Origin of the sequence: Martelella mediterranea DSM 17316 (genome assembly GCF_002043005.1) — a bacterium.
GTDB lineage: Bacteria > Pseudomonadota > Alphaproteobacteria > Rhizobiales > Rhizobiaceae > Martelella > Martelella mediterranea.
Genome location: NZ_CP020330.1, coordinates 3,801,007 through 3,915,290 on the forward strand (window position 1 = coordinate 3,801,007; position 114,284 = coordinate 3,915,290).

Here is a 114,284-nt window from a genome sequence, read left to right on the forward strand (position 1 = left end):
GGGCTTGAGGGTTATGAGCTGAAGCGGGTGATGCGCACCGGCACCGTGGCGACCATCGACAACCGCAACTGGGAACTTTCCCATCAGAGCGGGCCGGTCAAGCGGCTGTCGCAGTCGCGCGCGATCGCGCTCGACATGGAATCGGCGACGATCGCCGCCAACGGCTTCCGCTTCCGGGTGCCCTACGGAACGCTGCTCTGCGTCTCCGACCGGCCGCTGCACGGCGAACTGAAGCTTCCCGGCATGGCGACGGCGTTTTACACGACGCAGGTCCGCCAGCACCTCCATATCGGTATCAAGGCGGTGCAGAAGCTCGCGGCGATGCCGCCGGAAAGACTGCATTCGCGCAAGCTCAGAAGCTTCTACGAGACGGCTTTCCAGTGATCAGACGAGGTTGCTGCCGTCCGGCACGATGACATGCAGGGCGCGGGGATGCTGCTCGATCACGGCGTGAATGATCGGCTCGATCAGGTCGCCATCCAGCGATTGATCCATGTCCGTGGCGCTGAAATCCAGGGTGATCCGGTCAACCTCGAACAGCGTGACGTTCTCGCTGTCCTCGAGATGCCCGGTCAGATAATCCATCGCGAAGCCCACCACATTGTCGAAATCGCTCGCCTTGACCAGATAGACGCCAAGCTTGCCGCCCTGCGGACGATCGGAGAACGGAACGGCGTTGTGGTGAATACGGTTGTTGGAAATGCCGAGCAGCGCAAAACTGCCCTCGCCATCGCCGCGGTCGGTTTGATACTTCACGCGGATGTCGGGCACCTGTCTCAGCGTATCGAACCAGGCGCGCGTGCTGGCTGAAATCTTGCCGAGACGCGAATCATAGTCGAGTTTTTCCCGGTTCTTGATCATGGTGGCATGCATGCCGACCGAAAATTGGTGGATGAACGGGCGGTCGTTGATCGTCGGCATGTCAACGCGGGCGGGCTTGCCATTGGCAAGCTCCTGAAGCGCCTCCTCGATATCGAGCGAGATGCCGAGGCTGCGGGCAAACAGGTTCATGGTGCCGGCCGGCACCACGCCCAGCAGCTTGTCCTTGCCGTGCAGGAAACCTGCCGCGAGCGAGACCGTGCCATCGCCGCCGCCGACGATCATGCCATCGAAGCCGGAACCGTCAGCGGTCTTCTCGATCGCCGCCTTCACCTCCTTGCCCGCGACGATATCGCAGTGGAACTCATGACCGGCATCGGTGAAGATATCGGTCGCCAGCCTGTGGAACGCGTCCATGTCGGTGGTTTTGAAGGTGCCGCCATCGCGGTTGAAAATGCCCTTGAGACGCATTCGGGTTCCCTGGAAAGGTTGATGCACAATAACGCCGGGCACGTCGCGATGGTTCCGGTCCGGCGCCTTATGGCGCCGGACGCCGCTATTTACATGTTCGGATAGACCGGCCCCTCCCCGCCCTGCGGCGGCGTCCAGACGATGTTCTGGTTGGGATCCTTGATATCACAGGTCTTGCAGTGCACGCAGTTCTGGGCGTTGATAACGAAGGTTTCCTCGCCATCCTTCTCCACCCATTCATAGACGCCTGCCGGACAGTAGCGGCTCGACGGGCCGGCATAGACCTCCAGTTCGGACCGCTTCTGGAGATCCATGTCCTTGACCTTGAGATGGACCGGCTGATCCTCCTCGTGATTGGTGTTGGACAGGAAAACCGATGACAGCCGGTCGAAAGTCAAAACGCCGTCGGGCTTGGGATAATCGATCGGCTTGTGTTTGGCCGCCGGCTCCAGCGCCTCGGCGTCGGTCTTGCCGTGCTTGATCGTGCCGAACAGCGAGACGCCGAAAATCGTGTTCATCCACATGTCAAAGCCGCCGAGCGCGATGCCGGCATAGGTGCCGAATTTCGACCAGAGCGGTTTGACGTTGCGGACCCGCTTCAAATCCTTGCCGATGGCGCTCGCGCGCCAGTCCGCCTCGATCTCGGCGATCTCATCATTGCTGCGGCCGGCCGAAAGCGCCTCGGCAACGCGATCGGCCGCCAGGATGCCGGAGAGCACGGCATTGTGCGAGCCCTTGATGCGCGGCACGTTGACGAGGCCGGCCGAACAGCCGATCAGCGCGCCACCGGGGAAGGACAGCTTCGGCACCGACTGGTAACCGCCCTCGGTAATCGCCCGCGCGCCGTAAGAGAGTCGCTTGGCGCCATCGAAGGTCGGCGCGATCGCGGCATGGGTCTTGAACCGCTGGAACTCCTCGAAGGGATAGAGATAGGGGTTCTTGTAGTTGAGATGGACGACGAAGCCGACAGCGACCTGGTTATCCTCGAGGTGATAGAGGAAGGAGCCGCCCCCGGTCCTGCCATCGAGCGGCCAGCCGAAGGAGTGCTGCACAAGGCCCGGCTTGTGGTTTTCCGGCTTGACCTGCCAGAGTTCCTTGAGGCCGATGCCGAATTTCTGCGGCTCGCGATCGGCATCGAGCTTGAACTTCGCGATCAGCTCCTTGGCGAGCGAGCCGCGCACGCCCTCCCCGATCAGCACATATTTGCCGTGCAGCTCCATGCCGCGGGTATAATTCGGGCCGGGCGTGCCGTCGCGCTCCACGCCCATGTCGCCGGTCGCGACGCCCTTGACCGCGCCGTTTTCATCGTAAAGCACTTCGGCGGCAGCGAAGCCGGGATAGATCTCGACGCCGAGCGCCTCGGCCTTTTCGCCGAGCCAGCGACAGACATTGCCGAGCGATACGACATAATTGCCATGATTGTTCATCAGCGGCGGCATCAGAAAGTTGGGCAGCGTGAGCGAACCGGCGGGACCGAGCAGCAGGAACTGGTCCTTGGTCACCGGCGTCTTGAACGGGTGGTCTTCCTCCTCCCGCCAGCCGGGCAGAAGCCGGTCGATGCCCGAGGGATCGACCACCGCTCCGGACAGGATGTGCGCGCCGACTTCCGCGCCCTTTTCCAGCACGACGACGCTGAGGTCCTCGTTGATCTGCTTCAGGCGGATCGCGGCGGCAAGACCGGCGGGGCCCGCTCCCACGATCACCACGTCGAATTCCATGCTTTCGCGTTCCGGTAGGTCTTCGTTCATGCGTATCCTCTTTCCCGGCCGGCCTCGTCCGGCGCGCCGACAAGGTATCGTAATGATTGCAGCATTTTCCAGCGGCAAATGCGGCAAATCTCAATAAAACCGATTTGATAGGCGCGTGTGATAACGTCCGATAGTGATTGAAACACGACGGCGCGAAAGGCTATGGTGCGTTCACCCCGCCGGCCTGATTGGCCGTTCGATCCCATTATGCTGTTCACAAGGAGTTCGCCATGGATCTCGGTATTGCCGACAAGAAGGCCGTTGTACTCGCCTCCTCGCGGGGCCTTGGCGCCGGCATCGCGGAGGCGCTGGCCAAGGAGGGCGCCCATGTGCTGCTTTGCGGCCGGACGGAAGACCGCCTTGCGCAGAACTGCAAGGTGATCAACGACACCACGCCGGGCAAGGCCGATTATGTGATCGCCGATCTCGCCGCCGAAAACGTGGTGGACACGCTTATGGAAGCGATTGCGGAAAAACTCGGCGGGGCGGACATCCTCGTCAACAATTCCGGCGGGCCGACGCCGGGAACCGTGGCCGACATGACGCCGGAAAAACTCGACCGGTTCTTCAATTCCATGGTCGCGCCGATCATCGCGCTGACCAACCGGCTCATTCCGCAGATGAAGGAAAAGGGCTGGGGCAGGATCGTGACCGTGGCGTCCGGCGGCGTGCAGGAGCCGATCCCCAATCTCGCGCTTTCCAATACGCTGCGCTCCGCCCTTGTCGGCTGGAACAAGACGCTGGCAAGCGAAGTCGCCGCCTCGGGAATCACCGCCAATCTTCTGCTGCCGGGTCGGATCCACACCGACCGCATCGACGAACTGGACCATGCGAACGCAGAGCGCAGCGGCAAGAGCCTTGCCGAGGTGCGCGCGGGAACGCTCAAGGCGATACCGGCGGGCCGGCTGGGACGGGTGGAGGAGTTCGCGGCGGTCGCGGCCTTCCTGTGCTCGCAGCAGGCCAGCTACCTGACCGGCAGCCTCGTGCGCTGCGACGGCGGCGCGACGCGCGGCATCTGACGGAAGCAATCATGACCACCGCCAGCGCGCTCACAGCCCGGGAAGCCGCAGCCCTCCTCAGCTTCTACGCCGATGCCGGCGTCGATGCGATGCTGGAGGATGAGGCGACGGACCTGACCCGGCTCGCGGCAGAGAAGGCCGAGGCTGCGCGCGCCGAGCCCGAACAACGGGCCGCGGCGGCGAAGACGAAGGCGCGCGCACCGGATCCGCCGCGGAGTACGCCCGCTGTCCCAACCACGATCCCCGATGACAAGGCGGTTTCCGATGCGGCTTTTGCCGCCGAAAGCGCCCGGTCGCTTGCGGAGCTTGCCGAAATCGTCCAGGGGTTCACGGGCTGCAATCTGAAGCAGAATGCCCGATCGACCATCCTTCTCGAAGAGATGCCGGAAAGCGGGATCCTGATGGTTTGCGGTTTCCCGACAGGCGAAGACGACAAAGCGGGCGCCGCGCTTTCCGGTCCGGCCGGCGGGTTGTTCGAGCGGATGCTGGCCGCGATCGGCCTGTCACGCGCCGATGTCGGCGTCACCACCGCGCTGCCGTGGCGCACGCCCGGCGACCGCGCGCCGACCGCCTCCGAGGCGCAGATCTGCCAGCCTTTCCTCGAACGCCAGATCGCGCTCGCGGAACCGAAACTGCTGGTAACGCTCGGCAATTTCGCCTGCCGCATGACGATCGACCCGAACAAGACCGTGTTCGATCTTCGCGGTAGCTGGCACAAAAAGGAGATCGGCGGCCAGAGCTTCGAGACGCTTGTGACGTTCTCGCCCTCCGAATTGCTGGCCGCGCCGAAGAACAAGAAAGAGGCGTGGCTGGACCTTCAGGCGCTAAGAGCCCGTCTCGGCTGACCGCCTTTTTCTTCATCAGTTTATTTTCTGTTAATGCCGGCATGCGCCCACCGCATAGCAGCCCTCCGGCAGGTCCCATTGCTGCGATTGCGCGAAACTGAGATAACACATCATGTCTTGGGAGGATCCACAGGAACCAAGGCAGATGAAACCTTCTGACGATATGGACGCCACTTTGATGCAGAACACACGCCTTTCGCTCGAGCTCGGACGTTCGACCAATGGTTACCATGGCCAGCGCGGCATCGACCGGGCGATTGCCAAGGGTTTTTCCAAGCTCGTCGGTCACCATGATGCCCGCGCCCTGCGGCCCGCGCCGCGCGCGCTCGGGGCCTGAGAAGCGCCCTTCTCCACGGAGAAGCAAGATTTTCCAGAAATATTGCAGTTAAGATATTTCATGACGTAAGAGCCGGCCGCAGCGCCGGCTCTTTTTTATGCGAGCCCAGAGCGTTTCACGCGTCGCAGGTGACTTCCACGGTGGTGCCGCTGGATATGGCGGAGCTGATGGAAAAGCCGAGACCGAGTGCGGCGGCCCTCTTCTGGGCCTCAACCAGACCGGTATGCGAGATGCCGAGCGCGAGTTCCGGCTGCCTGAAGACGGCATCCAGTTCCTGCTCGCTGAGCCCGCGTCCGATATCGACGAACCTGGCAATGAATCCCTCATGGCCCTGCGGCGACAGGGTGATTCTGGCCTCGCAATAGGGCGGCGACACGGCAATGGCGCGCTCAACCAGATACGCGAACATAGCGGTGAGCGTATCCTCGTCGATACGGACATGTCTTTCGCCATCGCCGATCTCCGTAACCAGCAGCAGGCTTTCCGAAATCGCTTCGCCGCGATGGCGGTCAACAGCCGCCGAAAGACATTTGGCGGGAGAGATCAGCGGCAGCTCATGGCTGCGCTCCCTCTCGTCTTTGACCGATTCGAATTCCGCGTAGATGTCCCGCCGACCGGGAGCCCAGCTTACCCGATTCGCCACATCGCCCGGACCATCACTATGATTTTTCCTGACAGCGCTATCAGCGTTATCTGCCACGCGATCGTCGGTGCCTTCAGCTTCACCATTGCGAACCGGCTTTGCCGGCTCGCCTGCAGGTAGGATTTGCCCAGACACGGATCGGCCGTCTTCCGCCCACCCCTGCTGCAGGCTTTGGGTTCCCTGCGCCGCCGCGACGCGTCGGGCGTGGTTGTTCCATGGCATATGGTTGGCAAGCGGCGCGGCCTTTTGCGATTGCGGAGACGGCTCGGGACGAGCGCTCTCGCGCGCGGTCTGTTCCCGTCCAAAGTCCGGATCATCCGCCCTCGGCATCGAGGGCTGGCGCGCGGGGGCGGTCGCGGCAATGGGCGTTGCGACCACGCAAACGCCGTCACGATGGCGCATCCGGGCAAGAGAAAGATTGACGACGCGCGCCGGCGCGGCGGCCAGATCGGCGCGCACCTCTTCCAGACGGTTGCCAGGTTCGTCGCCCAGGACGCGCGCAAGCGCAAGATCGATCCGCGCGGCTCCATGAATATCGAACAGAGAGGCAAGCCGCGTCCCGCTCAGGTCGCGCGCCTTGTCGTCCGGTTGGAAAAACGTGATGGCGGCTTCATTCGCAAGTTCGATCACGCCGGCGGCATTCACCAGCAGCACGCTTTCAGGCGCCTGGTTGAGCGTCTGCACCACTTGTGCGTTGTCCGCTTTGCGCGGGACCTCGGAATTCATTAAGCGCACCCGATTATCTTCCCAATGCCGGTTCATATTGGCCAGCCTCCAGGGGTTTTCAACCTCGCAGCGGCTTGCCGCAGACAAAAGCCGAGGATTCAGGCTATTATATTACGGTCGCTCGGTAAATTGTGTCTTAAACAACGATTTTCGAAAAAGCGCGGTTTTCCGGGCCATGCCCCTCTCAGGCAAAATGCGCGAAGGCTTCGTCGATGTGATGGGATTTCACGGCCTGCCAGCGGCAATATTCTTCGATGAACAGCCTGTCGATCCACATCTCGCTCTCGAACGGCCGGCGGCTCCAGCCGAGAACACCGATCTCGATGGCCTTGTTCAATATGCGCTGCAGATGGGTGCGGGATATGAAAATCCGCTCGGAAAGACGCCGTGCATTGATCGGCGGTATCAGGTAGCGCTCGCCCTGCGGCGTGCCCGCCCCGATCTGCGAAACAATGTGATCCATCACCATCCCGCCCGATATCGTGTTCTGCAGGAGTGCGACGCGCGGCGGTGGTTCGCGCCAGGCGGGGTCGTTCAGACAGTTCCAGGCAAGTCGCGGCTGGAGTGAGAAGACAATATCCGGTCTTTGCATCAACACCGACGCGCGGTTGCGGCCATCGATGCCATCGAGCATTGCCAGATTGAGCCCTACCCATTCCATCAGCGCCGATTTCACGACCTCGGTGGGCTTCCAGTACCGCGGCCGGATGCGACGGCTGTCGGGATCGACTTCAATGAAGCCGTATTGGACGGATTCATTGATGAAGGCGCGGATCGTATTCGGGCTGGCAACCTTGTACGGCGTCAGCACCTCGATCAGACGGTTGACCGTGAGGCCGCCTTCATCGCCCCAGTAGAGCGCCAGCGCCGTCTGGGAAATCAACCACCGACGCTGGGAGGCGAGATTGGCGCCGAGACGCTGGTTGGTGTGATAAACTTCCGCCAGGGCTTCGCCATAATATGCAAGTGACGGCAGGAAACTTGGATGCGAACAAATCACGTCAACGGAAAGTGGCATGTCGTAGCTGAACCCGGGCGCATTATCTCGACCGGAGAATATGTTCCGATCGATTCCTTTTTTTAAAACTTAAGGACATTGCAGCCAAAAAGACAGTCACCTTTTCCGGCATGGCGGTTGCGGCATGGCCGGGAAAATCCTATAGGCCGGGCGTTGTCACGGGCCAGTCTCCAAGGGAGAGCCATCGAAACCCGCAACGGTCGGAGCTGATCGATCATGTTTGCCAGCCTGTTCTCCATCGCCAGCCTGATGCTGTCCACCTTTCTGATGATGGTGGGCTACGGTTTGATGAACTATCTGGTGCCGGTGCGCGCCGTTGCCGAAGGCTGGTCGCCGCTGCTGATTTCGCTGATCGCGACCGGCTACACGGTGGGCTTCACGCTTTCATGCATCGTCACGCCGACGCTTGTGCTGCGGGTCGGTCATGTGCGCGTGTTCGGCGCGCTGATCACGCTTCTGACAGCGGCAATTCTCGCAAGCTCGCTGATGGTGGAATGGCAGGTGTGGGTGGCGTTGCGCGCCGTCGCCGGCTTTGCGGTTGCCGGCTGCTATCTGGTGATCGAGAGCTGGCTCAACGAGCGGGTGACCAACGAGACCCGCGGATCGATGTTCTCGGTCTACATGATCGTGACGCTCGGCGGAGCGATTGCCGGACAATATCTGGTGCCGCTCGGCGATCCCCGGACGACGACGCTGTTCATCGTCTGCGGGATATTGTTCGCGATATCGATCCTGCCGACCGCGCTGTCGACGGCGCAATCCCCGGCCCCGATCGCCAAGGTCCAGCTCGGGCTCGGCAAGCTCTACAGACGCTCGCCCGTCGCCTTCGTCGGCGCGATCCTGGCCGGCATCCTGTCCGGCACCTGGAGCAGTCTCGGCGGCGTCTATACCACCGGCAGCGGGCTTTCGACCGGACAGGGAGCAACGCTGCTCGCCTGCGTTCTGGCGGGCGGCGCGCTGGGCCAGATACCGATCGGCAGGATCTCGGACCTGACCGACCGGCGCTACGTCATGGTCGCCTGCGGAGCGGCGGGCGTGTTTTCCGCCTTCGCGATGTTCTTCATGACGCCACTGACGCCCAATCTGCTCTACATCACCGCCTTCATCGTCGGCTCGATGCTTTATCCGATCTATGCGCTGAACGTGGCCCATGCCAATGACCGCGCCGATCCCAGCGAATATGTCACGATCTCCAGCTCGCTGATGGTGCTTTACGGCCTTGGCACGGTCGCCGGGCCGCTGATCGGCGGTGGCGCGATGGAGCTTGCCGGTCCGCGCGGGCTGATGCTCTATCTGGCCGTCGGCTTTGCGATTTACGGCGCCTATGCCGGCTGGCGCGTATGGCGCGGCAACCCGACCGTGCACCCCGATGACCGCGCGGACTTCCACGCGATCGCCGTCCCGATGCGCGGCACCGACCCCGCCGGCAGCATCGCCGTGGATTACGAGGAGGAATACGACCCCTCGACCTTCGACGAAAACGCCCGCACCGGATAGAGGCTGCCGATCAGTTCGGGTTCTGCGAGGATGAGACGCGGCGCAGGTTCCGGCGCTCGAGTCCCAGCTTGTGCTCGCGGTAGATGATGAATATGCCAGCGCCGACGACGATAACCGAGCCCGCCATGGTGTTCATGGTCGGTATCTCCCCGAAAACGAAGAGCGAGATGAATATCCCAAAGATGATCGAGCTGTAATCGAAGGGCGCGATGGTGGAGGCGTCGGCGAAGCGGTAGGATTCGGTCATCATGATCTGCCCGGCGCCGCCGAACAGACCGGAGGCGATCAGCAGCGCCAGCGGCAGCGCGGCAAGATCGCCCCAGCCGAACGGCAGGGTCGCAAGCGAGATCAGGGCGGCGAAGGTGGAGAAATAGAGCGCGATGGTCGGTCCGGTCTCGGTCACCAGCAGCCTGCGCACCTGCACCATGGCCAGCGCGCCGAGGCAAGCGCCGGCAAGCACCATCACCACCGCCAGCGCCTCCGTCTCGCCGATCCCGCCCTGGCGGAACAGCGTCAGCTTGGGCCAGGAGATGATCAGCACGCCGAAAAGTCCAACCACGACCGCCGACCAGCGATAGATCCGCACGACCTCGCCGAGCAGCAGCGCAGCAAACACGACCGAGAGCAGCGGCAGGGCATAGCCGAGCGCGATCACCTCCGGCAGCGGCAGGTGCATGAGGCCATAAAATCCCATGCCCATGGAGGTGATTCCGATAAGACTGCGGACGAAATGTCCGAAGGGGCGAGAGGTCCTGTAGGCGCCCTTCAGTTCCCGACGCCAGGCGAGGTAGACAAGGATCGGCACGATGCCGAACAGCGAGCGATAGAAGGTCACCTGCCCCGGCGCGATGCCGCTGCCAGCAAGCTTGATGCAGGTCTGCATGCACAGGAAGGCGATGATCGAGGACAGTTTCAGGATGATCCCGCGCAGGGGATCGTCAGGCGCTTGCGGCATTCTGGGGCATTCTTCCCGTTCAGTAGGTTTAGGCCATCCATAGGCCAGATAGGGCGAGAATGCACAGATTTCCCGCCGCGAAGTCAAAGATTTGCTTTTTTGAACATTCGGCGCTTTCTTAGCGCACAAATCGCTCAGGCGCTGTGAAAGAGAATGAGGCTACAATGCGTAACGACCGGATCGTCTATCTGAAAGACTATCGCCAGACGGACTTCATCATCGAAAGCGTGGATCTGGTTTTCGAGCTTGGAGAGGAACTGACGACGGTCGGGTCGCAGATAAGGATGAAGCGCCGCCCGGGCGCCTCGCCCGATGCCCCGCTCGAATTTGTCGGAGACGGACTTCAGCTTGCGGGCCTCGCGCTTGACGGCAAGCCGCTGCTGCCCGAGCGCTACGAGTGCACCTCCGACCATCTGACGATCAACGATCTGCCGGCCGACGACGCCTTCACGCTGACGATCAAGACCAATATCAATCCGACCGCCAACACCCAGCTTCTGGGGCTTTACCGCACCAATGGCGTCTATTCGACGCAATGCGAGGCGGAGGGCTTTCGCCGGATCACCTATTTCTACGACCGGCCGGATGTGCTGACCGTTTACACGGTGACCATCATTGCGGACAAGGCGAAGAACCCGCTGCTCCTGTCCAACGGCAACCTTGTCGAGGAACGCGACCTTGGCGACGGCCGGCATCTGGCGAAGTGGCACGACCCTTTCAGGAAACCGTCCTATCTGTTTGCGCTGGTGGCCGGCGATCTGGCGATGATCGAGGACCGTTTCACCACCATGTCGGGGCGCGCGGTGACGCTGCGCATCTATGTCGAGCACGGCAAGGCGGAGCGCGCCGGCTATGCGATGGACGCGTTGAAGCGCTCGATGAAATGGGATGAGGAACGGTTCGGGCGCGAATATGATCTCGACATCTTCATGATCGTCGCGGTCTCCGACTTCAACATGGGCGCGATGGAGAACAAGGGTCTCAACATCTTCAACGACCGGCTGATCCTGGCCGATCCGGAAACCGCCACCGACGATGATTATGCCCGTATCGAGGCGGTGGTGGCCCACGAATATTTCCACAACTGGACCGGCAACCGGATCACCTGCCGCGACTGGTTCCAGCTCAGCCTCAAGGAGGGGCTCACCGTCTTCCGCGAGCACGAGTTTTCGGCCGACCAGCGGTCGCGGCCGGTGGTAAGGGTGGATGAGGTCAAGTTCCTGAGGGCGCACCAGTTCCCCGAGGATGGCGGCCCCCTCGCCCACCCGGTGCGGCCGACGCAGTACATGGAGATCGACAATTTCTACACGACCACCGTCTACGAAAAGGGATCGGAAGTCAGCCGCATGATCGCGACGCTGCTCGGAGAAGACGGGTTCCGCAAGGGCCTCGACCTGTTTTTCGACCGCCATGACGGCGGTGCGGTGACCATCGAGGACTATCTGAAATGCTTCGAGGATGCGACCGGCCGGGACCTCTCCCATTTCGCCCTCTGGTATCATCAGGCGGGAACGCCGGTGATCGCGGCACGCAGTTCCTATGACGCGGCCGAGGGGCGGCTGGAACTCACCTTGTCGCAGCACACGCCGCCAACGCCCGGCGAAAACGACAAGAAGCCGCTTTACATTCCCCTGCGCGTCGGGCTGATCAGCCCAAATGGCGACGACATGGAACCCTCCGCGGTGAGCGGCGGCGAGCGCACCGGCGATGTGCTGCATCTGACGGAAAGCGAGCAGACCTTCGTGTTCGAGGGCCTCGGGGCGAAGCCGACGATCTCGCTCAACCGCGATTTTTCCGCGCCCGTGCGGGTGCGCTTCGATCAGCCGCGTGAGGATCGACTGAAAATCGCGGGCGCGGAAAGCGACCTTGTGGAGCGCTGGGATGCGATCAACGGGCTGGCGCTGGAGGTGCTTACCCACGCCACGGCGGCAGTGAGGGCCGGACGCAGCGTGGATACCGACAGCGCCCTCGCCTCGATCCTGATCGAGACGGCGGAAGACGGCGAGCTCGAACCGGCTTTCCGCGCGCTGGCGCTGACGCTGCCGAGTGAACTCGACATCGGTCGCGAGATCGGTGAAGACGTGGACCCGGACGCAATTCATCTCGCGCGGAAGGCGGTATTTTCGGCGATCGCCAATTCCGGACGCGCATCATTCGCCAGGCTCGTGGAGGAATTGCGGGAGGACAACGGTTTCAGCCCGGAGGCGGGAAGCGCCGGACGTCGGGCGCTGCGCAATGCGGCACTTGCCTATCTCGCCGAGGCCGAAAAATCGCCGCTGCCGGCCCGACAGGCCTATGACGCGGCGACCAACATGACGGATATGATTGCAGCGCTTCGGATACTGGCGCACCAGTTTCCGGGTAGCGCAGAAACCAGCGCCGTGCTCGCCGATTTCCGGCAGCGTTTCGACGGCGAGCCGCTGGTGCTCGACAAATGGTTTACCGCCCAGGCAACCGTGCCCGGCGAAGCCACGCTGGACCGTGTGGCCGAACTGATGGGCGATGCGGCATTCGACGAGGGCAATCCCAACCGCGTTCGCGCGCTGATCGGCGCTTTCGCCTCCTCCAATCCCACAGGTTTCAACCGTCCGGATGGCGCCGGCTACCGGTTCTTCGCGAACTTCATCCTCGCCACGGACCCGCGCAATGCCACGCTCACGGCGCGGATGATGACGGCCATGCGGTCGTTCCAGTCGCTTGAAGCCGGCCGGCGCGAGAAGGCGCGGGCGGAGATTGAACGCATTGCTGGCCAGGAAGACCTTTCCCGCAACCTGCGCGATATCGTCAACCGCATGTTGAAAAGCTGACGAAGGGCTTGCAAAAAAGTGCGTTCGGAGTCCTTGCCTTCGTAACCCATAACGCTAGCACGCCGCCAATAGCGGGATGCCGGAAGGACCGCGAACACAAAAAAGCCTTTTTATGCTTATGGTTAACAAAAGGTTCCCGCCAAGCGCTGGACAAGGCGAATCACGTTTGATTCACTAGGGCAGATTCGCAAAGGCGGTTTGCCGAATCACACGAGGGAACCAGACCAATGAAGAGATCGGACATGTGGGAACGCCCCACAGTCAACGGCAAGTTGCGCGCTCATGCGGGAACACAGCGGGCTTTCACCGCGGCGCAGCAGACGGGATTTGTCGGCATCGGCGGCTTCAGTCTGATTGAACGGCCGGCCATCGAACGGCTCCTCAAAAAGTCCATCCCCCTTCTTATCATTGCCTTTCTCATCAGCGTGGCGGCGGCGCGCGGTCTGTCGCTGATGTCGAGCCATGAACGGATGGAAGAGGCCGTCCGCCAGGCGACCGAGTTGACCTCGGCCATGGCGCTCGCCTCGCTTGAGGACGAGCCTCGGCTTTTCGATCCGGCCAGTGCAACCGAAACCGCTCAGGAACTGAACGCGCTTGTCTCAGCCGGTTCCGATACCGATCTGGTGGTGATCGACACGACGGGCGTGGTGCTTGCCGCGACCGGCGCCAGCGCGAGCCTGACCGGGCGTCCACTTGCCGCCGTCTTTCCGGAACTGACCTCCGCGCGTCCCAGCCGTTCGTCAGGCGGCGTCGTGGAAACGCATATCAATGGCGTGCCGTATCAGGTTTCCATGCATCTGGCGGGCAGTGATGGCGGCATGGTGATCGCGCTGCATTCGATGCAGGCGATGAACGCCCTGTGGCGGGCGGAAATCAACCTCAACGTCACGCTGTTTGCGGCGATGGCGCTGCTGCTGCTGGTGGTGGTCTACGCCTATTACGCCCAGCTCAACCGCGCCGATCACACCGCCGAACTGATGCTGGAAAACGAGGCGCGACGCGACGGGATGCTGGCCAATGGCGAAACGGGCCTCTGGTCATTCGATCCGCAGACCGGCCTTACCTTTCTGGATGGCTCGGCCGCAATGGCGCTGGGCCTCGGCACCGCGCCGCGGCAGCTTGCCCACAGGCAAATGCTTGCGCTGATCCATCCCGACGATCGCGCCGGCTTCTTCCGCAGGTTTGCACCGGCGGACACCGGGTTGGTTGAGGCGAGTTTCCGAATCCGCCAGCATGACGGTCGCTACACCCGCATCGATATCCGCGCCCATGCCGGCCAGACCGACGGCAGGATCGCGGTCAGCGGCACGGCAATCCGCACGGCCAGCGCAAGCCGGCGGGAAGTCGAGACGGCCACGAAGCGCGCCAGCCTGTATCAGGCCGCCTTCGACGCCATGCCGCAGGCGCTGGCGCTCTGGGGCAAGGACGGCCGCCTCGAGCTTGCGAATGCCAGCTTCGCCGCAGCCTATGGCGTGGACGGCAGCGCCCGTCGCGACAGCCTTGTCGCCGACGATGCCGTGGTGGTGCGCCGGATTTGCGGCGAAGACGCCGTGTCGAGCGAGATCAGGACGCCGGCCGGACACTGGCAGGCGTTAAGCGAAAGCCGGCTGCCGGATGGCGCACTGCTGACCGTCGGCTCCGACATAACCGCTTTCAAGAGCGATGAATGCCGCCTTCAGGGCGAACAGGCACGGCTGCGCGAAAAGGTCGCCGCCCTTGCCGCCGCGCGCCGCAGGCTGGAGCTGAAATGCGCCGCGCTCAACCGGGCGCTCGGCCGCGACATCCCGGTTCGCTACGATCCAGAAGTCGAGCTTTCGTCCGAAAGGACCACCCGCACAGCGGGGACGATCATCCGCAGGACCGTGGCGTAACGCCGGTTACGCCAGCGGCAAAAGCTTTTTGAAGATCGCGCGCACCTCATCAGCCGTATCGGTGATCAGCGCCTCCATGGCGTCGATATCAGGGCAATCCGAAAGTTTGCAAAGCCGGTCCAGAAGACCCGCAGGCGCGGTATCGGGCTTGAAGCCAGTGTTCAGGCAGGCGCGCGTGAGCTGGGCGATATCGGTGTAAAGCGCGAGCGCCTTTCGGCAGGCTTCGAGATCACCCGCATTCATGAACTCCGGCCCGAACCGCACCAGCACGTCATCCGTGCTCATCGCCTCGCCGCCGCCGGCCTTTTCCCGCGGTTGTTCGGAGCCGAGGTGGCAGAACTGGGCGATGAATTCGATATCGACCAGGCCGCCCGCAATCAGCTTCAGGTCCCAGATGCTCTTGGCCGGTTTGTCGCGCTCGATCCTGGCCCGCATTTCCGCTATATCGCGCGCCAGCGTTCCGCGATCGCGCGGCTTCACCAGAACCGCATCAATGACGGCGGCCGCGTCCTTCATCAGCGATGCATCACCGCACAGCGGATGGGCGCGCGACAGCGCCATATGCTCCCAGGTCCAGGCGTCGTTGAGCTGATACTTCTCGAAAGCCGCAAGACGGGTGGCGAGAGGCCCGGCATTGCCGGAGGGCCTCAGCCGCATGTCGACCTCGTAGAGCACGCCTTCGGCGGTGGGCGCGCTGAGCGCGGCCACCAGCCGCTGGGTCACGCGACCGAAGTAACGCGGCGCGTCGAGCGATTTCGGACCATCGGAGGAGCCGAGCGGGTCGTCACAATCGTAGAGCACGATCACATCGACATCCGAGCCGGCGGTCAGTTCGGCGCTGCCGAGCTTGCCCATGGCAAGCACCGCAACCCGCTGCCCCTCAAGCTTGCCGTGGGACTGTTCGATTTCCGACAGCACGCCGGCCAGCGCCTCTTCGATCGCGAGCGTGGCAAGCACCGTCAACGCCCGGCCGGCGGCGAAACCACCGGTCGCGCCGGTCAAAAGACGGATGCCGATGAGGAAACGCTGTTCGGCGGTGAAAATCCTGAGGCGATCGAGCCGCTCCTCATAGATTTCAGCGCCGGCCATGAAGGCTTCGAGGCGGCCTGCGAGATAATCGCGCGTGGGAATTTCGGTCAGCAGCGCCGGATCGAGCATGCCGTCGACGATATGGGCGCGCGCCGCGATGATCTCGGCAAGGCGCGGGGCGGCGGACATGATCTCGACGAACAGAAGAAGCAGGTTGGGATTGCTCTTGAGCAGCGAGAAAAGCTGGATTCCCGCCGGAAGGCCGGAAAGAAAACGGTCAAACCGCAGCAGCGCCTCATCCGCGCGGCGGCTGGCGCCGAATGCTGCCAGCAGATCGGGCATGATCTCGGTCAGCCGCTGGCGGGCCTTGGTGCTCTGGGTGGCGCGGTAGCGGCCGTAATGCCAGGTGCGGATGATGCGGGCGATATCGGCCGGCCGCTCGAAGCCAAGCTTCGAAAGCGTCTCGAGCGTGCCGGGGTCGTCGTCCTCGCCGGTGAAGACGAGATTGCCGGTCTCGCCCGACAATGTCAGTTCCCGCTCGAACAGGCGGGCATAGCGCTTTTCGACGGTCTTCAGGTTCGCCACCAGCGCCTTTGCGAAGTCATCAGTCGTCTGGAACCCGCTCATGCGCGCGATCCGCAGCAGTTCTGCGTCATCTTCCGGGAGAATATGGCTCTGTTCGTCGCGCACCATCTGGATGCGATGCTCGACATTACGCAGGAACCAGTAGGCAGCCTTCAGCTCATCGGCGGTCTGCCTGTCGACCCATCGGGCCTCGCACAAGGCGTCAAGGGCATCGACTGTGCGACGGCAGCGCAGTTGCGGCATCCGCCCGCCGGCAATCAATTGCTGGGTCTGGGCGAAGAACTCGATCTCCCGAATGCCGCCGCGCCCGAGCTTGACGTTGTGGCCATGCACGGCGACGAGGCCGAAACCCTTGTGCGCGTGGATCTGCCGCTTGATCGAATGGATATCTGCAATCGCCGCATAATCGAGATATTTGCGGAAAATGAAGGGCGCCAATTCGGAGAGGAACGCCTCGCCCGCGGCAATGTCGCCGGCGATGGGCCGCGCCTTGATAAAGGCGGCGCGCTCCCAGTTCTGGCCGCGGCTTTCATAATAGATCAGAGCCGCCTCGACAGGGATCGCGAGCGGCGTGGAGCCGGGGTCGGGCCGCAGGCGCAGATCCGTGCGGAACACATAGCCATCGCCGGTGCGCTCCTGCAGGATACGCACAAGCCGGCGCATCAGCCGCGGAAACAGCTCCCGCGCATCGTCGGGATCGATGATGATCCCGGCTTCAGGCTCGAAGAAGACGACGATATCGATGTCGGAGGAGTAGTTGAGCTCGTTCGCGCCGAGCTTGCCCATGCCGAGCACGACGACCCCGGAGTTTTCCGAAGGATCCTCTGAGGAAAGCAGCCTGATCTTGCCCTCGCCGGCGGCGGAGACGAGCAGATGGTCCAGCGTTGCGGCCACGGCGGCAGCGGCGAAACGGCTCAGGAGATCGGTCGTGACTTCGGCTTTGAAAATGCCGCCGAGATCGGCGAGCGCGGTGAGGAAGGCAACGCGCTGCTTGGACTGGCGAAGCCGCGTCATGATCTCGCCATCGCCCTGCGAACCGCCTTCGGCGATCCAGGCAGTGCGCGCCTTTTCGATTTCGGCCTCGATTTGCGGGCCGATCGGCTGATCGATCCCGCAAAGGAGGTCCGGCCGTGAACGGAAGGTGTCGTGGAGAAAGGGTGAGAGCGCGAAAGCGGCCGCGAGAAAGGCGGTCAAAGAGGCCTCGGCGTCGGCGAGGACGGCCGGAAGACCATGGCTTTCGACCGCTTCGGCGAGTTCGCCCGCCGCTTCCCTGGCTGCCGCCTCGTCCAGTGCAAATATGCGTCCTGCCGCACTGTCGGCCAAGCGACCGTCGATCTCCTGCATAGCTTCCTCCGCAACGTCGTTCCTCCGCCTTAGCATTGACGGAGGAGAAGCAAAAGCCGCTCAGCGCGAACGATTGGGGGTGAGCGGGAAGCGAAGGAGCGCGGCAAGACCGCCATAGCCCGGAACATACTGGCCGGCTTCGGCGAGGACGAATTTGCCGCCATGCATATCCGTCACAGCATCAACCATGGAGAGGCCAAGGCCGGTACCCGGCTTGGTGCGACTTTCATCCAGACGGAAGAACCGCCTTTTGACGTCCTCGATGCGATTGGCGGGGATGCCCGGACCGTTATCGGCGACCATGAACACGGCATCCGCGCCCTCGCGTTTGAGCGACAGGTAGATGCGCGGCTCGCTTTCCGAGGCCGAGGCGTATTTTATGGCATTGTCGAGAAGGTTGAAGATCGCCTGCCCGATGAGTTCTCGGTTGCCGTTCACCGAAAGATCCTGCTCGATCGCGATCTCCAGCGTCATGCCCGCTTCCTCGGCCACCGGGCCGTAAAGCTCGGCGCTGTCCTCGACGATCGCGGAAAGGTTGACGGGCGACATCTCCGCCGCAACCGCGCCCGCTTCAACGCGGGAGATCATCAACAACGCATTGAAGGTTCGGATGAGTTGGTCGGATTCGGCGATAATGCCTTCGAGCGAGGTGCGCCGCTCCTCCGGGTCCTCGGCGGCGGCAGCATCGGCTGCCTTGTTGCGAAGACGCGTCAGCGGGGTCTTGAGATCGTGGGCGATGTTGTCGGAAACCTGCCTCAGCCCTTCGTTGAGACGGACGATACGGTCCAGCATCAGGTTCAGCGAATTGGAGAGACGGTCGAATTCATCACCGGAACCGGTTACGGGAAGCCGCTGGGAGAGATCGCCAGCCATGATCTTGCCGCTCGCCGACGACATCCTGTCCATGCGCTTCAACGCGTTGCGACCGATGGCGAACCAGATCACCAGCGCCCCGACGCCCATGATGATGAGGGCAAGAAGCAGCGCCTGCCTGACGATGATGTGCAAACGTTCGGGGTCGCCCAGATCGCGGCCGATCATCAGCTTCATGCCGTTGTCAAGCACGATCACATAGCCGATCGCAAGGCTGTAGCGGTCGCCCTTGTTGTTTTCGGCAAAGCCTTCATAGCGAAAAGGCGTATCGAGCCACCCTGAATGCGCGAGTACCCCTGGTTCCAGCGAGGCCACGTTGCTCGCCAGGATTTCGCCCTGCGGACTGGCGATGACATAGAGATTGGCACCGGGCTGGCGGGCGCGCCGTTCGATGGTATTGAACAGGCGACGAATGCCGCCATTTTCGAACGCGGCGTCAAGCTGGGCAATCTCGCGATGGAGCGAATCCCGCATCTGCCGCTCAACCAGACTTTCGGAGACGGCGGTGACATAAAACACCATTACCGCCGCGCAAAGCCCGAACAGCAGAATGTATACGGCGGAAAGTCGCACCGCCGTCGACTTGAACAGAAGCTTCAGACGCCCCTTCATGCGCTAAGCGTCATGCTTGATCATGTAGCCGGAGCCGCGAATGGTCTTCAGCAGGGGCTTGTCGAAATCCTTCTCGATCTTCGAGCGCAGACGCGAAACATGGACATCGATCACATTGGTCTGCGGATCGAAATGATAATCCCAGACATTTTCCAGAAGCATGGTGCGGGTGACAACCTGGCCGGCATTCTTCATCAGATATTCGAGCAGGCGATATTCGCGCGGCTGGAGCGTGATCTCGCGGCCCGCGCGGCGCACCTCGTGCGAAAGACGGTCGAGTTCCAGATCGCCCACCTTGTAGAGCACATCCTGATCGGGCGCGCCCTTGCGCCGGCCCAGCACTTCGACGCGGGCGAGAAGCTCGCTGAAGGCATAGGGCTTGGGAAGGTAGTCGTCGCCCCCTGCCCTGAGGCCGGTCACCCGGTCATCGACCTGACCGAGCGCGGACAGAATCAGCACCGGTGTGTTGATGCTGCGCGCCCTCAGCGCCGATATCACCGACAGCCCGTCGCGACGCGGCAACATGCGATCGACGACAAGGACGTCGTACTCATTCTCGCTCGCCATGAACAGGCCGCTTTCGCCATCGCCGGCATGCTCACAGGCAATGCCGGCCTCGCGAAAGGCCTTGGTCAGATAGGCGGCTGCCTCCAGATCGTCTTCGATGACAAGAACACGCATGCCGGGGACCATATCGCCATCCGCCTCGGTGTGACAAGCAGGCTCAACCGGCTCTTTGGAAAACATGTTACGTCTCCTGAAACGGAAAAGGCGCATGCTTCCGCAATGCGCCTTTTCCTATGCTTAAGGGGATCAGCCGGCGTCTTCGGCGTCGGTTTCCGTGGGCAGGGCGGTGAACATGCTGCCGTTTTCGGTTTCGACCTGGAACAGCGCCTGCTTGCGGCCCTGATCGGCGGCATCCTTGACCTGCTTGATGATGTCCTCAGCCGAGCTGACTTCCTTGTTGTTGACGCTCAGGATCTTCTGTCCCGTCGCCAGACCCTTGGTCGCGGCGTCGGAGTTCGGGTCCACAGCCGTAACCGTTACGCCCTTGCCGTCATCGGCGGGGCGAACCTCGATGCCGAGTTGCGTCATCAGCGAGCTTTCCGTCGGCCCGCTAAGGCCATCGGCAGCAGCGAGCTCGTCTTCAGTCGGGAATTCGCCGAGCTTGACATCGATCGTCTGGGACTTTCCATCACGCCAGACCGACAGTTCCACCTCGTCGCCCGGTTCCATCATGCCGATCATACGGGAAAGCGAACGGGCATCCTCGATGACATCGCCATTCACGGCGGTGATGACGTCGCCCTGTTTAAGCCCCGCCTTGGCGCCGGGGCTGTCGCTCGTCGGCTCGGAGACGAGCGCGCCTTCCGGCTTGGCAAGCCCGATCGACTCGGCGATGTCCTCGGTGACGGGCTGAATACGTACACCGAGCCAGCCACGTTCAACCACGCCATCCTGAATGAGGTCCGCAACGACGTCCTGGGCCAGATGCGCCGGGATTGCGAATGCGATGCCGACATTACCGCCGGAGGGCGAGAAGATTGCTGTGTTGACGCCAACGACTTCACCGCTGAGGTCAAACGTCGGACCGCCGGAGTTGCCGTGGTTCACCGCGGCATCGACCTGAATGTAGTCGTCGTAGGGACCGGAGGCGATATCGCGACCAAGGGCGGAAACGATGCCCGACGTGACCGTGCCGCCGAGGCCAAATGGATTGCCGACCGCGACAACCCAGTCGCCAACGCGCAGGTTCTGATCGTCCGCGAACTTCACGTAAGTGAACTCGCGGTCGGCATCCACCTTAAGCACGGCCAGATCGGTACGGGGATCGGTGCCAATCAGCTTTGCATCATACTCAGTGCCGTCATCCATCCGCACGGAGAATGCGTCACCTTCGCGCACGACGTGGTTATTGGTGACAAGGTAACCGTCCTCGGAGACAAAGAAGCCCGAGCCTTGCGCAACCGGACGTGGGCCGCCCTTGCGCGGCTGCGGTGGCGGAGCGGGCTCGTTCGGCGCGCCGAAATCATGGAAGAAACGCTTGAGAGGGTGGTCATCGGGGAGATTGTCGAAACCGCGGCCGCCGAAACCGAAGCCGAAACTGCCATCCTGCTGGGCAACCGGCTGGACGTTGCTCTCAACGACCACGGAGACAACTGCGGGAGAGACCGCTTCGACGACATCGGCAAATCCGGGGACTTCCGGCGCCTGAACATGGACGGGATCCGCAAGCGCTTCCGTCACCGTCAGGGGAGCGCCGGCCGAAAACAGCACGGCTGCGACGCCTGCAGCTGCCGAGGCTTTCAAGAGTGACCTGAACTTGTTTGGTCCGGTGGGCTGCTGGAACATAGGTCTGCTTTTCCTCTGGTGTCGATGGTTGAATGATTTCATATCGAATAGAGGGGACTATAAAAGCTGGGACCTTACAAAACACTGTCCGCCAGATGACGGTTTGTTAATGGTCGTCCGTCTCGGACAAAATCTTCTCCAGTCGCAACTCCTCATCGCGGGAGAGCGGCCTGTCAGCGCCGTGGCGAGCGGCGGCAAGACGCCACAAACCGATGGCGCCCAAAAGGATAAGCAGTGCCGGCGCGCCCCACAGAAGCCAGGTATGTGGCGAAAAACGAGGCTTCAGCAGAACAAACTCGCCATAGCGCGAAACGACATAGTCGATGACCTCGTCATCGCTGTCGCCTTCTGCCAGCCGGTCGCGCACCAACAGACGAAGATCGCGCGCGAGGTCGGCATTGGAATCGTCGATCGATTGGTTTTGGCAGACCATGCAGCGAAGCTCCGCGGAAATCTCCCGCGCCCGCGCCTCGAGAGCGGGATCGCTCAGCATCTCGTCCGGCTCGACAGCGGCGGCACCGATTGGGAGCAGCACGGCAAAAAACAAGACAACAAGCCGAATCATTCAGCGGCTCCCAGGGCTTGCGCTGGCTGCGTTCTTTTCTTGCTCAGCGCCGGCGCGCCAATCCGCAAGCGTCGATCGGAAAGCGAGACGACCCCGCCGGTGGCCATCAGCACGAATCCAAGCCAGATGCACAGAATGAAAGGCTTCCACCACACCCGCACGACCCAGGCTCCATCCTGACGCGGGTCGCCAAGGGAAATATAAAGCTGACTGAGACCGAAGGTCCTGATGCCCGCCTCTGTCGTCGGCATATTGCTCGAAGGGTAGAGCCGTTTCGCCGAATGCACCACGCCGGACGCCGCCCCGTTCGCGCTGATCGCAAATGTCCCGCGTTCATCGGTGTAGTTGGGCCCGCGCACGGTTTCGACACCCTCGAAGGCGACCGTATAGCCGCTCAGGACCACCTCGGAACCTGGCGTCATCTCCAGCACGGCCTCCGTTTCGTAAAGCGAAACCGCCAGTATGCCCAACACGCTCACGCCGAGACCGAAATGCGCAAGCGCCGCGCCGAAGGCCGAGCGCGGCAGGCCCTTGAAACGCGGCCATGCCTTCGAAAACGGCAGGCGGACAAACCCCGAGCGGGTCCAGAGGTCCGAGAGCGCTCCGAAGATAAGCCAGAACGCGATGGCAATCCCGGGTACGGCCAGAACCGGTCCGCCTTCATGGAAGTAAACGAAGACCGCGGCGAAGATCAGCGCCAGGATCGCCGCGACCATGAGACGCTCCGACGCAGCCTTCAGGTCTCCTCTTTTCCACGAAAGCATCGGGCCGAAGGGTACGGCAAGCAGCAACGGAATCATCAACAGCCCGAAGGTCAGGTTGAAGAATGGCGGGCCTACCGAGATTTTCTCACCGGTCAGTGTTTCCAGAAACAGCGGATAAAGCGTTCCGATCAGCACCGTGCCGGCAGCGACCGTCAGAATCAGATTATTGAAGACCAAAGCGCCTTCCCGCGAGATCGGCGAGAACAGGCCTCCGGCGCGCAAGAGCGGCACCCTCAAGGCAAAGAGCGTAAGTGCGCCGCCGATGAAGAAAGCCAATATGGCCAGAATGAAAACGCCACGGGTCGGGTCCGTCGCAAACGCATGAACCGAGGTGAGAACGCCGGAGCGAACGAGAAACGTTCCGAGAAGCGAAAGCGAGAATGTCAGGATCGACAGGAGCACGGTCCAGATTTTCAGGGCCTCGCGCTTCTCCATGACCAGAGCCGAGTGCAGCAGCGCCGTGCCCGCCAGCCACGGCATGAAGGAAGCATTTTCCACCGGATCCCAGAACCACCATCCGCCCCAGCCAAGCTCATAATAGGCCCAGTAGGAGCCCATTGCGATGCCGGCGGTCAGGAACAGCCAGGCAAGCAGCGCCCATGGCCGCACCCAAAGCGCCCAGGCCGAATCGATCCGACCGCTGACAAGCGCTGCGACCGCGAACGAAAAACAGACCGAAAAGCCGACATAGCCCAGATAAAGAAGCGGCGGATGAATGGCGAGGCCGATATCCTGCAGGATCGGATTGAGTTCCCGACCCTCTGCGGGGACGGGGAAAACGCGGCTGAACGGATTGGAGGTAAGGAGAATGAAAAGGATGAAAGCCGTAGCAATCAGGGCCTGGATGGCAAGTACATTGGCTCGCAGATCGGCCGGCAGATTGCGCCCGAAGGCCGCCACCAGCGCGCTGAAAAACGTCAGAATCAGCAGCCACAGTAGCATTGAGCCTTCATGATTGCCCCAAACGCCCGAGAACTTGTAGATCAGCGGCATCAGCGAATGCGAGTTTTCCCATACATTGCGCACGGAAAAATCCGAAAGGAGATAGCTTCTGATCAGAATGATGAAAGCCAACGCCACCAGCGCGAACAGGGTCAGGGAGCCGCTGCGCGCAATGCCGATCAAGGCCATATTCTGCATCCGAGCGCCCACAAGCGGCAGCGTCGCCGTCAGAGCGGAAACCGCCAGAGCGAGGATCAGCGCATAGAGTCCGAGTTCAACGGTCAAGGTGTGGCGTCCTCCTCGCCTTCCCACACGCCTTCGGCTTTCAGACGGTCGGCGACTTCCTTGGGCATGTAGTTCTCGTCATGTTTGGCAAGCACGGTGTCGGCGCGGAAAATCCCGTCCGGCCCCATCCGTCCTTCGGTCACAACCCCCTGCCCTTCCCGGAAAAGATCAGGCAGAATGCCCGCGTAGCGCACTTCCACGGAAGAGTTCCCGTCGGTAACGGCAAAGGCAACACCCGCCCCTTCCGCACCCCGGACCGAACCGTCCTCAACGAGACCGCCAAGCCTTATCCGCGTATCGGAGCTGACCGGGTTTTCGGCAAAATCAGATGGCATGAAGAAATAGGAGACGCTGCGGCTCAGCGCAAAAAGCACCAAGAGAACCGCGATCGCGATGAAACCCACCCCGCCGCCGATGACAGCGAGCCTTTTTTGCTTGCGCGTCATGATCTTCCCCCCGAAAGCGCAAGTTCTGCGGCAAGTTGCTCAAGCTGCTGGCCGGCCGCGCTCTCCGCCCCGAAATAGGCCAGCGCGGCATCGTACGCCGTATTTGCATCATCCTCCCGACCCAGCACCGCGTAGGAGCGGATCAACCGCATCCAGCCTTCAATATCGTTAGGCTCCTGTTCAAGGCGTTGCGCCAGCCCCGAGACCATGCCCTCCACCATTTCGGCACGCTGCTCCGGCGACAGCGAGGCCGCCGCCTCGATGTCCTGCTGATCGGGTCCGAACGCCGGCGCGCCCGTCTGCGCCAACCGGCCTCGATTAAAGACAATGTGCCGCTCGATCACATCGCGTCCGGTGGCGTTCTCCGGCATTCTTTCAAGCAAGGCGTCGAATTGATCGAGCGCGGCCTGATGGTTCCCGGCCTGCTCGTCCGCCAGTGCAATATAATATCCGGCCCTGACATTATCCGGCGACAATGCCTCGACCTTTCGAAACGCCTCAAGCGCCTCGTGATTGACGAAACCCGACTCCATCGCCACAAGCGTCTCGCCAAGCCCCATAAGTCGCTCCGAGCTCGGGCCGGAAATCCGGATGGCATTGGCATAGGCTTCATAAGCGCGCTCAAGCCTGTTCTCGCGCAGATAGACCGGCGCGATCACGTCCCAGCCCCGGCCATCATCGGGATTTTGCGCGAGATGCCTCTCGACTTGCGCGACAAGAACCGCAAGCTCCGGATTCTCCGAATTGAGGCGGGCCGACAACGGATAATCCTTCGCGCCGGGCGCGCCCAGGAGGGGATAGGCAACACCCGCCAAAATCAGCGCAGCAAATACGTATGCCGCCGTCGCGATACGATAGCGCGAGGCAACGCCCCGCAGCGCGGTGGCTCTGTCCGCCGCCTTCGCTTCCGAGGCCATCAGCCTTCGCCCGATTTCCGCACGGGACGAAAGATAGGCGTTCTCGTCGATAAGACCGTCTCGCCGTTCCCGATCTAGTTCTTTCAGTTGGGCACGATAAATCGGATCCGGCCCGGCGGCGACAGTATCTGTCCTCGCATCCCGCCGGAACAACGGTACAGCAACCGCAAAAGCCGCGGCAAGCGTCAGGACAATGGCGGCAAGCGCGAATATCATGTCGTCTTCGTACGCCACCACCGCGAAAATTCCAACAGTTCAAAACACCAGGCGGCAAACCTGCCTCAAAACGTCGCACTTCGGCTGGTCATGTCGCACGGAACCGCTGCGTTAATCGAGCAGGCTCCACGAACCGGCAACTTCGCGGCAGGCGGCCCCTCGACCGACAAATTCACGGCCATCGGCCACAACACGCTGCGTATATTGCCGGCAATTCTGGTCGCCGACCTGATAAGGGCTTGCCGCCGTCACAGAGCCGCGCGCGCCCTCTCCCTGCCAGTTGACGGCTTCGCCCGCCGGCGCCGCCGCCAGGGCGTATTGCTCGGCCTGAAGCGCTTTGGCTTGATCGAAAGAAGACAGCGTAATTCCAGCCCTCTGCACCAAACCACCATTCAGCGCCGCCGACTGTGCGCCTGCCGGCGCCGCCACAGGCTGAGGAGCGACTGACGCTCCCCCGCCGCCGGTCGCCGAACAACCTGAGACCATGAGGACGACAGCAATCAATTGCCAATTTCGTATCACGAGTTTTCCCGTCATATTGTTTTGCGTCATCAAAGAAAGCCTTGGGCAGGAAGAATGGTTCCCCGATCCAAAGCGCTCCCGCAATATCGTCGCTAAGCACAGAATGTGGCCATAATTCGCATGCGGGGTCGCGATCAACTATTTCCTGCTTTTGGCCGGAAGAACAACGCGCGCGTGCAATCCTGAATCCTCAAGGCCGGTCAGTTCGAAACGACCGCCATAGGCCTGCACGATGTCATCGACGATCGACAGACCAAGGCCGGAACCCGCCCCGCTCTCATCCAGCCTGTTGCCGCGCTTCATTGCCCTTCGGATTTCATCGGGCGTCAGGCCCGGCCCGTCATCCTTCACGATGATCTCGGCCCACTCTCCAGCCACGCCGGCATCCGCCCGCCGTTGCGCGCTTACATGAACTTCGCTCTCGGCGAATCGAGCGGCATTTTCCAGCAGGTTGCCGACAACCTCCTCAAGGTCGTGCTGCTCGGTTGCCAGAAGAAGACCTGGCTCGCATGTCAGCACGAAGGATTTCTCCGGGTTCAGCCGCCGCATCACCCGCACGAGCCGTTCAAGCACCGGCTCCGCCTCACACCGCGTCAGGACCGATTCGGTCTGGGCAGCGATGCGCGCCCGGTTCAGATAGGCCTGAACCTGGGCCTGCATCATCACCACTTGCGAAGCGATGAGCTTTCCTTCCTTCTCGGCCATACCCTGGGCCTCGTTCAAAAGCACTGCAATCGGCGTCTTAAGCGAGTGCGCGAGATTGCCGACCTGCATCCGCGCCCGCTCGACGATTGCCCTGTTGTTTGCCAACAAGGCATTGATTTCATCGGCAAGCGGTTGAATTTCCACCGGAAACTGCCCGCGCATTTCCCCCTCGCCCTCCTCGGAAATATGGCGCAAGGCCACACGCGCACGGTCGAGCGGGCGCAGCGCCCACAAGATGATGAGGCCATTGAGGAGAATGCTCGCAATGCCAAAAAGGGCGAGCGCTATGTAGAGCCGCTGCGAAAACCACCGCACGTCATTGTCCACCGCATCGCGATTGCCCGACACCCGGATCCGGGTTGCCCGGTCCTTCTCGTCCATCACAACAACGGTTTCAATAACCGCCAGATCATTGTTGTTATCGTCGCGCACGATATAGGTGCGGCGATAATTGCCATCATAGGGAACTTCGCTCTCCGGGGTCACCGGCAGGTCTTGCGCGCCGAGAGAGGGCGATTGCAGCGACTGCTTCGACTTGTCGTAGAGGGGATCGACAACCCAGTACCAGCCGGTCTGGGGTTGCTGATAGTTCAGATTGCCAAGCTGCGGAGAACCCTTCAGTTCGCCCTGATCGTCAATCGATACCGAGTTGATGACATTGAACATTTCGGCTTGCAGAAGCTGCCGGAAGCCGCGCTCCGCAGCATTGCGATAGAGCGCTGAAATCACGACCGCGATCACAAGAAGCGCGATCGCAAACCATGCGGTCGTCAGCGCCAGCGAACGCAGCGTGAGGGAATTCGCAAACCTCATCCCGGCGCCTGCATGCGATAGCCGAGGCCGCGCACCGTCTCGATCCAGTCAGCCCCGATTTTCTTCCGAAGTCTGCCAACAAAAACCTCGATCGTGTTGGAATCCCGATCGAAATCCTGATCGTAAAGATGTTCGGTCAGCTCCGTCCGCGAGACCACCTCCCCCTGGTGATGCATCAGATACGACAGCAACCGGTATTCGTGCGAGGTCAGCCTCAGTATCTCGCCGTCGAGCGTGGCCTTGGAGGCCTTGACGTCAAGTTCGATCGGGCCGCAGGTGATCGTCGCTGCTGCATGCCCGGCGGCGCGACGGATCAGCGCCCTGATGCGGGCCATCACCTCTTCGATGTGAAACGGCTTGGTGACGTAATCATCGGCGCCGGCATCGATCCCGGCCACCTTGTCGCTCCAGCGGTCGCGCGCCGTCAGGATCAGAACCGGCATGTTGCGCCCGGCCTGCCGCCATTTGTCGAGCACGGTCACGCCATCCATCTGGGGCAGACCGATATCGAGTATGACCGCGTCATAAGGTTCGGTCTCGCCCAAAAAATGGCCTTCCTCACCGTCATAGGCGCAGTCGACTACATAGTCTGAGTCCCGCAACATCTGGGCGAGTTGGCGGTTCAAGTTCTCGTCATCTTCGATCAGCAGAATTCGCATTTCAGTTGTCCGCTCTTGCAGGCGCCGGCCCGAGAAAAATCAGCTAGCCGGAACGCGGCGGGTGATCTTGCGCGGCGGGGTGCCGTCGCTTGCCGGAACGATCACCGTTACCAGACACATATTCGGATCGTCCGGCGCAGGCAGAGCGGAAAGCAGATCGCCACCCGTGCTGGCCGCGACCTGGCGTGCCGCGTTGGCACAACTGGCTGCACCGGCCGTTCCACTGTTTCCGCCCAGCAACATGCCGGTCAGCACCAGAATATATATAGGTTTCAACGACATCAAATCTTCTTCTTCGCCATCCTGCGCACCATTCGCAAGTTCTTATAAAGATACGTGGCTGAACTCCAAATGAATAGCCCCGTCGAAACGCTTGCAATCTTAATTTCAGTAAAATCGAAAATGGTGTCCTGGCCGGAGCCCGAGGCTCCGACCAGTTCTTCATGATGGCGACGATTTCGGCCTAGCGGCTCAGGGACGACTTCGCCGAAATCCGTCCGAACAACGCGAGCAGCCCGCCTGCCGCCCCGGCGATCGTAGTGATCGAAGCCGCCAGTTCGTTCTGCGTACCGTCATCGATGTAGATTCCGCCCAATTGCAGCAACGGCGCGGCGACCGCCAGCAGAGCGCCCCAAACGGTCTTGGAGAGATACCATTTCTTCACGTCCATAGCATTTTCCTTTCTGTCAGTAGGGAAGGTTTATTTCTTCCGTCAGCGGGACGCCGAGCGGGACCTTGCGGCCGAGCTGGCAAAGCCTGACCGTCATCGCGCCGGCCAGCGTCCCGAAGTCGTCCGCCTGGTCGCTCGCCGCGTACAGAAATTCCGGAACGCCCATCTCGATACGCCGCACCATTGTCGCGCCGTCGAACAGCTCGAGCCGGTAGCGTTCGACATCCTCGTCGAGCGGTATCTCCGCTGCCGCCCAGTCATCCGCGTCGAGCCGCGACCGTCTGATCCAACTGAAATGAATGTCCCCGGACGTCAGCCGGCGCGCGCGCAGATGAACCGGCGCAAGCGGCGTCTCCGCCCGCAATCCGCCGGCGAAGAGGTAGGGTCCCTTAGGATCCTGCTGCCCATAGGCCGCCTCGATCACATAATTGCGCGCAAGTCCGATGTGCCGTGCGCTCAGGCCGACAGGGATCACCGCATCGCCCAGAACAACCGCGTCATTGCCGGCCAAGGCCCCGACCATCATGGCATCCTCGGTCCCGTGAAGCCCCCGCAGCAGGCCGGCGAGCCGCCAGCGCCCCGCTGCTATCTCGACAGCGTTGAGAAAACCGATAATCTCGAAAACGCCGTTACCGGCGCGAACCGCGATCCGGTTGGCGCCGCTCAACACAGCGTCTTTCGAAGTCGAGGAAAGGCCGCCGAAATCGAGGTCGACGACCAGATCCTCGGAGAAGTCAAACCGGCCGCTCACGCCAGGCGACAGATCCTCGGCCAGACGCGCGGTCCCTGCCGGCCGCTCGATCACCACATTGGCTCCATAACCTTCCGTGGTGGCGGACGAGGAAACGAAGATGCGGCGCCATGGCCTCGCATACGCCGCGATACGAGCAAAGCTCTCCGCCGCGCCGCCGCCGTCCCGGGCGAGATCCAGAAAGACCACCCGCGGCGCAAATCCGTCTGACGCATCCTCGTGAACCCGCCCCCGGTCCACCGGCAAAAACCGCGCGCCCGCCAGCGGCGCAAAGGAGCGCGCCTCGATCTTCAGGGTCTCGCCAAGCTCGGCGCGCGTGACCATGAACCGACCGGCCGGCCCGTCACTGACACGCACGACATCGCCCACTTCCAGACCGCGCGCCTGCGGAGACAGATCGATCGAGAGCGTGCGCACCGCAATCCGGTTCTCCCGCAGCATATCGCCCGCCAGCGCCAGCGCCGTGGTTTCCGGCAGAACCGTGGGCAGCGCATAGCGCAACACCCGATCATTGACCGCGACAACGCGGCTGGAACGCACATTCGCCTGCTCGTAATCGGTGAAAGGGTCGAAATAGGAAACCACCGCCTCGCCGGCGAGATCGCTCTCGTGGCTGCGCGTTTCCCTGAAGCGACCGGCCTCCTCGCGCTCCGCCGTCACGTCGATCGTCGCAGGCGACAGGCTCGCCTTGAGCCGGGAGCGGAACTGCAACACGCCGCCACGTTCGATCGTATCGGCGGAATACAGCGAAAGCAGCGGCTCGAGCAGATTGCGGGCGCTGTCGATATCGGCCTGCTGATAGCCCGTCAGATCGCCGTTCAAAAGCCGCACGTCACAATCGTGGAAACCGTGGTCGGCCAAAAGCGCGCGCACCGTATCGGCAAGCGTCGTCGCACCCAGCCGGCCGTTCAGCCAGTGGCCGGTCGTCCAGTTGGCGCCGTCCGTCCACAGATCGGAATTTTGCGGGAAGGCGGGATATGGCCTGATATCCCAGCACCAGAGGAAAATATGCCCGTAATCAACGGGCGTCTCCACGGTTTCGAACCGGGAAAGCTGCGTCTCCAGAAACCTGCGCTGCTCGGCATCCGAGCGCTGACCGCTCGAAAAATACGGAAACGCCGATTCCGCCGATTTCGGATCGGCAAACACATTCGGCTGGCCGGCACCCTTGTCGACAGCTGCACACCCAAGTTCGGAAAACCATACCGGCTTGGACATCGGCATCCAGGCCGTCGGAGTCGGCGATTCCGCCCCGCCGACGCGGTTATAGTGCGGGTTCGCCCACCAGTTCTGGATATCCTTGTACCGATAGACCCAGGGCTTGCCCGCCAAACCATCGGTGATCGGCGTACGAATACGCGCCGCCCGATCCGCGTCGCTCGCATAATACCAGTCATATCCCTCGCCGCCGGCAACCTGCCTCCGGAAGCCCTCCGGATCGTTCGCGACCTTGAAGCCATCCGGGTTTTCAGCGCCCAGATCGCTGTCGCGCCAGTCCGAAATCGGCATATAATTGTCGATGCTGACCGCCGCGATATTGTGGTTCGCCCACAGGGGATCGAGATTGAAATAGACATCGCCGCTGCCATCGGCGGGATGGTAGCCGAAATATTCGCTCCAGTCGGCGGCATAAGTCACCCGCGCCCCCAGGCCCAGGACAGCGCGCACTTCGGCCGCAAGTGCGATCAGCCCTTCCACGAATGGAAAGGCATCGCTCCCGTCACGCACGGAGGTCAGTCCCCTCATCTCAGAGCCGATAATGAACCCATCCACGCCCCCCGCGGCCCGTGCCAGATGCGCGTAATGCAGAATGAACCGGCGATAGCCCTTGTCATCGCCGGTAAAATTCACCCCGCCGCCGAAGGTGTTGAACTGATGGTTTTCCGCCGTGCCCAGAAACGCCTCCACCTGGGCGCGGGCCGCGGCGCTGCGGTCGGTGGTGCCGGGCCGGCCCGGCGCCGGATGGCAGCTTATGCGCCCGCGCCAGGGGTAGCGCGGCTGCTCGGAGCCGCCATGCGGGTCCGGCAGACCGTTGCCCGCCGGCACGTCCATCATCAAAAACGGATAGAGATAGACCTCGATACCGCGCGCCTTCAGATCGGCGATCGCCGCGATCAGCCCTTCATCATTGGGCGTGCCGCCATAGGCCGGACCGCCATCATGCGTGGAGACGATATGAGCCTGGCTGCGCCCAATGCCCGACACCCGCCACGGCGTGCTCTCTTCCTTGCGGAACGGCGTTTCCACGCCCGGCTCGATCCGGCATTCCCCTGCCCTCAGGTCAGAGCCGAACCACGCCACCACCAGCGCCACCCGCTCCAGATTGGGGCACAACGCCATCAACTCGTCGATCGAGGCTTCCCAGTCGGTCGCCCGCGTCAACGTGTTTCGGTTCATGATCCGCTGCTGGCCGCTACCCAGCGCCTCGGTCACGGGAAACGGGCAAAGCCCATGCTCCGTCGCCCCCGGAATGATCGCGAGCGCCCGGATCTGGCTTTCCAGCGACCCCGTCGGTTTCAGCACCTCGAACTGGATCACCGGTATCCGGTTGCCGAACGTGTCCAGCGGCAGGCGCTCGAACACGACATAACAAAGGCCCCGATAGGCCGGGGCATTGCCGGCCCCCTGCTTGGCCTCGATCAGCGGATCGGGCAACTGGCTATCCGAGCCGGGGTAAAACCGCATTTCGATATTGGCGAGATCGAGTTCACGACCGTCCACCCACACGCGCCGGATCGCCGCCACCGGCCCCTCGCAGAGGCCATAGGCAAAGTTCCCGAAATAGGCGAAGCTCTCGACCGTCGATCCTGCGGCCTTGCCGCCGGTGCGCTCCTCGGTGACTTCCTCTTCGAACCGCGTTGCCCAGATCAGCGTTCCGCCGATGCGCGAGGTGCCGTAAACCCTGGGTATCGCAGCACCTTCCTCCGCGCCGCCAATACGCGCGCTTGAAAGATGGCTACCCTTTACCTTTTGCCCGCCGGAAAAGATAAGGCCGTCCAGCGCGTTGCCGGCGAGCGCGCCGAGCGCCCGGCCGGCAACCGCACCAAACGGGCCGAGCAGCCCGCCGAATACGGCGCCGGCCGCCTGAAACACGAGTGTTGCCATGCTGAAACCTCAATCTCGATCGGGAAAGCGGAAAACGCCCGCAACCTTGCGCCGCCACGCGGGAACAAGGGCGGAGCGGATCACGCCCGCCTGTTCATAGGCATGAATGAAATGATCGGGACCGCACAAAATGCCGGCATGCTTGGCCGAAAACTGCGCCCGCCAGCGAAACAGAAGAATATCGCCCGGCTGCATCGCGCCCATCGCGACCGCCGGTCCGCAATAGCGAAGCGCCGCGTCAAGCAGCCGCTCCTCGCTGCCACGCTCTGCCCAATCAGCGGCATAGGGCGTTGCCGGCTCGGGCGCGGAACCGTAGAGCTCCCGCCAGACGCCGCGTATCAGCCCGAGGCAATCGCATCCTAGCCCGCACTCGCTCGCCTGGTGGCGATAGGGCGTCCCGAGCCATTTTTCGGCCATTGCCACGGCCGCGTCGCCAAGCGCCGTCATTTGTAGAGCGCCCGGCCGTCATGCTCGCTCTCGCCATTCACATAGGAATAGGCAAAATCCGGGCCCGGAACATGCGGAAAGCCGCGAAAATTGAGATGATTGCCAAACTTCGCCTTGCAGGTGGAAAACGCCTTGTCGCAGCCCGCCGTCAGCCGCACCGTATCGCCGATCGCCGGCGTCGCCTCCAGCGGAAGCCAGAGCTCCAGCCGCATCGACCCGCCCGCACCATGATTGGTCTCGATATCCGCTTTCGTGCCGGAAAGCGCACCGCTCTCGAACGAAAGAACGCCAAACGAAAAGAAACCCGCGGCGAATTCTCCGCCGACCGATACCGTCAGTTGCGCATCGCTATCGACCGCGACGACGGTCCCGGTCGCCGTGAACCCCGGCGTGGCGAGGTTAAATCCACATTTTCCGTCCCCGAGCGCGGCATCGCAACGGCGCGAGAAACTGCGCCCCTGCGGCTGGGACAAGCGGTGCGTCACAGACCGCAACTCCGCCGTAAATCCGCCGCCCTCACGAGTCACTTCGCCGATTTCGTGCACATACATCCGCTGGTGTTGCGACGGGTTGCGCCAGTTAACCAGATAGGCCTCCACCCGCGCCCCGTCATACTGCCCGGCAGCAAGCGCTTCCTCGGTGATCGCCTTACTGGAAAATCCGCCTGCGACCTCGCTGGTACTGGCCGCAAGCCCTTCCTCCGTCTCGAGGTTCGTCGCCGCAAACCCGCTCGCCGCCAGAAAGGTTGTGGATGCGAAGTGAAGGTCATGGTCATGTTCGGTAAAGCCCATGACCGCGCCGTCCTTCAGCACCACCCGCCAGCAGGAACACACCGTGGTCGCATCTTCGGAAAGGTGGGCCAGAAGGCCCGCTTCGATCTCCCTCATGGCTTGACCTCCACCAGCGGCACCGATGGCACGCTGCCCGCATTGAATGCCTTCATATTGATGTCGATGCGGTCGATATCGAAGCGCACCGGCACATCGAATTCGTATCCGGCGAAAATCGCGGCACCGTTAGCCGGTGGGCTCGCAAACGTCACAACCCCGCTCGCCGCATCGACGGAAAATCCGGATGCGGCAACGCCATCGACAGCGACCTTCACGCTGTCGACCACCGGCTTCCGGATCGTCCTGGTCCAGGACGCCGCGCCATCGCCATAGGTCTTGATCAGTTGAAAGCCCGTCGTCGCGCCGTCCCCGGTCGCAATCCACTGATCGCCGGCTGCCGGCTCGGCAAGCGGACCGCAGGATTTGAAATCGACCGGATCGCGAAACCGGAACCCGTAAAGCTGGCCGCCGCGCGCCTCGAAAAACGCCATCAACTCATAAAGATCGGCCACCGAACGTACTGCCGAGCCCGCGTCGTACGACCGACGCGAATCCCGCCATCGCTGATTGCGCGATTCGTGGCCGTTGGAGAGGTTGACAATATCGGTGCGCCGCGCCGGCCCACCGCTTACCGAGAGTGACAGGCGCAGCGGAAACCGCACCTCATGAAAACTCGCGCTCATGACCGCTCCTCAGATATTGCGCTGGCCGGAGCGCACCGCCCGCGCCAGCATCGCCGAGACCTGCCCCTCGCTCTTGCGGAAGCTCTCCGCATCGGGCGTCGAGACGTTGAAAACAATCCGCGCGCCACCGCCGCCGCCCGCGGCTACCCCGAGCGAGCCATCGGCCCCGCGCTTCAGCGGCAGGATCGCCTCGCTGCCGGCCTCGCCCATCAGCCCCAGGCCGCCATTCATTCCGAAATAGGTCGGCGTCGAAACGATGCCGCCGGCGGCAAAGGGCGTAATCCTGCCCGGCACCCCGCCCTTGGCGTGAGCCACGGCCTCCACCAGCCCGCCTGTCAGTGAGCCGATCTGGCTTGCGATCACGCCTTCCAACGGCTTCAGCGCCGCGTTGAGCGCCAGATCGTTCAGCCGACGCCCGAGGTCCCCCAGCACAGTCTGCAGCCCCTTGCCGCCAAGCGTTGCGTCCTTCAGCGCCGTGGTAAGCGCGCCCGCAAACCGGTCGGATTGCGTTTCCAGATCGAGCAGCACGTCGTAGAGCGCGCTGGCGCTCTCGCGCGCGCCATCGATACTCGTCTCTTCAATGTCCATGAAACGTCCTCATCTGTCGGGAAAGCGGGTCATCAGATCGTCGAGGGCCGCCCGCGTCGGAAAGCCCTCGGCCGGCGCGAACGCGCCCGCCATCGCCGCGAACTCCATCGGCGACAGCGCCCAGAACGTCGCCGGAGGAAGCCGCAGCGTGCAGAGCCCGGTATGGATCGCCGCCCGCCAGGGGAACGGTTCGGCGATGGGAGGTTGGGGCTCTGCCGCTGCGGCTAGGAAGGGTCCGTCTCTTTCGAGGCCTCCCCTCCCGTAAACGTCACCGTCAGCAGTTCGCCGACAAGGCTTGCATAGGCCGCGACGCCGCCTTCCATACTCATGGCGGCCACCTCTTCGTCATCGATCGCATTGCCACCGCCGCGCAGTCCGGCGCCGATGATCGCGATCAGATCGCGCGCCTTCAGCCCGCCCGACGAAAGCCGGCTGCCGAGGTCGGCCAGACCGGCGGCAGCAAACGCGGTTTCCAGCTCCGCGAGCGCCCCGAGCGTCAGGCAGAGAATCCGCCGCTCACCATCGAACACCGCCTCCACCTCGCCGCGATGGCGGTTCGCCCTTCCGCCGCCGCGGCTCATACCGCCGCTCCGAAGCTCACGGCGCCGCCCGATTCCAGCGCAATCTCGAACTGGACCTCGCCATTGTGCTGGCCGTTATATTCGAGCGCGGAGATCTGGAACGGCCCGGCAACGATACCGAACCCCGGGATCACGATCTGCGCCTCCACCAGCGCGGCGGAGAAAAACGCGGCACGCAGCGTCTCATCGGATGCCTGGTCCTTGAAGATTCCCGAAGCCGTCATCGACGCCCGCTGAACGCCGGCGCCGGCCAGCAGCTCGCGCCACCGCCCGGCGCTTTCGGAATCGGTGATGTCCACCGTCTCGGCGTTGAACGCCAGCCGCCGCGACCTCAGGCCGGCGACGGTTTCATAGGTGCTGCCATTATGCAGCTTCAAAAGCAGGTCCTTGCCTTTCTGGGCAGTCATGGAACTCTCCGTTGTGTGTCTGGAAATCAGCGGCTCACGCCGGTTCGGTCACCGCGCGAAAGCGCATTTCGGCGAGGAAATAGCCGGTCCGCGTCACCCGCTTCACCCTGGTCGAACGATGCGCAAGATTGACGAGCGTCGCACCGGAGAGCGACAGCGCCTGATCATCGAGCGACGCCCTCACCCGCGCCTCGATCTGCTGCAATGCCTTGCGCCCATGCGCCTCTGACCAGATCTCGATCGTCAGCGCATGCTCGAAAAGTTTGCCGTCCACCGTTGAAACATCGGTGGTGACGCATTCTCCGAAGACGATGGCGGGCAGTCGCGGCCTGCTCAGCAACCGGTCGAAGATCGCATCCGCGCCGATCAGTCCCGTCAACTCGCCATCGCCAGAAAGCGCCGCATGGATTGCCGCTAGAAGCGCGTTTTCCGGCGAACTCATGGCTCGATCTCCTCGCATCGGCAGACAAGGTATCGTCCGGTCTCATCGGGATCGCGCCAGCCATTGATCCTGAACACCCGACCGCCGCGCGTGAGCCGCATCCCCGGCGCCAGATCCGACCGCATCCGCATCCAGACCTCATGGGTCAGGCGAACGACCTCGCCATTGGCTTCCTCATCGAAGGCAATCGAGACCGGCTCGACCCGCGCCCAGAGCTTTGCGACCTCCGACCAGTTCTCCGCCGCACCGCCCTGCCCATCCGAGGTGAACGTGGGGGCCATCAGATCGAGACGGGCCGAAAACGCCCCCGGATCAAACGTACGCATCAAAGCCTCCATGCCTTGAGCGGCGCAATCAGCCGGTCATAGCCGTCCGGCGTTCCGGCCGGCTGCTGATCGGGCCCGATCGCGCCCCGGAACACGAACATGTGCGCCACATGGCGCAGCATCGCTTGCCTCGCGACCTCCGGCACGTCCGCCGCTGCGCCAAAACCCGATGTAAATTCCACCTCGATGCCGTTGACGCCGGCCCGCCATCCGCCCATGCCGGGCAGGTAGAACCGCGCCGGCCGCGCCCGGCCATCAAGCCGTCCGCCGTCGAGTGCAACAACCGTCGCCTCACCATCGCCTTCATAGGCGGTCACCGCATCGACGCTCTGCACCGGCCCATGCGCCAGTGAAATCATGCCGCTGGCCGGCCAGGCGTCGCGGTAGAGCCGCCAGGTCTGCGTTACCAGCGCCAGACCGCTCACGCTTTCCAGATATTCCCGTGCGGCCACGATCAGCGCCGCTACAAAATCATCTTCCTCGCTGCCATCGAGGCGCATGAACGCCTTGGCCTCGCTGAGGCTCACCGGCTCTTCCGCCGGCGGCGTTATCAGGGCATAGCTCATCGTCAAATTTCCTCCGGCAACGAAAAAGCCCCGACGCAAGCGCCGGGGCTGTCCTGTCTCAACTCTCCGTCTTCCTCCGGGTCATCCTCGGGCTTGACCCGAGGATCCAGGCCAGACGACAGACCCGTCAGAAGCTACCAGCCTCACGCCTCGCCGAACTTGATCAGCTTGATCGCCTCGAAATTCTGCACCCCGCCGCCAACGCGCTTGGTGGTGTAGAACAGCACATAGGGCTTGGCTGAATAGGGGTCGCGCAACACCCGAACCCCGGTGCGATCGACCACCAGATAGCCGGCGGCGAAATCGCCAAAGGCAATCGCCGTCTCGTCGGTCGCGATATCCGGCATGTCCTCGGCCTCGGTCACCGGGAAGCCCATGAGCGAGGCCGACTGGCCGAGGCCGGCCGGCGGCTGCCACAGATAATTGCCGTCATCATCCTTGAACTTGCGGATCATGCCCTGCGTCTTACGGTTCATCACGAAATGGGCATTCTGACGGTGCGCCGCCTTCAGCGAATAGATCGTCTCGATCAGCGTGTCGGAAGGATCGGCCGCCTTGAACGCACCATCCGCGCCGGTGGCGACATAGCCAATCTTGCCCCATTCCCAGGCGCTGTCAGCCACATTGGTGTAGCTCAGAAAACCCTTCGGCATGGTCGCCGTATTGCCGTTGATGAAGGCCGCACTCTCCTGTTCGGCAAAGGCGATGTCGATCTCGCTGGCGATCCAGCTCTCGACGTCCACTGCCGCATCATCCAGCAGCGAGGCACTCGCCGCCGGCATCGCGTATAGCTCCATCGTAGGGAAGGACAGCTCGGAAATATCCGGCGTCGCCGTCTGGTCGCGGTCGGCGATCTCACCCACCCAGCCGGCGGTAAAGCCCGAGGCGATGAACGGCTTCTTCAGCACCGCACCCGAAACCTGGCGAACCGTCGCCAGTTGACGGATCGGCGAAACCGCCGTCAGCCGGCGGCCGATTTCGGTATCGGTTTCATCCGGCACCAGATAGCCGCCATCGCTTTCGGTCGTCGAAATCGCCTTGGCCTCAAGGGCGCGCAGCCCCTGCTCGTCGCCACGACGGATATAGTTCTCGAATGCCGCCTTGTGTTCGCTCGCCGCAAGAGCGTTCGAACGGCCTAGCGAAGGGCGCGCCTTCTTCAGCTGCATCTCGTCGATCAGCCGCGACTGGGCGTCCATGGCGCGGTTGATGCGGTCGACCTTCTCGCGTGTCACCGCATCCTCGCCCATCTTGCTCTCGATTTCGCCGAGCCGGCGGTCATTGGCTTCCTTGAAGGCCTCGAAGCTCGACATGAAGTCTTCGAACGCCTGGTTGATCGGCGCGCTCTTGATCTCCGGCGCAACCTTCATCTGAGACATGGTCACAATCCTGTCCTCTCGCAATTGTCATTGGAATGCGGACGTCGCATGTGGCAACCGACCGCAAGTGATGTCAGGGCGTCATCATCCGGCTCGCCCGCCGCAGCAGGCCGAGAAGCCGGTCGTCATCCGCCCCGTCTGCGCCATTGGCCGCATCCTGCCTGCCAACAAGCGCGTCATAGCCGCCGGCCAGAAACCGGCGCGCCGCCTTTCGGGAGAGGCCGGCATCCCGCGTCAGCCATCGCTCGAATTCTCTGATTGTCGGAAAGATATCGCCCGCCTGCTTCACATTCGCGATCCGCGCGGAAGGCAGCATCGGAAAGGTGACGATCGATATCTCCCACAGATCAGCCTCCAGCACCCGGCGGACACCGGATTTCGCATCCGTCCGCGCCCTTACCGTCTGGAAGCCGATCGAAAGTCCGTCGAGCCCGCCCGCCTTCATCAGCGCGTGCACCTCGCGGGCGCGCGCCACATCGGCCGAAAGCACGCCCTCGACATAAAGCCCGCGCCCGTCCTCGCGGATCTTCGTCCACGTCCCGATGGGCTCGCAGGGATCGTGCTGGAACAGCATCCGCACGCCGCCCGCGCCGCGCTTTTGCAGCGAGCGGGAAAACGCGCCGCGCTCGATCATGTCCTTGCCGAGGTCGATCTCGCCGAACAGGCTCGCATAGCCAGAAAACGAACCGTCGCCCGCAAGGTCGGTCAGCGACAGGTCGGCATATTTCAGTTCATCGGCCAGCATGGTGTTCTCGCCCATATCCACTCCTTGAAATTCGCCGGTCTTTTCAGTAGCCGACAGCCTCGCGCTTCTCCTCGTCAGAGAGAAAATCGGCGCCGGACACCCGGGTCCACAGCGCATCGCGCTCCGCCGAAAGGGCGGAGACCTGGTCGAGATCGACCTCCAACTTCAGCCCCGCGCCATAGATCGGCGCAAGCCAGCTCGTCAGCGCCGCGGCGGTGCGCGCAATCAGCGGCAGAACCGTCAGCCGGTAGAAGGCGCGGTTCGCTTCCTGGTAGTTGGAATAGGTGTTGTCGCCGGGAATGCCGAGCATCATCGGCGGCACGCCAATGGCCAGCGCGATGTCCCGCGCCGCGCCGTTGCGGGCCTCGGTGAAGTCCATGTCGCGCGGCGTCAGCCCCATCGCCTTCCAGTCAAGCCCGCCTTCGAGCAGCAGCGGCCGGCCGGCGCGCATCGGCCCGGCATAGCCTTCCTCCAGCTCCTGCTTCAGCCGGTCATACTGCTCCTCGGTCAAGTTCCCGCCATCCTTCGGCTGATAGACCAGCGCGCCGGAAGGCCGCGCGGAATTGTCGAGCAGCGCCTTGTTCCAGACCGACGAGGCATTATGCAGATCAAGCGCCATCTGCGCCGCGGCAAGCGGCGAGAGCCCCGAATGATCGTCGAGCGGGTGGAACAGCCGCATATGCAGCACCGTCAGCCCGTCGCCCTCGGCCGCAAACCGGCTCACATGCGCGCCGATCCGGTATTCATAAGCCTCCGGCCACCCGTCCCGCCCCTCGATGATCCGCACCCGGTCAGGCCGCAACAGATGCAACTCCCGCAGCGTCTCTCCCACCAGGATCGGCTCCACATAAGCATTGCCGGAAAGCAGCAGATGCCCGAACAGCGCCTCGAAGAAATCCGAACCGCTCATGCGCCCATTCGGCCGCTTCAGCAGCGCCAACAGCGGATGGTCGGACACCAGCGCGCCCTCATCGAAAAGCTGCCAGGGCATCGCGGCCGCCGCCTCGGCAATCAGCCGCACCGCACGGTGCGCCACCGGGTTCTTCATGAACCCCTCGCGCGACAGCGCGGCATAGGACCGCCCCGTCCACCGCGCCTCCCCGCTCATCGAAAGCGCCGAAAGCATCACCGGCGCTGCCTTTTTCTCGGACGCGGAAACCACGCCCGCCGGACGCCGCCCCGGCAGATGAAAGGGCATCTTCATGCCACACCTCTCTGTTCTCAAAACAAAAAAAGCCCCGGAAAACCGGAGCTTTGAAAAACTACAAAAGCGGCAAGGCCGCGAGCTATCCACGCGCCGACTATCGCACCGGCACCACCGCAAAGCCCCCCAATCTTCTCGCCCCGGCGGGGAGAGATGCCCCGAAAGGGGCAGTGAGGGGGGAGCCTATCCCTACGAAAAACCTACCGGAACACTTCACGACGGCGCCCCAGCTACGATCCCTCAACCAACGTAACGCGATGTCTTCACCGCCTTGTCGGTATCGTAATCCGCCGCCATCCGCATCTCGCGCAATGGCCGCACCGTCGCCGTCGACTTCTGATAGATCGGATGGGCCCGATAGGCCGCCAGCGCCGCCTCGTCCTCGAACTCGCCATAGACGACGAAATCGACCTGTTCGTCATAGAGGTCGCTGCGGGTGTTGCGCCCGATTTCCAGCACACTCGCATGCGGGTTTTCGGTCAGCATCGAAAGCCCGGTCTCAACCGCATCCGCGTCCCCGCCTTCGGGAACCGAGAAGAAAACGATATGTCGTATCATGCCAGACCTCTGCGCTGTTCGGGCTTCGGCTAGCACGGGCAATTGCGGCGCGCAAGTCGCTATACGCCGCGTACGCGCGGCATCCCGTCGCCCTCCAGAAGCAGCGCCGTCAGCGCCCAGACCAGCGCATCCAGCCGGTCGGGAGACCGGCCCGCCGAAAGCCCGTCCGGCCCGAAATCGCACATCTGGTCCACGAGCCTCGCAAAATGCCCGGCATGGCGCACCCGGCCCTGTTCGTAGAGGGCCGCCACCGGCTCGGCACGCAGAAACTTGCCGCGTTTGGCGCGCACCGTCGAAACCGGCAGCCGTTCATCCACGCTGCGCAGCATCGCCGTCACCATATCGCCGCCCTGGTTGATTTCGGCCACCACCCGGTCGGCATCGAAGCGCCGATAGGCCTCCACCACCGCGCGGGCCCATTGCGCCGGCGAACCACCCTCGACAGAACAATCGGCCAGCACCAGCGCGCCACCATTTTCCATCCCGCCCGCAACCACAATGCCGCAAACCGAATTGCGCCCCGAGCCCACCGGCGGATCGACCGCCACGACAATCCGTCCGGTCGCCATCGCCCGGCGGGCGACGATCGCGTCGAGATCGGAGCGTCGCCACAGCGCATCCTCGCGATCCTCGATCAGTTCGCCGTCAAGCTCCTGTCGTCCAAGCCGCGTTCCGCCATAACGGCTGGAAAGCGCCTTGATAAAGCCCGGCGCCAGATTGGCGCGGTTGTCCGCGGTCGAGATCCGGGTCAGCACGGTGTCGTCTTCCGCCATCAGCCGCTTCAACAGCGGCACCGCGCGCGGCGTCGTCGTCACCATCTGCCGCGGCAGGCGCCCGAGCCTCAGGCCGAATTGCAGCATATCCCAGCATTCCTGCCCATAGCGCCATTTCGCCAGTTCGTCGCACCAGGCAAAGTGAAATTGCGGCCCGCGCAGCGCCTCCGGATCCTCGGAGGAAAACAGATAGGCCACCGCCCCGTTCGGCCACACCAGCCGTCGGCGCGAAATCTCGAAATCCGGTTTCATCCGCCGGGCTATCCGGCAGATCCCGGAAACCCCGTCGATCATCACCTCGCGGGCATCGCCAAGCGTCTCCGCCACCAGCGCGATCCGCAATTCGCTCTTCTCGCCATCGGCAATCGCCAGATCGTGCACCCACTCCGCCCCGGCCCGGGTCTTGCCGGAGCCGCGCCCGCCCATCAGCAGCCATGTCCGCCAGTCTCGCGCCGGCGGCAATTGCTCCGGCCGCGCCAAAAACCGCCACTCCTTGGCAAGAAAGGCGGCGTATTGAAACGGATCAGACGGCGCGCTCGCGTTCGGCAAGCTTTCGTTCCGCCAGTTCCTCGGCCCGTTTTTCGATGAGGTCGAGGAAATGGGCTTTGGCATTGTCGTAATCCCTGAAATTCAGTTGGCGCTCTTCCTCGTCCTTGCGGCTGGCCGCCAGCCGCCGCTGCAGCTCGTCGGCCTTTTCCAGCGTGCGGATGATCAGCGCGATCGCATCGGTCGCCGCCTTCACCTCGGCACGCGCATCGCCGTCATCGACTTGGCTACCCCGCTTCACCGCCCGCATGCGCAGCCGCTTGAAGAAGGCAAACTGCGCGCGCATCTCCGCCGTCAGGTCGTTCAAAAGCAGCCGCATGTCATCATCGCCGCCGCCGCGCCGCGTCTTCGGTTCGATGAAATGGTAGCCCGCCTCCGTTCGCCCGGCCCCGCCTTCGTAACGCGGATTGCGCGGCCACAGCCCGAACAGCGAGATATCGAATGACTCATGGTCAGCCACAATGAAGCTCCTTCCGGCGCGCCTTGGGAGACCCGCCGTTCGACCATAAAAAAAGCCCGGTCGAGACCGGGCGGCAACAATTCCTGATGGAGCCGTCACCGGCTCGCAGAAGATCAAAAAGATAGAGTGGTTCCGCCGATACGAGGAAAAGCGGAACCGCTCCAGTCTGAGTGACGGCTGAGTCCGGCGGGAAAGGCGAAGCGGGTTCAAACCCGCAAATTCCCGACCGTAGACAGAAGCTACCAAAGCACCGTTACGCCGTCAAGGATTATTTTCCTATAATAGGTATTTTTTCTTATCTTGTAATACCGGAGGAAGGTCTCATCCCGTCTTCTCGCCCGTCAGCACCGGCCATTCGATCAGGTAGTCCTCGTAATCCTCAACCGCCACCTTCATCTCGCTGATGGTCTTGTCGCGGGCCGAAATCCCGGCCTGATGCACCGTCTCGCGGTCTCCGGAAACCAGATAATGCCACCAGTAGAGATCGCGGCCCTCATGAACCAGCCGATAGGCGCAGGTCGGCGGCAGCCAGGGGATTTCCCGCACGCCCTCCATATCGAGCTGAATGCACTCCGGCACCGTCTTCTGCCGGTGCTCGTAATCCGAACACTGGCAGCTATGTCCGTCCAGCAGGCGACAGGCGACCGAGGTGAAGGCCACCTCTCCCGTCTCCCAGTCTTCCAGCTTGTTGAGACAGCAAAGCCCGCAACCATCGCAAAGGGCTTCCCATTCGCGATTGTCCATCTCCTCGAGCCGCTTCACCCGCCAGAAAGGTTCGTCCGCCTTGTCAGCCATTATTCTTCCTTTTCGCCGAACCGCCTATATGCGCGCATCGCGGTCGCGCTTCAACCCGCATCACGTCGGACATTAGGTAAGTAACTACTGACTTAAACAAAGGTCTTATCACTATCGGTCAATTGCGACAATTTGCCCGCTTGCTAGCATCACCCCATGCGCTCCGGAGGATGAGCGCTTCTGCGCTGAGGAGAGCGCAGCCCTTTTCACGACTTGGGAGGAGTCTGAATGTCTCGCTTTATCATGAACCGGCGCAGCCTGCTGAGAGCGGGCGCGGCCGCCGGCATCACGCTCGCCGCACCCATGCATTTCGTCCGCGGCGCATACGCCCAGGACCAGATGTCCTGCAACATGCCCACCGGCAGCAATGTCGTGCTCGGCTTCAACGTGCCCCAGACCGGTCCTTACGCCGATGAAGGCCTCGACGAGTTGAAGGCCCTCCAGCTCGCCGCCAAGCATCTGAACGGCGAAGGCGATGGCGGCATGCTCGCCACCTTCTCCTCGAAGACGCTCAAGGGCAACGGCATTCTCGGCAAGAAGGTCGACTATGTCACCGGCGACACCCAGACCAAATCCGATGCCGCCCGCGACGGCGCCAAGCGCATGATCGAGAAGGATGGCGCGGTGATGATCACCGGCGGCTCATCCTCCGGCGTGGCCGTCGCCGTGCAGAGCCTCTGCCAGGACATGGGCGTCATCTTCATGGCCGGCCTGACGCATTCCAACGACACCACCGGCAAGGACAAGCGCCGCTACGGCTTCCGCCACTTCTTCAACGCCTATCAGTCCGGCGAGGCGCTCGGCCCCGTGCTTGCCGCCGAATACGGCGCGGACCGCCGCGCCTATCACCTGACCGCCGACTACACCTGGGGCTGGACCCAGGAGGAATCGATGAAGAACGCCACCGAGGCGCTCGGCTGGGAAACCGTCCAGACGGTCAAGACCCCTGTCGGCGCGGGCGACTTTTCGCAGTACATCACCCCGGTTCTGAATTCCGGCGCGGATGTGCTGATCCTCAACCACTACGGCGGCGACATGGTCAATTCGCTGACCCAGGCCGTCCAGTTCGGCCTCAAGGACAAGCAGGTCAACGGCAAGAATTTCGAGATCGTCGTTCCGCTGTTCTCCGACCTGATGGCCAAGGGCGCGGGCGCCGCCGCGCAGAATATCCTCGGCTCTGCCAACTGGCTGTGGTCACTGGAAGATGACGGCACCAAGGCCTTCGTCCAATCCTTCGGCGCCGAATATGGCTTCCCGCCGTCGCAGGCGGCCCAGACCTGCTACGTCCAGGCCCTGCTCTACGCCGATGCCGTCGAGCGCGCCGGCACCTTCTTCGCACCGGAAGTCATCAAGGCGCTGGAAGGCTTCGAGTTCGATGGTCTCGGCAACGGCCCGACGCTCTACCGCGCCGCCGACCACCAGTGCATGAAGGACTGCCTCGTCGTGCGCGGCAACCCCGATCCGCAGAACGAATACGATCTGCTGAAGGTGGTCCAGATCGTCCCGCGTTCGCAGGTCGACTACGACCCGTCGATCTTCGGCGGCGAGCTCGGCCCCGATACGGCCAAGCAGTGCTGATCTCGGCCAGATGAACAACGGACCGGGCGCCAGATTTGCGCCCGGTCCCGCGCATCTCAACAGCGGATAGCGGGTAATGGACGCCATCATCATTCAAATTCTGAACGGTCTGGACAAGGGCGCGGCCTATTCGCTGATCGCGCTTGGCCTCACCCTGGTTTTCGGCACGCTCGGCGTGGTCAATTTCGCCCATGGGGCGCTGTTCATGCTCGGCGCGTTCTGCGCCGTTGCCTTCAACGCGCTGATTTCCTGGCCGATCCAGCCGCCCAAGGAAGAGGGCGCGCTGTTCGCGCCCCGCGCCATCCCCTATATGGAATACGCCTTCGGCGATGTCGGGGCCGCGATCATCAACTGGTCGGTGCCCTTGTCGATCCTGCTTGCGATCCCGGTCATGCTGCTGATCGGACTCGCGATGGAACGCGGCCTGATCCGGTTTTTCTACAAGCGTCCCCATGCCGACCAGATCCTGGTCACCTTCGGCCTCGCCATCGTGCTCCAGGAAATCATCAAGAAAATTTTCGGTGCCAACCCGATCCCGCAATCCGCACCGTCGATGTTTGCCGGCACGGCCAATATCGGCGCATGGATCGGCATGCCGGATGCCTTCATCGTCTATCCCTGGTGGCGGCTGATCTACTTCGTCACCGCGCTCGCCATCATCGGCGCCGTGTTCGCCTTCCTGCAATTCACCACCTATGGCATGGTGGTCCGCGCCGGCATGCGCGACCGCGAAACCGTCGGCCTGCTCGGCATCGATATCGAGAAGCGCTTCACCGTCGTCTTCGGCATCGCCGCCGTGGTCGCGGGCCTTGCGGGCGTGATGTACACGCCGATCCTGCCGCCGAATTATCACCTCGGCATGGATTTCCTGGTGCTCAGCTTCGTCGTCGTGGTCGTCGGCGGCATGGGCTCGCTGCCGGGCGCGATCATTGCCGGCTTCACCCTCGGCATCCTGCAGTCCTTCGCCTCGATGAACGAGGTGAAAGCCATCATCCCCGGCATCGACCAGGTGATCATCTATCTCGTCGCCGTCATCATTCTCTTGACCATGCCGCGCGGGCTCATGGGCCGCCGCGGCGTGATGGAGGAATAGCACCGCATGTTCGCCAATCTTTCCCGCAACGACTGGCTGCTGTTTGCCATCTTCTCGGCCATCGTGCTCGCCGCGCCCATCCTGTTCATGCCCTTGGGCGCCGCCTATCCGGCGCTCCTGCAGAAATTCGCGATCTTCGGCATTTTCGCCATCGGCTTCAACATCCTGTTCGGGCTGACGGGCTATCTTTCCTTCGGTCACGCCGCCTTTCTCGGCGTCGGCTCCTATGCCGCCGTCTGGTCGTTCAAGCTTCTGACGATGAACGCGATCCCCGCGATCATCTTCGCGATGATCTGTTCCGGCCTGTTCGCCGCCGTCATCGGCTATGTCACACTCCGCCGCTCGGGCATCTATTTCTCGATCCTGACACTCGCTTTCGCCCAGATGAGCTACAACCTCGCCTATTCGGTGCTGACCCCGATCACAAACGGCGAGACCGGCCTGCAGCTTTCGCACAATGATCCGCGCATTCTCGACCGGATGTTCTTCGAAGCCGGCGCCGGCCTGCCCTCGCCCGATTTCTTCGGCATCCAGCTCCAGGGCTATGGCGGCTTCTATTTCTGCGCCATCGCCCTTTTGATCTGCTTCTACCTCACCATCCGCATCTTCCGCTCGCCCTTCGGCATGATGCTGAAGGCGGTGAAATCGAACCAGAACCGGATGATGTATACCGGCTTCAACACCAGGCCTTATCTGCGCTCCGCCTTCATCATCTCCGGCATGTTCGCCGGTCTCGCCGGTGCGCTGATGGCCGTCACCGATCCGCTGGCGGGTGCCGAACGCATGCAATGGACGGCATCGGGCGAGGTCGTGCTGATGACCATTCTCGGCGGCGTCGGCACGCTGGTCGGCCCGGTCATCGGCGCGGTTGTCATCAAATATTTCGAAAACATCTTCTCGTCCTTCAACGAGCAGGCCCTGCACCAGACCTTCTCCTTCCTGCCGGACGCGCTCGAGACCCCGGTGGTCAAGCTCCTGTCGCTGTTTGTCGGCGACGGCTGGCACCTGACGCTCGGCCTGATCTTCATGGCGATCGTGATCTTCCTGCCCGGCGGCATCATGGAAGGCGTCAAACGTGTCCGCGCCCGCTTTGGCGGCGGCGGCACCGGCAAGGCGGAGGAACAATCCGTCGCCGAAGTCCAGCCCGCGGAGTAGCACCATGGCCGACAGAAACATCGTCCTTCACGTCGACGACGTCCACAAGAGCTTCGGCGGGCTGCGCGCGCTCTCCGATGTCAATCTCGAGGTCGAAAGCGGCAAGGTCCACGCCATTATCGGCCCCAATGGCGCCGGCAAGTCCACCCTGCTCAATGTCTGCATCGGCCGGCTGAAGCCGACCCACGGCAAGGTCGTCTTCGATGGCCAGACGCTGACCAGCCACGCGCCCCACGAGATCAACCAGATGGGCGTCTCGCGCGTGTTCCAGACGCCGGAAATCTTCCCCGACCTGACGCTGATCGAAAACGTCATGATCCCAGCCTTCGCCCGCCGCGACGGCGCGTTCAAGCTGAATGCCATCCGCGCCCTTGCCGGCGAACGGGAAGTACGCGAGGAGGCCGAGTTCATCCTCAAGGATATCGGGCTTTCCGCGCGCCGCCATCACGAGGCGGGCTCGCTGTCGCGCGGCGACAAGCGCCGGCTGGAGCTTGCCATGTGCCTGATCCAGAAACCCAAACTCCTGCTTCTCGACGAGCCCACCGCCGGCATGGCCCGTCACGACACCAACCGCACCATCGAACTGCTTCAGCGCATCAAGGCCCGCGGCATGACCAAAGTTATCATCGAGCATGACATGCATGTCGTGTTCTCGCTTGCCGACAGGATCTCGGTGCTTGCGCAGGGCCGCATCATCGCCGAAGGTTCTCCCGATGAGGTGCGCGGCAACCCGAAGGTCAAGGAAGCCTATCTTGGCGAGGCCGAGGCATGAACATGCACAGCAACAATGTCCGCGAGGAGCAAAACCGGATGGCCACCGAAAAGGGCGATGCATTCTTCAGCGTCCGCGACATTCACGCCTGGTACGGCGAAAGCTACATCGTTCAGGGCGTTTCCTTCGATATCGCCAAGGGCGAAGTGCTCTCCCTCCTCGGCCGCAACGGCGCCGGCAAAACCAGCACGCTGCGCACCCTCGCCCGTCTCGACAATCCGGCCCTGAAAAGCGGCGAAATCTGGCTGAACGGCGAACCGCTCCACAGCAAGCGCGCCTTCCAGGCCGCAAAGATGGGCGTCCAACTCGTGCCGGAGGATCGCCGGATCATCGGCGGGCTGACGGTCGAGGAAAACCTCGTTCTCGCCCAGGTCTCGGGCGAAAAGGGCTGGACCCTCGAAAAGATCTACGACCACTTCCCGCGCCTTGCCGAGCGCCGCAAGCAGGACGCCGTCACCATGTCCGGCGGCGAACAGCAGATGCTGGCGGTCGCCCGCGCGCTCGCCCGCGACATCAAGATCCTGTTCCTCGATGAACCCTATGAGGGCCTCGCCCCGGTGATCGTTCACGAGATCGAAAGCATCGTCCGCCAGATCCGCGACCTCGGCATCACCACCATCATCGTCGAACAGAACGCGGTGGCGGCCCTCCGCCTCTCCGACAAGGCGGTGATCATGGACACCGGCCAGATCGTCTTCTCCGGCACCGCGGCCGAAGTGCTCGACAACGCCGAACTGCGCGAGGAATATCTGGCGATCTAGGGAGGTTTTGAAATGACGATCCGCAAAAGATATGAAGAGGCTCAAAAACTTATTGAAATCGGACAATATGAACCGGCTCTCATTTTGCTTCTCGTCGCGACCTCAGCAGCATCTGAGAGACTCAGGAAAAATAACTCAAATCAAAAAAAGAAACCAGGAGACGACAGAAAGTGGTTTGAGACTTATCTAACCGTAAATGGATTTCCAAAAATAACTTCAATGGATAAAAATGGAAATGAAATTACTTCAACAAAATCACTTTACAAAGACCTAAGGTGTGAGATTGCGCACGAAGCTAATTCAGATAATTTTAAGTATGATGAAGGCTCATATTTTATAGAACACAAAGATAATAAATTTAAATTTGGAATTGAACTACTCTATTTTTTATCAAAAACAATCAGAAAAGATAGGCTCTTACGAGATGAGTTTCGAGATATACTTTATGAATTTGATAACATAATAGGGTATTATGGCGCTCAACCTGAAAAGGAATTCAGAACTAATTTCATACAGCAAAACGGATTGAGTGAAGGAAGATATGAAATAATTTTAATATTATTGGCTTGCTTCACTCCAGAGAAATTAAATAAAATGGATACAACGCAAATAAAATATTATTTTTTAAATAAAATTATTCCAGATATACATGAAGTTGAACTGAACAACGGAGCCCTGACAGCCCTAAAATGACGGATGGCAAAGCTTTACTAGATAGAAATAATTCGCTTACGGACGAAGGAGTTAGCATATTCAAGTTATTGAGCCAAAACTATCGAACAACCGATTTCGCTCGCCCAATTGCATAAATCCAGAATTGCATTCGAGGTTTTGCGATCTGAAAGTCGACGTAGCGGTTTGATCTCAATCGCCCTATGGTTAACATCTTTATAACGTTTTCTCCCTAACCTGTTGTCGTTAGAAGACATTTGTCGGGGAGTACGGCCTTGGTCGATCGGTATCGGGAACTTGAAGGGCTGAAGAACACGCGCAATCTCGACGTCGTGCTGATGGCCACGGTTTCGGGCTTCGGCTCGCTCGACAATCCGAGCGCCGCCGAACGCCGGCGCTTTGCCGAACTCTTCGGACCCGTCTATGAGGCATCGTCGCCCGAGGCGCGCCGCCAGGCGGTCGCCGCCCTTTCCTGTCACGCCCACATCCCTCAGGACGTCTGCCGCTATATCGGCAGCCGCGAGATCGCGGTCGCCGCCCCCTTCCTCGCCCGCTCGCCCGCCATCACCGACGACACGCTGATCGCCCTGATCGAGACCACGACGGAAGAACATATCCGCGCGATCATCCACCGGACGGACCTGTCGCAGAAGGTCATCCAGGCGCTGATCGGCGCACGGCGCGAGGAAGAACGGCAGGAGCCTGCCGGCAATTTCGACATCGACACCGGCACCCGCGATGACAGCGAGGCGCTGCGCCGCACGCTGAAGGCCATGGCCGCCGGCACCGGCGATGCCGACCGCCTCGGCGTTTCCACCCTCACCGAACTGCAGACCGCTCTCCTGGTCCGCTTCGCGCGCCGCGCCGAAAGACCGTTCTTCACCGAAACCTTCGCGCGCGCACTTGGCGGTGACCGGGTGCTCGCCCGTCGCATTCTCGAAGAACCCACCGGCCAGCGCCTTGCCGTCGCCCTGATCGCGCTCGGCATGAACCACGCGGACACGAGCTACGTCCTGCCCCGCATCGCCGCGATCGACCGGCAGGACCGTGAAACGACCGAGTTTGCCGTGGAAAAGCTCGTGGGATCGCTGAAACCCGCCGCATGCATCCAGGAACTGCTCGGCTGGCAGACCGAACGCGAGCGCGAAACCCGGGTCGCGGCCGAGAAACAGGAAGCGGCGCGCCGCTCGGCGTGAACCGCCCGGCGCCCCTTCAACGCAAGAAGCCCCGCTCAGTCCTGCTCTTCATCGGCAATGTTGAAGAAACCGTCCACATTCTCGCATTCCAGCACCACGACCCAGAGATCGCTGTCGAAACGCATTTCGCGTTCCAGCATCTCCGAAACCTTGTCCGATGACGCTGCGTTAAGCCGCCTCTCGAAGACCCGATCCTGGACGCCCTCCTCCGCAAAGCTCTGCGGGGCGGGCAGATAGAGGCTCTCGGTGCCATCGCGGAAAATCTGCCGGATCGCGATCGCCCCGGCTTCTTCCGCCCCCTTGCGCTCGATCACGGCAAAGCCGCCCGCGGCAAAGGCATCGCGCACCAGCGCGGACGCAAAAAAATCTGAACGAAGGCGCATATCGACCGCTCCCGGATTCCACGAGGTCATCATGGCATGCCCGATGATCGGGCCTTTTGCAACGGGAAGCAATGCGACATCGTTCCCGCTCAAAGAGCGCCGATCTCCCGAAGCTTGTCGCGCACGGCCTCATTCGGCTCGCCCGTTTCCGGCAGCCGGTAGTGTTTCTGGAATTCGAGGATCGCCGCCCGCGTCGTCGCCCCGGCAACGCCGTCGACCACCACGCCGTCATAGGCGATGTTCACAAGTCCGCGCTGGATTTCGACCACCATCGGATCGGCGACAACAACGCCGACCCCGCCAGACGGCGCGGTTTCCGCCTTCAGGATATCGGCGACCGGGTCAGGCGATGCGGCGGTCTCCGGCCGCGGGTTCGGCAGCGGCGCGGATACGCTGAGCAGCGCCACCACTTCCTCGTCGGCCTCCCCGGTCGGCGTGATACCGCTATCGCTCTGGAATGCCCTGATCGCCGCTTTCGTCATCGGACCGGTCACCCCGTCCGGCTTGCCCTTGTAATAGCCCCTCGCGGCGAGCGCCTGCTGAAGGGCAAGGATATCCGGTTCATCGTCAACCGGCGCGGGCGCTGGCGGCGGCGCTGACGCCGTCACATCCTGTTCGATCGCAGCGCTCGTTGCCGGCGGCGGATTGGCCTCGACCTCTTCGAGGATCGCCACCAGATCGTCCTTCGGCTTTTCGGCGGCAGCGGTCTCGCCATCCTCGAGTTCGATGCGGAAACTCTCGAAATCGGTCGCCTCCGCCATCCGGCGGCCGGGAACGGCATAGGGGTTGGCCGGCTGTCGTGTCTTCATCATCGGGCTCGGATGCGGCCCCGGCTGATACCACAGCGCATTGGCCGATACGAAGCTGAAGACCACGCCGAACACCAGCGGCCCGCCGATCTTGCCCGGATGACGCGCCGCTAGGCCGCCCAGAGACGACGCCGTGCGCCCGATCAGCGAGGGCGTCTTCTTCCCGCGCTTTCCGGTTTTCTTCGTCGTCTTTTTCGCCATTCAGTCCATCACCCGTATCTTCGCCGCTTTTCAAACCATCGGCATCCGGTCACGCCTCTTGCCGCAGAAAATAGACCGCGGCTGTTAACGAAGGGTAATGGACAAGGCCTCCCACTGCCAGCGTCGCGCGCGCCGGAAGCGCCTCTGCAATCGAAAAAATCTCTGAATATGGTTAATGGGGCAGGTTGCCATAACACATCGAAACACATCCTGCTTTCAAAACAAGGGTTTGATTTAGTTATATATTTCGACGCTCGCTCATGGTCAGGCGCTGGGGTGCCGATCATGTGTTCGTTTTCCCGCGCCCTTTTAGCGGCTCATTTACCGTCTTAGGTTAAGTGTGAGTACAACGCTTGCGGGCACAACCAACAGGCCGGGGGCCGATGAGATTCCTGCTGAAATCCGCATTCATGATTTTTGTGCTGCTCCTGCTGGTGCCGTTCTTCGCGCCGCTTATGCTGGGGGGCGCTGCAACGCGCGAGCAGCAGGCGCTGCCAAGCGGCCAGGACATCGGCGGCGCGGTATCGGCCGCGCGCGGCACCTTCGAATATATGAGCGGCATCTGCGACGAACGCCCCGATGTCTGCAATGACGGCTCGGGCATTATCAGCTTTCTCGGCCGCCGCGCGCGCCAGGGCGCGGAGATCGTCTACATCTATCTCGGCCAGCATTTCGGCGAGAAGACGCCGAAACCCACCCAGGAAACCGCTGCCGCGCCCAAGGTCGCCCGGCCCGCCGCGCCGGAACCCGTCGCCGAGCCAAAGCCTGTCGTCGAAACGCCGCCCGCGGTGGTTGCCGGCAACACGCCCGACCTCATCCAGACCGGCGCAATCATCGGCCAGCCGGCAAAGGTCGAGGCGCCCGTCCGCATTCCCGGCTTGCCTGAGAACGTTCCCGTGCCGACCCCGCGTCCGCGCTGAAACGGCGGCTAATTTCGGCTTACTTGCGCCCCCGCGCATTTCAATTCGCGCCACATCGAACTATATCGGGGCGAGAGCAATCGAAAGGCCGGATGATGAGCGACAAACTCAAGCAGATTATCGACGACTTTTCCTTTCTCGATGATTGGGAAGACCGCTACCGCTACGTCATCGAACTCGGCAAGGCCCTGCCGGACCTGCCCGAGGACGAGAAGATCGAGGACAATCGCGTGCATGGCTGCGCGAGCCAGGTCTGGCTGGTGTCGAAGACGGGCGAAGGCGAGGATCCCGTTATGGAGTTCCGGGGCTCGTCCGATGCCTTCATCGTGCGCGGGCTGGTGTCGATCGTGCTGACCGTATATTCGGGCCACACCGCATCCGAGATCGCGAAGACAGACGCCATCGAAACCTTCCGCAAGATCGGCCTGGTCGATCACCTCTCGGCCCAGCGCGCCAACGGGCTCAACGCCATGGTCACCAAGATCCGCGAAACGGCGGCGCGCAAACTCGCCGCCTGAACGGATTTATTCCTCCGCGAAAAATGCCAAGATTTCGGGCCGGTAGCCCTCCGCGCCCCAACCGCGAATACCGGTCTTGGCCGGCGGCGGCGCGTAGTGGCGGGCAAGCGCCAGCAATGCCGTGCGCACCATCAGCTTGGCGGAGCGGACCGGCCATTGCCGCTCGCGCTCGATCTGTTCAAGCCCTTTCATGAAACAGCAGAAATCGAGCGCGATATCTGCAAGCTCCGGGCCGACCGCCTTCAGCGCCCGCGCCACGCGGCGGCGCGCATCGATCGCCGTATCCGACATGGCCGATGGGGCGGCAAAACGGCCGCGCGTCTCGAGGCGCGGCTCCAGCGAGGCCGATATCCGCGGCTGCATAAGGGCGCGGTTGAAATCCTCCGCCAGCCGTTCCCCGGCAGCAAACGCCTCCTCCGTCAGAAAAGGAGAGCCGTCGCGCGCCTTCAGCCGCGCCAGCATGTCCAGCGGCGTCTTCTCGCCCATTTCAGCCGTCATGGCGCACCTCGGCGGCAATGATAACGTTATAGGCCAGACGCTCGACGGCGGCGATGAACTCGTCGAAAGCCCGGTCGTCGCGCCGGTCCTCGATCACGCGGCAGGAATAGGCCACCGTCGTGCGGTCGCGCCCGAACGCGAGTCCGATCTCGCTCAGCGACAGCTGCAGCGATACGTGGCAGACATACATGGCGATCTGGCGATAATGCGAAACGGAGCGCCGCCGCTCGGCGCGGATCGAAATCCGCTCGCCGGCGATAAGCGCCATCTCCTTGGTGATCAGCAGAACAATGCGGCAAGCCTTGCGGATATCCGACATCTGGCTTGCCCTCTCCATGCACCAGGCTGGCTGATGGTTCAGGCGTTGATGGAAGGTCGTCGCGACCGGCGATGCTACGCGTTGCTCGTTCATGTCAGCTCCCTGAGAAATAGGATTTTATTCTTACATCGGCGCCGGAAGCGGGGACATTAAGAGGGGTACTCTCGAAACCGCCTGTTGTTTTTGTTTACTTATTTTCCTCCATCATAGGATTATTTTCCTACCACCTTCAACCGTTTACCTATGAGGGCATTACCAGAACGTAAACACAACTATAGGGGGCTTTGGCGGAGCAGGCGTCGCGGTTGCTAGCGCTCGCACATAAAAAAATGCCAGCAGTCTCTCGACCGCCGGCATTCAGATTCGGAGCGAAATCGTTTTGTCGCGGTTAGCGCCCGCGGCGCTGTCCGAGACCCATTTCCTTGGCAAGCCGGGAACGCGCCTCGGCATAGGACGGGGCCACCATCGGATAATCGGCGGGCAGGTCCCACTTTTCACGATAGGCATTCGGGGTCAGGTCATGATGGGTCATCAGATGACGCTTCAGCGACTTGAAGCTGCCGCCGCATTCCAGACAAACGAGATGGTCGCCGCTGATCGACTTGCGAACCGATACCGCCGGCTTCTGCTTTTCCTGCGCCTGGGCGGCGGCCTGCGGCTTCGCGGTGTTGCTCAGCGCGGCGTGCACCTCGTGAATCAGCCCCGGCAGATCGCCGGTCTGGATCACATGGTTGCTCACATAAGCGGCCACGATATCGGCGGTCAACTCCACGAGGGCCTGGTTATCTCGCTCAACCGTTGCATCCGTCATTATTCACTCCTGTTCTTTTCTTTGCCCGTCCGCGCCCGCAGTTACTCTCCGCAAGGACGCCGTCAGAAAATCTCTTCAAGCAGCGCCGTTGGTCGTCGTCGTTTCTGCGTAGAAATCAGAGCTGAGCCACACGGCAAACCGGCAGCACAGCCTCACGGATAGGGCCTGATTATTCTCATTAACGAGCGAAATATTCGCGCGCTCTTGGACGGAATACCACTTCAATGATAAATGTAAAGTTTAAATCGCCGTTTTAACGTCTTTATTGAAGGCAGTGGAGCGCGACCACGAGATTTCGGAGCTGTCCGCGACATAATACTTAAAAACATTCCAAAATCGCGAAAATCGACCCGCTAGTCACTATCTCTACTTTGCAATTCATCCCTGACCGTATTCTCGTATAGCGGGTAGCCAACTTCATGAGAGGCTCGCGCCAGTAGGTGAGCCGAGATCGGCGCCGTTATGACGAAGAATACGATGCCCGCGCAGGCCCGCACGAAAGTCGATATCTCGCCCGCATGGATGCCGATTGCCAGAAAGATCAGCCCTGCGCCGACCGTGCCGGCCTTTGAGGCTGCATGCATGCGCGAATAGAGATCAGGCAGCCTGATGATGCCGATTGCAGCCGTCAGGGTGAAGGCCGCGCCCGCAAGCATCAGAACGGAAACCAGCCCTGCCAGAAGATACTGCGTCATTCCCCTACTCCCTGCCCTTTTCCGCATCGGCCGAAACCACCGGAACGTCTTCGCCCGATGGGCCGGAATCATAGGCCATTGGATGCGGTTTCACCTCGAAACCCGTCTCGGTATCCGCCCGCATCGCGCTCGATCGAATGAAGCGCGCGAAGGCGACGGTTGCCAGAAAGCCGACTAGGCCGAGCGCGATGGCGATGTCGATGTAAAGCGTGAACCCGGTCCGCACCGCGATCACGATGATGAACCCCACGCCCACTGCCACGATCATATCGAGCGCCAGAACCCGGTCCGGCAGCGTCGGCCCCTTCACCACCCGAAAGGCCGTCAGGAGCAGCGCAATCGAAAGCAGAACGAGGGACATATCTGCGGCATGCTGTACGATCTCCTCAGGCGTCATCAGGCAAAAGCCTCCCTGATCTTGGTTTCGAAGCCCTCGGCGATACTCTTCCTGATCGCGTCGGGATCGGCGCAGTCAATCGCGTGGATATAGAGATATTTATTGTCATCCGAAACATCGACGGACAGCGTTCCGGGCGTCAGCGTGATCATGTTGGCAAGCAGAACGATTTCGAAATCCTTTTCCAGCGTCAGTTCATAGCGGAATATGCCGGGCTTGACGTTCATGCGCGGCGAGCAGACGAGTTTCGCCACCGACCAGGCAGAGGCCATGAGCTCGTAGAGAAACAGTATCAGCAGCATGAACAGCCGCTTTGCCCGCGAGAAATAGCCTGTTCCGCCGATCTGATGGCGCACCAGCCCAACCGCGATCGCACCGATGATGATGCCGAAGAACAGATTATGCAGCGAGGCGCTGCCGGTTACGGCAACCCAGAAGATCGCCAGAACGAGATTGGAAAGCAGTATCTTCATTGCACGCTTCCTCCCGGGAATACCGACAGGAAATACCCTTCCGGCGAAAAAATGCCGCCAATCGCCTTCGCCGTCAGGTTCAAAACCGGCTCCGGATAGAGCCCGAAGACGACAATGATGGCGGAAAGTCCGATGATCGGCAGCCACTCGGAAAGCGGTATCCTGAGCGTCTCGGAAACCTCACCCTCTGCGGGCCGCCAATAGGCCAGCAGAAATATCCTGCCAAGCGCGATCGTCGAACAGAACCCGGCAAACAGGATGCCGGCGGCAAGCCACCACGATCCGGTTTCGACGCCGGCGCGCACCAGTATCGCCTTCGGCCAGAAGCCTGAAAACGGCGGCAGGCCGGCGGCAGCGAAGAACGCGCCAAGGCTGAGGCCGGCGAAGACCGGATAGCGCTTGTAGATGCCGCCGATCTGGTTGAGCGAGAAGCCGCCGGCGAGCCGGCCGGCAAGGCCGGTGATCAGATAGAGCAGCGTCATCAGGATCATCGAATGCAGCGCGTAGAACAGCGCGCCCTGCAGCCCGTCCATGCCGCCGATCGCAACGCCCGCAAGGCAGTTGCCGATGCCCACGATCACGATATAGCCGACCGCGCGGCGGATGTCATGCTGGGCGATTGCGCCGAGACCAGCCAGCACCATGGTGAGGAAGGCGGCAAGACCGACCACGGAGGAAAGTGCTGCAAGATCGGCCGGCAGGATCATCACCATGACCCTGAGCAGGGCATAAACGCCGACCTTGGTCAAAAGCCCGCCGAACAGCGCCGAGACCACGGTGCGCGGCGTGTGATAGGAGGCCGGCAGCCAGAAATTGACCGGAAAGGCCGCCGCCTTCATCCCAAAGGCCAGCACGAACAGCGCCCCGATCGTCGCGGTCGGCAGCGTCGGCGTTTCACGCGCCCGGATCGCGATATCGGCCATGTTGAGCGTGCCGAACACGGCGTAGATATAGGCAACAGCGATCAGGAACAGCGTGGTGCCGATCAGGTTCAGCACCGCATATTTCATTGCGCCGTCAAGCTGTTCATGGGTCGAGCCCAGGATAAGCAGGCCGAAGGACGAGATCAGCAGCACTTCGAACCAGACATAGAGGTTGAAGATATCGCCGGTCAGGAATGCGCCCGAAACGCCGGCTATCAGCAGCAGCAGAAACGGATAGAAACCGTAGCGCCGCCCGCTGTTGTCGATATCGCCAAGCGCAAACACCGCGCCTGCGAGCCCGGCAATGGCGGCGGCCAGCGCAAACAGCGCGCTCAAGATATCGGCGGTGAAGGCAATGCCGAAGGGCGGCAGCCAGCGGCCCGCCACCATGGTGAGCGGCCCGTTCTTCCACACGGTATAGAGCAGCAGGCTGTCGATGACGACCAGAAAGGCAAGCGCGGCGATGGCGATCACGGGATGCAGCACGGTATGCTTGCGGATCATCATCAGCAGCGCGCCGACGGCGATACAGGTCGCGACCGGCAGGATGACGAGCCAGTCCGTCAGCGACGTCGGCGCCATTGTCAGCGCGGCGGAGGGATCGATTTGGTAAGCGGAAGCTGCCATGGGTTAGGTCTTGATATCCCCGTTCAGTAGCCGAGCGGCGGCATGGGCTGGTCCTTGGGCTCGGCCGCCCGCATATCTTCGGTATCATCGGTATTGAGATCCTGATAGGCGCGGTAGGTCAAAACCAGAAGGAAGGCAAAGAAGGAAAACGAGATCACGATCGCCGTCAGGATCAGCGCCTGCGGCAGGGGATTAGCGGTTCCCGAGGGCAGCGTGTCCATGCTTTTCGGAATGATCGGCGGCACGAAGCCGGTGATCCGCCCGGCGGTAAAGATCAGCAGATTGACCGCATTGCCGAGGATGGCGATGCCCAGCATGATGCGCACGCTGTGGCGTGACAGCATCAGGTAGATCGCGGCGGCAAAGAAGATGCCGACAAGGCACGAGAGCACGAACTCCATCAGACATGGTCCCTTTCTTCAAGGGCCAGGAAGATCGACGATATCGCTCCAAACACCACGAGATAGACGCCGATATCGAAGGTCGTGACCGTCGAGATCGGCACTTCCACGCCGTAGATCACCGGATAGATCCAGTGCGCCGTCATGAACGGCGTGTGCGCGAAGATCGAGATCAAGCCCGAGAGCGCCGCGAGCAGAAGCCCCGCTCCGGCATAGGCCAGCGGATGGAAGTGGATCGCCCGGCGCACCGCCGAGACCCCCATGGCAATACCGAAAATGGCGATTGCCGAGGCCGCGATCAGACCGCCGATAAAGCCGCCGCCGGGCGCATTGTGGCCGCGCAGCAGAACGTAGATCGAAAACAGCATCATCAACGCCGACAGGAATGGCGCCGCCGTTCTGAAGATCAGCGTGTTCATCGGACCTCGCTTTCTGTCGGTTCCTTGGGGGTGGTGCCGGTCCTGGTGTTGCGCAGCCGGATCAGGGCCAGAATGGCTAGTCCGGTGATCATCACCACGGCAATCTCGCCGAGCGTATCCGTTCCGCGGAAGTCAACGATGATGACGTTGACGACGTTGTGCCCGTGGGCGATCACCTTCGAATAGCTGTTGAAGAATTCCGACAGCCGGTCATTGAACGGAACCTGGGTGACGCGCATCAAAAGCAGCGAGAAACCGAGCCCGCAGATCACGGCAAGCGCGCCGTCAAACAACCTTTGTCCCATCGCACGATGGTCGGATGGCGTCAGGTTGAGGCGGGTCATCACCAGCGTCAGAATGACCACCGACAGGGTCTCGACCATGAACTGGGTGAAGGACAGGTCGGGCGCGCCGAGCAGCAGGAACAGGACGGCCACCGAAAAGCCCTGGATGCCGAGCGTCACGATCGCCGTCAGCCGGTTATGAGCGCCGATCACCGCGCCAAGCCCGATCACTGCGAGCAGCAGAATGACCCAGTGCGCGAGGTGGAGATCCTCCGGCAGGCCCTGCCATACCGGCAATTCGCCGAACGAAAACAGCGAGGCCATCAGCACGGCCGCGACAAGCACGAAGGTCGCGGTGATGTAGAATTCCAGGCGTCCCGGCTGGATCGTCTGCGTCACCCTGAACGACAGCCTCACAAGGCCGCGCATGAAACTGTCGAACCACAGATCCGGCCCGGGGCCAAGGCGCGTCAGCATGCCGGCAATCGCCGTCCTCAGCGCGTCAAGCCGCCAGTAGATCACCAGCGCGATCGCGACGGTCAGCACCGACAGCGCCAGCGGCAGACCGATATGGGGGATCAGCGACAGATGAATGCTGATCTCCTCACCCGCCACGGCGCTCGCCATCGGACCCGAGAAATGGGTGTTGAAATAATGCGCGAACACGGCCGAAAGCAGGCCGGCAAGGCCGAGCGTGACTGGCCCGAGCCACATCAGCGCCGGCCCCTCATGCGCGTGTTTCGGCGTCTCGGTCTTCGCGCCGATGAACGGCTTCAGCCCGACGCCGAAGCCGACGGCGAACATCAGAGCGTTGCCGATGATCGCGACGATCAGAAATATGGTCGCAAACGTTGTTCCGGCATCAAGCGATTCGTAGATCCCTTCCTTGGCGAGAAAGCCCACGAATGGCGGCAGGCCGCCCATCGAGATCGCGCCGGCAAGCCCGGCCGCAAAGGTGATCGGCATCGCCTTCGCCAGCCCGCCGAGCTTGGTCAGGTCGCGGGTGCCGGTCTCGTGGTCGATCAGCCCGGCGACCATGAACAGCCCGCCCTTGAACAGCGCGTGGGCGATCAGATAGAGCACCGCGCCCTCGACCGCGTGTTCGATACCCATGCCGGTCATCATCACCATCAGCCCGAGCGAGGCGACGGTGGTGTAGGCGAGCATCAGTTTCAGGTCGGTCTGGCGCACGGCCAGCACCGTGCCGACCAGCAGCGTCACGCCGCCGAACACCGGCAGCACGGTCATCCACGCCGCGGTATCGCCCATGACCGGGTTGAGCCGCATCAGCAGGTAGACGCCCGCCTTCACCATGGTTGCGGAGTGCAGATAGGCCGAAACCGGCGTCGGCGCCTCCATGGCGTTCGGCAGCCAGAAATGGAACGGAAACTGCGCCGATTTAGTAAACGCGCCCCCCAGAACCAGAATGAACGCCGCGATATAAAGCGGGCTCTGCCGCAGCACATCGCCGCTCGCGAGAAGCTCGGAAAGTCCGTTCGCGCCGGTAATATACTGGATCGTCAGCACGCCGGCGAGCAAAGCCAATCCACCGCCGCCGGTCACCACCAGCGCCTGGATCGCGGCGCGGCGCGAGGCGTCCTTTTCATGGTCAAAGCCGATGAGCAGGAACGAGGTGATCGAGGTCAGCTCCCAGAAGATGAACAGCATCAGCAGCCCATCGGAGATCACCACGCCGAGCATGGCCCCCATGAACATGAACATGAAGGACAGGAACCGCGCCTGCTGCGGGTGGCCCTTCATATAGCCCCCGGCATAAAGCACGATCAGCGTTCCAATGCCGGTGATCAGCAACGCGAAGGTCAGCGAAAGACCGTCGATCAGGAAGGAGAAGCTGAGGCCCAGGCTTGGCACCCAGTCATAGCCGCCGGTCAACGCCGCGCCGTCAGCGATGCGCGGCACGAGGCGGGCGAACTGGACCAGCGAAAACAGCGGCAGCAGCGCCAGAAGCCAGGGCGCGAAGGATTTGAAGATGCGGTAGAGGATCGGAGATAAAACCGCCCCGATGAAGGGCAGAAGAAGGGCCAGAAATATAAGTGTCGTCTCACTGGGCGACATAGCATCTCCAAAAATTAGTCTGCCGGGCATTCACGCAACTGAACCTGATCAGTTACGTTAAGTTTAGCATGCGCTCAACCGCGTCCAAGTCTTTTTCGCAAGCGCAAAACCGCAAACGCCCTCCATGGCCGGCTTTCCTGCCAAGGCATTGCTTTTTCTGAACCTACGACACATCTATCGCTACAGACAGCCATTAAACGTGAAAAACCGTTGGAGCGCGACTTTGACAGACATCAATAAACAGAAAAATCCGGCAAGCGAAGAAGAATGGCGCGACAAATTGACGCCTCAGCAGTTTCACATCCTGCGCGAACACGGCACCGAACGCCCCTTTACCGGTCCGTACTGGGACAGTTTCGAGACCGGAACCTATTACTGCGCCGGCTGCGAGACCCCGCTGTTCCGCTCGGATACCAAGTTCGACGCCGGCTGCGGCTGGCCGAGCTTTTTCGAGCCGGTCAGGAAGGACGCCGTGATCGAACTGCGCGACGCTTCTCTCGGCATGGTGCGCACCGAAATCCGCTGCGCCACCTGCGGCGGCCACCTCGGCCACGTCTTCCCCGATGGCCCCAAGCCCACCGGCCTGCGCTATTGCATGAACGGCCACGCAATGCATTTCGTGCCTGACGAAAAGTAGTCCCAAGCCGCCCCTTTTGACGGCGAGCCTCTGCGCCCTCGATCCCGTGTGATGGATGATTGAGGGCGTAACTTTTTGTTTTTTCAGGAATTTACGGCGAAACCGCAACCGGCTTGCGCGCCGTTTCTTAATATTAGACAGCGCTAACACGAGACCGACCGGCTAACGGCAGCGGCACGAGGAAGCCGGTTACCGTCAGCCGGTCGACCCCACGAGACCAGGAGATGCGGCGGACCTGAGCATCATGGGGCAACTGCTTAAAGCAGCTAAAGTAAACTTGAACGCACACAGAAAATAATCAACCGTTTTTAACAGTTCGCGCTCAATTCAGTCTATTTTATGGTTAATTTCGTGAACTCTATTCGATTAGAGTGTCGAACGGGAAAGTGAAGTTCGCTTTTCATGCCAGGCGGCCGCCCCAACGGCGCGGTTCACTGCACCCGGCAATGATCGAGGGGCTTCAGCCCACTTCCATCAACGCCGATTTGAACACCGGGATATCGTCGCCCTCCGCCGAGCCGAGCACACCCGCGCGGGCGCGCTCGTCAGCGATCTGTCGCCAGCTCGCATCCAGCATGGCATGCAGCGCATGGATTGCGTGTTCGGCATCATCCCTGCCCCGATCCGGATAAAGGATGGCAAATAGTCCGGCCTCGACGTGGCTCGCCGCCTCGCGGCCCCGCAGGTGGTAGCGGATCAGCGACGCCACGGCCGCAGCACTCTCGTCGGCCACGCTTTCGGGAACCCTGAGCACGCCCATGTAAAGCGGTTCTCCGGCCTCGCTCGCCTCGCGCTTCAGCGTGTTGAGCGCGCGGGCGAAGCCATCCGGCGCCAGCAGCCCCTCGCCCGCTTCAGTCGGCGGCACATCCTCGGCCGCATCGGTCATGCCGGCGCCCATGGTCTCGATGAACCGCTTGCGGCGCAGATGCAGCAGCGCGCGCAGCACCAGTTCGCCGGTCTCGCCCGGCCAGTCCATGCAGTCATCCGCGCTGCGGGCGGCATCGCTTGAGACGACCGACAACCCGCCCGGCTCGGACAGCGCGAACAGCGGCACGAAACGCATGCCCGGCACGCAGCGAAGCTGGCCGCATATCCGCATCGCATCGGAAAGCTGAGGCCCGCCGTGAACCAGCACGAGATCGAAACGGTGACTTGCGGCCAGATACAGCGCCTCCGGCAGATCGCCGGTCGCGATCGTGGTGGTCAGCGACAACATGGATTTGAGGATATCCTGCCGAAGCGCCGCATCCTCGGCGACCACAAGCACCTTCACGCTGTCGTCAGGCACCGGGTCGGCCTGGGTGCGCATTGCGGCGCGCTCCCACGAGCCCGCCTCTTTTTGCAACGCATTATAGCGCAGCAGCGCCGAAATGCGCGCGGCGGCGGCATTCAGATTGTGCTCCAACCCGATCACGTCATCGGCGCCGGCGCGCAGCGCTGCCAGCCGAAGCGTTGCATCGGCCTTTTCCGGCGTGATGATGGCGACCGGGGCGGCAATGCCCGAATCATGCTCCTTCAAAATCCCGCAGCAGGAGAGCGCCGGCGCGGGATCCTCGTCATCGACGGCGACGAGGATCAGGCTTGCGGCGTTGACCGCCGCCATCATGCCGTCGCTGTCGGAAAAATCGGCCTGGTAGAAACCGACCGGCCACGAACTCAGCATCGCGGCAAGCGTCTGGGCCACAGCCCCCTCGCCGCCGATCAGAACGATGCTTTCTTCGCCGAAGCTATTCACGGTCGTTTCCTCAGGCATCGCCCAGATAGGTTCTCACGGTCTTGATGAAGTTCGGCACCGATACGGGTTTGGATAGATAGGCATCGCATCCGGCCTCGCGGATGCGCTCCTCGTCGCCGCGCATGGCGAACGCCGTGATCGCGACGATCGGTATTGTCGCCAATTCGGCATCGGCTTTCAAGCTGCGGGCAATGTCGATGCCGGAACGCTCGGGCAACTGGATATCCATCAGGATAAGCCCCGGCCGGAACAGCCGCGCCAGTTCCACCGCATCGGCGCCCGTGCGGCTTTCCACCGCCTCATATCCAGAGGCTTCCACCAGATCGCGAAACAGTTTCATATTCAAATCGTTATCTTCTACAATCAGAACCTGTTTCGCCATCTGACGCAATCCCCTGGCACCGGCCCATGGTCCGGCTTGCAACGCGCCGGTGAAACGCTAGAATCGCTCTCACCGAATTATGAGCGCATCATCGACCAAGTTTAGGCCGATTTGGTTAAGAAACGGAAATCCGCGTGCAAAATTTTGCCGATCCATCTGAAAATCCCTCGCGCGAACATGCGCTGGCCGTCGAAATTCTGGTCTGGCTTTCCGGCGAGCCGGAGCTTTTGAACCGGTTTTCAGCGCTGACCGGAATCAATATCGGCGAATTGCGCGCGCTGTCGCAAAGTCCCGGCTTCGAAAGCGCCATGATCGGCTTCATCGCCGGGCATGAGCCCACATTGATGGCGTTTTGCCATGACTGCAAGGTGAAGCCGGAAACGGTTTCCCATGCATGGCAGAAGCTTGAATATGGCGGACAGGTCGATTGAAAACGGTTGAACACGAGGAGCTTTCCGGCCTGCAGATCGGCGACCGTCCCCTGGTGGTCGTCGATGTCGACGAGGTCGTGCTGCAATTCCTCGAGCCATTCAAGGCCTTCCTCAGGGCCCATGACCATGAACTGGTGCTGGAGACCTTCAGTCTGAACGGCAATGTGACCAGCCTTGCGACCGGCGAAAAGATTCCCGATGCCGATGTCGGCGCCTTTCTAGCGGCATTCTACGACGCCCAGGAGGAATGGCAGGAGCCGTTCGACGCCGCGCGCGAAACGCTCTATGGCCTCACCGAAATCGCCGACGTCCTGCTGCTGACCGCCATGCCGCCGCGCCACCGCGAGGCCCGCCGCCGCCTGCTGTCGCGTTTCGGATTCAGCTTTCCGCTGATCGCATCGGAGGAGCCGAAGGGCGCGGTGCTGAGCGCGCTTTGCAACAAGGACCCGCCGGCTCTGATCTTCGTGGACGACATGCTCTACAATTGCCGCTCGGTTGCCGAATCCCTGCCCGACGCGCTGACGATCAACCTGCTGATCAATGACGATTACCGCGCGATGGCGCCGAAGACCGAGGCCCCGTCCGTGGTCGCGACCGGTTGGGACCATGCCGATCGGCTGATCCGCCGCCACATCGCCGAAAACGGTTGATCGCCGTCGCGACGCTGCTTGCCTTGCGGCGGCGGCGGCGGTAATTTCGGGTGTTCAATCTTTGTTCTGATGGTCATGGCCGAGACGACGCCCACTCCGGAAGCCTTGTGCCGCGATTGCCTGAAGGCGACCGTGGGCGATGTCCGCCGTTGTCGCCACTGCGGCAGCCCCCGACTTTTGCGTCATGACGAACTGCATACGTTGTCGATCGCCCATATCGATTGCGATGCGTTCTATGCCGCGATCGAGAAACGCGACAATCCCGAGCTTGCCGACAAGCCGCTGATCATCGGCGGCGGCAAGCGCGGCGTGGTCTCCACCGCCTGCTACATCGCCCGAATCAGCGGTGTGAAATCGGCCATGCCGATGTTCAAGGCGCTGGAAGCCTGTCCGGATGCGGTGGTGATCCGCCCCAACATGGAGAAATACGTCGCCGTCGGCCGCCAGTTGCGGGCGATGATGCTGGAACTGACGCCGCTGGTCGAACCGCTCTCGATCGATGAGGCCTTTCTCGATCTTACCGGCACAGGCAGGCTGCATCGGGCAAGCCCCGCCGTCACGCTCGCACGGTTTGCCAAGCGCGTGGAGGCGGAACTCGGCATCACCATTTCCATCGGCCTGTCCTATTGCAAATTCCTCGCCAAGATCGCCTCCGACCTCAACAAGCCGCGCGGCTTTTCGGTCATCGGCGAGGCGGAAGCCAAGAGCTTCCTTGCCGACAAGCCGGTCGGGATGATCTGGGGCGTCGGCAAGGCGTTCACCGAAACGCTGAAGCGCGACGGCATCACCACGATCGGCCAGTTCCAGACCATGGAGAAGAATGAGCTGCTGCGCCGCTACGGGGTGATCGGTCCGAGGCTCTACCACCTCGCCCGCGGCGAGGACACGCGCTCCGTCAAACCGGAGCGGGGAACCAAGAGCATCTCCAACGAGACCACGTTCAACACCGATATTTCCGATCTCGAGGAACTGAGCGCCATTCTCAGGCGGCTCAGCGAAAAGACCGCGCGCCGCGCCAAGGCGGCTGGCTTTGCCGGGCATACGGTGGTTCTGAAACTGAAGACTGCCGACTTCAAGATCCGCACCCGCAACCGCCATCTGAGCGCGCCGACACAGCTTGCCGACCGGATATTCTCCAACGGACTTTCACTGCTGAAGAACGAGACCGACGGCACGAAATACCGCCTGATCGGCATCGGCATTTCCGACCTCTGCGACCCGGCCACCGCCGACCCGCCCGACCTCGTCGACCCGGGCGCCGCCAAACGCGCCGCAGCCGAAGGCGCCATCGACCGCCTGCGCGGAAAATACGGACTGGCGGCAGTGGAGACGGGCTACACCTTCCGGCCGGACAGGGGGAAGTCGGGCCGAGATGAGTGAGACAAACTCAACGGAGCTTTGTGGCTGAAACAGCCTCGACGTCCGTTTTCGACCCGCCGCCAATAGAGAGCCCCTCAGCCCCGATCTCCCCCCTTGAAAGCAGCGTTATCGCACATGACTTTGTCGCATAGCCCCCCAATCTTCTCGCCCCGGAGGGGAGAGCGACTGTCTTAGCGGTCAAGCGCTTTTCCATGGTTTTTGATCCCGGATTATGGCGTTCAGAATGGTGAGCAGTTTTCGCATTGTTGCCACGATGGCGACGATCTTGGGCTTTCCGGCGGCGACGAGGCGTTCACGGAAGGCCTTGAGAACCGGGTTGTGACGGCTGGCCACGAGCGCTGCCATGAAGAGGGCCGAGCGCACCTTGCCCCTGCCGCCGCCGGTGAAGCTCTTGCCTTTCCACGTGCCCGATTGTCTTGTCCATGGAGCAAGGCCGGCAAGCGACGCGATCTGCCGCCGGTCGAGACTGCCGAGCTCGGGCATTTCAGCCATGAGCGTGCGGGCTGTTGCCGATCCCACCCCAGGCACCGAGGTCAGCAGGCTTTCGCGCACCCGCCACAGCGGCGACTTGCGGATGTGATCGTCGAGATCGGCGTCCAGGCTTTCCAGCTCGTGCCGCAGCGCACTCAGCAGGCGTCTGATACTCTTGTGCGTCTCCTTGGCCAGCGCCATGCGTGCCCGGTTTTCCTCGGCCACGATCATTTGCACGATCTGCCGGCGACGCGCCACCAGAGCCGACAGCGCTTGGGTCTCGGCATCCTTGAGCGGCCGAAGCGTGGGCCTGGTGGCCATCACGAAGGCGGCGATCAAGGCCGCGTCAATCGGGTCCGTCTTGGCTTTGCGGCCGATCGCGTGGGCATAGGCGCGAACCTGGGCCGCATTGACCACGATGACGGACAATCCCGCCGAGGACAGCCCCGCCACGGCAGGCGTCTCGAAACCGCCCGTCGCTTCCAGCGCGACGACGTCGGCCTTGACCGACTGCAGGCGTGCTACCAGCTCATCGATCCCGGCTTGTGTATTGACAACCGCAAACGCCAGGCCGGACGGCGCCACGGCCACATCCAGACGATCTTTCGAAACATCGATCCCAACGACGATATCCATCTTCACCCATCCTTGCTTAAACGGACTTTGCTTGCGCAAGCGGCCCTGGCGACTGTTCGGGTTCGATGGAACGGCGGATGGAACCCCTCGCTCTCCCTCGGGCTTGGTGTCCCGGATGCCGTTCGGCTTTCCATCCGCCACCGCGGGCGAAACAATATCACACGCAGCCGAATTCAAGTTACAAGATGTCGCGAAAGCGACAGTGAGGGGGGAGCCTATCACCGCGAACGCCCTCACAGCTTTGGGATGCTGCTTCACCCTCACTGCCCCTTTCGGGGCATCTCTCCCGCAAGCGGGAGAGAGTATTGGGAGCAAGCTGCTACGCCATATGCGATAACCCTGCCCTGAGCGGGAGATGGCGACAGAGAGGGGTAATGGGCTTGAGCCGCAAGCTCCGCGTATGAGGAAAGGGCTCACCCCTCTCTGCCCCTGTCGGGGCATCTCCCCCTCAAGGGGGGAGATTGTTTTCTGCTTGGCCTCAGCCCCAGCTCAGGCAGCACCCTTCTGCGGGCGCATGTCGCTGGCGTCGATGCCGGCGACGACGACGGGTTTCTTCATCGCGTCGCGACGGAAGGGCTCGCCGAGTTCCTGGTTGAGGAGCACTTCGATGAAGGTGGTTTCCTTGTTCTTGAGCTGGCGCTCCACCGCGGCCGTCAGCGCCTCGGTCAGTTCCTGCTGGCTACGAACCTGGACGCCGTGCGCGCCGCAAGCCTTGGCGATCGCGGCATAGGAGGTGTCGCGGTCGAGCTCGGTGCCGACGAAATTATTGTCGTACCACAGCGTCGTGTTGCGCTTTTCCGCGCCCCACTGATAGTTGCGGAAGATCACCATGGTGATCGCAGGCCAGTGATCGCGGCCGCAGGCGGTCATCTCGTTCATGGAAATCCCGAACGCGCCATCGCCCGCAAAGCCGATCACCGGCGTATCGGGATTGCCGATCTTGGCGCCGATAATCGCGGGGAAACCGTAGCCGCAGGGGCCGAACAGGCCGGGCGCCAGATATTTCCGGCCCTTCTCGAAGGTCGGATAGGCATTGCCGATCGCGCAGTTGTTGCCGATATCGCTGCTAACGATCGCCTCTTTCGGCACCGCCTGCATGATCGCGCGCCAGGCCTGACGCGGCGACATCAGATCGTGATCGCGTTCGCGCGCGCCCGAGTTCCACTCCGTACCCGGATCATCGTCTTCGTGGTCAAGGCTCGTCAGTTCCTGCGCCCAACGCGATTTCGTCTGGGAGACGAGATGCTTGCGGTCCGCCCGCCCGGCGTCGCCGGCGGTTTCGGAAAGCTGGGCCAGAATGCCGCGCGCCACCTTGCCGGCATCGCCCTGAATGCCGACGGTCACCTTCTTGGTGAGCCCGATGCGCGAGGCGTTGATGTCAACCTGAATGATCTTCGCATCCTTCGGCCAGTAATCGATGCCGTAACCCGGCAAGGTCGAGAACGGGTTGAGGCGGGTGCCGAGCGCCAGCACCACATCGGCCTTGGCGATGATCTCCATGCCGGCCTTGGAGCCGTTGTAGCCGAGCGGGCCCATGGCCAGCGGATGCGAGCCGGGGAAGCTGTCATTGTGCTGGTAATTGCTGCAGACCGGCGCATCGAGCCGTTCGGCAAGTGCGATCAGGTCCGGGATCGCGCCGGACAGCACCACGCCGGCGCCCGACAGGATCACCGGGAACTTCGCTTCCGACAGAAGCTTGGCGGCCTCCGCGACAGCCAGTTCGCCGCCGGCGGGACGTTCGAAGGCGACAACCTGCGGCAGGTCGACATCGATCACCTGGGTCCACATGTCGCGCGGAATGTTCATCTGAGCCGGCGCGGAGTTGCGCCAGGCTTCCATGATCACCCGGTTCAGCACTTCGGGAATGCGCGAGGGGTCGCGGACCTCTTCCTGGTAGCTGACGCAATCGGCGAACAGCCGCATCTGCTCCATTTCCTGAAAGCCGCCCTGCCCGATCGTCTTGTTGGCGGCCTGCGGGGTTACCAGCAGCAGCGGCGTGTGATTCCAGTAGGCGGTCTTGACCGGCGTGACGAAGCCGGTGACGCCGGGGCCGTTCTGGGCGATCGCCATCGACATCTTGCCGGTGGAGCGGGTGAAGCCGTCGGCCATCAGCCCGGCATTGGTTTCATGGGCGCAATCCCAGAAGGTGATGCCGGCTTTCGGAAACAGGTCGCTGACCGGCATCATCGCGGAGCCGATAATGCCGAAGGCATGTTCGATCCCATGCATCTGCAGAACTTTGACGAATGCTTCCTCGGTGGTCATTTTCATCGGTATTTTCCTTACTTCCGTTCGTCACGGTAATGATAGAGTTGATAGAGGCCCCATTGGCCGAGCCGGCGGAAGGGCGTCTTCCAGCCCTCGTGTTTCAGTTCATTGCCGTAGATCGGCAGGTCGGGGATGGGTTCCCCGGCGACAAGCTGCGCCAGACGGCGTCCGGCCATCGCCGAATACATCACCCCGTTGCCGCCATAGCCGAGCGAGTAATAGGCGCCCGGCAGATCCGGCATGCCGGTGATACGCGGCATCATGTCATGGGAGACATCGACCCAGCCCCACCAGCTATAGTCCAGATCGACGCCCGCGAGCGCCGGGAACTTGCGGGCGATCGCATCGCAGAGCCCCTTGAGATGCGCCGGGTTGGAGGCATCGCGTCCGGTGATCGCCGCGCGCGAACCGATCTGCAGCCGATTGTCCGGCAGCAGGCGGTAATAATTGCGCAGCGTACGGGTGTCGGTCAGCGGCGACAGCTTCTTGATGCCGATGGACTGCAATTCGTCCGCGGTCAGAACCCTTGTGACGACGCTGTTGGACATGATCGGCAGCAGCCGGTCCTTGACCCGCGGATGCAGGCCGCGCGGCGCATAGGCCGCCGTGGCGACCGCCACGCGCTTCGTGCGCACCGTGCCGCGCGGCGTCTTCAGATGGTGGACGCCATCCTTGTATTCCCAGCTCTGTACCGGGCTGTCGGTATGAACCGTCGCGCCCAGTTCACGGGCAACCCGCAGATAGCCGAAGGCGAGCTTGGCGGCGTGGATGCCAGTGCCGTCCGGCTCCCACATCGCGCCATGAGCCTCCATATCGCGCGCGACTGTTTCCAGCACCTCTTCGCGACCGAGAATCCGCGCGCCATAGCCGAACTTGTCGTTCAGAAGCCGGGTTTCTGCCTCCAGCGACGGCATGGCGGATGCCTTGTGGGCGATGTAATAATGTCCGCCATCCTGCGGCTCGCAGGCGATCGCGTGGTCGCGGACCAGTCCGCGAAACAGGTCGAAGGCCTCGACCATCTCGTCGTGCAGCGCGCGCGCGGTGGGAAGGTCCCAGCGCTCGATCCACTGGCTGCGCTTCAGCCGGCCGGCGCTGATCTGCGCCTGACCGCCATTGCGGGTGGAGCAGCCATAGGCAACGCCGTTGGCCTCCAGCACCGTCGCCTTGATGCCATGCATCTTGGCAAGGTGGATCGCGGTCGAAAGCCCGGTATAGCCGGAGCCGATCACCACCGCATCGACATCCATGTCGGAGGTCACGGGGCCGTCATCCTCGGGCGTTTCGCCGGCGGTGCCGATCCAGTAGGTCGGCGCGTAGTCGCTGCCCGGGCCGAGCGTGCGGTCGGTCAGGGGATCATAATGCGGATCGAAGGGCTTCGATCCCAGGCGTTTTGCATTGACCTGCATGATCGTCTCACATCACTTTGCGGGTATCGCAGGCCGCTGTTTGCGGATCGCCTGCTTTTCGACAATCCGGCCGTCCCTGATCCGGAACAGGTCGACGCCCTGAACCTCGGTCCGGGTGCCGTCGGGATTGGTGGCGCGGAAGGTCCACTGGCTGACGCCGCGCGTGCCGTCCTCCGACAGGAAATGGCTGTGATCGGCCCACTCTACGTCCGGCATCGCGGTCCAGACGCCGACGAAGGCCTTGGCGATCGCCTCCTTGCCGTCGATCCGGTTGCCGTATTCATGGTCGCCGGCGACGGTGAAAAACACGCAGTCATCGGCGAAATGGGTCATCACACCGTCGATGTCGTGGCGGTTGAAGGCGTCGAATGTGGCCTTCAGATCGTCTGCGGAGAGTTTTTTATTATGTGCAGTCATGGGAGTTTTCCTTGCCCTAGTAGCCCATCATTCGCGGCAACCAGAGAGAGATTGCCGGGAAGCTGGCGATGATGAAGATTGCGATGACCGAGGCGATCGCGAACGGAATTGCGCGCAGGCTGATCCGCTCGATCGAAATCCCGGAAATGCCGGATGCGATGAACAGGTTCTCGCCAAGCGGCGGGGTCTGGAAGCCGACAGACAGTGTGCAGATCATCACGATGCCGAAATGGACCGGATCGATGCCCATCATGTAGGCGACCGGCAGCATGACCGGCACCAGGATCATGATCGCCGCCAGCGTTTCCATGAACATGCCGATGATCAGCAGCAGGCCGATAACCATGGCCCAGATCACATAGAGATTGTCGGTGAGCGACAGGATGCCGCCGGCAATCACGCCCGGCACGTCGTTTTCGACCAGGAGACGCCCGAAGATCGTTGCCGCGAACAGCACCAGCAACACGCGGCCCGCAAGCCAGGTGGTGGTGTCGAGCGCCTTGATCACCTGCCGGACATCGAGTTCGCGATAGATCACCGCGCCGACGAACAGCGTATAGAAGATCGCCACGATCGCGGCCTCGGTCGGCGTAAAATAGCCGGAATAGATGCCGCCGAGGATCACGACCGGGGCAAGCAAGGCCCAGAAGCCGTGATAGCCCGCACTTGCGACGCGCCGCAGCGAGAACGGCTCGTCCGATCCGTGGAAGCCGCGTATCCGGCAGCGGATATAGTTCATCGTCAGAAGGCCGCCGGCCATCACCACGCCCGGCAGGACGCCGGCGATGAACAGCTTGGAGATCGACACCGACTGGAACACGCCATGCGCTTCGATCGCTTCCGGCGGCGGCTGCATGCCCATGGCCGAAATGCCGAAGATCACCATCGGGATCGAGGGCGGAATGATGATGCCGAGACCGCCCGCCGCCGCCGTGACGGAGGCCGCATAGCCGGGGCCATAGCCCTGTCGCGCCATGGCCGGGATCATCAGCATGCCGACGGCCGCCGTGGTCGCGGGCCCCGAACCCGAGATCGCGCCGAAGAACAGACAGGCCATCACGGTCGCGGCTCCAAGCCCGCCGGTAAACGGGCCGGCGAGGCTTTCGGCAAAGGCGATCAGCCGACGGGAAAGACCTGCGGCCTCCATCAGCGCGCCGGCGAGGATGAAGGCGGGCAACGCCATCAGCGGAAACGATCCCACCGAAGACCATGCCATCTGCACCATCTTGATCGGGTTGTCGCCAAGATAGAGCATGGCGATCAGCGAAGCGACGCCGAGCGCCACCGTGATCGGCGCGCCGAGGATCAGCAGGCCGAAGAACGAACCGAACAGGATTTCAATGAGCAGGCTGTCCATCAGGGATGCCTCCGCTCATAAGCGCGCTGTTCGTCGGCGGCGAATTCCATCGCCGCCTCGACGCTCGCCTTGTCCGGATCGGCCGGATCGATGCCCATCACGAGTTTCATGTAATTGACCTGCAGGATGCGGATCGTCATCAGCGTGAAGGCGATCGGCAGCGCCAGATAGATGTAGCGCATCTCCCAGCCCAGCGTCTGGGCCTTCACGAACGGCTTCAGGCGGCCGATGAAATCGATTGATTCGATTACGAAAACGATGTTGAAGGCGATCCAGAACGCATCGCCGATGGCCTCGATGATACGGGCCTTCTTGCGCGACATCGCGTTCAACTGAAAGGTGACGCGGTTATGCGCCGCAATCCGCGCGGCATAGGACGCGCCGAAATAGGCGAACCAGACGAACAGGATGACCGACAGTTCCTCGATCCAGGTGATCGAGAAACCGAACAACTGGCGGGCGACGATCTGCACGAACAGAAGCGTCACGAACACGGCCAGCAGCACACGGCACACATGGCTTTCGAACTTGTCGACAAATGACCAGAATGCGGACATGGCAACCTCGGGAGGATTGGCGTGGACGGCGAAGCGTTGAGCAAGGGGACGTTGGCTTGTTACGGCCTCGCCTTCTCATGGGTCACCCTCGGGCTTGACCCGAGGGTCCAGGCAGCGCTTTCGGAGTGGCCTGGATGCTCGGGTCAAGCCCGAGCATGACACAGAGAGGGAGGGAGGGCCTTGCCGGCGACGGACAGCGCCCGGCGCCCCTCACCCATTACTTCGCCGGTTCGCGGCCGAGCGAGGTCAGCACGTTGTCCAGCACTTCCTTGCCGCCGATCTGGTCGTAGAATTTCGGCCAGACGGCCGTGGTGGCGAGGTCGATGAATTCCTGCTCGTTATTGGCCGGATCGGTGATCTCCATGCCGCGGCTGACGAGTTCTTCCTTGATCTTGGACTCTTCCGCCCGCAGGAATTCAGATGAGGCCTTGGTCGCGGCTTCGCCCGCGGCCAGCACCTGCTGCTGCTCTTCCTCAGACAGGCTTTCAAACAGCGCCTCGGAGATGATCAGCGGCTCGATCGAGAAGATGTAGTGCAGGTTGGTGATATATTTCTGCACCTCGTCGAACTTCATCGCGTAGACGGTCATGTAGGGATTGTCCTGGCCATCGACGACCTTCTGCTGAAGGGCGGCGAAGGTTTCGCCCCAGGCCATCGGCGTCGGGTTGACGCCCCAGCTCTTGTAGGTCTCAATCATGATCTCGTTCTTGGGAACGCGGATCACCAGGCCCTGCAGATCGTCCACGGTGGAGACCGGCCGCTTGGAGTTGGTCAGCACCCGGAAGCCGGAATAGGCCCAGCCGATGATGCGCACGCCGGCATCCTCGATGGTCTGCTCGATCATCTGCTGGCCGATCTCGCCCTGGGTGAGCTGTTCGGCATCGTCCTGGCTGAGGATCACGTAAGGCAGCGTCAACGTGCCGACCGATGGCGAGAACGGGGTGATGTTGTTGATCGCCAGAATCGAGAAATCGAGCGTGCCGGTGGCAGCCGCCGTCACGGTATCCTGCTCGTCGCCGAGCTGGCCGTTGAGGAACAGCTTGCCGGTCATTTCGCCGCCGGACTCTTCCTCCAGCGCCGCGATGAAGGCCTTGCCGAGCGCTTCCTGCGTGCCGCCCGCGCCGTCGCCGACCGCGATGCGGTATTCGGTTGCGGCAGCCGGAAGGCTGAGGGCGAGCACGGCGACGGCGCCGGTCACAAAACGGGTGAGAATGGTCATGTGTAGTCCCCTACTTTTGGATTGCTACGCCGCTTGATTGAGATCGCGGTCGCTTGACGGCCGTCAAGATTGCAGCAAGCGCGGTTCCGCGATATGTCCAGATAGGAGCTTCGTTAGGTCCAGATGAAAAGCACAATCGCAGCCGAGAGCATTTTCCTGCGCGCCGCCGACGCGCCGACCCTGCAGGGCCGGCTTGCGGCCGCGCTGGTGCGCGCCATTCTGGAAAGCGGCGCGCGGCCCGGCACCCGCCTGCCGTCAAGCCGGAAACTCGCCGAAGCGCTGGGCCTGTCGCGCATGACGGTGACGCTGGTCTATCAGGAACTTGTCGGCCAGGGCTATCTCGAAACCCTGCCGCGCTCGGGCGTCGCGGTCGCGGCAACCGCCCCGCACCGGGGGTTGACGGTCGCCGGCATGGCGGCGGGCGACACATCGCTTGACTGGTCGCGATGGCTTGCCGACCATCCGCCGCCCAGGCGGGTGATCCGCAAGCCGACGGATTGGCGCAGCTATCGCTATCCCTTCATCTACGGCCAGCCCGACCCACGCCTTTTCGACCATTACGCCTGGCGCGATTGCGCCCGCCGTGCGCTCGGCAGCCGTGATTTCGGCGATCTTTCCACCGATCGCTACGGCAGCGACGATCCGCTACTGATCGACTATATCTGCTCCAACACCCTGCCCCGGCGCGGCATCCATGCCCGGCCGGATGAGGTGCTGGTCACGCTCGGCGCGCAGAACGCGCTCTATATCGCGGTGGAGCTTCTGTGCCGCGCCGACCGGCCGTCCGTCACCGAGGAGCCGGGCTATCCCGATATCGCCGAGACGCTGCGCCGCTCGCAAAGCCCGGTCACCTTCCTGCCTGTCGACGGGCTGGGGCTGAACCCGCAAACCCTGCCGGACGATACAAGGCTGGTGATGATCACGCCAAGCCATCACATCCCCACCGGCTCGACCATGCCGCTCGGTCGCCGGCAGGAACTGCTGAACCGCGCAGCCGCCAAGGATTTCGTGATCGTCGAGGATGATTACGATTTCGAGATGTCCTATCTCGGCCCCTCCGCCCCGGCGCTGAAATCGCTCGATACCGAGGGCCGCGTTCTCTATATCGGCAGTTTCTCGAAATCGCTGTTTCCGGGTCTCAGGATCGGCTATCTGGTGGCGCCCGCCCCGCTGATCGCCAAGGCGCGCGAGCTGAGGACAATGCTGCTGCGCCACCCGCCCGGCCATCTGCAGCGCATCACAGCCTATTTTCTGGCGCTCGGCCATTATGACGCCCACATCGTGCGGCTGCGTGGCGCGATGGTGAAGCGGCGCGCGGTGCTGGATCAGGCGCTGGCCAGAAGCTGCCTGACGCTTGAAAGCGCGGCGGTGGCCGGCGGCGCGAGCGTATGGCTCAGAGGCCCCGACGGGCTCGACAGCGCGAGGCTCGCCGAGGAGTTGAAGGCGGACGGCGTGCTGATCGAACCCGGCGCTGTGTTCTTCGAAAACCCGCCGGAGCCCTGTCCGCTGTTCCGGCTCGGCTACGGCTCGATCGATTCCGCCGATATACCGCGCGGGATCGAACTGATCGATGCGGCGGTCAAACGGGCGGTGAAGATTTGAGGCATGGACGAACCGATCGGAATCAAACAGATTCCGGAATATGGTCAGGAGGTCGGAATGGAGCCGCTCGGCGAAATCATTGAAATCTGGCGCTATCCCGTCAGTTCGCTGGGCGGGGAGCGATTGACCTCCGCCGTGCTCGGCAGCGACGGCATTGCCTTCGATCGCGCCTGGTGCATCTGCGATGCCGAAACCGGCGCGCCCGCGGCCCCCGAGAAGGAATTGCGCTGGCGGCCGGCGCTGTTTCTCAGCGCCCGCCTTGGCGAGGACAACCGCCCGGAGATCGGCTTTCCCGATGGTGGATGGACGGGCGTGGACGACGCGGGTCTTGCGGAAAGGCTCGCCACCCATTTCGGCTTCGCCGTCGACGTGCGTCCCTACGCCCGCAACGCCGACGATACCGGCCCGGTTGCCGTCAACCGCTACCTCCCCTCGCCGATCCATCTTGTCACCACCGACGGTCTGAAACACCTTGCCACCCTTGCCGGGACTGACGAAGTCTCAAGCCGGCGGTTCCGTCCAAATGTGGTGCTGAAGACGCCCGGTCTTGCGGGATTTCCGGAGAAGGAATGGGTTACGCAAAGGCTGCAACTCGGACAGGCGCTGATCGTCGGTTTCGAGGAAACCCGCCGCTGCGGCATGACCATCGCGCCGCAGCCGGACATTGCCGAAAACGCCGATATCCTGCGCTCGCTCCTGCGCCACAACCGGCGCAATTTCGGCATCTACTGCACGATCGAGGAGCCCGGCTTCATTTCCACCGGCGACATCGCCAGCCGCGCCGCCTGAGCCCGTCAGGCGGCCGTCAGTTCGCCTTCGCTTTCGAGGATCGCGGCTGAAATCACATCGCCGATGTCGCGCGCGGACGTGATGCCCTGCACGAAGGGCAGCTTGTGCAGCAGGAAGGAGATCGAGCCGCAATAGAGGTTGCGGGAAAGGTTTTCGGTGAAGATCGGGCGGAAGGCCGCATCGAGATCGACGCCACCGGTGCGCACCATCCCGTCAGCCATAAGACTGCCCCGCGTCGAGGCCGGACTGACCACGCCCTGCCCGAGCAACGTCGGGAACGGCAGATCGCGGGCGGAAAGCGAACTCTGGCCGGTGGCGTCGATGAAGGCATCGAAGCGCAGTTCCTGCCCCGCAAAACGCACGACGGCGCCGCGCTGAACGCTCTCATTGTCGATCTCAGCATCGTCGCCGATGGCTTTCACAGAAAGCTTGCCGGCGCGGTACAACGCCAGCAGCCTGCGGATCGAATCATGTGGCACCGTGGCATAGTCATCGACGAACACGGTCTTGAAATGCTTGTGAAACCGTTCGAGGTCTGCGGCGTCCAGGTGCGGGATCGCACGGGCGATCACCTCATGCATGCGCAAGATCGCGTAGCGCCATTCGACGGTGTGCCGGCGCTTCTGGTTCATCTCCGCCTCGGCGAGGTTGCGCGCGGCAAAGACAAACGGATCGGCGGACTGACGTTCATTGAAATAGGCCGACGCCAGCGTCTCGACCGACAGCATGGAAAGGCCGATGCGGGCGGCGTAATCGGGATCGGCCAGTGCCAGCTCTTGCCTGAAAAGCGCGAAAATGGCGTCGAGCAGCCCGTGTTCATGGGTGGCGATCAGCCGTTCGATCGCCTCCTCGGTGCAAAAGACCAGCGGGCGATAGGGGATTTCGCAGTAGAAATCCGCCTCCGGCAGAATGCCCTTGCGCGACATCATCGTCGCGTTGAAGTCCTTCGTATCGGTATGTGGATGGTACTGCAGATCGCCCTGATCATCGAGCAGAAACCCGCCATGGGCGGTCGCGACCGTGATCAGCGCGTCGATGCCGCTGAGCGAGGTGCCGAGTATGCCGACCTTCGAGGGCGGGATCGACTTCAGTGCCGGCGCGGGCCAGGGCGAGACGAAATAGCCCGGACGGGTTTCAGTCGCCTCCGGCCAGTCATGGCCCGTTGCCAGCACCACATGATCGAAGACCGCCTTTTCGTAGTCGCCTGCCGGCGTTTCCACCGTCAGTTCGATATCGTCGCGCGTCAGCGCGATGTCGGACACGCGATGCGCGGCCTTCACCGCGATCCTGTGGCCATTCTCGCGCCCCTGTTGAACGAGCCCATAAAACTGCGCCTGAAGATATTCGCCCAGCACCACGCGGGTGTAGAAGGTGCGTTCGGCAATTGCATCGCGGGCGATGCCGAATTCCTGCAGCGTCGCGTCGTTCTGGCGGCGTAACCACGCGGTCAGGCTCTCGCAGATCGGCGGGATTTCGATACTGGCGATGTTGGAGAGCATCGCCCGGTCATTGATGTGCGGCTGGTAGGGCATGCCCTTGCCCGGCATATCCTCGCGCTCGAAAATCGTGATCTCGAGCGGCGCATGCTCGCCGATCAGCCCCTTGAGCGTGTAGATCCCGGTGGGACCGGAGCCGATGATCGCGATTTTGGAGGACATGGAGGAAAACCTCTGGAGAACTATCACTCCCATAACAGCCGAACGGCTCTATAAGTTCCCGCTTTGCCGCAGCCTTCCTTGACGCGGCCGAGTATTTCTGGCGCACTCTGCTCAAGCTCGCGCGCATCAAGCGCAGAAAGAGGAGACAGGGGAATGATGAGATTAATCGCGGGCAGCGCTTTCGTGGCGTTGCTTTCCGTTCCAGCCGCGGCCCAGCAGGCCGCCGACGCCGTGGCCCCGGAAATCGGCACGGTGGAACCCGGCTTTTCCGCCGCCTCGCCCGAGGTCGAAGCCGCCCTTGCCGCCAAGGCCGAAGGCCGGCCCGTCGAGGCCGAGAAATGGATGGTTGCCGCCGCCAATCCGCTTGCCGTGGAAGCCGGCGCGCGGGTGCTCGCCGAGGGCGGCAGCGCCGCCGACGCCATGGTGGCGGTGCAGGCGGTTCTCGGCCTCGTCGAGCCGCAATCCTCCGGCATGGGCGGCGGTGCGTTTCTGGTCTGGTACGATGCCGCGGAAAACCGGCTGACGACGCTGGACGGCCGCGAGACCGCGCCGCGCGCGGCGACGCCGAAACTGTTTCTCGATGACAATGGCGAACCGCTTCAGTTCTATGATGCCGTGGTCGGCGGCCGCTCGGTCGGCACGCCCGGAACGCCGATGCTGATGGAGGCGGCGCATGAGCGCTGGGGCAAGCTCGACTGGGCCGGCCTGTTCGATGATGCGATCGCGCTCGCCTCGGGTGGCTTTGCCGTTTCGCCCCGCCTTGCCGGACAGATCGCCGAGGACAGCGAACGGCTTGGCCGATTCACCACCACCGCCGATTATTTCCTGCCCGGCGGTGAACCGCTTGCCGCCGGCGATCAGCTCCAGAACCCGGCCTATGCCGAAACGCTGACGGCACTCGCGGCAGATGGCGCTGACGCTTTCTATTCCGGCGCAATCGCTAAGGATATCGTCGGCACCGCACAACAGGCCGAAGGCAACCCCGGCCTGCTGGCGCTGGAGGATCTCGCCGCCTATCGGGTGATCGAACGCGATCCGGTGTGCGTGGCCTATCACGGCTACGACGTCTGCGGCATGGGGCCGCCCTCCTCCGGCGCGCTTACCGTCGGCCAGATCCTCGGCCTCACTGCCGAGAAGGACCTCGCATCGCTCGGGCCTGACAATCCGGAAAGTTGGCGGCTGATCGGCGATGCCTCGCGCCTCGCCTTCGCCGATCGCGGCCGTTACATGGCCGACACCGATTTCGTACCGATGCCGCTGAACGGGCTGGTCGCTCCGGACTATCTGGGGATGCGCGCGAAACTGCTTGACGGCGACCACGCGCTGGAGACCGTGGAGCCCGGCCTTCCCGCCTGGGATCACGCTATGATCCGCTATGGCGACGGGACGGCGATCGAACTGCCGTCCACCACCCAGATCGTGATTGTCGATGCCGATGGCAACGCGCTTTCGATGACCTCCACCATCGAAAACGGCTTCGGCAGCCGGCTGATGACGAAGTCGGGCTTTCTGCTGAACAACGAGCTCACCGACTTCTCCTTCGCCACCCATGACGAGGCCGGCTATCCGATCGCCAACCGCGTCGAACCCGGCAAGCGGCCGCGCTCGTCAATGGCGCCGACCATCGTGATGAAGGACGGCAAGCCGGTTTTGGTCATCGGCTCGCCGGGCGGCAGTTCGATCATCGGCTATGTCGCGCAAGCCGTGATCGCCTATCTCGATTGGGACATGAACGTGCAGGAGGCCGTCGCCATGCCGCATCTGCTGAACCGCTTCGGCACTTATGATATCGAGGCGGGAACCAGTGCGGAAGCCATGGCAGCGCCGCTGGAAGCGATGGGGTTCAAGGTGAAGATCGGTCCGCAAACCTCCGGCCTGCAGGCGATCGCCATCAAGGATGGCATGCTCTACGGCGGAGCGGACCCGAGACGCGAAGGCATTGCGCTTGGGGAGTAATAGTGCCGGCCCGGCAAATGGTGCCAGCGATTGAATTCGGGACCTCAACCTTGCTCCCAATACTCTCTCCCGCTGGCGGGAGAGATGCCCCGAAAGGGGCAGTGAGGGTGGCGCGGCATTTCAAATTGTGAGGGCGTTCGCGGGGACATTCTCCCCCCTCACTGTCGCTTTCGCGACATCTCTCCCCTCCGGGGCGAGAAGATTGGGGGGCTTTGCGGCGGCGTCTTCACACATACGCCGCCCGTCAGGGATCAGTTGCCCTTGGGCTGGCCGCGTTCGCGCCGGGCGATGCGGTCCAGCACCGCGTGAACGAGCTTGCCCTCCTCGCCTTCGAAAAAGGCGGTGGCGATCTCGACATATTCGGTGACGATGACGGCGGTGGGCACATCGGGCTTGGAGACGATTTCCAGAACGCCCGCGCGCAGGATGGCGCGCAGTGTCGAATCGAGCCGCGACAGCGTCCAGCCCTCGGAGATCGCGCCGGCGATCATCGGGTCGAGAGTCTTCTGGTCCTTCACGACGCCGGTGACGATCGCGCGGAACCAGGCCGGATCGGCCTTCAGATAGGTGTCGCCGTCAACTTCCTTGCCGAGGCGGTAGACCTCGTATTCGGCCAGCACATCGGCAAGCGCGGTTCCGCCGATATCCATCTGATAGAGGGCCTGAACGGCGGCGAGGCGTGCTGCGCCCCGCTGATTGGCGGTCTTTTCCGTGGTCATGATGCTCCTCGCAATCCGGTCAGGATGCGGTCAGTAATTTTGCGCGACAGCGCTCGTTGTGCCGCTAAACCATGCGGGCGAGCGGCTTGCAAGTGTTTTGCTGAAATTCAGTCGTGCTGGACGCCGGTTTCGCGGGCGATCTTGGCCGAGAACTCGGTGATGATCTCCTCGAAATCCTCCGTGGTGGAGAAATCGCGATAGACCGAGGCGAAGCGCACGAAGGCGACGTCGTCGAGGTTCTTCAGCGCTTCCAGCACCAGAAGGCCGATTTCCTCCGACTGCACCTCCGGCTCGCCCGAGCTTTCCAGACGCCGGACGATGCCGGAGACGGCCCGCTCGATCCGCTCGCGCTCGACCGGGCGCTTGCGAAGCGCGATCTCGAAGGAGCGCACCAGCTTGTCGCGGTCGAACGGCACCTTGCGGCCGTTCTTCTTGACCACGACGAGTTCGCGCAGCTGCACGCGCTCGAACGTGGTGAAGCGCCCGCCGCAATCCGGACAGACGCGCCTGCGGCGGATGGACGTATTGTCCTCCGCCGGGCGCGAATCCTTGACCTGGGTATCAGGCGAATTGCAGAACGGGCAGCGCATCAGCCCATATAGCCATACATCGGGAAGCGCTCGGTGAGGTTCACCACCTTGTCGCGCACCGCCGCCTCGACAGCGGCATTGCCCTCGTCGGAATTGACCTGCTTCAGCCCGTCGAGCACCTCGACGATCAGCGAACCGATCTCGGTGAATTCCTTCTCGGTGAAGCCGCGCGTGGTGCCGGCCGGGGTGCCGAGACGGACGCCCGAGGTCACGAACGGCTTTTCCGGATCGAAGGGGATGCCATTCTTGTTGCATGTGATGTAGGCGCGGCCAAGGGCTGCCTCGGCGCGCTTGCCGGTGGCGTTCTTCTTGCGCAGGTCGACCAGCATGGAATGGTTGTCGGTGCCGCCCGAGACGACATCGAGGCCACCTTCCATCAGCGAGCCGGCCAGCGCACGGGCGTTCTTCACCACCTGCTCGGCATATTGCTTGAACTCCGGCTGGAGCGCCTCGCCGAAGGCAACCGCCTTGGCCGCGATGATGTGCATCAGCGGGCCGCCCTGAAGGCCGGGGAACACGGCCGAATTGACCTTCTTGGCGATGTCGGCGTCATTGGTCATGACCACGCCGCCGCGCGGGCCGCGCAAAGACTTGTGGGTGGTGGTGGTGACCACATGGGCATGCGGACACGGAGACGGATGCACGCCGCCTGCGACCAGACCGGCGATATGGGCCATATCGACCATCAGATAGGCGCCGATCGAATCGGCGATCTCGCGGAAACGCTTCCAGTCCCAGATGCGCGAATAGGCCGTGCCGCCTGCGATGATCAGCTTCGGGCGATGCTCCTCGGCCTTCGCCGCGACTTCATCCATGTCGATGCGGTTGTCTTCCCTGGAAACGCCGTAGGAGACCACGTTGAACCATTTGCCCGACATGTTGACCGGCGAACCATGGGTCAGGTGCCCGCCCGAATTGAGGTCGAGACCCATGAAAGTGTCGCCCGGCTGCAACAGCGCCAGGAACACGGCCTGGTTCATCTGCGAGCCGGAGTTCGGCTGGACGTTGACATATTCGACGCCGAACAGCTTCTTGGCGCGCTCGATCGCGAGTTCCTCGGCGATATCGACGAACTGGCAGCCGCCGTAATAGCGCTTGCCCGGATAACCCTCGGCATATTTGTTGGTCATGATCGAGCCCTGAGCCTCGAGCACGGCGCGCGAAACGATGTTTTCCGACGCGATCAGCTCGATCTCGTGACGCTGACGACCGAGTTCCTTGCCGATCGCATCGAAGATATCGGGATCGGTGTCGGCAAGCGAACGGTTGAAGAAGTTCTCGGTAAACGCGGTCTGACTGGTCATCGCGGGCTCCTCAGGGTTTATCGCGGAAGCATTCCGTAAAGGCGCTTGCGTTCTAACGCCGGCCTTCAAAACGTGCAATAGACGAATGCCGCCGCCAAGCATTGCTCAGCGGCGGCATTTTGGAAGCCGAAAACGTCGGACGGGCGGAAACGCCTATTCGATGCCGGTCGTGGTCTGCAGCGCCAGTTCCGGCGCGCCGTCGAGATTGTAGATGTCGTCGCGGAACTGCACGATTCCGTCCTTCGTCGACCAAGCGGTGATATAGACGAAGTGGTTCGGCACCGGATCGGCGAGGTTCACCGGGGTGGAGATCCCGGCGTGGATCGTTTCCTCGATCTTCTGGCGGTTCCAGCCGGGGGTGTTCTTCAGCAGCCATACGTCGAGGTCGCGGACGTTCTCGATGCGCACGCAGCCCGATGATTCGAAGCGCAGAATGTCGTTGAACAGCGACTGGCTGGGCGTGTCGTGCATGTAGACAGCATGCTTGTTGTGGAAGTTGATCTTGGTCGAGGCCATGGCGCTGTTGGGGCCCGGATCCTGACGGAAGGTCAGGTTGGGGGCCTTCTCGGCGTTCCAGTCCACCGTCAGCGGATCGACTTCCTGGCCCTTGTTGTCATAGAGCCGGATCTTGTTGTCGACCAGATAGTTCGGGTCCTCGCGCATCAGCGGCATGATATCCTTCTGGATGATCGAGCGCGGCACGGTCCAGGGCGGATTGAAGATGATCTCGAAGATCTTCGAATTCAACAGCGGCGTCGGTCGCGAGGGGCGACCGACAATAGCGACATTGCGCAGTGCCACGGCATTGTCTTCCACCGCTTCGCAATAAGCTGCCGGAATGTTGACCAGAACGTAGCGCTGGCCGAGATCGGAACCGAGATCCTCGACGCGCGTCAGATTGGTTTCGAGCTGGGCGAGACGCACGGCGGCGCTGACATTGAGCGCCTTCAGCGTGTATTCATCGATATAGCCGGTTTCGGCGAGGCCGTGACGGGCCTGGAACCGCCTCACCGCGCCCTGCACATAGGAATCGTAGGAATCGGAGATGCCCGCTTCCTGCGGCAGGTCGCCGGAGACGATCAGGCGCTGGCGCAACTGGCGCACCGACGGATCGTAGACGCCGAACTGGAGCGGCACATTGGGATGCACTTCCGGCCAGCCGCCATTGGCATTGATCCGCTGGTACTCCGCCATCGCCTGCATGATGTTCATCGGCGCGTTGGGGCTGAGGATCGGCTGGTTGGAGCTGACGGCGGCCTGCGCGCGCGAGGTTACGGCGTCAAACTGCTCGTCCCATTTGCCGCGGCCGGGCGTGTTGATCAAAGCGTCGACGGCCGATTGCGCGGCGGCAAGCTTTGGCAGCGCCACAGCGCCCGCAGCGGCGGCGATGAAACCGCGTCGCGACACGGTCCTGACGGTCTTGTTCAGGTCTTTTGTCATAGAATCCAGTTCTCTTCTGTCCCGCGGGCGTCGAGGACGCCTCTATGGATGTGCCTTGCACATCAATATGGCCAATTGTTGTCGGGTTTCAAATCGATACCGACGGCATTTTCCGGCAGATTCTAGCGCCGACGAATGAAGGCAAGGTAAATCCAGAAAGCGGCGTAGAGGCCAAACAACAAAACGTGAATGCCGACAAGCGCGGCGGCGGCCCCGACCAGGAACATTTCGACGGCCGCCCCGATGGCCCAAAGCACGAGCCCCCAGCCGACGCCGAACCACAGACCGGCCGCGGCGGCGGGATAGGCAACCGCGAGCACGACCTCGACGATGCGTTCGTTGGAACTGACCAGATCGAACCGTCCCGTGCCGGCAAGGCCGATCAGCTCGGCCCAGTTGTAAAGCGCGACCGCCATCAAGAACGCGGCCACGCAGCGCTTGAAGACCATGAAGGCCATCTGCGAAAAACTGGGTTGTGGCGGACGTGTCTGCTCGGAATTCATCGCCGCCTTATACGCTGCAAAAATCGAAGTTACAAACCCTGACGCAACGCGCCAAAGCGACAAAATGGCGTGTTTGTCCGGGCGGTGCGACATGCTACAAGCCGACCTGAACGAAGCAGCGCCGGAGAAGACGATGAGCGAGCCGAACGACAAGACCCATCTCGTGGACAGGATCACCGGTCACCGCCGCATGCGCCGCATCCGCAAGGCCGAATGGACCCGCCGGCTGGTGCGCGAAAACAGGCTCACGGTCGACGATCTGATCTGGCCGGTCTTCGTGATTCCCGGTGACAATATCGAGGAACCGATCCCGGCCATGCCCGGCGTCAGCCGCATGAGCGTCGACCGGCTGGCGGAGGCGGCGAAGAAGGCCGAGGGTCTCGGCATCCCCGCGATCGCCACCTTCCCCAATATCGAGCTCGAAAAGCGCGACATGTCGGGGTCGGAAATCCTCAACCCCGACAATCTCATCAACCGCGCCACGCGGGCGCTGAAGAAGGCCGCGCCCTCGCTTGGGGTGATCACCGATGTCGCGCTCGACCCGTTCACCAGCCACGGCCATGACGGCATCCTCACCGGCGACGAAATCGTCAACGACGCGACCGTCGACCATATCTGCGAGGCAGCCGTCGCCCAGGCCGAGGCCGGCGCTGATATCATCGCGCCTTCGGAAATGATGGATGGGCGCATCGGCGCGATCCGCGAGCGCCTCGACATGGCGGGCTTCCAGGATGTCGGGATCATGTCGTATGCGACGAAGTTCTCCTCCGGCTTCTACGGCCCCTACCGCGAGGCGATCTCGACCAAGGGACTGCTGAAGGGCGACAAGGCGAGCTACTACATCGACACCGCCAACGGTACCGAGGCGCTGCGCGATGCAGCGCTCGATGTAGAGGAAGGCGCCGACATGCTGATGGTCAAGCCCGGCCTGCCCTATCTCGACATCTGCTGGCGCATCAAGGAGGCCTTCGGCCTGCCGGTGTTCGCCTATCAGGTCTCCGGCGAATACGCGATGATCAAGATGGCCGCGGAACGCGGAGCGATCGACGGCGAGAGGGTGATGATGGAAACGCTGCTGTCGTTCAAGCGCGCCGGCTGCGACGGAATTTTGACCTATTTCGCGATCGAGGTCGCGCAAAAGCTGGCGAAATCATAGTCTCGAGGGGCTGAATTATTGCATTCCCCCAGCCAATACCCACATCGGGTTTGGAACCACGATTGACAACGGAGACAACGATGAGCCTCGAACGCAACATGACCTATTCGGCCCCGCCGGCCAGCGACGCCTATTCCGGCGTGCTGTCGCGGCGCGTTCTGGCATTCATCTTCGATTATATCGTGATCGCCATTCTCTGGGTGCCGGCCGCCGTTCTGCTGTTCTTCGTCGGTATCGCCACGCTCGGCCTCGCCTTCTTCCTCTATCCGGTGCTCTATTTCATCGTGGCGGCGCTTTATTTCGGCTTCAGCCTCGGTGGCTCCGCCCAGGCCTCCCCCGGCATGCGGGCGATGGGTCTCAGAATGCTGCGCACCGATGGGCTGAGGATCGATTTCCTGACCGCGCTGGTGCATCTGGCGCTGTTCTGGCTGTTCAACTCGCTCCTGACGCCGCTGATCCTGCTGGTCGGCCTGTTCACCGACCGCAAGCGCCTGCTGCATGATTTCCTGATCGGCGCGGTCGTGGTGCGCGAGGAAGCGCGCTACTGAACTGCGGGAAACGCTCATCCCGCACATCAGAAAGGTTGACGTTCCCGTGAATTGCGCCATCCTGTGATCAAGTTTCGTTGCATGGTGCGCCGGGCATGAATACGCAGACCACTCAGTCGCCACAGTTCTATCTGACCGCGCCGGCGCAATGCCCCTATCTGGAGGCGGAGCGTGAGCGCAAGGTGTTCACCCATCTCGTCGGCCCCCGCGCCGGCGAGATGAACGACCTTTTGACCCAGGGCGGGTTCCGGCGCTCGCAGAACATCGCCTATCGCCCGGCTTGCGAGCACTGTCGCGCCTGCGTTTCGGTACGCATCGTCGCCGGTGAATTCCTCCTCGGCCGCTCGCTGCGCCGGATACAGGCAAGGAACGCCGATCTCGTCGGCGTCGAACGCCCGGCCTATGCCACCGCCGAACAATTCGACCTGTTCCGCACCTATCTCGACAGCCGCCACCAGCGCGGCGGCATGGCCGATATGAGCCTCGACGATTACAAGGTGATGGTGGAGGAAACCCATGTGGAGACCCGCCTGATCGAGTATCGCGTGGCGACCGGCCTTTTGGAGGAAGAGGGCGAACTGGTGGCCGTTGCGCTGTCCGATTTCATGGTCGATGGCCTGTCCATGGTCTATTCCTTCTTCAACCCGGCCTATGTGAAGCGCTCGCTCGGCAGCTTCATGATCATCGACCATGTGGCGCGCGCCCGGACGATGGGCCTTCCCTATGTCTATCTCGGCTATTGGGTGAAGGGCTCGCGGAAGATGGACTACAAGAAGCGCTTCCAGCCCCAGGAACATCTGACCGGCCAAGGCTGGGAACGCGCCGACCCAGGCGATTTCGAAGCCTAGCCCGTCACGCCGTTCCGTATTTTTCGCCCGCCCCATGTAGAAGCCGGCGCGTCCCTGCGCTAAGTTTCCTGACGATTATCAATGCGATGCGCTTTCGCATCGCCAGAGAAGGGGTCAGAACGCATGCTGAAAGAATTCCGTGATTTCATCGCAAGAGGCAATGTCGTCGATATGGCGGTCGGCATTATCGTGGGGGCCGCCTTTACCGCGATCGTCCGCTCGGTGGTCTCCGACCTGATCGACCCGGTCATCGGCCTGATCGTCGGCGGCATCGATTTCTCGGACATGTATGTGGTTCTGAGCGGCAGCGTGCCGGATGGCGCGAGCCTTGCGGCCGCGCGCGAGGAAGGAGCCGCGATCTTCGCCTATGGCGCCTTCATCACCGCGGTCATCAACTTCATGATCATCGCCTTCGTCGTGTTCATGCTGGTCAAGGCGATCAACCGCATGCGCGCGGCCGCCGAGGCCCACAGGAAGGCCGCCGAGGAGCAGGCCGCCGTGGCCGATCCGCCGCCCGGCCCGAGCGAACTTCAGGTGCTGCTTGAAATCCGCGACGAGTTGAGAAAGCGGGACGCCGGCACGACCTCCTGAGAAAAACCGCTGAAATGCGCCAAACTTGCGGCTTCGGAATTGCCAAACCGGACTGATTCCGAAAAGATTAGCCATTACGAATTGAGTGAAAGCCGCATGTCGGCTTTTGCCGCGCGGCCGAGGGGGACGGTCGCAACGGCCTCTTGCTCTCTTTCCCCGAAAGGGGAAAGCCGCATGTCCAACCGCACCCGCCTTGTCGCGATCATTCTCGCCGCCCTGCCGCTGACGGCCGCAGCGGAGGACCTGCCGCCCTCGCGCACGTCCGCCCTGCCGGTTCCGCCCGGCCAGATCGACAAGGCCGTCGAAGCGCTGGACGGCATCGTCGCCGGGATAAAGGAGCGGAGCGGCGTCCCCGGCATCGCGGTCGCCGTCGTCCATGACGGCGAGACGGTCTATGCCAAGGGCTTCGGGCTGCGCGGCGAGGGCGATGCGCCGGTGACCGCCGAAACCGTGTTCCAGATTGCCTCCGTGTCGAAATCGATCGCCGCCACCGTTGTTGCCCATCAGGTGAGCGAGGGCGTGGTCTCCTGGGACAGCCGGATGCAGGACCTGCTGCCCTGGTTCAGGCTTTCCGATCCCGCAATCACGGCGCAACTGACGGTTGGCGACCTGTTTTCCCACCGCTCCGGCCTGCCGGACCATGCCGGCGACGACCTCGAGGATCTCGGCTTCGGCCGGGAGATCATTCTGGAGCGCCTCGCCCAACTGCCTCTCGCCCCCTTCCGCACCAGCTACGGCTATACCAATTTCGGCCTGACGGCGGCGGCCGAGGGCGTGGCGCAGGCCTCGGGCATGGCCTGGAGCGATCTCGTATCGCAATCGCTTCTCGAACCGCTCGGCATGACAACCGCCAGCGCCCGGTTCGATGATTTCATGGCGCGCGACAACCGCGCCGTGCCGCAGGCGCTGCAGCCCTCGGGCAGCTTCGCGCCGCTGTTCCAGCGCGACCCGGACGCGCAGTCGCCGGCGGGCGGCATGAGCGCCTCGGTGGAAGACATGGCGAAGTGGATGAAGATGGTGCTGGCCGAGGGCGGCGATCTGATCGACGCCGATGCGCTGATGCCGGCGATCAGCCCGCAGGCCTTTTCCGGCAGGCCGCATGTCGCCGACGAGCGCCCCGGCTTTTACGGCTACGGCTTCAACACCGGCGTTTCCTCCAGCGGCCGCGTGGTGCTTAGTCATTCCGGCGCGTTCATCATGGGCACCGCCACCGCCTTCACGCTGATCCCCTCGCTCGATCTCGGCATCGTCACGCTCACCAACGCCTCGCCGGTCGGCGTGCCGGAATCGATCAACGCCTCCTTCGCCGATATCGCCCAGACCGGCGCAATCGAGCGCGACTGGTTCTCTGGGTATAACCCTCTGTTCATGAGCTTTTACGAACCGCTCGGCCATACCGCGGGCATGCCCTTCCCGGCAGCCGCCGCCCCCGCCCCGGCCTTGGAAACCCTGACCGGCACCTATGCCAACGCCTATTTCGGCACAGTCGAAATCCGCGAAGCCGCCGGCCGCCTCACCCTCTACGCCGGCCCCGAAGACATGGCCTTTCCCCTGGAACACTGGGACGGCAGCACCTTCGTCTTCGACATTGAAACCGAAAACGCCGCGATCGCCTCACGCTCGACGGCGACCTTTACCGACGGTGAGGGCGAGACCGAGATGCTCGAGATCGAGCTGTTTTCCGTGGATGGCGTGCCGGGTCAGTTCGAGCGGATGTGAGGGAGCAACCGCGCGTGGCAAGCCGACGAAAATTCGCGCTTGCCATGTTCTTGATTTGTTCGTAGACTTGACCTCGTCTTCAACCGCAGGACGGCATGGGGTCTCGATCCGCCTCCGTGCCGGCGCAGCAAGCTGAAAGCGTCGTCTCATGCTCAGTGAATATCTGCCGCAACTGATGCTCGCATGGTCGATCCTGTTGGTGGGCGTGTTGTCGCCCGGACCGAGCGTGATGCTGATCCTGGGGGTCGCCATGGGTCAGGGACGTGGCGCCGCCGTGGCGACGGCGCTGGGGGTTGCCTGCGGCAGCATGACGCTTTCGATCGCCACCGTGCTCGGTCTTTCGATCATCTTCGCAGAGCTTGCCCATGCAATGGAGATCGTGCGCTTCGCGGGTGCCGGTTATCTGTTCTTCCTGGCGTTCAAATCCTTCGGCAAGATGCTCGATCCGCCGCCGCTTTCGCCGCTCGTGCCCGGGCTGCGCTCGTTCCGGCGGCAGGTCGCCGGCGGCTATCTGCTGCAGGTCTCGAACCCCAAGGCGATCATGTTCTGGCTGGCGATCGCCGGCGTCGGCGGCGTTGGCGATGCCCCCGCCCCTATTGTCCTGCTGTTCGTCGCCGGATCGTTCCTGATGTCTTTCACCGGCCACGGCGCCTATGCGTTGCTGCTCTCCAGCGCCATGGTCCGCGCCGGCCTCACCCGCTTCCGCCGCGTGGTGGAGGCGGCTCTGGGCGGCTTCTTCGTGTTCGCCGGCGTGAAACTGCTGACGGCAAAGGTTTGACCGACCCGGTTATGTTGCGGAACGCCAAGCGCTATCGAGACGCTTAGCCCGTTCATGATTCCGTTCGGGAATCTGGCGAGAGCGCACCCATGATACAGCAGTTCGAGATTGTCCCGCCTCCCTGACGTGATGTGGATATGCTGCGCAGTTCCTGTGCCAGACGGGTGAGATCGGCAATCTTGCCTTCGACTTCGGCAAGATGCACGGCCGCTATTCGATCGACCTCGTCACAGGCGCGTTCTGCGTCGGAGGACAGTTCGAGAAGCGTGCGTATCTGGTCAAGCGTGAAGCCGAGCGCACGGCAACGCCGGATGAAGTGCAGCCTGTCGAGCGTTTTGCCGCTGTAAACGCGATAATTGCCCGGACTGCGCGCCGGTTCCGGCAACAGACCGATCTTCTCATAATAACGGATAGAGCGGTTCTGTGTTTGACGGAATCAAAGGGATTCCCCTTTTGCTGGTTTTGTGATTCAAGATGCTGGCTGGGCAGGAGGCCAGCATCTGATGACGGCACCTCTTTCCAATGATCTTCGTAAGCGTGTGGTTCTTGCCATTGAGGCTGGCGAGAGCTGCCGCTCGGTCGCTTCCCGCTTTGGGGTTTCCGTGTCTGCTGCAGTGAAGTGGTCGCAGCGCTACCGGGCGACAGGTTCGGTCGCGCCCGGCAAGATGGGTGGCCATCGCAAGCGCATACTGGAACCGCACCGGGCCTTCATCATCGAGCGCATCAACCAGACCTCGCATCTGACGCTGCACGGGCTGAAGGATGAACTGGCTGCGCGTGGCGTAAAGGTCTCGCACGATACGGTCTGGAAGTTCCTGCGGCGCGAGGGTCTCAGCTTCAAAAAAAACACTGTTCGCCCTTGAGCAGGCGCGCGCCGACATCGCCAGACGGCGTCAACGCTGGCAGACTTTGCAGGCCGGCCTCGACCCCAGCAGGCTGGTGTTCATCGATGAAACCTGGATCAAGACCAATATGGCCCCGCTTCGGGGATGGGGCAAACGCGGCAAACGCCTTCGCGGCTTTGCGCCGCATGGGCATTGGCGAACCCTGACCTTTCTCGGCGCGCTGCGCTGCGACCGGCTGACGGCCCCTTGCGTCTTCGACGGGCCGATCAACGGCCAGTGCTTCCAAGCCTATGTCGAGCAGATCCTCGTGCCCACTCTCAAGCCCGGTGATATCGTCGTCATGGACAATCTCGGCAGCCACAAGTCAGCCGCGATCCGCAAGGCGATCAAAGCGGCAGGCGCAAGGCTATGGTTCCTGCCGCCCTATTCGCCCGATCTCAATCCGATCGAACAGGCGTTCGCCAAGATCAAACACTGGATGCGTATGGGGCAGAAGCGAACCGTCGAGGAAACATGGCGGGCCATCGGCCGCCTCGTCACCACCATCAAACCGCAAGAGTGCGCAAGTTACCTTGCAAATGCTGGATACGCTTCCATTAAAAACTGAAACGCTCTAGTGACGACCTTGGTGCCCGTTCCCCGGGCAAGATCGCCAATCGAAAGCGCGCGGACAGGCATGAGACCCCTTGACCCTATAGTAACTATAGACCGCATCCTATCGCCTGAAAGCTGAAGTTGCGAGTCTGTAGCCGATGCCCTGCTGTTCCGATGACGTCTGCTCCTCCCGCACCGCAATGGGCCGCTACCGCGTGGTCCTTTGGATCGTGCTGGCGATCAATGCCGCAATGTTTCTCATCGAGATCATCGCGGGCCTGGCCGCGGGATCCGCGGCGCTTCAGGCGGATGCGCTCGACTTTTTTGCCGATGCGGCGAACTACGGCATAAGCCTTTTCGTGCTGGGCCTGGGCTTGCACTGGCGCGCCCGCGCCGCGCTGCTCAAGGGAGCCTCGATGGGGCTTTTCGGCTTGTGGGTCATTGCGAATATTGTCTGGCATACGCTGACCGGGACGGTCCCGTCATGGAGCACGATGGGCGTTGTCGGTATCGCGGCGCTTGGCGCCAACCTCGTCTGCCTCGCACTGCTCTATGCCTGGCGCAACGGCGATGCGAACATGCGCTCGGTCTGGATTTGCTCCCGCAACGATGTGCTGGCCAACATCGCTGTGCTGGCGGCCGCGGTCGGGGTGTTCGGCACGGGCACGGGCTGGCCCGACATAATCGTGGCTGCCGTGATGGCCGTCCTGGCGTTGCAGGGCGCGGTGACGATCATTCGTCAGGCCCGTGGCGAGGTGCGCTCGCTCGCCGCGAGAACCGGCGTTACCAGCCCTGTAAGGGGCCGCTGACCGCCGAGCGGCAAAAGGCGAGGCGCGACACCGGTCGCCTCGCTTGCTACCCCCTGAACTTGCCGTTTCTCGGAAAGCCCTTGGGCGCGATGCGGCCGGCCATGGCGCGGTCGCCGCGCCATTCCAGCAGTTCTTCGGCGGTGCGCATATGGGTGCGGCCGGCGCTGTCGGTCCAGCTAAGGCCGTCGGCGATCGCGAAGCATTTGGCGTCCGACAGGCCGCCATCCTTGTAGCGCTGCAGGCGCACGCCCTTGCCGCGGGCCATCTCGGCGACCTGCGACATCGGGAACACGATCAGCTTGCGGTTTTCGCCGATGACGGCGATATGGTCACCCGCTGCCGGCGTCAAAAGCTTGACTTCGTCCTTGGCCGAAACATTCATCACCTGCTTGCCCTTGCGGGTGTTGGCGACCATCTGGTCTTCCTCGATGATGAAGCCGTTGCCGGCGGTGGACGCGATCAACTGCTTGCGGCCGGCCTCATGCACGAAGGCGGTGACGACATCCTGGTCGGCATCGATATCGACCATGATCCGCAGCGGCTCGCCATGGCCGCGCCCGCCGGGCAGCTTGTCGGCGCCCAGCGTGAAGGCGCGCCCCCCAGTGGTGACGATCAAGAGCTTGTCGGTCGTCTGCGCCGGGAAGGCGAGCTTCAGGCCGTCGCCTTCCTTGAAGGCAACGCCGGAGGTATCGACATGGCCCTTCAGCGCCCGGATCCAGCCCTTTTCGGAAATCACGATCGTGACCGGTTCCTTCTCGATCATCGCCTGCTGGATCGCCTCGACATCGGTATCGGGCGCAATGTCGAAGGTCGAGCGGCGTTTGCCGAGTTCGGTCGCCTTGGCGAAGGTTTTCTTGACCTCGCCGATTTCCCACGCAACGGTCTGCCACTGCTGGGTTTCGGAGGCGAGCAGCGCCTCGATATCGGCTTTTTCCGCCGACAGCGCATCGAATTCCTTGCGGATTTCGATTTCCTCGAGCTTGCGCAGAGCGCGCAGCCGCATGTTGAGGATCGCTTCGGCCTGGACATCGGTGATCTCGAAGCGGGCGATCATCACGGCCTTCGGCTCATCCTCCTCGCGGATGATCTTGATCACCTCGTCGAGGTTGAGATAGGCGACGAGCAGGCCGCCGAGGATTTCAAGCCGGCGGTCGATGGCGGCAAGGCGATGGCGGGAGCGGCGCTGCAGCACCTCACGGCGGTGGCCGAGCCATTCCTTCAGCACGTCGACAAGGCCCATAACCTTCGGCACCTTGCCCTGTGAGAGCACATTCATGTTCATCGAGAAGCGCTGTTCGAGATCGGTGAGCTTGAACAGCGATTCCATCAGCAGCGCCGGGTCGACGGCGCGCGATTTCGGCACCAGAACGACGCGGATGTCTTCGGCCGATTCATCCTGGATATCTTCCAGGAGCGGCAGGCGGCGAGCGATCAGGAGTTCGGCGATCTTCTCGATCAGCCGCGACTTCTGCACGCCATAGGGAATTTCGGTGACGACGATCTGGTAGTTGCCGCGGCCGAGGTCTTCCTTTTCCCAGCGCGAGCGCAGCCGGAAACCGCCGCGGCCGGTCTTGTAGGTCTCGACCATCGAGGCAAAATCCTCGACGATGATCCCGCCGGTCGGAAAATCCGGGCCCTGGATCATGTTCGCCTTCGGCCCGTCGGCGTCCGGCAGCGTCATGATGTCCTCGACGGTGGCGTCGGGATGCTTGATCAGGTAGATCGCCGCCTCGCACAGCTCGTGGGCATTGTGCGGCGGGATGGAGGTCGCCATGCCGACGGCGATGCCGGTGGAGCCGTTGGCGAGCAGGTTCGGGAAGGCGCCGGGCATCACCACCGGCTCCTCGTCCTCCTCGTTATAGGTCGGGCGGAAATCGACGGCGTCCTCGCCAATGCCATCCAGCATCAGCGCGGCGACATCGGTCATGCGCGCCTCGGTGTAGCGCATGGCGGCCGCGCTATCGCCGTCGATATTGCCGAAATTGCCCTGGCCGTCGACCATCGGGTAACGCTGGGCGAAATCCTGCGACAGACGCACCAGCGCATCATAGATCGAGGCGTCGCCATGGGGATGGAACTTACCCATGACATCGCCGACAATGCGGGCGCATTTCTTGTAGGCGGCGTTCGGGCGCACGCCGATCTCGCTCATGCCGTGAATGATGCGGCGGTGCACGGGCTTCAGCCCGTCGCGCACATCCGGCAGCGCCCGGTGCATGATCGTCGAAAGCGCATAGGCGAGGTAGCGTTCCTCAAGGGCCTTGCGCAGGTCCACGGCGTCCGTGTGTCCGTCGCCGTTTTCCGGTGGCGTGATTTCTTTTCCCATGGGTTTCTGTTAGAGGATACAACCCTTGCCCGCAAGGCGGGGCCGCCCGCAATCCCCTGAAAACAAGGGAAAACGCGCCGCATTCACCGGGCATTCATAGCAAAATTGCAATTCGGCCTTATATGGCCAATAAACCGTAGCGCAACATCTCATTTTCAGGGAGCACTTCATGCCCACATCACGTCTCACGCAGCTTCTTCTCGCAGGCAGTTTTCTGGCCGCATCGGGCGCTCCCGCGTTTGCCCTCGACACCGACGATCTGATGGCCAAGCTGAAGGCCGTCACCGAAAAACAGTCGCACATGACCTTCACCTATGACAGCGTCGAGGAAGGCTCGGATGGAAGCGTGACGGTCTCCGGCATGGAGTTTTCGCCCCTGGCGGAAGCGGGCGAGGAGATGGACGAATTCAAGCAGAAGGCGCCGATCACGCTCGACCTTCAGGACGTTCAGGAAAATGCCGACGGCAGCTACATGATCGGCAAGTCGATGGCGTCCGACATGGCCTTCACGATGGAAGACGCTGAGATCGCCATCGCCTCCTACATCGAGACCAATATCCATGTTCCCGCCAGCGCCGACCTCGCGGTTCTTTCCGGCTGGGGCTATGGCGAAAGCACGGAGGTCAAGAACATCAGCGTCACCGTCGAAGGCGACAAGCTGCTAACGATCGATGACGCTTCCGCCAAGCAGAGTTTCAACGAGGCGCGCACCAAGGCCGATTATCTCGCGAACGTCACCGGGATTTCGCTCGACCTTTCGCAGGTCGACGACCTGAAGCCCGACGCCCGCGCGACGCTGGAGGAACTCGATCTCCTGCAGACCACGTCGACATTCACGATCAGCGGCAACTGGGATCTGGAAACGGGCGATCTCAACGTCGCCACCTACAGCCTCGCCACGGAAAATGTCGGCACGCTCGACTTCGGCATGGGACTGACCGGCGTCACGCTTGAAACGCTGGAAACGCTCCAGAAGATTTCCGAGATCGCCCAGAGCGAAGAGATGCAGGATGCCCCTTCGGACGGTGCCTCGTCGGAACAGGAAAATCCCTATCAGGCTGAATTGATGCAGCTCGGCCAGACAATCGGCGTCAGCGGCCTGTCGATCCGGTTTGCCGATGACAGCATCACCAACCGTCTGATCCAGACGATCGCGAAGGAAAAGAATATTTCCACCGATGCGCTGATCGCCGAGTGGAAGGGGCAGATGACGGCGGGCCTCGCCGGACTGGAAATGCCCGACCTTGCCGCCTCCGTCTCATCCGCGGTCGACAGCTATCTGGCCAACCCGCAGAACTTCTCCCTGAGCATCAAGCCGCAGATGCAGATGCCGGTGCTGGCCGTGGTGATGGCGGGTGCCGCAGCACCCAAGGCCATCCCCCAGCTTCTCAATCTCGAGATCAAGGCCAATCAGTAAGACAAGGCCTTCGCAGTTGCCCCCGGCAGAATGTCTGCCGGGGCTTTTGAACGCCTACCTCATCCCTTGCGTGACAGAGCCCTGCGGAAGGCAAGCGGGGTCTGGCCTGTGCGCGCCTTGAACAATTCGTAAAACCGGCTGCTCGACCCGAACCCGCAATCATAGGCGATCGTGAGGATCGGGTCTTCGGTGTCGACCAGCTTCTGCATGGCGCGCGCCACCCGGTAGCGGGTGAGATATTCGTTCACGGAAAGGCCGAGCACGTCGCGGAAGGCCTTGTTGGCGGTGCTCGGATGAATGCCCGCGCGGGCGGCAAGATCCGGCATCAAAACTGGCTCGCCATAATGGCTGTTCACCAGATCGGTCAGCGCCTCGACATGACGCACGGCGGCGGCGACCGCTGCCGTCCCCGCCTCCCCGCCTGAAAGCCGGCCGGTTTCGACGCAATCGAGAATGAAGCGGCGCACCCTCAGCGCGATTTCCTCCCGCAGCAGGCTCCGGCGCTGCGGCTCGCCCTCGTTCCACTCCTCCACCCAGCGCGCTGCGACGAAGCCATCATGGCCGGTGGCGGCAGGGTCGGACAGGAATCCGCCCTGCATGGTGAAGCGCCGGGCCTCGCGATCGATCGGCAGCGCCAGAAAATCGGCGAGCGGCAGGTAGATGACGATCAGGGCCGCGTTGCCGGTGACCGCAATGGTCTGGTGCGGGATCGCGGCCCAGAACAGCACCAGCCTGCCCGCCTCGACCTCCTCGCGTCGCCCGTTGAAGAGATAGGTCATCTCGCCTTCAAGCAGCAGGTTGAGCTCGACGTGGTCGTGCCAGTGGGCCGCCGGCATGGCGGTCGCGATATGGCGCTCGATCAGGAAATCGCCGCGCGCAAGCGTCAGGTCATCCACCTCATTATTGCCTGCCGTCATCGCTCGTCACTCCAATTCCGGACTAATCGATATGAACCTCGGAGGAAAATCTTGTTTTGGAGATATAGCTTCGCCGAAAAGAAAGGAACCCGTCATGACCAAAATCTGCCTTGTCGGCGCCGGCAGCACCGTATTCGCCCAGAACATTCTCGGCGATGTGCTGTCCTCCGGTCTCCCCGGCGAGATCGCCATCAGCCTGTTCGACATCGATCCCGAGCGGCTGAAAACCTCCGAAATCGTCACCCGCCGCATCTGCGCGGCGCTCGGCCTTGCCGATATCCGCGTCGAGGCGACGCTGGATCGGCGCGAGGCGCTGAAAGGGTCGGATTTCGTGATCCTGATGATGCAGGTCGGCGGCTATGAGCCCGCCACCGTCACCGATTTCGACGTGCCGAAACAGTTCGGCCTGCGCCAGACGATCGCCGATACGCTCGGCATCGGCGGCATTTTCCGCGGGTTGCGCACCATCCCGGTGCTGGAGGCGATCTGCCGCGACATGGAGGATGTCTGCCCGAACGCGCTTCTGATGCAATATGTGAACCCGATGGCGATCAATTGCTGGGCGATCAAGGAGATCGCGCCGGAAATCCGCACCGTCGGCCTCTGCCACAGCGTGCAGCACACCGCCGGCCAGCTCGCCTCCTATCTCGGCGAGGATGTGGCGAACATCAACTACCTCTCCGCCGGCATCAACCACATCGCATTCTTCCTGAAATATGAGAAGCTGCATGCCGATGGTTCGCGCGAGGATCTCTATCCGCGCCTGCGGCAGCTTCTCGCCGACGGCAAGGTGCCGGACGACGACCGGGTGCGCTTCGACGCGCTGAAACGGCTCAGCCATTTCGTCACCGAATCCAGCGAGCATTTTTCGGAGTATACCTCCTGGTATATCAAGGACGGCCGCGACGACCTGATCGACCGTTTCAACATTCCGCTGGACGAATATATCCGCCGCTGCAAGGAGCAGATCGCCGAGTGGCATGCGCTGCGCAAGGAGCTCGAGGGCGACAGGCCGATCGAGGTGTGCCGCAGCAATGAATATGCCGCCGGCATCATCCATGCCGCCGTCACCGGCAAGCCGGCGCTGATCTACGGCAACGTGCCCAATAACGGGTTGATCTCCAACCTGCCGGACGAATGCATCGTCGAGGTGCCCTGCCATGTCGACCATAACGGCATTCAGCCGATCCGGATCGGCCGGATGCCGACCCAGCTCGCCGCGGTGATGAAGCTCAGCATTTCGGTGCAGGAACTGACGGTCGAGGCCGCACTGACCAAAAGCCGCGACCGCATCTACCAGGCCGCCCTGCTCGACCCGCACACATCGGCCGAGCTTTCCCCGGATGAAATCTGGAAACTGGTGGATGGGCTGATCGAGCGGCACGGAGACCTTCTGCCCGCTTATAGCTAGACTCGCGCGCACTGGCTGGCCCTCCTCACCTCCGTCATGCCGGCCTTGAGCCGGGATGACGGCAGAGTGAGAGGAGATGCGGTGACAACGCCACAGGATTCACGACCATTCCTTTCGGTTCCCGAACCCGGCGACAGCAATGTCGTCGGCTCAGCTTTTTGAGAAACGTCTCCCATATTCCGGGTCATCCTCGGGCTTGACCCGAGGATCCAGGCCGCCCGGCAAGGGCTGGCTATAGAGTTTAGCAAATTCAGTAGCTTAACCGCCTGGATGCTCGGATCAAGTCCGAGCATGACGCAAAAACGAAGGGCCGATGACAGACGATGGTCAAAGCTTGGGGCTTTGTCCGCAGTCTAAGCCGGCGACAGCAATGTCGCCGGCTTTTTCAATCATAATAAATCATAAAACTGATTGACAATGATCGTTTCAATCATCATTGTGATCGAAAATAACAGGGGAATGCGGATGTCACAGCCACAGGGCGTCAAGGTCGATCGTCTCGAAGCGATACGCAGCCATCTTTATGTGAACGGGTTTTCCGCGATCCAGGACCTGGCAGACGCAATCGGCGCCTCGCTCGCCACCGTCCGCCGCGATCTGCAGATTCTCGAACAGGAGGGTTCGATCGTCAGGGTCCATGGCGGCGCGCGCATTGCCGAGGGCTCCTCGGTGGAAATGGCGTTCCAGGCCCGCGAGAAGCGCAATCTGGCCGCCAAGCGGGCGATTGCAACGGCGGCCTATGAGACGCTGCAGCCGCGTTCCGCGATCTTCCTCGATGCCGGCACCACGGTTCTGCAGCTTGCCCGGCTGATCCGCATCAGCCCGATCCCGCTGCGTATATTCACCAACGGGCTGATCGTCGCGCAGGAATTCCTGAACATTCCAAACCTTGAGGTCACGCTGCTCGGCGGCCAGTTGCGCAGCGAAAACGCCTCGCTGGTCGGCCCGCAGGCGGAAGCCATGCTGGACCTGATCTGGTTCGATCAGCTTTTCTTGGGCGCGAGCGCGATCGGTTCCGACGGCGCGATCTACAGCATCGACAATGGCGAGGCCCACCTCAACCGGCGCATGCTGACGCGCTCGGCGCATTGTTTCGTGCTGGCCGATGCCACCAAGTTCGACACGATGGCGACCTACAAGGTTGCGCCCCTCACCGAAGCCCACGTCATCACCGATTCCACCATCTCGCAGAAATGGCGCGCGCATTTCGACGACAACGGGATCGCGAACACGATCGTCGAGGCGGGGGCGAACGGATGACCGACGGCCTGATCCTCGGCATCGACGGCGGCGGCAGCAAGGTGCTGGCGGCGCTTGCCGACCGGTCGGGCCAAGTGGTTAAGACGGCGCGCGGCGGCGGCGTCAATCCGATGGACAATCCCGGATGGCGCGAAGTCCTCGATACGGTGCTGCGCCCCTTTGCCGAAATCACGGAGATAGGGGCCGTGGCGGCAGCACTGCCCGCCTATGGCGAGGTGGCCCGCCTCTCCGCCCTTCAAGAACAGGCGATCGCCGAGACTTTCCCGGCGGCGAAACGGCATGTGCTGAACGACGTGGAAGCCGCCCATTTCGGCGCGCTGTCCGGCCGTCCGGGCATCCTCATCCTCTCCGGCACCGGCTCCATGGCCTGGGCGCGCGCTGAGGACGGCCGCTCCGCCCGCGTCGGCGGCTGGGGCGACATGATCGGCGACGAGGGCAGCGCCTATGCGATCGGTCGCGCCGCGCTCAGCCTGATCAGCCAGGCGATCGACGGTCGCGCGCAACCGACCGCGTTGACCGACGCAGTTTTTGACGCCCTTTCCCTCGACCGGGCCGACCCCATGAACGCGCTCGGCGGCTGGGTCACAGGCCTTGAGCGGCCCCGCGCGGGCATCGCGGCGCTTGCCGAAGTGGTCGACCGCGTGGCCCGCGCCGGCGATGCCGGGGCGAACGCTCTGATGGAAGAGGCCGCCGACGAGCTTGCGCGACACTTCACGGCCATCGCCCCACACTGCGCGAGCGACGCCGACTGGACCTATGCCGGCGGCACATTCGCAAGCCCGGTGCTGCTTGCCGCGCTCACGAGCCGGATCGGCCGCGCGCCGGTTCCGCCCCGACTTCCCCCGATTGGCGGCGCGCTGCTGGCGGCCGCCCAATGTCTCGGCTGGCCGCTCGAAGAGGGCTTTGTCGGGCAAATCGCCTCCGCCCGAAACGGGACGGATTGAACTCTCCAAAAACCAGACAGGACGGGAACATGAACAGACTGCTTTTATCACTCGCCACCTCGACAGCCATGCTGCTCGCCATCCCGGCGCTTGCCGATGATGCCAAGCCGCTGGCCGGCGAATCCATCACGGTGCTTCTGCCCTCCCCGCAGGGCGCCAATATCGCCGCCGATTTCGAGGAAGACACCGGCATCCATGTCGACCTGCAGACGCTTTCGTGGGACGATATCCGCCTCAAGCTCGTCACCGGCCTCGTCGCCGGCACCGCGCCCGCCGATGTGACCGAATTCGACTGGTCCTGGACCGGCCAGTTCGCCGCCGCCGACTGGTATATGCCGCTCAACGATGCGATCGACCCCGCGACCGTCGAAGATATCGGCGTCACCAAGATCTTCACCGTCGACGGCGATATCCTCGGCATCCCCTACACCAACGACTTCCGCGTCATGCTGATCAACAAGGCGCAATTTGAGGAAGCCGGCATTACCGAGCCGCCGAAAACGCTCGACGAACTCGTTGCCGACGCCAAGAAGATCAAGGAAGCCGGCATCGTCGAGTATCCGATCGGCCTGCCGCTTTCGGCAACCGAAGGCGCATCCACGAGCTGGTATCTGCTGACCAAGGCCTTTGGCGGCGAACTGTTCGACGCCGATTTCAAGCCGCTGTTCACATCGCCGGACTCCGCCGGTTACAAGGCGCTGGAATTCGAACTGATGCTGCTGAAAGAAGGGCTCGTTGACCCGGCCGCAGTCAGCCTGACCGACAGCCAGATCAACGAAAGCATGTTCTCCCAGGGCCAGACCAGCGTGATGATCTCGGGCGAACCGGGCCGACTCGGCCAGATGAACGATCCGGATCAGTCCAAGGTCGCCGGCGATGTCGAGGCCATTCTGGTGCCGACGGCAAGCGGCGAAACCCGCAGCTTCGGCCTGCCTGAAGCGCTCGGCATTCCCAACAGTTCGCAGAACAAGGAAGCCGCGGTCGAATTCATCAAATGGTTCACCTCCAAGGACTTCCAGGAGGAGAACTACAAGAACGGCTTCCTGCCGACCCGCACCTCGGTGCTTTCGGCCGTCAACGAGACCGGCGTGATGCATTCCGGCGATGTGCTCGTCGAACAGTCGACCACGGTCGAGCCGCTGTTCCAGCAGGGCACGCCGCAATGGTATCCGGAGTTTTCGAGCGCCGTGAATACCTCGATCAACAGCGCCGCCAAGGGCCAGATCACGGTTGAACAGGCAATGCAGAACATTGCCGACGCCGCCGAACAGGCCATGGCCCAATGACATCTGCCGCCTCCACAATGCGAGGCAAGCGCGGTATCGGCTTCAATGCCGATACCATGCTCGGCCTGCTTCTGGCCGCGCCGATCCTGATCACCATGGCGTCGCTGGTGTTCTACCCGATGCTGGTGACGAGTTGGGACAGCCTGCACCGCGTCAATCCGATGCAGCCGGGCACGCCCTTCGTCGGCCTTGCCAACTACACCCGCATGCTCTCCGATAAACAGCTCGGCATGAGCTGGATGAACACATTTTCCTATGTGATCCTCGCCGTTCTCGCCGAGACCGTCTTCGGCGTGCTGGCCGCCGCCCTGATCAATCAGGTCAAGGTCGGACGCCAGTGGATCCTCGCCGCCGTGATCCTGCCCTGGGCGCTGCCCGGCGTGGTCAACGCGGTGATCTGGCTGTGGATCTATCAGCCCGGCGCCGGCCTTCTGAACGGCATCCTCACCTCGCTCGGGCTGCCCTTCGAAAACCACATCTGGTTCAACGATCGCACCAGCGCGATCATGGCGGTCACCGTGGTCCATGTCTGGCGGATGATGCCGCTCACCATCGTCATCGTTCTCGCCGCCATGCAGAGCATTCCCGACCATCTCTATCAGGCCGCCCGCATAGACGGCGCGACCAATTTTCAGATGCTGACGCTGGTGACCCTCCCGTTGGTGCGCAGTGCAATCGCGGTGTCGATGACCAACGCCACGGTGCAAGCCTTCAACCTTTTCGACGAGGCATGGGTGCTTGCCGGGGCGAGCCTCGAAACCCGGCCCGTGCTGGTGCAGATCTATCTCGAGACCTTCCAGAACCTGCGCTTCTCCTACGGCATGGCGCTGTCGCTGACGATCACCTTCGTCTCGCTTCTGGTGTCGCTGGTCTATGTGCTCCGCGTCTATCGCAACACTCGGTATGATTGATGAAACAGTCTCTTGCCTATCGCATGATGATCTGGGCCGGCCTTGCCGTGCTGCTGATCTGGTCGCTGGGGCCGGTCTATTGGACCTTTGCCAGCGCGCTGACGCCGACCGAGGATTTCTCGGCCCGCCCGATCCATTTCTTCCCGCAGAACATCACCTTGGATCACTTCGCCCGCATTTTCGGCATCGGCATCGAACGGATCGGCGGGGTCGAGGTCTGGGCGCAGTTCCGCGCGGCGCTGTTCAACTCCATCGTCACCTCGGCGCTGGCGACGGTGCTGTGCGTGGCGATCTCCGCGCTCGGAGCCTATGCCTTCACCCGGCTCGATTTTCCGGGCCGCAAGACCCTGTTCATCCTGGTGGTAGCGACGCTCGCGATCCCGGCCTACGCGGTGCTAATCCCGCTTTACCGGATCCTCATCAGCCTGCACATGATCGACACCTATACGGGCATCGCGCTGATCTATGTGTCGGCCTATCTGCCGCTGTCGCTCTGGCTGCTTCGAAGCGTGTTCGAATCGCTTCCGATCGCGCTGGAGGAAGCCGCCCAGCTCGACGGCGCCGGACGGCTCTTCATCTTCTTCAACATCGTGCTGCCGCTGGCGGGGCCGGGGCTGACGGCGACCGCCATCCTCACGTTCCTCGGCGCCTGGGGCCAGTACCTCATTCCGTTGATCTTCTCGCCGGCGCAAACCAAGCCGCTGACGGTGCTGATCCCGGAATTCGTCACCAAAAACTTCGTCGACTACGGCCTGATCACGGCAAGCGGTTCCGTTGCCATCATCATCCCCGCCCTCGTCGTCATTTTCCTGAACCGGTACCTCGTCAGCGGTCTGCTGGCAGGTTCGGTCAAATAAACCGGAGACAACATGAACACGACTGAAAAAGTGATTTTCGAGCAATTCCCCTATTGGGAAAAGGCGATCACTTGGAAACCCGGTTCGCATGACGCAGCGCTGACCGTCATCGTCGGCTGCGGCACATCGTATAACCTCGCGCTGTCGCTTGCGGCCTATTTCAATCTCGCGGGCCGCGCCGCGATCGCGGTGCCGGGCGCCGAATGGCTGAGCCGTCCGGGCGCTTTCTTCCCCGACTGGCAGAATACACATGTCATCGCCCTGTCGCGCAGCGGCGAAAGCACCGAAACGGTCGCCGCCGCCAAGGCGAGCCGCGCCGCCGGCGCCCATGTGACGGCGATCACCGTGGAACCGGAAAGCCCGCTTGCGAAAAACTGCGATACGCTGGTGGTTTCGCCATCCCATCCCGACGAAGGCATCGTGATGTCGGTGTCCGCAAGCCTGATGCTGCTGCTCGGCCAGCGCATGATCGGCCAGGATATGACGACCGCGATCATCGATACCGCCCGCAGGCTGATGGACGATCTCGACGCAGCGCTTCCGCAGCTCATCGAGAACCGCTCGCATTTCGTCTTCCTCGGCGGCGGCCCGCTCTACGGCATCGCGCTTGAGGGCGCGCTGAAGCTGATGGAGATGAGCCAGACCGTGACCCAGGCCTTCCATCCGCTGGAATACCGTCACGGCCCGATCAGCCTCGTCAGCGAGGAAACCGCCGTCGTCATGCTCTACTCCGACCAGAAAGCCGAAGAGGCCAAGGTGGTCGCCGAGCTTCAGGACAAGGGCGCGGTGGTGATCGGCCTCGGCGGTCCGGGCGATCTCGCGCTTGATCTCGACACCGGGCTTTCGCTTTCGGGGCTGGCCATGCTGCCGGCGCTGCAGATCCTCGGCGAGCGGGTGGCGCAGATGAAAGGTCTCGACACCGTCACGCCGCGACACCTGACCAAGGTGGTGAAGCTCGCATGACGGCACCGCTCGAACAAAACCGCCACGACGCGCTCGCCCGCCTTTTCGGCGGGCGCGGCGGCCCGCTGCCGCGCGGCATCGCCTCGGTCTGCTCCGCCCATGCGCTGGTGATCGAGGCCGCACTCAGGCGCGCTGCGGCCGATGGCGCGGTCGCGCTGATCGAGGCCACCTGCAATCAGGTCAATCAGGACGGCGGCTATACCGGCATGACGCCGCAGGATTTCCGCGCCTTTGTCGAAAAGATCGCCGGCGCGATCGGCTTTCCATCCGAGCGGATCATCTTCGGCGGGGATCATCTCGGCCCCAATCCGTGGAAAAGCCTTGCCGCGGACGAGGCGATGGCGCGCGCCGAAACCATGATCGCCGCCTATGCCGCGGCGGGTTTCGAGAAGCTCCACCTCGACACCTCTATGGGCTGCGCCGGGGAACCGACAGCCCTTGCCGATGACCTGACGGCCGAACGCGCAGCAAGGCTCGCAAAGGTCGCCGAGCAGGCGGCCAAAGACGCCGGCCATCGCCCGCCGGTCTACATCATCGGCACCGAGGTGCCGCCGCCGGGCGGCGCAACCCACGCCCTTGACGATATCGAACCGACCGATGCCGATGCCGTGAAGAACACCTATGCGGTGCACCGCGATGCGTTCGCCGCTGCCGGCATTGCCACGGCCCTTGATCACGTGATCGCCATCGTCGTTCAGCCGGGCGTCGAGTTCGGCAACGCCAATGTGGCGATCTACAAACCCGAACGGGCCCGCGCGCTGGTCGGCGCGCTCAGTGACCTGCCCGGCCTGATCTACGAGGCTCATTCCACCGACTACCAGCCGGTGGAGGCGCTGACGCAACTTGTCGATGACGGTTTCGCGATCCTCAAGGTCGGGCCCGGCCTGACCTTTGCCCTGCGCGAGGCGCTTTACGGTCTTGACGCGATTGCCGCCACACTTGAGGGCAAGGATGGCCAGGGGCCGTTGTTTTCGGCCATGGAAAGCCTGATGCTGGAAAAACCCGGCCACTGGCGCTCCCATTATACCGGCTCGGACGCGGAGCAGCGGCTGCAGCGCCATTTCAGCTACAGCGACCGGATCCGCTATTACTGGCCGGAAAAGGAAGCCGCCACCGCGATCGATGCGCTGTTTGCACGCCTTGAGGGCGATATTCCCGAAACGCTGATCAGCCAGCACATGGCGCGGATCTATCCAGACGTGGTTGCCGGCAGGGTCGCGCCGCACGCGCGCGATCTGTGCCTTGCCGCGATCGACGCGGCCCTTCTGCCCTATGCCCAAGCCACCGGCTCAGGGACGAGGCAGGCCGCATGAACATGACAGGTGCTACGCGCCGCAATCTGGCAAGTGAGAAACCGATATGGCTTCAGTAGACGTAAGAAAGGTCCGCAAGAGCTACGGACATGTGGAAGTCCTGCATGGCGTGGATATTGATATCCAGGAAGGCGAATTCGTGATCCTGGTCGGCCCGTCCGGCTGCGGAAAATCGACGCTCCTGCGCATGATCGCGGGACTTGAGGAGATCAGCGGCGGCGAGGTCGCGATCGGCGGCAAGGTGGTCAACGACGTCGCGCCGAAGCTGCGCGACATCGCCATGGTGTTCCAGTCCTACGCGCTCTATCCGCACATGACGGTGGAGGCCAATATGGGCTTCTCGCTGAGGCTGGCCAAAGCGCCGAAGGACGAGATCAAGCGCCGGGTCGGCGAGGCCGCCCAGATTCTCGGGCTGGAAAAGCTGCTCGACCGCTATCCCCGCAACCTCTCCGGCGGCCAGCGCCAGCGTGTCGCCATGGGCCGCGCGATCGTGCGCCAGCCGCAGGTGTTCCTGTTCGACGAGCCGTTGTCCAATCTCGACGCCAAGCTGCGCGTGCAGATGCGCTCGGAGATCAAGCAGCTCCACCAGCGGCTCAAGACGACCATCGTCTACGTGACCCACGACCAGATCGAGGCCATGACCATGGCCGATCGGATCGTGGTGATGCGCGACGGCCATGTCGAACAGTTCGGCACCCCGCTCGAACTCTATGCGACGCCGAGAAACGTGTTCGTCGCGGGCTTCATCGGCTCGCCGGGCATGAACCTGATCGAAGGCCGCATCGGCACGGATGGCCCGTCGGAATTCATCGCCAATGGCGGCGGGCGGCTGTCGCTTCCGCCCGGTTGCGCGGTCGAGCCCGGCCGCAAGGTGATCTACGGCATCCGCCCCGAACATATCGCGCTCGATGATGCCGGGGTTGACGTCGAGGTCGTTGTTGTCGAGCCGACCGGGGCCGAAACCCAGATCATCTGCCGCATCGGCGAGGACGACATCATGGTCGCCCAGCGCGAATGGCTGACGGTCGATGCCCACGACCGCCTCACCATCAAGCCGGATATCGACAAGGTCCACCTGTTCGACGCGGAGACCGGCGAGCGTATCTGACGGCGTCAGCTTGGAACATTACGGGCAAGGCCATCGTGCATGGCCTCGCCGCTTGCTCCCATTACTCTCTCCCGCTGGCGGGAGAGATGCCCCGAAAGGGGCAGTGAGGGTGGCGCAGCATCTCGTCTCGTGAGGGCGTTCGCGGGGATAGACTCCCCCCTCACTGTCGCTTTCGCGACATCTCTCCCCGCCGGGGCGAGAAGACTGGGGAGGTATGCGGCGACGAAACGTGCACGATTGATGCGTACCGGACCTTAAACCGTGCCGCCGAGCGAGGATTCCAGCTCGACCATCTCGCGGCCGCCGGCCATCATGTCCTGCAGCTCCTCCGCGCCGATCTCGCCGCGTTTCGCCGTGCCGAGCGTGTGGCCGTGGTTGATGACGGTGAAGCGGTCGCCGACGGCGAGCGCGTGGCGGACATTGTGGGTGATGAAGATCACGCCCACGCCGGCCTTGCGCACCCGGTCGATAGTGGAGAGCACATTGGCGGTCTGGCGCACGCCGAGCGCCGAGGTCGGCTCGTCGAGGATCAGCACCCGCGCGCCGAAATAGACCGCGCGGGCGATCGCCACGGTCTGCCGCTCGCCGCCCGACAGCGTGCCGACGGCCTGATCGGCGGAGCGCAGATGGATGCCCATCTTCGCCATTTCGTCAACGGTGATCGCGCCGGCCTTCTTGTGATCGAAGACCTTGATCGGGCCGAAGCGCTTCTCCGGCTCGCGACCCATCCAGAAATTGCGGGTCACCGACATCAGCGGGATCATCGCCAGGTCCTGGTAGACCGTGGCGATGCCCGCCGCCATCGCGTCGCGCGGGTCCGAGAAGGTTCGCTCCTTTCCGTCCACCAGAATGCGCCCCGCGCTTGGCTTGTGAACGCCCGACATGGTCTTGATGAAGGTCGATTTGCCGGCGCCGTTATCGCCCAGAAGGCAATGGCATTCTCCGGCGAAAACCGAAAGCGACACGCCGGCAAGCGCAATGACGGCACCGAAATGCTTTTCGATGTCGACGAGTTCGATCAGGGGTTCGCTCATCTCAGCGTTCTCCCGTTATGGAGCGGCGGATATAGGTGTTGAGGATCACCGCCAGAAGCAGGATGACGCCCAGGAACACCCGAAACAGCGAGCTCTCGACGCCGGCGAAGAACAGGCCCTGCTGGACCACGCCGAAGATCAGCGCGCCGAGGGCCGCACCGATGACGGAGCCGTAGCCGCCGGTCAGAAGCGCGCCGCCGATGACAACCGAGATGATCGCCTCGAACTCCTTCAGCAGCCCGCGATCGGCCGCCGCCGAGCCGAATTCCATCACCTGGCAGGTGGCGAAAACGGTGGCACAGAAAGCGGTGAGCATGAACATCAGGATTTTCACCCGGTTCACCGGCACGCCGACATAGCGCGCCGCCTGGGCATCGCCGCCGGCGGCAAAGATCCAGTTGCCGAATTTGGTGCGCACCAGAATGAAATGTCCAACGATGATCAGCGCCAGCGCCCAGACCATCAGCATCGGAATGCCCTCGACCACCGGTTGGCCGGCGCGGGGGCCGGCGACGAAGGTGCCGATCATGTCGTGCTCGGCGAGCCAGGAGAACAGCCCCTTCAGCACCGTGCCGCCGAACAGAGCGGCCAGCCAGTCGCCCTCGGCCGCCTCACGCACGCCGCCGATGATGGTCTTCGAGGTGGTGGTGATGGCGATATAGATGGTGAGGCCCCTCAGGATGAACAGAAAGGCGAGCGTGACGATGAACGAGGGGAGCCCGGTGCGGATCACCAGATAGCCGTTGAGGGCGCCGATGGCGAGCGCCAGCGCGAAGGCGGCGAGGATCGCGAGCCAGGCGGGCACGCCGAGCTGCACCGTCAACAGTGCGATGATGATGCCGGAAAAGCCGATCATCGAGCCGATCGAAAGATCGAACTCGCCGGCGATCATCAACAGGCAGGCGCCGACGGCGAGGATCGCGAACTGTGCCGAGACCGTGCCCCAGTTGATGAAGCCCTCGGCGGAAAACATGCCGCTGTCGCCGGCAATGAACATGAACAGCACGAACACCAGAATGGTGCCGCAGATGCTGCCGAGCTCCGGACGCACCAGCGCCTTGCGCCAGCGCGGCACCGCGCGCATGCGCTCCTCGGCGACCATTTCCTCGATCGGCTTGGGTGTTTCGGACATGGACAAGACCATTCCTTCTGGCAGGCAAACGGGCGGCAGCGCGGCGGCGCGCGCCCCTCTTTGCGTGTTGGCAGGAAAACGCCGCGCGCCCACAAGGGGCACGCGGCGCCTGTCATTTAGCGGTACTGACCGGCGTATTTCTCAACCAGTTCGATATTGTCCTTGGTGGTGAAACCGGGACCCGAATTGATCGAGTTGGACGGCATGACGCCGTAACGCGCGTAGTTCGTCAGAAGAACCACCGGCAGATAGCCCTGCAGATAGGGCTGCTGGTCGATCGCGAAGTTGATGGTGCCGGCCTTGATGGCATCGGCGATCGCGGTCGAAAGATCGAACGTGCCGAAATAGACCTCGCCCGACTGGCCCATTTCATCGAGCGCGGCAAGCGTCGGCTCTGCCGAGTTCGGGCCGAGCGTCAGGATGGCGCCGGTATCGGGATGGGCGTTGAGGTAGGCCATCACCTTCGACTTGACTTCCGAGGGGTCCATGCCGCTGTCGATCATCTGGTCGCCGAGTTCCACGCCGAGCCCATCGGCAAAGCCCTGGCAGCGTTCCACCGAGGCCGGGTTGGTGATGTAGTGGTTGACGCAGACGAAGCTTTCCGCGCCGGATTCATTCTTCGCGCGTTCGCCGGCAAGCTTGCCGGCGGTATATTCCGGCTGGCCGATATGCATCATCGCGCCGAGTTTCTTCGACTGCTCCTCGGTGCCCGAATTGATGGTGATCACCGGAATGCCCTTGGCAACGGCGTCGGAGACCGGGCCGGAAAGCACGTCGTAATCGGCGATGGTGACGATGATGCCGTCCGGATTGGAGGCGGTCGCCTGCTGGACGATGCGCGCCATGTCGGCAAGGTCGCCGGAGGCGGGATTGCGATATTCCACTTCGACATCCATCTGGTCGCCCGCCACATTGATGGCGTTCTTGATGGTGTTCCACCAGCTGTCGCTGTCGGGCGCATGCGAGATCAGCACGAAACGCTCGCCTTCGGCCTGAGCTGCCGCGGGCAGCATGGCGCCAAACGCAAGTGCCGTGGCCGCAAGGGCCAGTAATTGCTTCTTCATGGATTCCTCCCGTTCAAAACCGGGGCCATCTCCTCACAGCCGGCCGGTCTTCTCCCAAACGCGGCCCGTTCCCCGTGCCGCATGAAAAAGAATTTATATTCCATTCTTTCTCACTTCAATATTTATTTGCTATTTTCTGCTTTGCACGGGTGAACATTAGCATAAAGTATAACAAGCTATCTGGCCGACGCGGAAAGTCAGGCCCCGCTTCGCCCCGCCATTTACGGGCCGAAAGCCTTTCGCCCAAAACGGAAAAACCCCGGCGATCGCTCGCCGGGGCTTCCCAATAACTGCGTTGCCTTAAGGCCTCAGTCCTTCTTCTTGGGCATCAGCCGGAGGCCGAGTTCGCGGAGCTGGGCCGGTTCGGCCTCGGAGGGGCCGCCCATCAGAAGGTCCTGGGCCTGCTGGTTCATCGGGAACAGCGCGACCTCGCGCACGGTCTTGGCGCCGGCGAGCAGCATCACGATACGGTCGATGCCGAAAGCGCAGCCGCCATGCGGGGGCGCGCCATACTGGAAGGCGCGGTAGAGGCCGCCGAACTGCTCCTCGACGTCCGCGGCGCTCTTGCCGGTAATCTCGAACGCCTTGACCATGACCTCCGGCAACTGGTTACGGATCGACCCGGAGGCGATCTCGTAGCCGTTGCAGACGGCGTCATACTGATAGGCCTTGATCGTCAGCGGGTCCTGGTTTTCCAGCGCATCAAGACCGCCCTGCGGCATCGAGAACGGGTTGTGCGAGAAATCGACCTTCTTCTCGTCTTCCAGCCATTCGTAGAACGGGAAGTCGACGATCCAGCAAAGCTCGAACCGGTCCTTGTCGGTGAGCCCCAGCTCATCGCCGACGCGCGTGCGGGCTTCGCCGGCGAACTTGTAGAACTTGGACGGCTCGCCCGCGACGAAGAAGCAGGCATCGCCCTCGTCGAGGCCAAGCTGCGCGCGGATCGCCTCGGTGCGCTCCGGGCCGATGTTCTTGGCAAGCGGTCCGGCACCATCGAGCGTCTCGCCTTCCTTGCGCCAGAAGATGTAGCCCAGCCCCGGCTGGCCCTGGCCCTGCGCCCAGGAGTTCATCCGGTCGCAGAAGGCGCGGGAGCCGCCGGTCTTGGCCGGTATCGCCCAGACCTCGACCTTCGGGTTCTTCTCGATCATGCCGGCGAACACCTTGAAGCCGGAGCCGGCGAAATGCTCGGTGACCGCTTCCATGACAATCGGGTTACGAAGGTCCGGCTTGTCGGACCCGTATTTGCGGATCGCCTCGTCATAGGGAATGCGCGGCCATTTCCTGGTGACCGGCTTGCCGTCGGCGAATTTTTCGAAGATGCCGGTCATCACCGGCTCCATGGTTTCCCAGACATCTTCCTGGGTAACGAAGCTCATCTCGACATCGAGCTGGTAGAATTCGCCCGGCAGGCGGTCGGCGCGCGGGTCCTCGTCGCGGAAGCACGGCGCGATCTGGAAATAGCGGTCGAAACCGGCAACCATCAGAAGCTGCTTGTACTGCTGCGGGGCCTGCGGCAGGGCATAGAACTTGCCCTGATGGATGCGGCTCGGCACCAGGAAGTCGCGCGCGCCTTCGGGCGACGACGCCGTCAGGATCGGCGTGGAATACTCGCCGAAGCCGGCATCGGCCATGGCCGAACGCATCGAGGCGACGATCTTGGTGCGCTTGACGATGTTGGCGTGCAGCGTTTCGCGGCGCAGATCCAGGAAGCGGTATTTCAGGCGGACGTCTTCGGGATAGTCCGGTTCGCCGAACACCGGAACCGGCAGTTCCTTCGCCGCCGATAGCACCTCGATCTCTTCCGCATAAAGCTCGATCTCGCCGGTCGCCATGTTCTTGTTGACGGTGTCTTCCGAGCGCGCACGCACCTTGCCGTCAATGCGAATCACCCATTCGCCGCGCACCTTCTCGGCGGTGGCGAAGGCGGGCGAATCCGGATCGGCGACCACCTGGGTCATGCCGTAATGGTCGCGCAGGTCGATGAAGAGCACGCCGCCATGGTCGCGCACGCGGTGCACCCAGCCGGAAAGGCGGGCGGTCTGGCCAACGTCGGACTTGTTGAGGGCGGCACAGGTATGGCTGCGGTAGCGGTGCATAATCTTTTCCGTAACGGGTTTTCGGGCGCGC

At 62.6% G+C, this 114,284-nt stretch carries 111 protein-coding genes (1 of these 111 running past the window's edge); 41 read left to right on the forward strand and 70 right to left on the reverse strand.

The window, feature by feature from the left end:
* Positions 1-384, forward strand: the 3' portion of a protein-coding gene (locus Mame_RS17670) for an AMP nucleosidase (protein ID WP_018066575.1). The gene continues 1,110 nt to the left of window position 1, outside the view; 384 of the gene's 1,494 nt are visible here — the last part of the coding sequence; the start codon falls outside the window, past its left edge; its stop codon occupies positions 382-384.
* Here Mame_RS17670 and Mame_RS17675 read toward each other — a convergent pair whose 3' ends face one another.
* Positions 385-1,290, reverse strand: a complete 906-nt coding sequence (locus Mame_RS17675; protein ID WP_018066576.1) for a diacylglycerol/lipid kinase family protein — start codon at positions 1,288-1,290, stop codon at positions 385-387.
* 89 nt (positions 1,291-1,379) lie between these two features.
* Entirely contained in the window at positions 1,380-3,038 is a 1,659-nt protein-coding gene (locus Mame_RS17680; RefSeq protein ID WP_018066577.1) for an electron transfer flavoprotein-ubiquinone oxidoreductase, read from the reverse strand.
* Between the two features lie 230 nt (positions 3,039-3,268).
* Here Mame_RS17680 and Mame_RS17685 point away from each other — a divergent pair, with 230 nt between their 5' ends.
* The 3 genes from Mame_RS17685 to Mame_RS26760 all read left to right on the forward strand — a co-directional run bounded on the left by Mame_RS17685 (position 3,269) and on the right by Mame_RS26760 (position 5,239).
* The gene (locus Mame_RS17685; protein ID WP_018066578.1) at positions 3,269-4,057 is read left to right on the forward strand and encodes an SDR family oxidoreductase; all 789 of its coding nucleotides are present in this window, start codon (positions 3,269-3,271) and stop codon (positions 4,055-4,057) included.
* A gap of 11 nt (positions 4,058-4,068) precedes the next feature.
* Entirely contained in the window at positions 4,069-4,902 is an 834-nt protein-coding gene (locus tag Mame_RS17690; RefSeq protein ID WP_018066579.1) for a uracil-DNA glycosylase, read from the forward strand.
* Positions 4,903-5,047: 145 nt separating this feature from the next.
* Positions 5,048-5,239, forward strand: coding sequence for a hypothetical protein (locus Mame_RS26760; protein ID WP_155122138.1), 192 nt, complete (start codon positions 5,048-5,050; stop codon positions 5,237-5,239).
* A 115-nt stretch (positions 5,240-5,354) separates the two neighbouring features.
* On the opposite strand, the gene Mame_RS17695 is transcribed toward Mame_RS26760, so the two are convergent.
* Positions 5,355-6,644, reverse strand: a complete 1,290-nt coding sequence (locus tag Mame_RS17695) for a PAS domain-containing sensor histidine kinase (protein ID WP_155122139.1) — start codon at positions 6,642-6,644, stop codon at positions 5,355-5,357.
* Between the two features lie 148 nt (positions 6,645-6,792).
* Positions 6,793-7,626 (reverse strand): hypothetical protein, encoded by an 834-nt coding sequence (locus Mame_RS17700; protein WP_018066582.1) that lies wholly within the window; start codon positions 7,624-7,626, stop codon positions 6,793-6,795.
* A 216-nt stretch (positions 7,627-7,842) separates the two neighbouring features.
* On the opposite strand from Mame_RS17700, the gene Mame_RS17705 reads away from it, so the two are divergent.
* The gene (locus tag Mame_RS17705) at positions 7,843-9,123 is read left to right on the forward strand and encodes an MFS transporter (RefSeq protein WP_018066583.1); all 1,281 of its coding nucleotides are present in this window, start codon (positions 7,843-7,845) and stop codon (positions 9,121-9,123) included.
* Positions 9,124-9,133: 10 nt separating this feature from the next.
* Here the strand turns inward: Mame_RS17705 and Mame_RS17710 are convergent, their stop codons facing one another.
* Positions 9,134-10,078: a DMT family transporter gene (locus Mame_RS17710; protein ID WP_018066584.1), complete on the reverse strand. Its 945-nt coding sequence runs from the start codon at positions 10,076-10,078 to the stop codon at positions 9,134-9,136.
* A gap of 164 nt (positions 10,079-10,242) precedes the next feature.
* Here Mame_RS17710 and pepN point away from each other — a divergent pair, with 164 nt between their 5' ends.
* Both pepN and Mame_RS17720 read left to right on the forward strand, forming a co-directional pair.
* On the forward strand, positions 10,243-12,885 hold the full coding sequence (gene pepN, locus Mame_RS17715) for an aminopeptidase N (protein ID WP_018066585.1): 2,643 nt from the start codon (positions 10,243-10,245) through the stop codon (positions 12,883-12,885).
* Between the two features lie 227 nt (positions 12,886-13,112).
* On the forward strand, positions 13,113-14,756 hold the full coding sequence (locus Mame_RS17720; RefSeq protein WP_155122140.1) for a PAS domain-containing protein: 1,644 nt from the start codon (positions 13,113-13,115) through the stop codon (positions 14,754-14,756).
* 6 nt (positions 14,757-14,762) lie between these two features.
* Here the strand turns inward: Mame_RS17720 and Mame_RS17725 are convergent, their stop codons facing one another.
* From Mame_RS17725 to Mame_RS17875, 31 genes are all read right to left on the reverse strand, one after another.
* Entirely contained in the window at positions 14,763-17,714 is a 2,952-nt protein-coding gene (locus tag Mame_RS17725; RefSeq protein WP_018066587.1) for a bifunctional [glutamine synthetase] adenylyltransferase/[glutamine synthetase]-adenylyl-L-tyrosine phosphorylase, read from the reverse strand.
* A gap of 60 nt (positions 17,715-17,774) precedes the next feature.
* Positions 17,775-19,199 (reverse strand): sensor histidine kinase, encoded by a 1,425-nt coding sequence (locus Mame_RS17730; RefSeq protein WP_018066588.1) that lies wholly within the window; start codon positions 19,197-19,199, stop codon positions 17,775-17,777.
* A gap of 3 nt (positions 19,200-19,202) precedes the next feature.
* Positions 19,203-19,892: a response regulator transcription factor gene (locus Mame_RS17735; RefSeq protein ID WP_026173792.1), complete on the reverse strand. Its 690-nt coding sequence runs from the start codon at positions 19,890-19,892 to the stop codon at positions 19,203-19,205.
* Between the two features lie 120 nt (positions 19,893-20,012).
* The gene (locus tag Mame_RS17740; protein WP_018066590.1) at positions 20,013-21,551 is read right to left on the reverse strand and encodes a Do family serine endopeptidase; all 1,539 of its coding nucleotides are present in this window, start codon (positions 21,549-21,551) and stop codon (positions 20,013-20,015) included.
* Positions 21,552-21,657: 106 nt separating this feature from the next.
* Positions 21,658-22,116 carry a cytochrome c-type biogenesis protein gene (locus Mame_RS17745; protein ID WP_018066591.1) on the reverse strand — a complete coding sequence of 153 codons (459 nt, stop codon included), beginning with the start codon at positions 22,114-22,116 and terminating at the stop codon, positions 21,658-21,660.
* Positions 22,113-24,107: a heme lyase CcmF/NrfE family subunit gene (locus Mame_RS17750; protein WP_018066592.1), complete on the reverse strand. Its 1,995-nt coding sequence runs from the start codon at positions 24,105-24,107 to the stop codon at positions 22,113-22,115. Before Mame_RS17750 ends, Mame_RS17745 begins: the two co-directional genes overlap by 4 nt.
* Positions 24,104-24,553: a cytochrome c maturation protein CcmE gene (ccmE, locus tag Mame_RS17755; RefSeq protein ID WP_018066593.1), complete on the reverse strand. Its 450-nt coding sequence runs from the start codon at positions 24,551-24,553 to the stop codon at positions 24,104-24,106. The genes Mame_RS17750 and ccmE overlap by 4 nt, the downstream gene beginning before the upstream one ends.
* Positions 24,550-25,686: a c-type cytochrome biogenesis protein CcmI gene (gene ccmI / locus Mame_RS17760; protein ID WP_018066594.1), complete on the reverse strand. Its 1,137-nt coding sequence runs from the start codon at positions 25,684-25,686 to the stop codon at positions 24,550-24,552. The genes ccmE and ccmI overlap by 4 nt, the downstream gene beginning before the upstream one ends.
* A gap of 111 nt (positions 25,687-25,797) precedes the next feature.
* Positions 25,798-26,238, reverse strand: coding sequence for a hypothetical protein (locus tag Mame_RS17765; RefSeq protein ID WP_079920910.1), 441 nt, complete (start codon positions 26,236-26,238; stop codon positions 25,798-25,800).
* A 108-nt stretch (positions 26,239-26,346) separates the two neighbouring features.
* Positions 26,347-27,726 (reverse strand): sensor histidine kinase, encoded by a 1,380-nt coding sequence (locus Mame_RS17770; RefSeq protein WP_018066596.1) that lies wholly within the window; start codon positions 27,724-27,726, stop codon positions 26,347-26,349.
* Complete coding sequence (locus Mame_RS17775; protein ID WP_018066597.1) at positions 27,723-28,385, reverse strand: response regulator transcription factor; 663 nt, start codon at positions 28,383-28,385, stop codon at positions 27,723-27,725. The genes Mame_RS17770 and Mame_RS17775 overlap by 4 nt, the downstream gene beginning before the upstream one ends.
* 39 nt (positions 28,386-28,424) lie before the next feature.
* Entirely contained in the window at positions 28,425-28,667 is a 243-nt protein-coding gene (locus tag Mame_RS17780) for a hypothetical protein (RefSeq protein WP_018066598.1), read from the reverse strand.
* Between the two features lie 181 nt (positions 28,668-28,848).
* Positions 28,849-29,055 carry a hypothetical protein gene (locus tag Mame_RS17785; protein WP_018066599.1) on the reverse strand — a complete coding sequence of 69 codons (207 nt, stop codon included), beginning with the start codon at positions 29,053-29,055 and terminating at the stop codon, positions 28,849-28,851.
* A gap of 16 nt (positions 29,056-29,071) precedes the next feature.
* On the reverse strand, positions 29,072-32,911 hold the full coding sequence (locus Mame_RS17790) for a baseplate multidomain protein megatron (RefSeq protein ID WP_018066600.1): 3,840 nt from the start codon (positions 32,909-32,911) through the stop codon (positions 29,072-29,074).
* A gap of 9 nt (positions 32,912-32,920) precedes the next feature.
* Entirely contained in the window at positions 32,921-33,358 is a 438-nt protein-coding gene (locus Mame_RS17795) for an NlpC/P60 family protein (protein WP_018066601.1), read from the reverse strand.
* A complete protein-coding gene (locus Mame_RS17800; protein ID WP_018066602.1) occupies positions 33,355-34,245 on the reverse strand; it encodes a DUF2163 domain-containing protein in 891 nt (296 codons plus the stop codon). The genes Mame_RS17795 and Mame_RS17800 overlap by 4 nt, the downstream gene beginning before the upstream one ends.
* Positions 34,242-34,871: a DUF2460 domain-containing protein gene (locus Mame_RS17805; protein WP_018066603.1), complete on the reverse strand. Its 630-nt coding sequence runs from the start codon at positions 34,869-34,871 to the stop codon at positions 34,242-34,244. Before Mame_RS17805 ends, Mame_RS17800 begins: the two co-directional genes overlap by 4 nt.
* A 9-nt stretch (positions 34,872-34,880) precedes the next feature.
* Positions 34,881-35,459 (reverse strand): phage tail tape measure protein, encoded by a 579-nt coding sequence (locus Mame_RS17810; protein WP_018066604.1) that lies wholly within the window; start codon positions 35,457-35,459, stop codon positions 34,881-34,883.
* Between the two features lie 9 nt (positions 35,460-35,468).
* Positions 35,469-35,657 carry a rcc01693 family protein gene (locus Mame_RS17815; RefSeq protein WP_079920912.1) on the reverse strand — a complete coding sequence of 63 codons (189 nt, stop codon included), beginning with the start codon at positions 35,655-35,657 and terminating at the stop codon, positions 35,469-35,471.
* Positions 35,658-35,683: 26 nt separating this feature from the next.
* Positions 35,684-36,040 (reverse strand): gene transfer agent family protein, encoded by a 357-nt coding sequence (locus Mame_RS17820; RefSeq protein WP_018066606.1) that lies wholly within the window; start codon positions 36,038-36,040, stop codon positions 35,684-35,686.
* Positions 36,037-36,447 carry a phage major tail protein, TP901-1 family gene (locus Mame_RS17825; protein WP_018066607.1) on the reverse strand — a complete coding sequence of 137 codons (411 nt, stop codon included), beginning with the start codon at positions 36,445-36,447 and terminating at the stop codon, positions 36,037-36,039. Before Mame_RS17825 ends, Mame_RS17820 begins: the two co-directional genes overlap by 4 nt.
* Positions 36,448-36,481: 34 nt before the next feature.
* Positions 36,482-36,889: a DUF3168 domain-containing protein gene (locus Mame_RS17830; protein WP_018066608.1), complete on the reverse strand. Its 408-nt coding sequence runs from the start codon at positions 36,887-36,889 to the stop codon at positions 36,482-36,484.
* Positions 36,886-37,215 carry a phage head closure protein gene (locus Mame_RS17835; protein ID WP_018066609.1) on the reverse strand — a complete coding sequence of 110 codons (330 nt, stop codon included), beginning with the start codon at positions 37,213-37,215 and terminating at the stop codon, positions 36,886-36,888. The genes Mame_RS17830 and Mame_RS17835 overlap by 4 nt, the downstream gene beginning before the upstream one ends.
* Positions 37,215-37,781, reverse strand: coding sequence for a head-tail connector protein (locus Mame_RS17840; RefSeq protein WP_018066610.1), 567 nt, complete (start codon positions 37,779-37,781; stop codon positions 37,215-37,217). The genes Mame_RS17835 and Mame_RS17840 overlap by 1 nt, the downstream gene beginning before the upstream one ends.
* Positions 37,782-37,924: 143 nt before the next feature.
* Positions 37,925-39,148 (reverse strand): phage major capsid protein, encoded by a 1,224-nt coding sequence (locus Mame_RS17845; RefSeq protein WP_018066611.1) that lies wholly within the window; start codon positions 39,146-39,148, stop codon positions 37,925-37,927.
* Positions 39,149-39,230: 82 nt separating this feature from the next.
* On the reverse strand, positions 39,231-39,917 hold the full coding sequence (locus Mame_RS17850; RefSeq protein WP_018066612.1) for an HK97 family phage prohead protease: 687 nt from the start codon (positions 39,915-39,917) through the stop codon (positions 39,231-39,233).
* 28 nt (positions 39,918-39,945) lie between these two features.
* A complete protein-coding gene (locus tag Mame_RS17855; protein WP_018066613.1) occupies positions 39,946-41,106 on the reverse strand; it encodes a phage portal protein in 1,161 nt (386 codons plus the stop codon).
* Between the two features lie 240 nt (positions 41,107-41,346).
* Positions 41,347-41,664 (reverse strand): Dabb family protein, encoded by a 318-nt coding sequence (locus tag Mame_RS17860; protein WP_018066614.1) that lies wholly within the window; start codon positions 41,662-41,664, stop codon positions 41,347-41,349.
* A 59-nt stretch (positions 41,665-41,723) separates the two neighbouring features.
* Positions 41,724-43,049: a DNA-packaging protein gene (locus Mame_RS17865; RefSeq protein WP_079920913.1), complete on the reverse strand. Its 1,326-nt coding sequence runs from the start codon at positions 43,047-43,049 to the stop codon at positions 41,724-41,726.
* Positions 42,961-43,443, reverse strand: a complete 483-nt coding sequence (locus Mame_RS17870; protein ID WP_018066616.1) for a hypothetical protein — start codon at positions 43,441-43,443, stop codon at positions 42,961-42,963. Before Mame_RS17870 ends, Mame_RS17865 begins: the two co-directional genes overlap by 89 nt.
* A 321-nt stretch (positions 43,444-43,764) precedes the next feature.
* Complete coding sequence (locus Mame_RS17875) at positions 43,765-44,238, reverse strand: YcgN family cysteine cluster protein (protein ID WP_018066617.1); 474 nt, start codon at positions 44,236-44,238, stop codon at positions 43,765-43,767.
* A 228-nt stretch (positions 44,239-44,466) separates the two neighbouring features.
* Between Mame_RS17875 and Mame_RS17880 the strand changes: the two genes are divergently transcribed.
* The 7 genes from Mame_RS17880 (at position 44,467) to Mame_RS17905 (ending at position 51,465) form a co-directional block, all read left to right on the forward strand.
* Positions 44,467-45,816, forward strand: a complete 1,350-nt coding sequence (locus tag Mame_RS17880) for a substrate-binding protein (RefSeq protein WP_026173795.1) — start codon at positions 44,467-44,469, stop codon at positions 45,814-45,816.
* A 76-nt stretch (positions 45,817-45,892) separates the two neighbouring features.
* Positions 45,893-46,909: a branched-chain amino acid ABC transporter permease gene (locus Mame_RS17885; RefSeq protein WP_018066619.1), complete on the forward strand. Its 1,017-nt coding sequence runs from the start codon at positions 45,893-45,895 to the stop codon at positions 46,907-46,909.
* Positions 46,910-46,915: 6 nt separating this feature from the next.
* Positions 46,916-48,064, forward strand: coding sequence for a branched-chain amino acid ABC transporter permease (locus tag Mame_RS17890; RefSeq protein ID WP_018066620.1), 1,149 nt, complete (start codon positions 46,916-46,918; stop codon positions 48,062-48,064).
* A 4-nt stretch (positions 48,065-48,068) separates the two neighbouring features.
* Positions 48,069-48,836: an ABC transporter ATP-binding protein gene (locus Mame_RS17895; RefSeq protein WP_018066621.1), complete on the forward strand. Its 768-nt coding sequence runs from the start codon at positions 48,069-48,071 to the stop codon at positions 48,834-48,836.
* Complete coding sequence (locus Mame_RS17900) at positions 48,833-49,597, forward strand: ABC transporter ATP-binding protein (protein ID WP_018066622.1); 765 nt, start codon at positions 48,833-48,835, stop codon at positions 49,595-49,597. Before Mame_RS17895 ends, Mame_RS17900 begins: the two co-directional genes overlap by 4 nt.
* A 12-nt stretch (positions 49,598-49,609) precedes the next feature.
* Positions 49,610-50,290 carry a hypothetical protein gene (locus tag Mame_RS26765; protein WP_155122141.1) on the forward strand — a complete coding sequence of 227 codons (681 nt, stop codon included), beginning with the start codon at positions 49,610-49,612 and terminating at the stop codon, positions 50,288-50,290.
* 254 nt (positions 50,291-50,544) lie between these two features.
* Positions 50,545-51,465 carry a DUF2336 domain-containing protein gene (locus Mame_RS17905; protein WP_018066623.1) on the forward strand — a complete coding sequence of 307 codons (921 nt, stop codon included), beginning with the start codon at positions 50,545-50,547 and terminating at the stop codon, positions 51,463-51,465.
* A gap of 35 nt (positions 51,466-51,500) precedes the next feature.
* Here Mame_RS17905 and Mame_RS17910 read toward each other — a convergent pair whose 3' ends face one another.
* Together Mame_RS17910 and Mame_RS17915 are read right to left on the reverse strand one after the other, a co-directional pair.
* On the reverse strand, positions 51,501-51,848 hold the full coding sequence (locus Mame_RS17910; protein ID WP_026173796.1) for a DUF1491 family protein: 348 nt from the start codon (positions 51,846-51,848) through the stop codon (positions 51,501-51,503).
* Between the two features lie 89 nt (positions 51,849-51,937).
* On the reverse strand, positions 51,938-52,858 hold the full coding sequence (locus Mame_RS17915) for a peptidoglycan-binding domain-containing protein (protein ID WP_018066625.1): 921 nt from the start codon (positions 52,856-52,858) through the stop codon (positions 51,938-51,940).
* Between the two features lie 410 nt (positions 52,859-53,268).
* On the opposite strand from Mame_RS17915, the gene Mame_RS17920 reads away from it, so the two are divergent.
* Both Mame_RS17920 and Mame_RS17925 read left to right on the forward strand, forming a co-directional pair.
* Positions 53,269-53,778 carry a DUF5330 domain-containing protein gene (locus tag Mame_RS17920; RefSeq protein ID WP_018066626.1) on the forward strand — a complete coding sequence of 170 codons (510 nt, stop codon included), beginning with the start codon at positions 53,269-53,271 and terminating at the stop codon, positions 53,776-53,778.
* A gap of 92 nt (positions 53,779-53,870) precedes the next feature.
* Positions 53,871-54,296 carry a SufE family protein gene (locus Mame_RS17925; protein WP_018066627.1) on the forward strand — a complete coding sequence of 142 codons (426 nt, stop codon included), beginning with the start codon at positions 53,871-53,873 and terminating at the stop codon, positions 54,294-54,296.
* A gap of 6 nt (positions 54,297-54,302) precedes the next feature.
* Here the strand turns inward: Mame_RS17925 and Mame_RS17930 are convergent, their stop codons facing one another.
* The 10 genes from Mame_RS17930 to Mame_RS17975 form a co-directional block, all read right to left on the reverse strand.
* The gene (locus Mame_RS17930) at positions 54,303-54,794 is read right to left on the reverse strand and encodes a DUF6456 domain-containing protein (protein ID WP_018066628.1); all 492 of its coding nucleotides are present in this window, start codon (positions 54,792-54,794) and stop codon (positions 54,303-54,305) included.
* Entirely contained in the window at positions 54,784-55,206 is a 423-nt protein-coding gene (locus tag Mame_RS27370; RefSeq protein WP_155122142.1) for a helix-turn-helix domain-containing protein, read from the reverse strand. The genes Mame_RS17930 and Mame_RS27370 overlap by 11 nt, the downstream gene beginning before the upstream one ends.
* Before the next feature lie 295 nt (positions 55,207-55,501).
* Complete coding sequence (locus tag Mame_RS17940) at positions 55,502-55,924, reverse strand: Ros/MucR family transcriptional regulator (RefSeq protein WP_018066630.1); 423 nt, start codon at positions 55,922-55,924, stop codon at positions 55,502-55,504.
* A gap of 353 nt (positions 55,925-56,277) precedes the next feature.
* On the reverse strand, positions 56,278-56,619 hold the full coding sequence (gene mnhG / locus Mame_RS17945; RefSeq protein ID WP_018066631.1) for a monovalent cation/H(+) antiporter subunit G: 342 nt from the start codon (positions 56,617-56,619) through the stop codon (positions 56,278-56,280).
* Between the two features lie 4 nt (positions 56,620-56,623).
* On the reverse strand, positions 56,624-57,016 hold the full coding sequence (locus tag Mame_RS17950) for a cation:proton antiporter (RefSeq protein ID WP_018066632.1): 393 nt from the start codon (positions 57,014-57,016) through the stop codon (positions 56,624-56,626).
* A complete protein-coding gene (locus Mame_RS17955) occupies positions 57,016-57,489 on the reverse strand; it encodes a Na+/H+ antiporter subunit E (RefSeq protein WP_018066633.1) in 474 nt (157 codons plus the stop codon). Before Mame_RS17955 ends, Mame_RS17950 begins: the two co-directional genes overlap by 1 nt.
* Positions 57,486-59,039: a Na+/H+ antiporter subunit D gene (locus Mame_RS17960; RefSeq protein ID WP_018066634.1), complete on the reverse strand. Its 1,554-nt coding sequence runs from the start codon at positions 59,037-59,039 to the stop codon at positions 57,486-57,488. The genes Mame_RS17955 and Mame_RS17960 overlap by 4 nt, the downstream gene beginning before the upstream one ends.
* 23 nt (positions 59,040-59,062) lie before the next feature.
* Complete coding sequence (locus Mame_RS17965; RefSeq protein WP_018066635.1) at positions 59,063-59,440, reverse strand: Na+/H+ antiporter subunit C; 378 nt, start codon at positions 59,438-59,440, stop codon at positions 59,063-59,065.
* Complete coding sequence (locus Mame_RS17970; RefSeq protein WP_018066636.1) at positions 59,440-59,859, reverse strand: Na(+)/H(+) antiporter subunit B; 420 nt, start codon at positions 59,857-59,859, stop codon at positions 59,440-59,442. Before Mame_RS17970 ends, Mame_RS17965 begins: the two co-directional genes overlap by 1 nt.
* A complete protein-coding gene (locus Mame_RS17975; RefSeq protein WP_018066637.1) occupies positions 59,856-62,219 on the reverse strand; it encodes a putative monovalent cation/H+ antiporter subunit A in 2,364 nt (787 codons plus the stop codon). The genes Mame_RS17970 and Mame_RS17975 overlap by 4 nt, the downstream gene beginning before the upstream one ends.
* A 223-nt stretch (positions 62,220-62,442) precedes the next feature.
* Between Mame_RS17975 and msrB the strand changes: the two genes are divergently transcribed.
* Positions 62,443-62,856, forward strand: coding sequence for a peptide-methionine (R)-S-oxide reductase MsrB (gene msrB, locus Mame_RS17980; RefSeq protein WP_018066638.1), 414 nt, complete (start codon positions 62,443-62,445; stop codon positions 62,854-62,856).
* A 460-nt stretch (positions 62,857-63,316) separates the two neighbouring features.
* Here the strand turns inward: msrB and Mame_RS17985 are convergent, their stop codons facing one another.
* Both Mame_RS17985 and Mame_RS17990 read right to left on the reverse strand, forming a co-directional pair.
* Complete coding sequence (locus Mame_RS17985; RefSeq protein WP_155122143.1) at positions 63,317-64,591, reverse strand: PleD family two-component system response regulator; 1,275 nt, start codon at positions 64,589-64,591, stop codon at positions 63,317-63,319.
* 10 nt (positions 64,592-64,601) lie between these two features.
* Entirely contained in the window at positions 64,602-64,973 is a 372-nt protein-coding gene (locus tag Mame_RS17990) for a response regulator (RefSeq protein ID WP_018066640.1), read from the reverse strand.
* 134 nt (positions 64,974-65,107) lie between these two features.
* Between Mame_RS17990 and Mame_RS17995 the strand changes: the two genes are divergently transcribed.
* The 3 genes from Mame_RS17995 to Mame_RS18005 all read left to right on the forward strand — a co-directional run bounded on the left by Mame_RS17995 (position 65,108) and on the right by Mame_RS18005 (position 67,434).
* Positions 65,108-65,404 (forward strand): DUF3572 domain-containing protein, encoded by a 297-nt coding sequence (locus Mame_RS17995; protein WP_018066641.1) that lies wholly within the window; start codon positions 65,108-65,110, stop codon positions 65,402-65,404.
* A complete protein-coding gene (locus Mame_RS18000; RefSeq protein ID WP_018066642.1) occupies positions 65,401-66,054 on the forward strand; it encodes a hypothetical protein in 654 nt (217 codons plus the stop codon). The genes Mame_RS17995 and Mame_RS18000 overlap by 4 nt, the downstream gene beginning before the upstream one ends.
* Positions 66,055-66,123: 69 nt before the next feature.
* Positions 66,124-67,434, forward strand: coding sequence for a DNA polymerase IV (locus Mame_RS18005; RefSeq protein WP_026173798.1), 1,311 nt, complete (start codon positions 66,124-66,126; stop codon positions 67,432-67,434).
* A gap of 177 nt (positions 67,435-67,611) precedes the next feature.
* Here the strand turns inward: Mame_RS18005 and Mame_RS18010 are convergent, their stop codons facing one another.
* From Mame_RS18010 to Mame_RS18040, 7 genes are all read right to left on the reverse strand, one after another.
* Complete coding sequence (locus Mame_RS18010) at positions 67,612-68,541, reverse strand: IS110 family RNA-guided transposase (RefSeq protein ID WP_079920918.1); 930 nt, start codon at positions 68,539-68,541, stop codon at positions 67,612-67,614.
* 489 nt (positions 68,542-69,030) lie between these two features.
* A complete protein-coding gene (xsc, locus tag Mame_RS18015; protein WP_018067675.1) occupies positions 69,031-70,812 on the reverse strand; it encodes a sulfoacetaldehyde acetyltransferase in 1,782 nt (593 codons plus the stop codon).
* Between the two features lie 11 nt (positions 70,813-70,823).
* Positions 70,824-72,215, reverse strand: a complete 1,392-nt coding sequence (locus Mame_RS18020; protein WP_018067674.1) for an NAD(P)/FAD-dependent oxidoreductase — start codon at positions 72,213-72,215, stop codon at positions 70,824-70,826.
* A 12-nt stretch (positions 72,216-72,227) separates the two neighbouring features.
* The gene (locus Mame_RS18025) at positions 72,228-72,632 is read right to left on the reverse strand and encodes a nuclear transport factor 2 family protein (RefSeq protein ID WP_018067673.1); all 405 of its coding nucleotides are present in this window, start codon (positions 72,630-72,632) and stop codon (positions 72,228-72,230) included.
* A gap of 16 nt (positions 72,633-72,648) precedes the next feature.
* On the reverse strand, positions 72,649-73,989 hold the full coding sequence (locus Mame_RS18030) for a TRAP transporter large permease (protein ID WP_018067672.1): 1,341 nt from the start codon (positions 73,987-73,989) through the stop codon (positions 72,649-72,651).
* Positions 73,989-74,546, reverse strand: coding sequence for a TRAP transporter small permease (locus Mame_RS18035; RefSeq protein ID WP_018067671.1), 558 nt, complete (start codon positions 74,544-74,546; stop codon positions 73,989-73,991). Before Mame_RS18035 ends, Mame_RS18030 begins: the two co-directional genes overlap by 1 nt.
* 217 nt (positions 74,547-74,763) lie before the next feature.
* Positions 74,764-75,765, reverse strand: a complete 1,002-nt coding sequence (locus Mame_RS18040) for a TRAP transporter substrate-binding protein (protein WP_018067670.1) — start codon at positions 75,763-75,765, stop codon at positions 74,764-74,766.
* A 123-nt stretch (positions 75,766-75,888) separates the two neighbouring features.
* Between Mame_RS18040 and pdxR the strand changes: the two genes are divergently transcribed.
* Together pdxR and Mame_RS18050 are read left to right on the forward strand one after the other, a co-directional pair.
* Complete coding sequence (pdxR, locus tag Mame_RS18045) at positions 75,889-77,367, forward strand: MocR-like pyridoxine biosynthesis transcription factor PdxR (protein WP_018067669.1); 1,479 nt, start codon at positions 75,889-75,891, stop codon at positions 77,365-77,367.
* A gap of 3 nt (positions 77,368-77,370) precedes the next feature.
* Entirely contained in the window at positions 77,371-78,156 is a 786-nt protein-coding gene (locus Mame_RS18050) for an MOSC domain-containing protein (RefSeq protein WP_018067668.1), read from the forward strand.
* A gap of 5 nt (positions 78,157-78,161) precedes the next feature.
* Here the strand turns inward: Mame_RS18050 and Mame_RS18055 are convergent, their stop codons facing one another.
* Positions 78,162-79,814 (reverse strand): FAD/NAD(P)-binding protein, encoded by a 1,653-nt coding sequence (locus tag Mame_RS18055; protein ID WP_018067667.1) that lies wholly within the window; start codon positions 79,812-79,814, stop codon positions 78,162-78,164.
* A gap of 153 nt (positions 79,815-79,967) precedes the next feature.
* Between Mame_RS18055 and ggt the strand changes: the two genes are divergently transcribed.
* Complete coding sequence (gene ggt / locus Mame_RS18060) at positions 79,968-81,770, forward strand: gamma-glutamyltransferase (RefSeq protein ID WP_018067666.1); 1,803 nt, start codon at positions 79,968-79,970, stop codon at positions 81,768-81,770.
* 251 nt (positions 81,771-82,021) lie between these two features.
* Here ggt and nusB read toward each other — a convergent pair whose 3' ends face one another.
* The 5 genes from nusB to Mame_RS26770 form a co-directional block, all read right to left on the reverse strand.
* Positions 82,022-82,489, reverse strand: a complete 468-nt coding sequence (nusB, locus tag Mame_RS18065; protein ID WP_018067665.1) for a transcription antitermination factor NusB — start codon at positions 82,487-82,489, stop codon at positions 82,022-82,024.
* A 107-nt stretch (positions 82,490-82,596) separates the two neighbouring features.
* A complete protein-coding gene (nrdR, locus tag Mame_RS18070; protein WP_018067664.1) occupies positions 82,597-83,079 on the reverse strand; it encodes a transcriptional regulator NrdR in 483 nt (160 codons plus the stop codon).
* Entirely contained in the window at positions 83,079-84,383 is a 1,305-nt protein-coding gene (gene glyA / locus Mame_RS18075; RefSeq protein ID WP_018067663.1) for a serine hydroxymethyltransferase, read from the reverse strand. Before glyA ends, nrdR begins: the two co-directional genes overlap by 1 nt.
* A 153-nt stretch (positions 84,384-84,536) precedes the next feature.
* Positions 84,537-85,823, reverse strand: a complete 1,287-nt coding sequence (locus Mame_RS18080; RefSeq protein ID WP_018067662.1) for a L,D-transpeptidase family protein — start codon at positions 85,821-85,823, stop codon at positions 84,537-84,539.
* Between the two features lie 122 nt (positions 85,824-85,945).
* On the reverse strand, positions 85,946-86,479 hold the full coding sequence (locus Mame_RS26770) for a DUF6163 family protein (RefSeq protein WP_155122144.1): 534 nt from the start codon (positions 86,477-86,479) through the stop codon (positions 85,946-85,948).
* Between Mame_RS26770 and hemB the strand changes: the two genes are divergently transcribed.
* The 6 genes from hemB (at position 86,460) to Mame_RS18115 (ending at position 91,966) form a co-directional block, all read left to right on the forward strand.
* Entirely contained in the window at positions 86,460-87,482 is a 1,023-nt protein-coding gene (hemB, locus tag Mame_RS18090; protein ID WP_018067660.1) for a porphobilinogen synthase, read from the forward strand. The genes Mame_RS26770 and hemB overlap by 20 nt on opposite strands.
* Before the next feature lie 80 nt (positions 87,483-87,562).
* Positions 87,563-88,030 (forward strand): RDD family protein, encoded by a 468-nt coding sequence (locus Mame_RS18095; RefSeq protein WP_018067659.1) that lies wholly within the window; start codon positions 87,563-87,565, stop codon positions 88,028-88,030.
* Between the two features lie 95 nt (positions 88,031-88,125).
* Positions 88,126-88,878: an arginyltransferase gene (locus Mame_RS18100; RefSeq protein ID WP_018067658.1), complete on the forward strand. Its 753-nt coding sequence runs from the start codon at positions 88,126-88,128 to the stop codon at positions 88,876-88,878.
* Positions 88,879-89,001: 123 nt separating this feature from the next.
* Positions 89,002-89,469, forward strand: coding sequence for a large conductance mechanosensitive channel protein MscL (mscL, locus tag Mame_RS18105; protein WP_018067657.1), 468 nt, complete (start codon positions 89,002-89,004; stop codon positions 89,467-89,469).
* 174 nt (positions 89,470-89,643) lie between these two features.
* The gene (locus Mame_RS18110) at positions 89,644-91,188 is read left to right on the forward strand and encodes a serine hydrolase (protein ID WP_018067656.1); all 1,545 of its coding nucleotides are present in this window, start codon (positions 89,644-89,646) and stop codon (positions 91,186-91,188) included.
* Between the two features lie 148 nt (positions 91,189-91,336).
* A complete protein-coding gene (locus Mame_RS18115) occupies positions 91,337-91,966 on the forward strand; it encodes a LysE family translocator (protein ID WP_018067655.1) in 630 nt (209 codons plus the stop codon).
* Positions 91,967-92,018: 52 nt separating this feature from the next.
* On the opposite strand, the gene Mame_RS18120 is transcribed toward Mame_RS18115, so the two are convergent.
* Positions 92,019-92,351, reverse strand: coding sequence for a MerR family DNA-binding protein (locus Mame_RS18120; protein ID WP_018067654.1), 333 nt, complete (start codon positions 92,349-92,351; stop codon positions 92,019-92,021).
* A gap of 118 nt (positions 92,352-92,469) precedes the next feature.
* Between Mame_RS18120 and Mame_RS18125 the strand changes: the two genes are divergently transcribed.
* Positions 92,470-93,418 (forward strand): IS630 family transposase gene (locus tag Mame_RS18125; protein ID WP_155122056.1). Its coding sequence is split into 2 segments (ribosomal slippage): positions 92,470-92,805 and positions 92,807-93,418, totalling 948 coding nucleotides; the frame shifts between segments, so codons are not numbered across the junction.
* Positions 93,419-93,563: 145 nt separating this feature from the next.
* Positions 93,564-94,214, forward strand: a complete 651-nt coding sequence (locus Mame_RS18130) for a cation efflux transmembrane domain-containing protein (RefSeq protein ID WP_018067633.1) — start codon at positions 93,564-93,566, stop codon at positions 94,212-94,214.
* 46 nt (positions 94,215-94,260) lie between these two features.
* On the opposite strand, the gene parC is transcribed toward Mame_RS18130, so the two are convergent.
* The gene (parC, locus tag Mame_RS18135; RefSeq protein WP_018067632.1) at positions 94,261-96,540 is read right to left on the reverse strand and encodes a DNA topoisomerase IV subunit A; all 2,280 of its coding nucleotides are present in this window, start codon (positions 96,538-96,540) and stop codon (positions 94,261-94,263) included.
* Between the two features lie 169 nt (positions 96,541-96,709).
* On the opposite strand from parC, the gene Mame_RS18140 reads away from it, so the two are divergent.
* Positions 96,710-97,957 (forward strand): hypothetical protein, encoded by a 1,248-nt coding sequence (locus Mame_RS18140; RefSeq protein WP_018067631.1) that lies wholly within the window; start codon positions 96,710-96,712, stop codon positions 97,955-97,957.
* A 59-nt stretch (positions 97,958-98,016) separates the two neighbouring features.
* Here Mame_RS18140 and Mame_RS18145 read toward each other — a convergent pair whose 3' ends face one another.
* Positions 98,017-98,874: a helix-turn-helix domain-containing protein gene (locus Mame_RS18145; RefSeq protein WP_018067630.1), complete on the reverse strand. Its 858-nt coding sequence runs from the start codon at positions 98,872-98,874 to the stop codon at positions 98,017-98,019.
* Positions 98,875-98,968: 94 nt separating this feature from the next.
* Here Mame_RS18145 and melA point away from each other — a divergent pair, with 94 nt between their 5' ends.
* The 9 genes from melA to Mame_RS18190 all read left to right on the forward strand — a co-directional run bounded on the left by melA (position 98,969) and on the right by Mame_RS18190 (position 108,927).
* Positions 98,969-100,285 carry an alpha-glucosidase/alpha-galactosidase gene (gene melA, locus Mame_RS18150; RefSeq protein WP_018067629.1) on the forward strand — a complete coding sequence of 439 codons (1,317 nt, stop codon included), beginning with the start codon at positions 98,969-98,971 and terminating at the stop codon, positions 100,283-100,285.
* Between the two features lie 465 nt (positions 100,286-100,750).
* Positions 100,751-101,545 (forward strand): DeoR/GlpR family DNA-binding transcription regulator, encoded by a 795-nt coding sequence (locus Mame_RS18155; RefSeq protein ID WP_026173965.1) that lies wholly within the window; start codon positions 100,751-100,753, stop codon positions 101,543-101,545.
* On the forward strand, positions 101,542-102,489 hold the full coding sequence (locus Mame_RS18160) for an N-acetylglucosamine kinase (RefSeq protein WP_018067627.1): 948 nt from the start codon (positions 101,542-101,544) through the stop codon (positions 102,487-102,489). Before Mame_RS18155 ends, Mame_RS18160 begins: the two co-directional genes overlap by 4 nt.
* 29 nt (positions 102,490-102,518) lie before the next feature.
* Positions 102,519-103,775, forward strand: a complete 1,257-nt coding sequence (locus Mame_RS18165) for an ABC transporter substrate-binding protein (RefSeq protein WP_026173964.1) — start codon at positions 102,519-102,521, stop codon at positions 103,773-103,775.
* On the forward strand, positions 103,772-104,686 hold the full coding sequence (locus tag Mame_RS18170) for a carbohydrate ABC transporter permease (RefSeq protein WP_018067625.1): 915 nt from the start codon (positions 103,772-103,774) through the stop codon (positions 104,684-104,686). The genes Mame_RS18165 and Mame_RS18170 overlap by 4 nt, the downstream gene beginning before the upstream one ends.
* A gap of 23 nt (positions 104,687-104,709) precedes the next feature.
* Complete coding sequence (locus Mame_RS18175) at positions 104,710-105,543, forward strand: carbohydrate ABC transporter permease (protein ID WP_026173963.1); 834 nt, start codon at positions 104,710-104,712, stop codon at positions 105,541-105,543.
* Between the two features lie 12 nt (positions 105,544-105,555).
* Positions 105,556-106,506 (forward strand): SIS domain-containing protein, encoded by a 951-nt coding sequence (locus tag Mame_RS18180; RefSeq protein ID WP_018067623.1) that lies wholly within the window; start codon positions 105,556-105,558, stop codon positions 106,504-106,506.
* Positions 106,503-107,819, forward strand: coding sequence for a D-tagatose-bisphosphate aldolase, class II, non-catalytic subunit (locus Mame_RS18185; RefSeq protein ID WP_018067622.1), 1,317 nt, complete (start codon positions 106,503-106,505; stop codon positions 107,817-107,819). Before Mame_RS18180 ends, Mame_RS18185 begins: the two co-directional genes overlap by 4 nt.
* Positions 107,820-107,865: 46 nt before the next feature.
* Complete coding sequence (locus Mame_RS18190) at positions 107,866-108,927, forward strand: ABC transporter ATP-binding protein (protein WP_018067621.1); 1,062 nt, start codon at positions 107,866-107,868, stop codon at positions 108,925-108,927.
* 254 nt (positions 108,928-109,181) lie between these two features.
* On the opposite strand, the gene Mame_RS18195 is transcribed toward Mame_RS18190, so the two are convergent.
* The 4 genes from Mame_RS18195 to aspS all read right to left on the reverse strand — a co-directional run bounded on the left by Mame_RS18195 (position 109,182) and on the right by aspS (position 114,253).
* Entirely contained in the window at positions 109,182-109,961 is a 780-nt protein-coding gene (locus tag Mame_RS18195) for an ATP-binding cassette domain-containing protein (protein ID WP_018067620.1), read from the reverse strand.
* Position 109,962: 1 nt separating this feature from the next.
* Positions 109,963-111,063, reverse strand: coding sequence for an ABC transporter permease (locus tag Mame_RS18200; RefSeq protein ID WP_155122240.1), 1,101 nt, complete (start codon positions 111,061-111,063; stop codon positions 109,963-109,965).
* 146 nt (positions 111,064-111,209) lie between these two features.
* Entirely contained in the window at positions 111,210-112,157 is a 948-nt protein-coding gene (locus Mame_RS18205) for a sugar ABC transporter substrate-binding protein (protein ID WP_018067618.1), read from the reverse strand.
* 308 nt (positions 112,158-112,465) lie between these two features.
* On the reverse strand, positions 112,466-114,253 hold the full coding sequence (gene aspS / locus Mame_RS18210; RefSeq protein WP_018067617.1) for an aspartate--tRNA ligase: 1,788 nt from the start codon (positions 114,251-114,253) through the stop codon (positions 112,466-112,468).
* Between the last annotated feature and the right edge of the window lie 31 nt (positions 114,254-114,284).

Coding starts and splice junctions, on each gene's coding strand:
- Mame_RS17675 (WP_018066576.1), bottom strand. CDS start 1,290: ATGCGTCTCAAGGGCATTTTCAACCGCGATGGCGGCACCTTCAAAACC.
- Mame_RS17730 (WP_018066588.1), bottom strand. CDS start 19,199: ATGAAGGGGCGTCTGAAGCTTCTGTTCAAGTCGACGGCGGTGCGACTT.
- Mame_RS18160 (WP_018067627.1), top strand. CDS start 101,542: ATGACCGACGGCCTGATCCTCGGCATCGACGGCGGCGGCAGCAAGGTG.
- Mame_RS18050 (WP_018067668.1), top strand. CDS start 77,371: ATGGACGAACCGATCGGAATCAAACAGATTCCGGAATATGGTCAGGAG.
- Mame_RS17810 (WP_018066604.1), bottom strand. CDS start 35,459: ATGGACATTGAAGAGACGAGTATCGATGGCGCGCGCGAGAGCGCCAGC.
- Mame_RS17930 (WP_018066628.1), bottom strand. CDS start 54,794: ATGACGGCTGAAATGGGCGAGAAGACGCCGCTGGACATGCTGGCGCGG.
- Mame_RS18170 (WP_018067625.1), top strand. CDS start 103,772: ATGACATCTGCCGCCTCCACAATGCGAGGCAAGCGCGGTATCGGCTTC.
- Mame_RS18095 (WP_018067659.1), top strand. CDS start 87,563: ATGAGCCTCGAACGCAACATGACCTATTCGGCCCCGCCGGCCAGCGAC.
- Mame_RS26765 (WP_155122141.1), top strand. CDS start 49,610: ATGACGATCCGCAAAAGATATGAAGAGGCTCAAAAACTTATTGAAATC.
- Mame_RS17865 (WP_079920913.1), bottom strand. CDS start 43,049: ATGCCAAAGCCCATTTCCTCGACCTCATCGAAAAACGGGCCGAGGAAC.
- Mame_RS18140 (WP_018067631.1), top strand. CDS start 96,710: ATGCCCACATCACGTCTCACGCAGCTTCTTCTCGCAGGCAGTTTTCTG.
- Mame_RS17855 (WP_018066613.1), bottom strand. CDS start 41,106: ATGAAGATGCCCTTTCATCTGCCGGGGCGGCGTCCGGCGGGCGTGGTT.
- pdxR (WP_018067669.1), top strand. CDS start 75,889: ATGAAAAGCACAATCGCAGCCGAGAGCATTTTCCTGCGCGCCGCCGAC.
- ccmE (WP_018066593.1), bottom strand. CDS start 24,553: ATGACGCGCAAGCAAAAAAGGCTCGCTGTCATCGGCGGCGGGGTGGGT.
- Mame_RS18030 (WP_018067672.1), bottom strand. CDS start 73,989: ATGGACAGCCTGCTCATTGAAATCCTGTTCGGTTCGTTCTTCGGCCTG.
- nrdR (WP_018067664.1), bottom strand. CDS start 83,079: ATGCGCTGCCCGTTCTGCAATTCGCCTGATACCCAGGTCAAGGATTCG.
- melA (WP_018067629.1), top strand. CDS start 98,969: ATGACCAAAATCTGCCTTGTCGGCGCCGGCAGCACCGTATTCGCCCAG.
- Mame_RS17850 (WP_018066612.1), bottom strand. CDS start 39,917: ATGGGCGAGAACACCATGCTGGCCGATGAACTGAAATATGCCGACCTG.
- Mame_RS18100 (WP_018067658.1), top strand. CDS start 88,126: ATGAATACGCAGACCACTCAGTCGCCACAGTTCTATCTGACCGCGCCG.
- aspS (WP_018067617.1), bottom strand. CDS start 114,253: ATGCACCGCTACCGCAGCCATACCTGTGCCGCCCTCAACAAGTCCGAC.
- Mame_RS17875 (WP_018066617.1), bottom strand. CDS start 44,238: ATGGCTGACAAGGCGGACGAACCTTTCTGGCGGGTGAAGCGGCTCGAG.
- Mame_RS17785 (WP_018066599.1), bottom strand. CDS start 29,055: ATGGACGTGAAGAAATGGTATCTCTCCAAGACCGTTTGGGGCGCTCTG.
- mscL (WP_018067657.1), top strand. CDS start 89,002: ATGCTGAAAGAATTCCGTGATTTCATCGCAAGAGGCAATGTCGTCGAT.
- Mame_RS17890 (WP_018066620.1), top strand. CDS start 46,916: ATGTTCGCCAATCTTTCCCGCAACGACTGGCTGCTGTTTGCCATCTTC.
- Mame_RS17970 (WP_018066636.1), bottom strand. CDS start 59,859: ATGAACACGCTGATCTTCAGAACGGCGGCGCCATTCCTGTCGGCGTTG.
- Mame_RS17685 (WP_018066578.1), top strand. CDS start 3,269: ATGGATCTCGGTATTGCCGACAAGAAGGCCGTTGTACTCGCCTCCTCG.
- Mame_RS17835 (WP_018066609.1), bottom strand. CDS start 37,215: ATGCGTACGTTTGATCCGGGGGCGTTTTCGGCCCGTCTCGATCTGATG.
- Mame_RS17725 (WP_018066587.1), bottom strand. CDS start 17,714: ATGCAGGAGATCGACGGTCGCTTGGCCGACAGTGCGGCAGGACGCATA.
- Mame_RS17735 (WP_026173792.1), bottom strand. CDS start 19,892: ATGGTCCCCGGCATGCGTGTTCTTGTCATCGAAGACGATCTGGAGGCA.
- Mame_RS17880 (WP_026173795.1), top strand. CDS start 44,467: ATGTCTCGCTTTATCATGAACCGGCGCAGCCTGCTGAGAGCGGGCGCG.
- Mame_RS18005 (WP_026173798.1), top strand. CDS start 66,124: ATGGTCATGGCCGAGACGACGCCCACTCCGGAAGCCTTGTGCCGCGAT.
- Mame_RS18195 (WP_018067620.1), bottom strand. CDS start 109,961: ATGAGCGAACCCCTGATCGAACTCGTCGACATCGAAAAGCATTTCGGT.
- Mame_RS17700 (WP_018066582.1), bottom strand. CDS start 7,626: ATGCCACTTTCCGTTGACGTGATTTGTTCGCATCCAAGTTTCCTGCCG.
- Mame_RS17790 (WP_018066600.1), bottom strand. CDS start 32,911: ATGGCAACACTCGTGTTTCAGGCGGCCGGCGCCGTATTCGGCGGGCTG.
- Mame_RS17680 (WP_018066577.1), bottom strand. CDS start 3,038: ATGAACGAAGACCTACCGGAACGCGAAAGCATGGAATTCGACGTGGTG.
- Mame_RS18175 (WP_026173963.1), top strand. CDS start 104,710: ATGATGATCTGGGCCGGCCTTGCCGTGCTGCTGATCTGGTCGCTGGGG.
- Mame_RS17765 (WP_079920910.1), bottom strand. CDS start 26,238: ATGACGCAAAACAATATGACGGGAAAACTCGTGATACGAAATTGGCAA.
- Mame_RS17710 (WP_018066584.1), bottom strand. CDS start 10,078: ATGCCGCAAGCGCCTGACGATCCCCTGCGCGGGATCATCCTGAAACTG.
- Mame_RS17740 (WP_018066590.1), bottom strand. CDS start 21,551: ATGTTCCAGCAGCCCACCGGACCAAACAAGTTCAGGTCACTCTTGAAA.
- Mame_RS17770 (WP_018066596.1), bottom strand. CDS start 27,726: ATGAGGTTTGCGAATTCCCTCACGCTGCGTTCGCTGGCGCTGACGACC.
- Mame_RS17975 (WP_018066637.1), bottom strand. CDS start 62,219: ATGTCGCCCAGTGAGACGACACTTATATTTCTGGCCCTTCTTCTGCCC.
- Mame_RS18025 (WP_018067673.1), bottom strand. CDS start 72,632: ATGACTGCACATAATAAAAAACTCTCCGCAGACGATCTGAAGGCCACA.
- Mame_RS17745 (WP_018066591.1), bottom strand. CDS start 22,116: ATGATTCGGCTTGTTGTCTTGTTTTTTGCCGTGCTGCTCCCAATCGGT.
- Mame_RS18200 (WP_155122240.1), bottom strand. CDS start 111,063: ATGGTCGCCGAGGAGCGCATGCGCGCGGTGCCGCGCTGGCGCAAGGCG.
- Mame_RS17820 (WP_018066606.1), bottom strand. CDS start 36,040: ATGAGCCGCGGCGGCGGAAGGGCGAACCGCCATCGCGGCGAGGTGGAG.
- Mame_RS17840 (WP_018066610.1), bottom strand. CDS start 37,781: ATGAGCTATGCCCTGATAACGCCGCCGGCGGAAGAGCCGGTGAGCCTC.
- pepN (WP_018066585.1), top strand. CDS start 10,243: ATGCGTAACGACCGGATCGTCTATCTGAAAGACTATCGCCAGACGGAC.
- ggt (WP_018067666.1), top strand. CDS start 79,968: ATGATGAGATTAATCGCGGGCAGCGCTTTCGTGGCGTTGCTTTCCGTT.
- Mame_RS18040 (WP_018067670.1), bottom strand. CDS start 75,765: ATGACCATTCTCACCCGTTTTGTGACCGGCGCCGTCGCCGTGCTCGCC.
- Mame_RS27370 (WP_155122142.1), bottom strand. CDS start 55,206: ATGAACGAGCAACGCGTAGCATCGCCGGTCGCGACGACCTTCCATCAA.
- Mame_RS17885 (WP_018066619.1), top strand. CDS start 45,893: ATGGACGCCATCATCATTCAAATTCTGAACGGTCTGGACAAGGGCGCG.
- Mame_RS18080 (WP_018067662.1), bottom strand. CDS start 85,823: ATGACAAAAGACCTGAACAAGACCGTCAGGACCGTGTCGCGACGCGGT.
- Mame_RS17950 (WP_018066632.1), bottom strand. CDS start 57,016: ATGACGCCTGAGGAGATCGTACAGCATGCCGCAGATATGTCCCTCGTT.
- glyA (WP_018067663.1), bottom strand. CDS start 84,383: ATGACCAGTCAGACCGCGTTTACCGAGAACTTCTTCAACCGTTCGCTT.
- Mame_RS18145 (WP_018067630.1), bottom strand. CDS start 98,874: ATGACGGCAGGCAATAATGAGGTGGATGACCTGACGCTTGCGCGCGGC.
- Mame_RS17695 (WP_155122139.1), bottom strand. CDS start 6,644: ATGAACCGGCATTGGGAAGATAATCGGGTGCGCTTAATGAATTCCGAG.
- Mame_RS17775 (WP_018066597.1), bottom strand. CDS start 28,385: ATGCGAATTCTGCTGATCGAAGATGACGAGAACTTGAACCGCCAACTC.
- Mame_RS17895 (WP_018066621.1), top strand. CDS start 48,069: ATGGCCGACAGAAACATCGTCCTTCACGTCGACGACGTCCACAAGAGC.
- Mame_RS17940 (WP_018066630.1), bottom strand. CDS start 55,924: ATGACGGATGCAACGGTTGAGCGAGATAACCAGGCCCTCGTGGAGTTG.
- Mame_RS18055 (WP_018067667.1), bottom strand. CDS start 79,814: ATGTCCTCCAAAATCGCGATCATCGGCTCCGGTCCCACCGGGATCTAC.
- Mame_RS17690 (WP_018066579.1), top strand. CDS start 4,069: ATGACCACCGCCAGCGCGCTCACAGCCCGGGAAGCCGCAGCCCTCCTC.
- Mame_RS17955 (WP_018066633.1), bottom strand. CDS start 57,489: ATGAAGATACTGCTTTCCAATCTCGTTCTGGCGATCTTCTGGGTTGCC.
- hemB (WP_018067660.1), top strand. CDS start 86,460: ATGAGCGAGCCGAACGACAAGACCCATCTCGTGGACAGGATCACCGGT.
- Mame_RS17900 (WP_018066622.1), top strand. CDS start 48,833: ATGAACATGCACAGCAACAATGTCCGCGAGGAGCAAAACCGGATGGCC.
- Mame_RS18205 (WP_018067618.1), bottom strand. CDS start 112,157: ATGAAGAAGCAATTACTGGCCCTTGCGGCCACGGCACTTGCGTTTGGC.
- Mame_RS18180 (WP_018067623.1), top strand. CDS start 105,556: ATGAACACGACTGAAAAAGTGATTTTCGAGCAATTCCCCTATTGGGAA.
- Mame_RS17825 (WP_018066607.1), bottom strand. CDS start 36,447: ATGACTGCCCAGAAAGGCAAGGACCTGCTTTTGAAGCTGCATAATGGC.
- Mame_RS17990 (WP_018066640.1), bottom strand. CDS start 64,973: ATGGCGAAACAGGTTCTGATTGTAGAAGATAACGATTTGAATATGAAA.
- ccmI (WP_018066594.1), bottom strand. CDS start 25,686: ATGATATTCGCGCTTGCCGCCATTGTCCTGACGCTTGCCGCGGCTTTT.
- Mame_RS18110 (WP_018067656.1), top strand. CDS start 89,644: ATGTCCAACCGCACCCGCCTTGTCGCGATCATTCTCGCCGCCCTGCCG.
- Mame_RS18020 (WP_018067674.1), bottom strand. CDS start 72,215: ATGCAGGTCAATGCAAAACGCCTGGGATCGAAGCCCTTCGATCCGCAT.
- Mame_RS18115 (WP_018067655.1), top strand. CDS start 91,337: ATGCTCAGTGAATATCTGCCGCAACTGATGCTCGCATGGTCGATCCTG.
- Mame_RS18185 (WP_018067622.1), top strand. CDS start 106,503: ATGACGGCACCGCTCGAACAAAACCGCCACGACGCGCTCGCCCGCCTT.
- Mame_RS17780 (WP_018066598.1), bottom strand. CDS start 28,667: ATGTCGTTGAAACCTATATATATTCTGGTGCTGACCGGCATGTTGCTG.
- Mame_RS18190 (WP_018067621.1), top strand. CDS start 107,866: ATGGCTTCAGTAGACGTAAGAAAGGTCCGCAAGAGCTACGGACATGTG.
- mnhG (WP_018066631.1), bottom strand. CDS start 56,619: ATGACGCAGTATCTTCTGGCAGGGCTGGTTTCCGTTCTGATGCTTGCG.
- nusB (WP_018067665.1), bottom strand. CDS start 82,489: ATGACCACGGAAAAGACCGCCAATCAGCGGGGCGCAGCACGCCTCGCC.
- Mame_RS17845 (WP_018066611.1), bottom strand. CDS start 39,148: ATGAAGGTTGCGCCGGAGATCAAGAGCGCGCCGATCAACCAGGCGTTC.
- Mame_RS18165 (WP_026173964.1), top strand. CDS start 102,519: ATGAACAGACTGCTTTTATCACTCGCCACCTCGACAGCCATGCTGCTC.
- Mame_RS17925 (WP_018066627.1), top strand. CDS start 53,871: ATGATGAGCGACAAACTCAAGCAGATTATCGACGACTTTTCCTTTCTC.
- Mame_RS17960 (WP_018066634.1), bottom strand. CDS start 59,039: ATGGCAGCTTCCGCTTACCAAATCGATCCCTCCGCCGCGCTGACAATG.
- Mame_RS18155 (WP_026173965.1), top strand. CDS start 100,751: ATGTCACAGCCACAGGGCGTCAAGGTCGATCGTCTCGAAGCGATACGC.
- Mame_RS17910 (WP_026173796.1), bottom strand. CDS start 51,848: ATGCGCCTTCGTTCAGATTTTTTTGCGTCCGCGCTGGTGCGCGATGCC.
- Mame_RS17915 (WP_018066625.1), bottom strand. CDS start 52,858: ATGGCGAAAAAGACGACGAAGAAAACCGGAAAGCGCGGGAAGAAGACG.
- Mame_RS18010 (WP_079920918.1), bottom strand. CDS start 68,541: ATGGATATCGTCGTTGGGATCGATGTTTCGAAAGATCGTCTGGATGTG.
- Mame_RS17795 (WP_018066601.1), bottom strand. CDS start 33,358: ATGACGGCGCTTGGCGACGCGGCCGTGGCAATGGCCGAAAAATGGCTC.
- Mame_RS17720 (WP_155122140.1), top strand. CDS start 13,113: ATGAAGAGATCGGACATGTGGGAACGCCCCACAGTCAACGGCAAGTTG.
- Mame_RS18130 (WP_018067633.1), top strand. CDS start 93,564: ATGCCCTGCTGTTCCGATGACGTCTGCTCCTCCCGCACCGCAATGGGC.
- Mame_RS17830 (WP_018066608.1), bottom strand. CDS start 36,889: ATGAGTTCGCCGGAAAACGCGCTTCTAGCGGCAATCCATGCGGCGCTT.
- Mame_RS17805 (WP_018066603.1), bottom strand. CDS start 34,871: ATGAGCGCGAGTTTTCATGAGGTGCGGTTTCCGCTGCGCCTGTCACTC.
- xsc (WP_018067675.1), bottom strand. CDS start 70,812: ATGAAAATGACCACCGAGGAAGCATTCGTCAAAGTTCTGCAGATGCAT.
- Mame_RS26760 (WP_155122138.1), top strand. CDS start 5,048: ATGAAACCTTCTGACGATATGGACGCCACTTTGATGCAGAACACACGC.
- parC (WP_018067632.1), bottom strand. CDS start 96,540: ATGGGAAAAGAAATCACGCCACCGGAAAACGGCGACGGACACACGGAC.
- Mame_RS17800 (WP_018066602.1), bottom strand. CDS start 34,245: ATGAGGGAGATCGAAGCGGGCCTTCTGGCCCACCTTTCCGAAGATGCG.
- Mame_RS17920 (WP_018066626.1), top strand. CDS start 53,269: ATGATTTTTGTGCTGCTCCTGCTGGTGCCGTTCTTCGCGCCGCTTATG.
- Mame_RS17860 (WP_018066614.1), bottom strand. CDS start 41,664: ATGATACGACATATCGTTTTCTTCTCGGTTCCCGAAGGCGGGGACGCG.
- Mame_RS18035 (WP_018067671.1), bottom strand. CDS start 74,546: ATGTCCGCATTCTGGTCATTTGTCGACAAGTTCGAAAGCCATGTGTGC.
- Mame_RS17965 (WP_018066635.1), bottom strand. CDS start 59,440: ATGGAGTTCGTGCTCTCGTGCCTTGTCGGCATCTTCTTTGCCGCCGCG.
- Mame_RS17705 (WP_018066583.1), top strand. CDS start 7,843: ATGTTTGCCAGCCTGTTCTCCATCGCCAGCCTGATGCTGTCCACCTTT.